101 protein-coding genes and 2 riboswitches (2 of these 103 running past the window's edge) are annotated in these 115,343 nt (G+C 33.4%); of the genes, 28 read left to right on the top strand and 73 right to left on the bottom strand.

Annotated features, from left to right (window positions below; translation table 11 throughout):
- Positions 1 to 156, bottom strand: partial view of an efflux RND transporter periplasmic adaptor subunit gene (locus G5V56_RS07085; RefSeq protein WP_166963267.1) — the beginning only. Its footprint begins 966 nt before the window's first position; only the first 156 of its 1,122 coding nucleotides appear in the window; its start codon is at positions 154 to 156; its stop codon lies off the left edge, out of view.
- A 75-nt stretch (positions 157 to 231) separates the two neighbouring features.
- The gene (locus G5V56_RS07080) at positions 232 to 2,139 is read right to left on the bottom strand and encodes an ABC-F family ATP-binding cassette domain-containing protein (protein ID WP_166963265.1); all 1,908 of its coding nucleotides are present in this window, start codon (positions 2,137 to 2,139) and stop codon (positions 232 to 234) included.
- A gap of 85 nt (positions 2,140 to 2,224) precedes the next feature.
- Between G5V56_RS07080 and G5V56_RS07075 the strand changes: the two genes are divergently transcribed.
- Complete coding sequence (locus G5V56_RS07075) at positions 2,225 to 2,611, top strand: DUF983 domain-containing protein (RefSeq protein ID WP_166963263.1); 387 nt, start codon at positions 2,225 to 2,227, stop codon at positions 2,609 to 2,611.
- Positions 2,612 to 2,617: 6 nt separating this feature from the next.
- Here G5V56_RS07075 and G5V56_RS07070 read toward each other — a convergent pair whose 3' ends face one another.
- The 9 genes from G5V56_RS07070 to G5V56_RS07030 all read right to left on the bottom strand — a co-directional run bounded on the left by G5V56_RS07070 (position 2,618) and on the right by G5V56_RS07030 (position 14,007).
- Positions 2,618 to 3,658, bottom strand: coding sequence for an NAD(P)/FAD-dependent oxidoreductase (locus tag G5V56_RS07070; protein ID WP_166963261.1), 1,041 nt, complete (start codon positions 3,656 to 3,658; stop codon positions 2,618 to 2,620).
- 101 nt (positions 3,659 to 3,759) lie between these two features.
- Positions 3,760 to 4,650, bottom strand: a complete 891-nt coding sequence (porN, locus tag G5V56_RS07065; protein ID WP_166963259.1) for a type IX secretion system ring subunit PorN/GldN — start codon at positions 4,648 to 4,650, stop codon at positions 3,760 to 3,762.
- Between the two features lie 44 nt (positions 4,651 to 4,694).
- A complete protein-coding gene (porM, locus tag G5V56_RS07060; RefSeq protein WP_166963257.1) occupies positions 4,695 to 6,257 on the bottom strand; it encodes a type IX secretion system motor protein PorM/GldM in 1,563 nt (520 codons plus the stop codon).
- Between the two features lie 46 nt (positions 6,258 to 6,303).
- On the bottom strand, positions 6,304 to 6,945 hold the full coding sequence (gene porL / locus G5V56_RS07055; RefSeq protein WP_166963255.1) for a type IX secretion system motor protein PorL/GldL: 642 nt from the start codon (positions 6,943 to 6,945) through the stop codon (positions 6,304 to 6,306).
- Between the two features lie 77 nt (positions 6,946 to 7,022).
- Positions 7,023 to 8,387 carry a T9SS ring complex lipoprotein PorK/GldK gene (gene porK / locus G5V56_RS07050; protein ID WP_166963337.1) on the bottom strand — a complete coding sequence of 455 codons (1,365 nt, stop codon included), beginning with the start codon at positions 8,385 to 8,387 and terminating at the stop codon, positions 7,023 to 7,025.
- 159 nt (positions 8,388 to 8,546) lie between these two features.
- Positions 8,547 to 9,713: a formimidoylglutamase gene (locus G5V56_RS07045; RefSeq protein ID WP_166963253.1), complete on the bottom strand. Its 1,167-nt coding sequence runs from the start codon at positions 9,711 to 9,713 to the stop codon at positions 8,547 to 8,549.
- A gap of 3 nt (positions 9,714 to 9,716) precedes the next feature.
- Entirely contained in the window at positions 9,717 to 12,221 is a 2,505-nt protein-coding gene (topA, locus tag G5V56_RS07040) for a type I DNA topoisomerase (RefSeq protein ID WP_166963251.1), read from the bottom strand.
- Between the two features lie 139 nt (positions 12,222 to 12,360).
- Complete coding sequence (locus G5V56_RS07035; RefSeq protein ID WP_166963249.1) at positions 12,361 to 13,143, bottom strand: hypothetical protein; 783 nt, start codon at positions 13,141 to 13,143, stop codon at positions 12,361 to 12,363.
- 102 nt (positions 13,144 to 13,245) lie between these two features.
- On the bottom strand, positions 13,246 to 14,007 hold the full coding sequence (locus tag G5V56_RS07030) for a hypothetical protein (protein ID WP_166963247.1): 762 nt from the start codon (positions 14,005 to 14,007) through the stop codon (positions 13,246 to 13,248).
- 151 nt (positions 14,008 to 14,158) lie between these two features.
- On the opposite strand from G5V56_RS07030, the gene miaB reads away from it, so the two are divergent.
- The 7 genes from miaB to groL all read left to right on the top strand — a co-directional run bounded on the left by miaB (position 14,159) and on the right by groL (position 20,977).
- Positions 14,159 to 15,604, top strand: a complete 1,446-nt coding sequence (gene miaB / locus G5V56_RS07025) for a tRNA (N6-isopentenyl adenosine(37)-C2)-methylthiotransferase MiaB (protein WP_166963245.1) — start codon at positions 14,159 to 14,161, stop codon at positions 15,602 to 15,604.
- A gap of 103 nt (positions 15,605 to 15,707) precedes the next feature.
- Complete coding sequence (locus tag G5V56_RS07020; RefSeq protein ID WP_166963243.1) at positions 15,708 to 16,973, top strand: sigma-54 interaction domain-containing protein; 1,266 nt, start codon at positions 15,708 to 15,710, stop codon at positions 16,971 to 16,973.
- Between the two features lie 36 nt (positions 16,974 to 17,009).
- Positions 17,010 to 17,516, top strand: coding sequence for an LptE family protein (locus G5V56_RS07015; protein WP_166963241.1), 507 nt, complete (start codon positions 17,010 to 17,012; stop codon positions 17,514 to 17,516).
- A complete protein-coding gene (locus tag G5V56_RS07010; RefSeq protein WP_317166412.1) occupies positions 17,494 to 18,495 on the top strand; it encodes a hypothetical protein in 1,002 nt (333 codons plus the stop codon). Before G5V56_RS07015 ends, G5V56_RS07010 begins: the two co-directional genes overlap by 23 nt.
- Positions 18,495 to 18,845, top strand: a complete 351-nt coding sequence (gene secG / locus G5V56_RS07005) for a preprotein translocase subunit SecG (RefSeq protein ID WP_166963239.1) — start codon at positions 18,495 to 18,497, stop codon at positions 18,843 to 18,845. Before G5V56_RS07010 ends, secG begins: the two co-directional genes overlap by 1 nt.
- Before the next feature lie 148 nt (positions 18,846 to 18,993).
- Positions 18,994 to 19,269, top strand: coding sequence for a co-chaperone GroES (locus G5V56_RS07000; protein ID WP_166963237.1), 276 nt, complete (start codon positions 18,994 to 18,996; stop codon positions 19,267 to 19,269).
- Positions 19,270 to 19,345: 76 nt separating this feature from the next.
- Positions 19,346 to 20,977, top strand: coding sequence for a chaperonin GroEL (gene groL / locus G5V56_RS06995; RefSeq protein WP_166963235.1), 1,632 nt, complete (start codon positions 19,346 to 19,348; stop codon positions 20,975 to 20,977).
- Positions 20,978 to 21,050: 73 nt separating this feature from the next.
- Here the strand turns inward: groL and G5V56_RS06990 are convergent, their stop codons facing one another.
- The 13 genes from G5V56_RS06990 to xrtF all read right to left on the bottom strand — a co-directional run bounded on the left by G5V56_RS06990 (position 21,051) and on the right by xrtF (position 40,162).
- On the bottom strand, positions 21,051 to 22,550 hold the full coding sequence (locus G5V56_RS06990) for an FMN-binding glutamate synthase family protein (RefSeq protein WP_166963233.1): 1,500 nt from the start codon (positions 22,548 to 22,550) through the stop codon (positions 21,051 to 21,053).
- A 26-nt stretch (positions 22,551 to 22,576) separates the two neighbouring features.
- Positions 22,577 to 24,316, bottom strand: a complete 1,740-nt coding sequence (locus G5V56_RS06985) for a thiamine pyrophosphate-dependent enzyme (RefSeq protein WP_166963231.1) — start codon at positions 24,314 to 24,316, stop codon at positions 22,577 to 22,579.
- Positions 24,317 to 24,426: 110 nt separating this feature from the next.
- Positions 24,427 to 25,707, bottom strand: a complete 1,281-nt coding sequence (locus G5V56_RS06980) for an APC family permease (protein ID WP_166963229.1) — start codon at positions 25,705 to 25,707, stop codon at positions 24,427 to 24,429.
- Between the two features lie 168 nt (positions 25,708 to 25,875).
- Positions 25,876 to 28,098: a S9 family peptidase gene (locus G5V56_RS06975; RefSeq protein WP_166963227.1), complete on the bottom strand. Its 2,223-nt coding sequence runs from the start codon at positions 28,096 to 28,098 to the stop codon at positions 25,876 to 25,878.
- Between the two features lie 92 nt (positions 28,099 to 28,190).
- Positions 28,191 to 30,698 (bottom strand): heavy metal translocating P-type ATPase, encoded by a 2,508-nt coding sequence (locus G5V56_RS06970; protein WP_166963225.1) that lies wholly within the window; start codon positions 30,696 to 30,698, stop codon positions 28,191 to 28,193.
- Positions 30,699 to 30,937: 239 nt separating this feature from the next.
- Entirely contained in the window at positions 30,938 to 31,342 is a 405-nt protein-coding gene (locus tag G5V56_RS06965) for a heavy-metal-associated domain-containing protein (RefSeq protein WP_166963333.1), read from the bottom strand.
- A gap of 32 nt (positions 31,343 to 31,374) precedes the next feature.
- Positions 31,375 to 31,761: a DUF302 domain-containing protein gene (locus G5V56_RS06960; RefSeq protein WP_166963223.1), complete on the bottom strand. Its 387-nt coding sequence runs from the start codon at positions 31,759 to 31,761 to the stop codon at positions 31,375 to 31,377.
- A 49-nt stretch (positions 31,762 to 31,810) separates the two neighbouring features.
- Positions 31,811 to 33,553, bottom strand: a complete 1,743-nt coding sequence (locus G5V56_RS06955) for an efflux RND transporter periplasmic adaptor subunit (protein WP_166963221.1) — start codon at positions 33,551 to 33,553, stop codon at positions 31,811 to 31,813.
- Positions 33,537 to 34,799: a TolC family protein gene (locus G5V56_RS06950; protein WP_166963219.1), complete on the bottom strand. Its 1,263-nt coding sequence runs from the start codon at positions 34,797 to 34,799 to the stop codon at positions 33,537 to 33,539. The genes G5V56_RS06955 and G5V56_RS06950 overlap by 17 nt, the downstream gene beginning before the upstream one ends.
- Positions 34,799 to 38,611: an efflux RND transporter permease subunit gene (locus tag G5V56_RS06945; RefSeq protein ID WP_166963217.1), complete on the bottom strand. Its 3,813-nt coding sequence runs from the start codon at positions 38,609 to 38,611 to the stop codon at positions 34,799 to 34,801. Before G5V56_RS06945 ends, G5V56_RS06950 begins: the two co-directional genes overlap by 1 nt.
- A gap of 101 nt (positions 38,612 to 38,712) precedes the next feature.
- Complete coding sequence (locus G5V56_RS06940) at positions 38,713 to 39,129, bottom strand: HYC_CC_PP family protein (protein ID WP_240911239.1); 417 nt, start codon at positions 39,127 to 39,129, stop codon at positions 38,713 to 38,715.
- 60 nt (positions 39,130 to 39,189) lie between these two features.
- Positions 39,190 to 39,618 (bottom strand): exosortase F system-associated membrane protein, encoded by a 429-nt coding sequence (locus G5V56_RS06935; RefSeq protein WP_166963215.1) that lies wholly within the window; start codon positions 39,616 to 39,618, stop codon positions 39,190 to 39,192.
- A complete protein-coding gene (xrtF, locus tag G5V56_RS06930; protein WP_166963213.1) occupies positions 39,611 to 40,162 on the bottom strand; it encodes an exosortase family protein XrtF in 552 nt (183 codons plus the stop codon). Before xrtF ends, G5V56_RS06935 begins: the two co-directional genes overlap by 8 nt.
- Before the next feature lie 81 nt (positions 40,163 to 40,243).
- Here xrtF and G5V56_RS06925 point away from each other — a divergent pair, with 81 nt between their 5' ends.
- Positions 40,244 to 40,702, top strand: a complete 459-nt coding sequence (locus G5V56_RS06925; RefSeq protein ID WP_166963211.1) for a GAF domain-containing protein — start codon at positions 40,244 to 40,246, stop codon at positions 40,700 to 40,702.
- 6 nt (positions 40,703 to 40,708) lie between these two features.
- Here the strand turns inward: G5V56_RS06925 and G5V56_RS06920 are convergent, their stop codons facing one another.
- Positions 40,709 to 41,959, bottom strand: coding sequence for an ABC transporter permease (locus tag G5V56_RS06920; protein WP_166963209.1), 1,251 nt, complete (start codon positions 41,957 to 41,959; stop codon positions 40,709 to 40,711).
- Between the two features lie 220 nt (positions 41,960 to 42,179).
- On the opposite strand from G5V56_RS06920, the gene purH reads away from it, so the two are divergent.
- The 9 genes from purH (at position 42,180) to G5V56_RS06875 (ending at position 52,266) form a co-directional block, all read left to right on the top strand.
- Positions 42,180 to 43,712, top strand: a complete 1,533-nt coding sequence (purH, locus tag G5V56_RS06915; protein ID WP_166963207.1) for a bifunctional phosphoribosylaminoimidazolecarboxamide formyltransferase/IMP cyclohydrolase — start codon at positions 42,180 to 42,182, stop codon at positions 43,710 to 43,712.
- A gap of 87 nt (positions 43,713 to 43,799) precedes the next feature.
- The gene (locus G5V56_RS06910; RefSeq protein WP_166963205.1) at positions 43,800 to 44,828 is read left to right on the top strand and encodes a rod shape-determining protein; all 1,029 of its coding nucleotides are present in this window, start codon (positions 43,800 to 43,802) and stop codon (positions 44,826 to 44,828) included.
- A gap of 15 nt (positions 44,829 to 44,843) precedes the next feature.
- Positions 44,844 to 45,668 carry a rod shape-determining protein MreC gene (mreC, locus tag G5V56_RS06905; protein ID WP_166963203.1) on the top strand — a complete coding sequence of 275 codons (825 nt, stop codon included), beginning with the start codon at positions 44,844 to 44,846 and terminating at the stop codon, positions 45,666 to 45,668.
- Positions 45,661 to 46,167, top strand: a complete 507-nt coding sequence (locus tag G5V56_RS06900) for a rod shape-determining protein MreD (RefSeq protein ID WP_166963201.1) — start codon at positions 45,661 to 45,663, stop codon at positions 46,165 to 46,167. Before mreC ends, G5V56_RS06900 begins: the two co-directional genes overlap by 8 nt.
- The gene (gene mrdA, locus G5V56_RS06895) at positions 46,164 to 48,089 is read left to right on the top strand and encodes a penicillin-binding protein 2 (RefSeq protein WP_166963199.1); all 1,926 of its coding nucleotides are present in this window, start codon (positions 46,164 to 46,166) and stop codon (positions 48,087 to 48,089) included. Before G5V56_RS06900 ends, mrdA begins: the two co-directional genes overlap by 4 nt.
- The gene (gene rodA / locus G5V56_RS06890; RefSeq protein WP_166963197.1) at positions 48,089 to 49,366 is read left to right on the top strand and encodes a rod shape-determining protein RodA; all 1,278 of its coding nucleotides are present in this window, start codon (positions 48,089 to 48,091) and stop codon (positions 49,364 to 49,366) included. The genes mrdA and rodA overlap by 1 nt, the downstream gene beginning before the upstream one ends.
- 71 nt (positions 49,367 to 49,437) lie before the next feature.
- Positions 49,438 to 50,322: a LysR family transcriptional regulator gene (locus tag G5V56_RS06885; protein WP_166963195.1), complete on the top strand. Its 885-nt coding sequence runs from the start codon at positions 49,438 to 49,440 to the stop codon at positions 50,320 to 50,322.
- Between the two features lie 74 nt (positions 50,323 to 50,396).
- A complete protein-coding gene (locus G5V56_RS06880) occupies positions 50,397 to 51,317 on the top strand; it encodes a YeiH family protein (RefSeq protein WP_166963193.1) in 921 nt (306 codons plus the stop codon).
- 127 nt (positions 51,318 to 51,444) lie between these two features.
- Positions 51,445 to 52,266, top strand: a complete 822-nt coding sequence (locus tag G5V56_RS06875) for a carboxylesterase family protein (RefSeq protein WP_166963191.1) — start codon at positions 51,445 to 51,447, stop codon at positions 52,264 to 52,266.
- 22 nt (positions 52,267 to 52,288) lie between these two features.
- Here the strand turns inward: G5V56_RS06875 and gldC are convergent, their stop codons facing one another.
- A complete protein-coding gene (gldC, locus tag G5V56_RS06870) occupies positions 52,289 to 52,624 on the bottom strand; it encodes a gliding motility protein GldC (RefSeq protein ID WP_166963189.1) in 336 nt (111 codons plus the stop codon).
- Positions 52,624 to 53,586, bottom strand: a complete 963-nt coding sequence (gldB, locus tag G5V56_RS06865; RefSeq protein WP_166963185.1) for a gliding motility lipoprotein GldB — start codon at positions 53,584 to 53,586, stop codon at positions 52,624 to 52,626. The genes gldC and gldB overlap by 1 nt, the downstream gene beginning before the upstream one ends.
- A gap of 93 nt (positions 53,587 to 53,679) precedes the next feature.
- Here gldB and nadE point away from each other — a divergent pair, with 93 nt between their 5' ends.
- On the top strand, positions 53,680 to 54,477 hold the full coding sequence (gene nadE, locus G5V56_RS06860; protein ID WP_166963183.1) for an NAD(+) synthase: 798 nt from the start codon (positions 53,680 to 53,682) through the stop codon (positions 54,475 to 54,477).
- A 97-nt stretch (positions 54,478 to 54,574) separates the two neighbouring features.
- A complete protein-coding gene (locus G5V56_RS06855) occupies positions 54,575 to 55,201 on the top strand; it encodes a response regulator (RefSeq protein ID WP_166963181.1) in 627 nt (208 codons plus the stop codon).
- Here the strand turns inward: G5V56_RS06855 and dnaG are convergent.
- The 4 genes from dnaG to G5V56_RS06835 form a co-directional block, all read right to left on the bottom strand.
- On the bottom strand, positions 55,196 to 57,154 hold the full coding sequence (gene dnaG, locus G5V56_RS06850) for a DNA primase (protein ID WP_166963179.1): 1,959 nt from the start codon (positions 57,152 to 57,154) through the stop codon (positions 55,196 to 55,198). The two genes, G5V56_RS06855 and dnaG, sit on opposite strands and share 6 nt — an antisense overlap.
- A gap of 207 nt (positions 57,155 to 57,361) precedes the next feature.
- On the bottom strand, positions 57,362 to 58,453 hold the full coding sequence (locus tag G5V56_RS06845) for a hypothetical protein (RefSeq protein ID WP_166963177.1): 1,092 nt from the start codon (positions 58,451 to 58,453) through the stop codon (positions 57,362 to 57,364).
- Positions 58,454 to 58,506: 53 nt separating this feature from the next.
- Complete coding sequence (locus tag G5V56_RS06840) at positions 58,507 to 59,280, bottom strand: hypothetical protein (protein WP_166963175.1); 774 nt, start codon at positions 59,278 to 59,280, stop codon at positions 58,507 to 58,509.
- Positions 59,267 to 59,842, bottom strand: coding sequence for an RNA polymerase sigma factor (locus G5V56_RS06835; protein WP_240911238.1), 576 nt, complete (start codon positions 59,840 to 59,842; stop codon positions 59,267 to 59,269). The genes G5V56_RS06840 and G5V56_RS06835 overlap by 14 nt, the downstream gene beginning before the upstream one ends.
- Before the next feature lie 317 nt (positions 59,843 to 60,159).
- Here G5V56_RS06835 and G5V56_RS06830 point away from each other — a divergent pair, with 317 nt between their 5' ends.
- From G5V56_RS06830 to G5V56_RS06815, 4 genes are all read left to right on the top strand, one after another.
- Positions 60,160 to 61,602: a circularly permuted type 2 ATP-grasp protein gene (locus G5V56_RS06830; protein WP_166963173.1), complete on the top strand. Its 1,443-nt coding sequence runs from the start codon at positions 60,160 to 60,162 to the stop codon at positions 61,600 to 61,602.
- A gap of 18 nt (positions 61,603 to 61,620) precedes the next feature.
- Complete coding sequence (locus G5V56_RS06825; RefSeq protein ID WP_166963172.1) at positions 61,621 to 62,547, top strand: alpha-E domain-containing protein; 927 nt, start codon at positions 61,621 to 61,623, stop codon at positions 62,545 to 62,547.
- A gap of 14 nt (positions 62,548 to 62,561) precedes the next feature.
- Positions 62,562 to 63,521: a transglutaminase family protein gene (locus G5V56_RS06820; RefSeq protein ID WP_166963170.1), complete on the top strand. Its 960-nt coding sequence runs from the start codon at positions 62,562 to 62,564 to the stop codon at positions 63,519 to 63,521.
- Positions 63,522 to 63,793: 272 nt separating this feature from the next.
- Positions 63,794 to 64,156 (top strand): hypothetical protein, encoded by a 363-nt coding sequence (locus G5V56_RS06815; protein WP_166963168.1) that lies wholly within the window; start codon positions 63,794 to 63,796, stop codon positions 64,154 to 64,156.
- Between the two features lie 22 nt (positions 64,157 to 64,178).
- Here the strand turns inward: G5V56_RS06815 and G5V56_RS06810 are convergent, their stop codons facing one another.
- The 10 genes from G5V56_RS06810 to rsgA form a co-directional block, all read right to left on the bottom strand.
- Positions 64,179 to 65,156, bottom strand: coding sequence for a polyprenyl synthetase family protein (locus G5V56_RS06810; protein WP_166963165.1), 978 nt, complete (start codon positions 65,154 to 65,156; stop codon positions 64,179 to 64,181).
- A 78-nt stretch (positions 65,157 to 65,234) separates the two neighbouring features.
- Positions 65,235 to 66,275: a 23S rRNA (adenine(2503)-C(2))-methyltransferase RlmN gene (gene rlmN / locus G5V56_RS06805; RefSeq protein WP_166963163.1), complete on the bottom strand. Its 1,041-nt coding sequence runs from the start codon at positions 66,273 to 66,275 to the stop codon at positions 65,235 to 65,237.
- A gap of 224 nt (positions 66,276 to 66,499) precedes the next feature.
- Positions 66,500 to 67,549 carry a tRNA preQ1(34) S-adenosylmethionine ribosyltransferase-isomerase QueA gene (gene queA / locus G5V56_RS06800; protein ID WP_166963158.1) on the bottom strand — a complete coding sequence of 350 codons (1,050 nt, stop codon included), beginning with the start codon at positions 67,547 to 67,549 and terminating at the stop codon, positions 66,500 to 66,502.
- A gap of 196 nt (positions 67,550 to 67,745) precedes the next feature.
- Positions 67,746 to 68,963 (bottom strand): 3-phosphoshikimate 1-carboxyvinyltransferase, encoded by a 1,218-nt coding sequence (locus tag G5V56_RS06795; RefSeq protein WP_166963156.1) that lies wholly within the window; start codon positions 68,961 to 68,963, stop codon positions 67,746 to 67,748.
- Between the two features lie 56 nt (positions 68,964 to 69,019).
- Positions 69,020 to 69,346, bottom strand: coding sequence for a nucleotide pyrophosphohydrolase (locus G5V56_RS06790; protein WP_166963154.1), 327 nt, complete (start codon positions 69,344 to 69,346; stop codon positions 69,020 to 69,022).
- A complete protein-coding gene (locus G5V56_RS06785; RefSeq protein ID WP_166963153.1) occupies positions 69,346 to 71,364 on the bottom strand; it encodes a DUF3857 domain-containing protein in 2,019 nt (672 codons plus the stop codon). Before G5V56_RS06785 ends, G5V56_RS06790 begins: the two co-directional genes overlap by 1 nt.
- A gap of 97 nt (positions 71,365 to 71,461) precedes the next feature.
- Positions 71,462 to 73,381 (bottom strand): DUF3857 domain-containing protein, encoded by a 1,920-nt coding sequence (locus G5V56_RS06780; RefSeq protein WP_166963152.1) that lies wholly within the window; start codon positions 73,379 to 73,381, stop codon positions 71,462 to 71,464.
- 62 nt (positions 73,382 to 73,443) lie between these two features.
- Positions 73,444 to 73,971, bottom strand: a complete 528-nt coding sequence (locus G5V56_RS06775) for a metal-dependent hydrolase (protein ID WP_166963151.1) — start codon at positions 73,969 to 73,971, stop codon at positions 73,444 to 73,446.
- Positions 73,972 to 74,424: a D-aminoacyl-tRNA deacylase gene (gene dtd / locus G5V56_RS06770; RefSeq protein WP_166963150.1), complete on the bottom strand. Its 453-nt coding sequence runs from the start codon at positions 74,422 to 74,424 to the stop codon at positions 73,972 to 73,974.
- On the bottom strand, positions 74,425 to 75,375 hold the full coding sequence (gene rsgA, locus G5V56_RS06765) for a ribosome small subunit-dependent GTPase A (RefSeq protein WP_166963149.1): 951 nt from the start codon (positions 75,373 to 75,375) through the stop codon (positions 74,425 to 74,427). It lies immediately after the preceding gene.
- A gap of 90 nt (positions 75,376 to 75,465) precedes the next feature.
- On the opposite strand from rsgA, the gene G5V56_RS06760 reads away from it, so the two are divergent.
- Entirely contained in the window at positions 75,466 to 75,918 is a 453-nt protein-coding gene (locus G5V56_RS06760; protein WP_166963148.1) for a hypothetical protein, read from the top strand.
- A gap of 38 nt (positions 75,919 to 75,956) precedes the next feature.
- Here G5V56_RS06760 and G5V56_RS06755 read toward each other — a convergent pair whose 3' ends face one another.
- The 4 genes from G5V56_RS06755 to G5V56_RS06740 are packed head-to-tail and all read right to left on the bottom strand — an operon-like array spanning position 75,957 to position 79,868.
- The gene (locus tag G5V56_RS06755) at positions 75,957 to 77,039 is read right to left on the bottom strand and encodes a bifunctional 3-deoxy-7-phosphoheptulonate synthase/chorismate mutase type II (protein WP_166963147.1); all 1,083 of its coding nucleotides are present in this window, start codon (positions 77,037 to 77,039) and stop codon (positions 75,957 to 75,959) included.
- Positions 77,040 to 77,050: 11 nt separating this feature from the next.
- A complete protein-coding gene (locus G5V56_RS06750; protein ID WP_166963145.1) occupies positions 77,051 to 77,902 on the bottom strand; it encodes a prephenate dehydrogenase in 852 nt (283 codons plus the stop codon).
- The gene (locus G5V56_RS06745; protein ID WP_166963143.1) at positions 77,899 to 79,044 is read right to left on the bottom strand and encodes a pyridoxal phosphate-dependent aminotransferase; all 1,146 of its coding nucleotides are present in this window, start codon (positions 79,042 to 79,044) and stop codon (positions 77,899 to 77,901) included. The genes G5V56_RS06750 and G5V56_RS06745 overlap by 4 nt, the downstream gene beginning before the upstream one ends.
- On the bottom strand, positions 79,041 to 79,868 hold the full coding sequence (locus G5V56_RS06740) for a prephenate dehydratase (protein WP_166963141.1): 828 nt from the start codon (positions 79,866 to 79,868) through the stop codon (positions 79,041 to 79,043). Before G5V56_RS06740 ends, G5V56_RS06745 begins: the two co-directional genes overlap by 4 nt.
- A 288-nt stretch (positions 79,869 to 80,156) precedes the next feature.
- On the opposite strand from G5V56_RS06740, the gene gldA reads away from it, so the two are divergent.
- A complete protein-coding gene (gene gldA / locus G5V56_RS06735; RefSeq protein ID WP_166963139.1) occupies positions 80,157 to 81,053 on the top strand; it encodes a gliding motility-associated ABC transporter ATP-binding subunit GldA in 897 nt (298 codons plus the stop codon).
- Here the strand turns inward: gldA and G5V56_RS06730 are convergent.
- From G5V56_RS06730 to G5V56_RS06630, 21 genes are all read right to left on the bottom strand, one after another.
- The gene (locus G5V56_RS06730; RefSeq protein WP_166963137.1) at positions 81,050 to 81,799 is read right to left on the bottom strand and encodes a head GIN domain-containing protein; all 750 of its coding nucleotides are present in this window, start codon (positions 81,797 to 81,799) and stop codon (positions 81,050 to 81,052) included. The genes gldA and G5V56_RS06730 overlap by 4 nt on opposite strands.
- Positions 81,796 to 82,896, bottom strand: coding sequence for an acyloxyacyl hydrolase (locus G5V56_RS06725; protein ID WP_166963135.1), 1,101 nt, complete (start codon positions 82,894 to 82,896; stop codon positions 81,796 to 81,798). The genes G5V56_RS06730 and G5V56_RS06725 overlap by 4 nt, the downstream gene beginning before the upstream one ends.
- A gap of 36 nt (positions 82,897 to 82,932) precedes the next feature.
- Entirely contained in the window at positions 82,933 to 83,889 is a 957-nt protein-coding gene (metF, locus tag G5V56_RS06720; RefSeq protein ID WP_166963133.1) for a methylenetetrahydrofolate reductase [NAD(P)H], read from the bottom strand.
- A gap of 150 nt (positions 83,890 to 84,039) precedes the next feature.
- Positions 84,040 to 84,279 (bottom strand): hypothetical protein, encoded by a 240-nt coding sequence (locus G5V56_RS06715; RefSeq protein WP_166963132.1) that lies wholly within the window; start codon positions 84,277 to 84,279, stop codon positions 84,040 to 84,042.
- Positions 84,280 to 84,366: 87 nt separating this feature from the next.
- Entirely contained in the window at positions 84,367 to 87,042 is a 2,676-nt protein-coding gene (gene metH / locus G5V56_RS06710) for a methionine synthase (protein WP_166963130.1), read from the bottom strand.
- Positions 87,042 to 88,046 (bottom strand): homocysteine S-methyltransferase family protein, encoded by a 1,005-nt coding sequence (locus tag G5V56_RS06705; RefSeq protein WP_166963128.1) that lies wholly within the window; start codon positions 88,044 to 88,046, stop codon positions 87,042 to 87,044. Before G5V56_RS06705 ends, metH begins: the two co-directional genes overlap by 1 nt.
- Positions 88,047 to 88,094: 48 nt before the next feature.
- Positions 88,095 to 88,208, bottom strand: a riboswitch (SAM riboswitch).
- Positions 88,209 to 88,288: 80 nt separating this feature from the next.
- Positions 88,289 to 89,179 (bottom strand): cysteine synthase CysM, encoded by an 891-nt coding sequence (cysM, locus tag G5V56_RS06700; protein ID WP_166963126.1) that lies wholly within the window; start codon positions 89,177 to 89,179, stop codon positions 88,289 to 88,291.
- Entirely contained in the window at positions 89,166 to 89,900 is a 735-nt protein-coding gene (epsC, locus tag G5V56_RS06695) for a serine O-acetyltransferase EpsC (protein ID WP_166963125.1), read from the bottom strand. The genes cysM and epsC overlap by 14 nt, the downstream gene beginning before the upstream one ends.
- A 50-nt stretch (positions 89,901 to 89,950) precedes the next feature.
- Positions 89,951 to 91,003, bottom strand: a complete 1,053-nt coding sequence (locus tag G5V56_RS06690; RefSeq protein WP_166963123.1) for an NAD(P)/FAD-dependent oxidoreductase — start codon at positions 91,001 to 91,003, stop codon at positions 89,951 to 89,953.
- Between the two features lies 1 nt (position 91,004).
- Complete coding sequence (locus G5V56_RS06685; protein ID WP_166963121.1) at positions 91,005 to 91,589, bottom strand: precorrin-2 dehydrogenase/sirohydrochlorin ferrochelatase family protein; 585 nt, start codon at positions 91,587 to 91,589, stop codon at positions 91,005 to 91,007.
- Between the two features lie 10 nt (positions 91,590 to 91,599).
- The gene (gene cobA / locus G5V56_RS06680; RefSeq protein WP_166963119.1) at positions 91,600 to 92,376 is read right to left on the bottom strand and encodes a uroporphyrinogen-III C-methyltransferase; all 777 of its coding nucleotides are present in this window, start codon (positions 92,374 to 92,376) and stop codon (positions 91,600 to 91,602) included.
- A gap of 38 nt (positions 92,377 to 92,414) precedes the next feature.
- Positions 92,415 to 94,499, bottom strand: coding sequence for a HEPN domain-containing protein (locus G5V56_RS06675; protein ID WP_166963117.1), 2,085 nt, complete (start codon positions 94,497 to 94,499; stop codon positions 92,415 to 92,417).
- A 47-nt stretch (positions 94,500 to 94,546) separates the two neighbouring features.
- Entirely contained in the window at positions 94,547 to 95,794 is a 1,248-nt protein-coding gene (locus tag G5V56_RS06670; protein ID WP_166963115.1) for a sulfate adenylyltransferase subunit 1, read from the bottom strand.
- Between the two features lie 117 nt (positions 95,795 to 95,911).
- Positions 95,912 to 96,814 (bottom strand): sulfate adenylyltransferase subunit CysD, encoded by a 903-nt coding sequence (cysD, locus tag G5V56_RS06665; RefSeq protein ID WP_394366201.1) that lies wholly within the window; start codon positions 96,812 to 96,814, stop codon positions 95,912 to 95,914.
- A gap of 21 nt (positions 96,815 to 96,835) precedes the next feature.
- The gene (locus G5V56_RS06660; RefSeq protein WP_166963111.1) at positions 96,836 to 97,456 is read right to left on the bottom strand and encodes a phosphoadenosine phosphosulfate reductase domain-containing protein; all 621 of its coding nucleotides are present in this window, start codon (positions 97,454 to 97,456) and stop codon (positions 96,836 to 96,838) included.
- Positions 97,457 to 97,467: 11 nt separating this feature from the next.
- Positions 97,468 to 97,731, bottom strand: a complete 264-nt coding sequence (locus G5V56_RS06655; RefSeq protein WP_166963109.1) for a DUF2061 domain-containing protein — start codon at positions 97,729 to 97,731, stop codon at positions 97,468 to 97,470.
- A gap of 168 nt (positions 97,732 to 97,899) precedes the next feature.
- A complete protein-coding gene (locus G5V56_RS06650; protein WP_166963107.1) occupies positions 97,900 to 98,313 on the bottom strand; it encodes an RrF2 family transcriptional regulator in 414 nt (137 codons plus the stop codon).
- 13 nt (positions 98,314 to 98,326) lie between these two features.
- Positions 98,327 to 99,499: a trans-sulfuration enzyme family protein gene (locus G5V56_RS06645; RefSeq protein ID WP_166963105.1), complete on the bottom strand. Its 1,173-nt coding sequence runs from the start codon at positions 99,497 to 99,499 to the stop codon at positions 98,327 to 98,329.
- A 4-nt stretch (positions 99,500 to 99,503) separates the two neighbouring features.
- On the bottom strand, positions 99,504 to 102,905 hold the full coding sequence (gene thrA / locus G5V56_RS06640) for a bifunctional aspartate kinase/homoserine dehydrogenase I (protein WP_166963103.1): 3,402 nt from the start codon (positions 102,903 to 102,905) through the stop codon (positions 99,504 to 99,506).
- Positions 102,906 to 102,919: 14 nt separating this feature from the next.
- Positions 102,920 to 104,194, bottom strand: coding sequence for an O-acetylhomoserine aminocarboxypropyltransferase/cysteine synthase family protein (locus tag G5V56_RS06635; protein WP_166963101.1), 1,275 nt, complete (start codon positions 104,192 to 104,194; stop codon positions 102,920 to 102,922).
- Between the two features lie 118 nt (positions 104,195 to 104,312).
- Positions 104,313 to 104,427, bottom strand: a riboswitch (SAM riboswitch).
- A gap of 88 nt (positions 104,428 to 104,515) precedes the next feature.
- Positions 104,516 to 106,066 (bottom strand): hypothetical protein, encoded by a 1,551-nt coding sequence (locus G5V56_RS06630; protein ID WP_166963099.1) that lies wholly within the window; start codon positions 106,064 to 106,066, stop codon positions 104,516 to 104,518.
- 148 nt (positions 106,067 to 106,214) lie between these two features.
- Here G5V56_RS06630 and G5V56_RS06625 point away from each other — a divergent pair, with 148 nt between their 5' ends.
- Together G5V56_RS06625 and leuB are read left to right on the top strand one after the other, a co-directional pair.
- Entirely contained in the window at positions 106,215 to 107,390 is a 1,176-nt protein-coding gene (locus G5V56_RS06625; RefSeq protein WP_166963097.1) for a 2-isopropylmalate synthase, read from the top strand.
- A gap of 28 nt (positions 107,391 to 107,418) precedes the next feature.
- Positions 107,419 to 108,537 carry a 3-isopropylmalate dehydrogenase gene (gene leuB, locus G5V56_RS06620; protein WP_166963095.1) on the top strand — a complete coding sequence of 373 codons (1,119 nt, stop codon included), beginning with the start codon at positions 107,419 to 107,421 and terminating at the stop codon, positions 108,535 to 108,537.
- 144 nt (positions 108,538 to 108,681) lie between these two features.
- On the opposite strand, the gene G5V56_RS06615 is transcribed toward leuB, so the two are convergent.
- From G5V56_RS06615 to G5V56_RS06585, 7 genes are all read right to left on the bottom strand, one after another.
- Positions 108,682 to 109,764, bottom strand: coding sequence for an acyltransferase family protein (locus tag G5V56_RS06615; protein WP_166963093.1), 1,083 nt, complete (start codon positions 109,762 to 109,764; stop codon positions 108,682 to 108,684).
- 124 nt (positions 109,765 to 109,888) lie between these two features.
- A complete protein-coding gene (locus tag G5V56_RS06610) occupies positions 109,889 to 110,806 on the bottom strand; it encodes an alpha/beta hydrolase (RefSeq protein WP_166963091.1) in 918 nt (305 codons plus the stop codon).
- Between the two features lie 78 nt (positions 110,807 to 110,884).
- Positions 110,885 to 111,304 (bottom strand): DoxX family protein, encoded by a 420-nt coding sequence (locus G5V56_RS06605; protein WP_166963089.1) that lies wholly within the window; start codon positions 111,302 to 111,304, stop codon positions 110,885 to 110,887.
- Positions 111,305 to 111,362: 58 nt separating this feature from the next.
- Complete coding sequence (gene argH / locus G5V56_RS06600; RefSeq protein ID WP_166963087.1) at positions 111,363 to 112,637, bottom strand: argininosuccinate lyase; 1,275 nt, start codon at positions 112,635 to 112,637, stop codon at positions 111,363 to 111,365.
- A 131-nt stretch (positions 112,638 to 112,768) separates the two neighbouring features.
- Positions 112,769 to 113,836, bottom strand: a complete 1,068-nt coding sequence (locus G5V56_RS06595; protein WP_166963085.1) for a M20 family metallo-hydrolase — start codon at positions 113,834 to 113,836, stop codon at positions 112,769 to 112,771.
- A gap of 1 nt (position 113,837) precedes the next feature.
- Positions 113,838 to 114,614 carry an acetylglutamate kinase gene (gene argB / locus G5V56_RS06590; RefSeq protein WP_166963083.1) on the bottom strand — a complete coding sequence of 259 codons (777 nt, stop codon included), beginning with the start codon at positions 114,612 to 114,614 and terminating at the stop codon, positions 113,838 to 113,840.
- 170 nt (positions 114,615 to 114,784) lie between these two features.
- On the bottom strand, positions 114,785 to 115,343 hold the 3' portion of the coding sequence (locus G5V56_RS06585) for an N-acetylornithine carbamoyltransferase (RefSeq protein WP_166963081.1). Its footprint extends 383 nt past the window's final position; the window shows 559 of its 942 coding nt (coding positions 384–942); its start codon lies beyond the right edge, outside the window — the gene reads right to left on this strand; the stop codon is at positions 114,785 to 114,787.

Raw genomic sequence — 115,343 nt, 5'->3', positions numbered from 1 at the left:
AATTTGACTATTTCTTACCGTATCTATAAACACTGTTTTTACCACTTTTTCAAGAATTGGTTTTGGTTTATTTTTACTGGCAATTAAAGATTTTGCAAAAAAAATGGAGGTAATAATTAATAAAACTCCAATAATTGAAAGTATAGTTTTTCTCATTAAAAATAATTTGATGGTATTGTGGACAAATTTAGCTAAAAGTAAGATAGAAATGTTAAAAAAGTTAAAATAGCACTATTTAATAGATTCTAAATCTATTTGAATATCTTCCCATTTTTCCATCAACTCTTGAAGGTCTGCCTTCTTTTTTTGGTAATCGTCAAAAAAATTAGGTTTTGAGGTCACTTCTTCATAATTAATTTCAAGTGACAAATCTATGTCTTTAATTTCCTTTTCTAGTTGATTAATTTTAGCTTCTACATTACTCAGCCTATTATTTAAAGACTTTAATTTTTTTTGATCCTCGTAAGACTGTTGCTTATTTTCTTTAGGAGTTTCCTTTACCACATTACGTTTTTCAACCTCTCTAAGGTTTAAAACATTTCGTTGTTCAAGATAAAAATCGATATCTCCTAAATACTCTTTAATCTTGTGGTCTTTAAACTCGTATACCTTGTTTGTTAGTCCCTGAAGAAAATCTCTATCATGTGACACCAAAATTAAAGTCCCTTCAAATTTAATAAGAGCTTCCTTTAAAACGTTTTTAGATTTTATATCTAAGTGATTTGTAGGCTCATCCATAATAAGGACATTTAGAGGCTGCAATAATAGTTTTGCCAGTGCCAAACGGTTTCGTTCTCCTCCAGACAAAACACGCACGTATTTATCCACCTCATCACCTCGAAACAAAAACGAACCCAATATATCTCTTACCTTACTTCTATTTGTTTCATTAGCAGCATCAATCATGGTATTTAAAACCGTTTTATTACCATCTAAATACTCTGCTTGATTTTGGGCAAAATATCCTATTTGCACATTATGGCCTAATTTTAAATGACCATCAAACTTTATGTCACCTACAATTATTTTTGCAAGAGTAGATTTACCCTGACCATTTTGACCAACAAAGGCTGTTTTACTATCGCGTTCTATTACAATATCAATATGCTTTAAAACTTGATTATCTCCATAGTTTTTTGAAATATCATGAGCCTCAACAACCACTTTACCTGGCGTAATAGACACTGGAAATTTAAGGGTCATAACACTATTATCGTCTTCATCTACTTCAATTCTATCAATTCTATCTAGCTTTTTGATAAGTGATTGTGCCATGGTAGCTTTGGATGCTTTGGCACGAAATTTTTCAATAAGCTTTTCTGTTTGTTCAATTTGTTTTTGTTGATTTTTTTGAGAAGCTAATTGCTGAACTTTGAGTTCTTCTCTTAGAACTAAATATTTTGAATACGGTTTTGGATAATCATAAATTCTACCTAATGAAATTTCTATAGTTCTATTGGTCACATTATCTAAAAACATTTTATCATGCGACACTATTACTACAGCACCTGAGTAGTTTTTTAAAAACCCTTCTAACCATATAATAGATTCTATATCTAAATGGTTTGTAGGCTCATCTAACAATAAAATATCATTGTTTTGAAGCAGCAGTTTTGCTAGCTCTATACGCATACGCCAACCGCCAGAAAACGTGTCTGTTAACTTTTCAAAATCCTTTCTTTGGAATCCTAAACCTTGAAGAATCTTTTCTGTTTCACCTTGATAATTATAACCTCCTAAAATTTCGTATTGATGATGATATTCGTTTACATCAACCATTAATTGATGATAGCCTTCGCTTTCGTAATCGGTTCGCTCAGCTAATTGTTCATTAACTTTTTCAACCTTAGCTTCAATTTCTTTTATTTCAGTAAAAGCTTCATAGGCTTCTTCTAGTACGGTTCTTCCTAAATCAAAATCAATATCTTGTTTTAAAAACCCTATTTTAAGTTCTTTATCGGTAGCTATTTGACCAGAATCTGGTTCTATTTCTTTTGATAAAATTTTAAGCATGGTTGATTTACCTGCCCCATTTTTACCAATTAAACCGACTCTATCGCCATTATCTAACTTAAAGGTAATATCCTCAAAAAGATAATCTCCTTGAAATGAAATTGATAAATTGTGAATGTTCATCATAGAAATGTAACTTATATTACAAAGGCTAACAATTTTAAACTTACTTTTGCCCTGTAAATGCGCATGCAAAAATACATTAATTTATATGTTAAAAAAAGGAACCTCATTATATAGCATTTTAACTGGAAAATGCCCAAAATGTCATGAAGAATCCATGTATACTTTTAAGAATCCGTATAATTTAGGAAATACTCTTAAAATAAATGAGCGTTGTTCAAAATGCCATACTAAATATCGACTAGAACCATCGTTCTTTTATGGCGCCATGTATGTAAGTTATGCCGTAGGTATTGCCTTTGCAGTAGCAGCATTCGTTATTGCTAATCTTATTTTTCAGGCAAATTTAAACATAACATTTATAGCCATTGTTTGTACGCTAGTCGTATTTATGCCTATTATTATGCGTCTTTCAAGAAATATTTGGATAAACATGTTTATTCATTACGACAAATCGGCATCAAAAAAACACTAAAACATATTACTCAAATCTAGCAATATTTATCTCCTCGTCTAAGGAGGTTCCATTCTCAATAAACTTAAAAAGTTGTGTTGCTACATATGGTCCTATCATAATGCCTCTTGTTCCTAAACCATTCAATATAAACATATTTTTGTGAGTTTTATGTTGACCAACCAAAGGACGCCTATCCTTAACAGTAGGCCGAACACCTGCAACATGATTAACCACCTCAAAGGAGCATGCTATTAAAGTTTTAAGCTTGCTTAACAATTCGTCTTTACCCTTTTTTGTTATGTTATTTGTGGTATCTTCCCAATTATAAGTTGCTCCAACCGTATATAAATGGTCTCCTAAAGGAATTAAAAACACTGGGCCCTTTAAAACAAAATCGATAGACAAATCTGGCGCAAAAATAGTAAGTAATTCCCCTTTAGTGGGTACTAATGGTAAGTTGTTAAAAAAAGGATTGATTTTAAGACCAAAGCCTTCTGCAAATACGATATGCTTTGCTTGTATGTTTTTATATTGAACTGAGTTCTCACTTACATTTATTTTATTATAATCAAAGTCGTTTTCAAAAAACATCTCCCTTTTCAATAAATACAACTTGTACGCTTCTATTAAACAGGGAACATCTATACGTCCTGTTTCTAATACTTCCCCAAAACCAAAGGGAGCTTGAATACATAGATTAGTGTTTTTAATCAATTGTACTGAAAGATATTCAGATAACGTTGACTTATCTGATGCAGCAAACCAATTATTCTGTTCTTCAAGTGAAGAAAATTTTCTAAATACAGGAATTTTATAATCTAGTTTTACATTGAATTCAGCTTCCAAACGCGCGTACATTTTCAAGGCTATCTCTAACTGTTCCTTACTCTTCCATACGGGCGTAAAACGCTTTAAAACAACTGGATTATATAAACCACCTGCAACAGCTGAAGATTGTTGCGATTTGTTATCAAAAACAATAAACGTCTTATCATGAACCCTAAGTTGCTCACAAAAACTAATGCCTGCCAGCCCGCAGCCTATAATGATATAATCTACTTCCATAACTATAGCGAATATACACAGAAATTAGATGTTTACTTTTGTAAAAACAAAAACGCCCACTTAAAAGTGAGCGTTTTACTTTGTTTATTAAATTGTGTGACTTAATAAGTCCACATATCAAGTTCAAAATCTCTAATTTTATCCTTGATTCTTTCAGATTCTAATAATTGCATTAATGCATTACGATTTACGTACTCATTAATTTTTCTGTCTCCCTGAACATTTTCTTCCTTGTAAATAACCCCATGAAAACGTCTTGCGTTTAAAATATGGTCATAAGAAAAAGGCATGCTACTGTTCTCGTTATTAAATGCTTTTGCTTCGTGTAACACGTTTCTAGCATCTGGTAAGAACACCCAAAAAAGTTCAACTAAATCGGGTTGGTCTGTATCAATGAAATTCACATCTGGAGCTACTGGTGCAATTCCTAATAATCTGTATTTCATTTCGGCTTGACGTTTATCAAAATACCAAAGGCCTTTAATACGGTATTCTTTGATATCTGCTGCTGTTATATCTCTTCTGTTGATATACTCAGCTGATAATTGTTCGCCAGCATTGATTTGTTCAATACCGAGCTCTGTTGTGTCAATTTTTACCAAAGCTGATTCAATATCTTTTAATGTACGCTTTGATGTAAAATAAGAATCATCATAAATGTTTTTTATATTACCATTTTCAATGTTCTTCATAAGCACATCGTATAAAGACCGTCTAGTCTTTCCAATGTTATTTGTGTCAATTGGATAATATAATGGAAAATTAACACGCTCATCTAGAACAACTTTTTCCCATACCATTTTTGAAAAAAGTATATCTCTATCATCAACATAACCATATTCTAGTGGTTTATCATTGTCAATAGCTTTTTGCGCATCTGTTCTAACTCCAATTTCCTCAGGACTTTTTGCATTAAGTATATTGGCTTGTGCAAATACACCTGAGACTGCAAAAACAGTAGTGACGGTAAGTAAAAAACTTTTCAATTTCATCTGTTTCGTATTTTAATTTATCAGAATCTTAATATAATTCTGTTCTAATTTGTAAGCTCAATAAATACTGGCGATACTTTTTTAAGTATAACACTAACACCTTGAGCTTTTGCTTCAATATCAAATATTTGAACTCCAGAACCACGTTTTGCTTTACTCAATGCTTGTTTTGCACGAGCATCTAACTTGCTTCCGTTAACTTGAATGGTAGGCTGTCCTGGGACTTTAAATTTGAATCCTGTAACACGTAATGGTAATTCAAAATCAAAATCATCAAACTTAGCTCCAATTGTAGAGATTTCAAGGCTATTACGTTGCATGCTTAATGATCCATCTTCACCTCTTACAGTTCCTGTTGGTTTAGGTAAATCTTTAATTCTGAAAACAGCATTATCACTTACTTTTTGTCCATCAGGTAATGTACCATTTACATTAATGGTAACTTCTCTACCTTTAATCATCGTAGCGTCCATGATATATTTACTACCACCGGCTCTACTTAATCCTTGTCCGCTAGCAACCACTTTATTATCTGAAACTCCTGCAAACGAAATGGTCATTGGGTTTTTAACACCACGATATACCACATTCATTTTATCGGCAGAAATAGTTGCTGCATTAGGTTTAGGAACAGTAGCAAATGACTGTTGTACAGGAACTTCAACTTCTTTTCCATCTTGAGCAAAAATTAATTTACCTCCAATTTTATGTTCGCCTGCTGAACCAGCATTTACTTTTAACTTAACTTTACCACCTTCGATAGTAAAATCTTTTTCTTCAACCAGTTTTCTTCCGTCTAAAGTTAATTCTACTCTATTAGGTTTTGTACTAGCGTCTGTTCTTCCTAACACAATCTCTCCATCAAATTGCTCTCCATTAAAGTAAGCAGATTTAGATGTTTCTAATAAGGTTGTATAGTTTGTCATAGACACTTCACTAGTCAATGTTCCTTTTAACATTGTAGACATTACTTCAGATTCTGTTGTTTTAATATCAGATTGAAGTTGGGTCATTTTTGTTAGCGAAGCCACTAATGGAAATCCTTTGAAATTAAGATCTAACCAATTAACTTTTCCAGCACCTCTTTTTTGATCGTCTGTATTAAATTTCTTTTGTACATCTTTAATAACATTTTCCATTTCTGGATTATCTTTTAACACTTCTGCAACGCCATCTCTAAAAGTTTTCATTTGGGCTAAAAACTCCTTACCATCTGGCTTGATAATATCGCCTTTAAAAAAGTGCTCGTCTAAATAATCGCCTTTATCCATGATCTCATAATCTGTAGGATCATCAATCTTAGCAGTCATCTTACTTTTTAAATCTTCTAAGTAAGTATTAAAGTTATTTGCTAGTCCTTTAATTTTACTAGCTTTAACTTTTAACAACTCGTATTTTTCTGGTTGTTCACTTGCTTTTTGGTCTAAACCTGCTAGAAAAGCAGCATTACGTTCTGATGCAGCTTCATTAGACTCGGTTAGCCTTTCGTTCATTATTCCAAATGCTGAAAGCACTTCTTTTGACATATTTAATGCTAGCATAGCTATAAATATTAAATACATCAAGTTAATCATTTTCTGTCTGGGTGATAAATTTCCTCCTGCCATGTCTAATTAGGTTTTTGGTTAATTAAAATTTGGGTAAAAACCATAATTAGTTTTTATTCATTGCAGAAAGCATACCGCCGTACACTCCATTTAATGATGATAAATTGGATGCTAATGATTGCATTTGTTCTTTAAGTTTAGAGGCATTCTCTACAGACTCTTCATTAATAGCTGCTTGACGATTAATACTTTCTAATTGTACTTTATACAAACTATTTAAAGATTCCATTTGTGCAGCCGCTAACGATAATTCTTCACCATATTTTTTAGTAGCTTCAATAGAATTTACTGTTGGTGCCATGCTTTTGGCAACACCTTCAAAGTTTTTGATGCTATCTCCCAAACTTGCCATTAACTCGCCATCAATTTTTGCGTCTTTTAATAACTCATCTAATTTTTTTGATAGTATACCTTGTGCTTCTTTTGATTCTTTCTTATTGCTAGTAGATTCTCCCCCAGCTAATTCTGGATAAACTAATGACCAATCTAATTCACTGTCGACTGGTTCAAATGCTGAGATAGCAAAAATAATTGCTTCTGTTACCAGACCTAAAGTTAACATAACGTTACCTGTTAAAGGTCCAATTTCAAAATGGATGATTTTAAATAGTGCTCCAACGATTACAATTGATGCTCCTAATCCATAAGCTAAATTCATAAACTTTTTACTTGCTCTTGACTGTGCCATAATTTTCGGTTTTTAATTTAAGTAAAATACTTAAGTAGGTTAATTAATAGTATTAAATTTGTTGTTATTTATTATTTTTATTTTGTGTTTTTTGTTACTTGTGTCCCCATGTAATCTTGCACTGTTCTAAATCCTATGTAGCATCTTGCTGAGTCTGCATACTCATAATCCCTTGAGCTAACTTGTAAAAAGTAAGCCACATCTTTCCAAGATCCTCCACGAACTACTTTACGTTGATTTTCATTCTCGTTTAAACTTGGATTTACTGTTGAAACGTAATCATAAGATGATGGATCGTAGGATGCATTCACCCATTCGGAAACATTCCCTGCCATATTATAAAGATTATAATCATTTGGTTCATAAGATTTTGCTTCAACCGTATACAATGCTTGATCTGCCGCATAATCTCCTCTTACAGGTTTAAAGTTTGCCATAAAGCAACCGCGATCGCTTTTGGTATAAAAATCTCCCCAAGGATAAGTTGCTGCTTGCAAACCTCCTCTTGCCGCATATTCCCATTCTGCTTCAGATGGTAACCTAAAAGAGTTAACTAATTGGGCTCCTTTTCTCGATTTTTGATAGGAGTTCTTATATAAAGTTCTCCATTGACAAAATGCTTTGGCTTGTTTCCAAGTGACGCCTACTACAGGATAATCACTGTAAGCCTCATGCCAGAAGTAATCATTATGCATAGGTTCATTATATGAATAAGCGAAATCTCGTATCCATGTAGTTGTATCTGGATACACTTCTATTTGCTCTTTAACTATAACGTCTTTACGCTTTAAATTTCTATTTTTAGCCGCTTTTTGAATATCCATATAGGTATATTGGAATTGGAATTTTTTAACATCCCAAGTTCGCTGACCATTATATGATTCTTCAAGAGGCAGATACATGGTATCCATAACCTCTGTATAGTATTCGTCTGGATAATCTTCAGTATCGTAAATTAAATCAACATCTTTATTTAATTTTCTTCCTTCGTATCCTGTTGGTCCTAATCCTGTATAGTTTTCAAACATATACTTTTCATAGACAGACATATTGGCCGTATCTGCATCTTTAAAAGCAAACTCTCCAATTCCTCCATCATCTGGAACTTTACCAACTTCATCTGCTAGGATAGCTAGTTTAGTTCTAACAATAGAGTCTCTCACCCAATTCACAAATTGACGATACTCACTATTTGTGATTTCAGTCTCATCCATATAAAAGGCCCTAACTGTAACTGTTTTAGCTGGCGCATCATGCACACCTGCCAAATCATCATCGGCTTTACCCATAATAAAAGCACCGCCTGGAACTAATTCCATTCCATAAGGCTTTTCTGGATGCCATTTTTTTCCTTTAACACCAACCAATTCGCCTCTATCGTTTTTAGAGCCACAACTAGCAAGTAATGTTAATAATACTGTTGATAAAATAAACTTCTTCATATCCATAGAAACTCGAGGTTAATTATTTATGCTATAATTTGAGAGCGTAAACATATTTATATATTTTTTAAAAAACAACTTTTTTCGTAAAAAAAATACATTTCATCGTAAAAAAAATACGTTTTACCGATGAAATTCCGTTTTTACAGCCTTTCCCAATTAAATACTATTCTTTTGAAAAGCTTTATACCAACGGTCTGGAACTGTATTATTACACGCATCTAAATAATCTTGATGCATGCAAGGTAATAACGTATGTCTCTTTAATTTAGTATTGACTTCAGTTAAAAAAGGTATCTCAATCCACCATCTTCCAGTTTTGTTACTCTTATAAAAGATTAGCTCTTGATCATCAACTAATGTAATGTACTTTTGATAGTTGTCTTCATCTTTGAAACTATCATCTTTCACCCTATAATTTAAACCTTCAATAAAATACCAAATCATTTGTGCTACAAGCATCGATGTAATCTCATCATCTTTTGAAGGCTTATATTCGTAAATCCCGAAAGAGGATACCTTATTACTTATACCTGCATATCTAGCTATAGCGCAAATCTCTTTCCCATCAAAACCATTTGGTGAATACTTTTGATTTAAACTAACTTCTGAACTTTTAACGGAATTTAAATCAACACTTACAATATTAGCATCTCTTAAAACAGGTTCTACAATAGTAATATCTTTTGAAACTTGTCCTAAACGATACGATTCAAAGTAAAGTTTATCCATTAAATCTATTTCTTCTTGAGAATTAAAATAAGTTTGATAGCCAATTGTAGCGTAATTAAATAAGTTATAAGGCTTATCTAATATTATTTTTCCAACAAAACTATTGTTCTTTATTGGTCTTGTTGAATCACCTAAATCAAACTTACCATCTACATTAACAATATTAACCATCGGAATTAAAGAGTCATACGCTCTATAATTAGCATAGGTTAAATCTTGAGTACCTCCGATTATAATAGGTATAATTTGCTTTTGAATTAAAATAGAAATCGTTGTCTTTAACGCAAAATAGGTATCTTCAACGGTTTCTCCTTTATTTATATCACCTAAATCTGCAATAACTGTATTCCAGCTTCCTGGAAATAATGAATAGAATGCTTTTCTAATGTCGTTTAACTGAAATTCTTCTCCTATATAATTATGGTCATTCCTGTTTTCAAGAACTCCAATTAGTACAACATTAACATCTTCAAGATCTGGAATTCCTTTTTGTTTTGAATGAATTCGCAATTTCCTTCCTAGTGCTTGTTGTGATAAAAGCTCGTTATGAGCTAAAACCAAATCTGATACGGGAGACAGAAAATTAAAGTTCATAAATTATTTCTTTTTAGCTGACGCTTTTTTCTTTACTACCTTTTTCTTAGCAGTCTTTTTCTTGGGTGCTTTTTGCTCAATAAGTGCTAACGCTTTTTCTAATGTCATTTTAGATACGTCAACCGATTTATCTAATTCAATCTTCGTTTTTCCTTTAATGATATGATGTCTTCCCCAACGTGCCTTTTCAACACGTACACCTTCTTCTTCCCAGTTATGAACTACCTTATCAATCTCTTTTTGAATTTTCGCCTCAATAAGTTCAACAATATCATCTTCTGATAAATTATCCCAATCATATTTATTATTCACATTAATAAACATGTTGTTCCATTTTATAAAAGGCCCGAAACGCCCTTTTCCTTTTTGAACAGGCTTATCCTTGTATATATAAATAGGAGCATCGGCTTCTTCTTTTTCCTTTATTAAAACAACAGCGTCATCAAGCTCTACACTTAATGGGTCAACACCCTTTGGAAGCGATACAAACTTTTTACCAAATTTCACATACGGACCAAAACGTCCATTGTTAACCTCTACTTCTTCTCCTTTATACTCACCTAAATTTTTAGGAAGCTGGAATAAATCCATAGCGTCTTCATAAGTTATAGTGTTTAACTGCTGATCTGGAGATAAACTCGCAAATTGAGGCTTTTCTTCGTCATCAACGGTACCTATTTGAACCATTGGTCCAAACTTCCCTAAACGAACACTAACTTGCTTTCCTGTTTTTGGATCTTTACCAAGAATACGTTCTCCTGATTCTCTTTCGGCATTTTCTTGAACATCTTCAACTTGTGGATGAAACTCTTTATAGAAGTTTTTCATCATTTTTGTCCAATCTTCTTTTCCTTCGGCAATATCATCAAAATCTTCTTCAACTTTGGCGGTAAAATTATAATCTAAAATATGTTCAAAGTGATTCACTAAAAAGTCCGTTACAATCATACCAATATCTGTTGGTACGAGTTTACCTTTATCGGAACCTACTTTTTCACTAAGCACCTTTTCTTTTACATTACCTTTCTTTAAGGTAAGCTGTGCATATTCTCTTTTTACACCATCAACGGCTCCTTTTTCAACATAATTTCTGTTTTGAATTGTTGAAATAGTTGGCGCATACGTTGATGGACGACCAATACCTAACTCCTCTAACTTTTTAACCAAGGACGCTTCTGTATATCTTGCTGGTGGGCGGGTATAACGCTCAGTAGCTGTAATATAATTGTTCAGCAAATTTTCATTAGTTTTCATTGCCGGCAACATACCTTCTTGCTCAACATCTTCATCATCAGTTCCTTCTAAATAGACTTTTAAAAATCCATCAAAAGTAATGACTTCCCCATTTGCTGTAAACAATTCTTTATGTGTCGATGCACTAATTTTTACATTGGTACGCTCTAACTCTGCTTCGCTCATTTGCGACGCTATGGAACGTTTCCAAATTAAATCATATAAACGCGATTGATCTCTATCGATATCAACAGAATGTAAAGAAAAATCTGTTGGACGAATCGCCTCATGCGCTTCTTGTGCTCCTTTTGCTTTACCCGTATAATTCCTTGGCTTGCTATATTTTGAACCAAATGCACTTTCAATTTCCTTTTGGGCTCCTTTTCTTGCTTCATCAGATAGATTCACACTATCGGTTCTCATATAAGTAATTAAACCCGCTTCATAAAGGCGCTGGGCCATCGTCATGGTTTTACTTACCGAAAAAAACAATTTTCTAGAAGCCTCTTGTTGCAAGGTGGAGGTTGTAAAGGGTGCTGCGGGTGACTTTTTCGCTGGTTTCTTTTCTAAATCTGCGACTTTAAAAGTTGCCGATGCATTTTTTTCTAAAAATTTTTGAGCGTCTTCTTTAGTTGAAAAGTTCTTTGGAAGTTTCGCCTTAAAAAGTTGTCCGTTTTCATTTGAAAACTCCGCATCAATCCTGTACGACGCTTCAGGCGTAAATCCTTGAATTTCTCTTTCTTTTTCAACAATTAATCTGACAGAAACAGATTGAACACGTCCTGCAGACAATCCGCCTTTTACTTTTCTCCACAATACTGGAGACAACTCATAACCTACAATTCTATCTAAAACTCTTCGTGCTTGTTGAGCGTCCACTAGATGATAATCAATATCTCTTGGATTTTCAATAGCCTTTTGAATAGCTGATTTAGTAATTTCATGAAAAACGATACGCTTGGTTTTTGATTTATCCAATTTTAAGTTTTCCGCCAAATGCCAAGCAATAGCCTCTCCCTCTCTATCCTCATCACTTGCTAACCAAACCATATCGGAATTTTTAGCTAGCTCTCTGAGTTTTTTAACCACTGCTTTTTTGTCTCTTGAAACTTCATACTTGGGTTTAAAATCACCATCAACATCAACACCTAATTCCTTAGAAGGAAGATCGGATATATGTCCAAAACTTGATTCTACCTTAAAATCTTTTCCTAAAAATTTTTCAATAGTTTTTGCCTTTGCTGGTGACTCTACAATTACTAAATTCTTCGCCATACGTCTATTTTTGAAGGTACAAATGTATATGAAAAAAAGTTTATCTGCCTAATTTTACTGATTATCTGTTTTCTATATACAGAAAAAAGCCCGCCTTTTTGTTATGAAAAGCAAGCTTTTATATATTTAAATTCGATAATTACTCAACTGTATTTCCTATTTCATCAATTACATGTTCTTCATCAAATCCTATAACATCTTTATATATTAAATAGGTAGGGTGATACACAAATGCCACGGTAAATAAAATACCTATTCCACACATTAACAAGCCAACAATTTCTGCGAGCAAACCAGAAACAAATAGCAGACCAAAAGTTAATAACCATTTTTTATTTCCAAGTTTAAAACTTGCTTTTACAATTTCACCTGTAGTTAGCTCTGGATTAAATGCAAATATTACATTTAAAAAAGACAACGGTACCATGACATAAAATATAGGAAAGTAGCATAACATCAATGCTAGAATACTAATTCCAAATGATGCTAACATGATTATAAAGGTTTTAGAAAAATATTTGGCCTTAAAAAAATAAAAAATATCTGATGTTTTCGTTGGTTCATTATAGTCTAGTTTTTTTATCACTCTAAAAAAACCTGCTTCTAATGCAAACGAAATAGCACTTAGTGCAAATATCGCAATTATTACAAAAATGATATATAGAATGGACATTCCTGTAAAAAATTGAGAAATTGCGCTAGAGCCTGAATATCCATCTTCCGATTGCGCGATCATCATTCCTATAAAAGGCAGATAAAGAGCAAGAATTAAAGGCAACATAACAAGTATGGAAATTAATACGAATAAAAATCCTTGAAGCCATGTTTTTTTAAATAGTTCAAAAGAATTACTAAAAATAGTTCCGAAATCTAAATCTTTCGAATTACTTATTTTATTTAAGAGTGTATTGATATCTTTCATTGGTATCTATTTAAATATTAGTTATGATCTATCAGATGTTATTTACAATTACATATATTGTTTTGAAATTAAGAACTACAAGATTCTTTTTGTTATTTAAAATTATTCCATCCCTATTTGGTCTATCTCGCTAACATTATCAAAACCTACCACCTCTTTATAAATTAAAAAAGCCGGTAGATATACAATCGATATAGTTACAAAAACTCCAATAAAACAAGCTATAACACCTAGCATTCCTAGTATTCCTGCTATAAACATAGTCCCAAAACTTATAAGCCATTTTTTATTTCCTAAGGCAAAACTAACTTTTACAATATCCATTTCACTTAACTGCGGGTTATCAGCTAAAACTACAGCAAAGTAAGATAGCGGTACAAACGCGTATATATAGGGAATAAAAAACAAAAGTTGAGCAACTGTGGCTATTGCTGTGTAAATAATAGCCAACATCAACACCTTAGTAAAATACCCATTTTTAAAAAAATAAAAATAATCATCCTCTTCATTTTTTTCTGTAACCATTTGATAGCATATTCTATAAAAGGCTCCTACAAAAGCAAGAGTTAACGCGCTAACTATAATGGTTTGCGGGATACTATAAATAGCATTTAATGAATAAAAACTAGTAAAAGTCTTCCAGGTAATACCATCAGTAAAAATACTCGCATCTGTTTTAGGAACAAGACCAATTACTGTAAACAATACACTAATACAAACTGCAGAAATAGCAATAAGCAAAACAACTAAAAGTCCTTTTGTCCATACTTGTTTAAACATCTCAATAGTTTCAGTAATAATGGTACCAAAATCCAAACTTTTGGCGTTGTTTATTTTACTTTGTAACTCTTCTATGCTATTCATTATTTTATCTCATTTGAATAATGTCAAAGTAAGCGCTTTCTTAAATATTTAACAAAATTTTATCTTATTTTAAAATATGACACTTTGTCATAAAATATAAAATTATTGTACCTTTGCACACTTATTGATTTTTAGGTATCCCAATAAAACTATGGAAAAGATAATAGACGAAAACAAACAAGGCGAATTTCTCACCTTAGATGCAAAGGAAGGTAATACAAAAAAACTTTTTATTGAAAGTTATGGGTGTGCCATGAATTTTAGTGACAGTGAGATTGTCGCTTCTATTTTAGCTAACGAAGGTTATAACACCACACAACATTTAGAAGATGCCGATTTAGTTTTGGTAAACACCTGTTCAATAAGAGACAAAGCAGAACAAACGGTAAGAAAGCGTTTAGAAAAATATAATGCCGTAAAAAAAATAAACCCAAAAATGAAAGTAGGTGTTTTGGGTTGTATGGCCGAACGTTTAAAAAGCAAATTTCTTGAAGAAGAGAAAATTGTCGATTTGGTTGTTGGCCCTGATGCCTACAAAGACTTACCAAATCTATTAAATGACGTCGATGAAGGTAGAGATGCCATTAATGTTATTTTATCTAAAGAAGAAACCTACGGAGACATTTCTCCGGTTAGATTACTTTCAAATGGCGTAACAGCTTTTGTGTCTATTACCAGAGGTTGCGATAATATGTGTACGTTTTGCGTGGTACCTTTTACTAGAGGACGCGAGCGGAGTAGAGACCCACAGAGTATTTTAGAAGAAGTAAATGACTTATGGAATAAAGGATTTAAAGAAATTACCCTGCTTGGTCAAAATGTAGATAGCTACCTTTGGTATGGTGGCGGATTAAAAAAAGATTTTGATAAAGCTTCAGATATTCAAAAAGCAACGGCTGTAAGTTTTGCTAATTTACTAGAACTATGCGCCAAAGCACAACCAAAAATGCGTATTCGTTTTTCAACCTCCAATCCACAAGACATGACTATGGATGTGGTTAAAACCATGGCAAAATATCAAAACATTTGTAATTACATTCATCTACCTGTTCAAAGTGGTAGTAATCGTATTTTAAAAGAAATGAACAGACAACATACACGTGAGGAATATTTTGAATTGATTGATAACATTAAACAAATAATTCCGGATTGTGCCATAAGTCAAGATATGATTGTTGGCTTCCCTACAGAAACCGAAGAAGACCATCAAGATACCTTAAGTTTAATGAACCATGTAAAATATGATTTTGGGTATATGTTCGCGTATTCGGAACGCCCTGGAACTATGGCTGAACGTAAAATGGAAGATGATGTTCCTCATGAAACCAAAAAACGACGATTGGCTGAAATTGTTGCCCTGCAACAAGAACACAGTCACTATAGAACCAAACAATTTCTGGGTCAGGTGGTAGAAGTTTTAATTGAAAAGCCATCAAAAAAATCAGATGCGCATTGGTCTGGTAGAAACCAACAAAGTACCGTAACTGTTTTTCCTAAAGAAAATTATAAGGTTGGTGACTTTGTTAATGTAAAAGTAACGGATTGTACAAGTGCTACACTAATTGGTGAAGCCATTGGATATTCTGAAAACAATTAAAAAAAAACACAAAACCAAGATTAAAACTATTGGTTTATGTAAACAATATAATAATTTAATACGGTCTTGACTTAGTTGTCTTGGCTCTTGAATCTAAAAAAATATGGAATCTGTTCAAGCTATAAAACAACGTTTTGGCATTATTGGCAACAGTGAAACTCTAAACCGCGCCATAGAAAAAGCTATTCAGGTCGCTCCCACAGATATTTCGGTATTAGTAACTGGAGAAAGTGGTGTTGGTAAAGAAAGTATCCCAAAAATAATCCACCAATTATCACATCGTAAACACAACAAATATATTGCTGTAAACTGTGGAGCTATTCCAGAAGGAACCATTGACAGTGAACTATTTGGACATGAAAAAGGATCTTTTACAGGTGCAACACAAACCCGTGAAGGCTATTTTGAAGTAGCCGATGGCGGTACTATTTTTCTTGATGAAGTTGGCGAGTTACCACTAACAACCCAAGTACGTTTATTACGTGTTTTAGAAAATGGTGAATTTATAAAAGTAGGATCCAGTAAAGTCCAAAAAACAGACGTTCGTATTGTGGCAGCTACAAATGCTAACATGTTTGAAGCCATTAAAAAAGAACAGTTTCGTGAAGATTTATACTACCGTTTAAGTACAGTAGATATTCACTTACCGCCCTTAAGAGAACGTCAGGAAGATATTCATTTATTATTTAGAAAGTTTGCCAGCGATTTTGCTTTAAAATACAAAATGCCAACTATTAAATTAACCGATGATGCTATTCAAATCCTTTTAAAACACCGATGGAGTGGAAATGTGCGTCAGTTACGAAATATTGCCGAACAAATTTCTGTTCTAGAACAAAACAGAACAATTTCTGCTGAAACACTTACAGGTTATTTACCTACATCGGGCAGCAATTTACCCGCCGTTATAAAACACACCAAATCCGACAGTGACTTTAGTAGTGAACGAGAAATACTTTACAAAGTTTTGTTTGATATGAAAAGCGATCTAAACGACTTAAAAAAGCTCACTATGGAGCTTATGAAAAAAGGAAACACGAAAGATGTTGAAGAAGAACACCCAGGCTTAATTCAGAAAATTTATGGTTCGAATGATGAAACAGAAGATTACGAAGAAGCCATAGAAGATTCTAAAGTATTATCCATTCCAGAACACGGCAAAGCCACTAAAGAGATTGTAAATACGCAAGACAAGTACCATTTTGCAGAAGAGATTCAAGAAGAAGAAACACTATCTTTGCATGATAAAGAGTTAGAATTAATCAAAAAATCACTTGAACGTCACAACGGAAAACGTAAATTAGCAGCTGAAGAACTTGGCATTAGTGAACGCACATTATACCGTAAGATTAAACAATATGATTTGTAAATTTAAGTTTAATTAAAAGATTCCATTTTATAACACATGAAAGTAACTCATTATATTGTTCTTTTTTTAACATCTATACTCGTTGTAAGTTGTGGTGCTTACTCATTTACTGGAGCATCAATAGGTGCTGACACCAAAACATTTCAAGTTAATTATTTTCAAAATAATGCCTTATTGGTAGAACCTGGGCTAGATTTACAATTTACGAATGCTTTAATTGACCAAATACAAAACCAAACCAATTTAAGTTTGGTGAAATCTAATGGCGATTTACTATATGAAGGTGAAATTACACAATATAGAATTTCGCCAACAACAGCAACCTCGCAAAATACAGCTGCTCAAAACCGATTAACAATAGGTGTTAAAGTACATTTTTATGATAAACATGATGAAGAAGCAGAATTTGATCAATCCTTTACATTCTTTTATGATTATGATGGGAGTGCGCAACTTGTTGGGGGAGTAAAGGACACAGCAATTTCAGAAATTTTTGATCGTATTACTCAAGACATCTTTAATGCATCACTTGCTAAGTGGTAAATTATTAAAGAAACCTAAAAATAATTTGGCTAAGCCAATGAATAATAAAGATTTTACATACATACTTCAACATCCAGAAACTATTATGGATAACCAAACACTTGAAGTGAAATCTATTATTGATCAATTTCCGTATTTTCAATCGGCCAGAGCCTTATACCTTAAAGGCTTAAAAAACCAAGAAAGCTATACATACAATCAAGAACTTAAAACAACGGCAGCCTATACTGCAGACAGAAGTATTTTATTTGATTTTATAACCTCTGACGTTTTTGTTCAGAATGAAATTTCTAAATTCATAAAGACAAATAGCGGTCATCTAAATGATATAGATGTTACTATTGAAGACATATCAATCAACAAGAAAATAATGATTGATGAAATGTCTCAACAAGACATTAAAAACCGCTTAGAAGCTTTAGATCCGTCACTTTTTCAACCTAAATTTGAGCGTCCTAAAATCAGTAATTTCGCTTTAGATGAATCAGAACGTATAGAAAATGTAACTTCAGAAACTAAAACTCAAGAAGCTTCAGCCGAAGATATTTTAAATTTAGGCAAACCTTTAGAATTTAATAAAAGAGAAAAACATTCGTTTAATGAATGGCTAAAACTATCAGGATTTAAAGCAATTAAAAGAGATGAAAAGCCTTTAAAAATACCTGTTGAAACAGAAGACCCCTCTCAGATAGAACGCGACAAAAAATTTCAATTAATTGATGAGTTTATTTCTAAAAACCCAAAGATTAACCCTACAAAATCCTTAACTCAAAAAGGCAATCTTGCCAAAGCGCAGCTTATACAGACAGAGGAATTAATGACCGAGACATTAGCGCGTATTTATGTGGAGCAAAAAAACTATAAAAAGGCAATTCAATCTTATAAAATTTTAAGTTTGAAATATCCAGAAAAAAGTAGTTTCTTTGCAGTCCAAATTGAAGCAGTAGAAAAATTACAAGAACAAAACAATAAAGAATAATGAGTACGTTCACAATATTTTTAGTATTAATTGTAGTAGTAGCATTTTTATTAATTGTAGTCATCATGGTACAAAACCCTAAAGGAGGCGGATTGTCATCATCATTTGGTGGTGGTGGAACTCAACAAATTGGTGGTGTTAAAAAAACAACCGACTTTTTAGATAAAAGTACATGGACTTTGGCTGGATTATTATTAGCATTAATTTTATTATCAAATGTGGCTATTAATAGAGAAACTGTAAATTTAGATTCTAAAGCACTAGATCAAGATCAAACAGCTATTCCTGCCCCGCAAGCACCAGCGCAAACAACTAACAATGCTGCAACAGTTAAAGATTCAGTAAAGTAATTTACAATCATTAAACAATTTTAAATGCCAACTTTTTAAGTTGGCATTTTTTGTTACTGCAAGTTTGTCAGTAATCTAGTATTGGCACAATTTTAGAAAGGTGTAACCTTCGTTAAACAAAATTTAATTTAATAAAATCACATAACAAATGAGCTTAAACATTAAACCATTAGCAGACCGCGTTCTTATTGAACCTGCTGAAGCTGAAACAAAGACAGCATCGGGAATTATCATTCCAGACAACGCTAAAGAAAAACCACAAAGAGGAACTGTTATTGCTGCTGGTAAAGGCACCAAAGATGAGCCTATTACTGTGAAAGTTGGTGATACTGTTTTATATGGTAAATATGCGGGTACAGAACTTAAATTAGAAGGTAAAGATTATTTAATTATGCGCGAAAGCGATATTTTGGCAATTGTTTAAATACCAATACAACTAAAATTAATGTTAAACATAGCCAATAGCGAACAGCTAAGGGCGAAAAGCAAAATTTAAAAAAATGGCAAAAGATATAAAATTTGATATTGAAGCACGTGATGGTCTAAAACGTGGTGTAGATGCATTAGCCAATGCAGTAAAAGTAACCTTAGGACCAAAAGGAAGAAACGTTATTATTAGTAAATCATTTGGAGCTCCGCAAGTAACTAAAGATGGTGTAACTGTAGCTAAAGAAATTGAACTACAAGATCCTCATGAAAATATGGGCGCTCAAATGGTAAAAGAAGTGGCGTCAAAAACCAATGATCTTGCAGGTGATGGTACAACAACCGCAACCGTTTTAGCGCAAGCTATTGTAAAAGAAGGTTTAAAAAACGTTGCTGCTGGTGCTAATCCAATGGATTTAAAACGTGGTATAGACAAAGCAGTTGAGGCTATTGTTAAAGATCTTGAAAAACAAGCTAAAAAAGTAGGTAACTCGTCTGAAATGATCAAACAAGTTGCTGCTATTTCGGCTAATAATGATGATACCATTGGTGATTTAATAGCTAAAGCCTTTGATAAAGTTGGTAAAGAAGGTGTTATTACTGTTGAAGAAGCTAAAGGAATGGACACCTATGTAGATGTTGTTGAAGGTATGCAGTTTGACAGAGGTTATTTATCTCCTTACTTTGTGACTGATTCAGATAAAATGATTGCAGATTTAGAAAATCCGTACATTTTATTATTCGATAAAAAGATTTCAAACTTACAAGAAATCCTCCCAATATTAGAACCAGTTGCACAATCTGGAAGACCTTTATTAATCATTGCTGAAGATGTCGATGGACAAGCTTTAGCAACGTTGGTAGTTAACAAATTACGCGGTGGTTTAAAAATTGCTGCTGTAAAAGCTCCAGGTTTTGGTGACAGACGTAAAGCGATGCTAGAAGATATTGCTATCCTAACTGGTGGAACTGTAATTTCTGAAGAAAGAGGATTTACTTTAGAAAATGCCGATTTAAGCATGCTTGGTACTGCTGAAACAGTAACTGTAGATAAAGACAATACAACTATTGTTAATGGCGCTGGTAAAGCTGCTGATATTAAAGCGAGAGTTAATCAAATAAAAGCTCAGATAGAAACAACTACTAGTGACTACGATAAAGAAAAATTACAAGAGCGTTTAGCTAAATTAGCTGGCGGTGTTGCGGTTCTTTATGTTGGTGCAGCTAGTGAAGTAGAAATGAAAGAGAAAAAAGACCGGGTTGATGATGCCTTACATGCTACCAGAGCAGCTGTAGAAGAAGGTATTGTTGCTGGTGGTGGCGTAGCTTTAGTAAGAGCTAAATCTGTTTTAGAAAAAATTACCACTGAAAACCTTGATGAAGTAACTGGTATTCAAATTGTAGCTCGCGCTATTGAATCTCCATTACGTACCATTGTTGAAAATGCAGGTGGTGAAGGCAGTGTTGTTGTTTCAAAAGTGATGGAAGGAAAAGGATCGTTTGGTTATGATGCCAAAACTGAAACATATGTAGACATGCTAAAAGCTGGTATTATCGATCCTAAAAAAGTAACACGTATTGCCTTAGAAAATGCCGCTTCTGTAGCTGGTATGATTTTAACGACAGAGTGTGCTTTAATTGATATTAAAGAAGATGCTCCAGCTATGCCAGGTGGTATGGGTGGCGGTATGCCAGGAATGATGTAAGTCGAGAATCTCGATATACTAATATTAAAAAACGCTTCAATTTGGTTTGAAGCGTTTTTTTTATTCTTTTATTTTAGACCGATGTTATTGTTGCATATTCCTCCTCATAAGATTTCCACTGTTTATCAACTTTTTTAAAAATCAAACTTCTATTTAATTCTTCTGGCGTTTTGCAACCCGACGCTGCAAGAAGTTCTAAAAATTCCTCTAGTATATTCTCATGGTAATTTTTAACCCGTTTCCATTTTTCTGATATCACTAGTCCTTTAACAAGCCTCGGATTATTTGTAGCAACTCCAGTAGGGCATTCATTAGTATTACAACGCAAGGCTTGAATACAACCTAAGGCAAGCATCATTCCTCTTGCAGAATTACATACGTCTGCGCCTATGCAAAGCGCCTTAAAAATATCAAAAGCAGTGAAAATTTTAGTCGCCGTTATCACTTTGATATCTTTCTTTAGGTCATATTTACATAATGTGTCTGTCACAAATAGTAAGGCATCTTCCCAAGGCATTCCTACGTAATTTGAAAAGTCAATTGGAGCAGCTCCAGTACCTCCTTCCGCACCATCAACCGTTATAAAATCAGGTTTTATGCCAGTTTCCAACATGCTTTCACAAATCTCAATAAACTCTTTTTTACTACCTATAGCTAGTTTAAAACCAACGGGTTTCCCATTGGACAATTTTCGCAATTGTTGTACAAAAAATAGCAACCCCTGGGCGTCATTAAAAGCAGAATGACCAGGAGGTGAAAGTACGTCCGTATGTGGTTTAACACCTCTTATTTCGGCGATTTCTTCGTTGTTTTTTGCTGCTGGTAACACACCGCCATGACCTGGTTTAGCACCTTGAGAAATTTTAATTTCTATCATTTTTACTTCTTCCCAGTTGGCTTTCTCCTTAAATTTTTCAGCATCAAAATTGCCATCCTCTGTTCTGCATCCAAAATATCCGGTTCCTATTTCCCATACCAAATCACCACCTTTTCTATGGTACTCTGAAATACCTCCTTCGCCTGTATCATGAAAAAAATTACCCGCCTTCGCTCCCAAATTAAGTGCTTCTATGGCATTCTTGCTTAAAGCACCATAACTCATAGCAGAGATATTAAACAAACTAGCACTGTAAGGTTGTTTACATTCAGAGCCACCAATGATAACCCTTGTAGGCGTTTCTAATTTTTTTGCTGGATAGATACTGTGTTGCATCCATTTATAATTGTCATTATAAACATCAAGTTCGGTACCAAAAGGATGTGTTTTACTCTGCTGTTTTGCCCTCTGGTATATGTAACTTCTATGATTTCTATCTATAGGCTTACCATCGGTATCTGATTCAATAAAATATTGATGAATTTCAGGACCTATCAGTTCTAATAAATACCGCATATGACCTATCACTGGAAAGTTCCTTAAAATAGTATGCTTTTTTTGAAACATATCATAAAAGCCAAGGAATATAATTAAACTAGCTAACAGAATAAAGCCAGGGAGCGGCCATAAAACGACTACTAATATAAAGGCTACAACAACTGATGAAATGATCGTGAATTTTATAGCTTCTCTCATAATTTTTTATGTTTTTAAATACTGCTTTAAAAAAGCTCTTTTAGATATTTTAAATCGGATTTGGCGGTTTCAATGATTTCAGCAGTTTTTCCATTCATCATTAACTTACCCATTGAATTTGTAAATCCAATCACTTGTTCGAGCTTAATTGTAGGCGGCATTGCTAAAGCTTCTGGATCTGTAAAAATACTAATAACGGCAGGCCCTTCATGATTAAAACCATCGCGTAATGCTTGTTCGACATCTTTGGGCTCTTTAGCTTCCCAAGCAGCAATATTCATAGATTCTGCCAGTTTTACAAAATCTGGATTTACCATATCTGTTTGCCAATCCATATAGCCTTGAACCCTCATTTCTAACTTGACCATACCCAAGGTTCTATTATTAAAAATAATGATTTTAACAGGTATTTTATATTGGCTAATAGTCATTAAATCTCCTAAAAGCATTGAAATTCCACCATCTCCACAAAAGGCTATTACTTGTCTATCGGGGTGCGAAAGTCCAGCTCCCATAGCCATTGGCATAGCATTAGCCATAGAACCGTGATTAAAAGACCCGGTGAGATACCGGTTTTTTCCTGCTTTTAAATAACGAGCAGCCCATACGGCACTCATACCTGTGTCTACGGTAAAAATAGCATCATCACTAGCAATTTTATCAATTAAATAAGCCACATATTCTGGGTGAATATTTTCGTCGCTTCCTTTTTCCTTAACATAACTATCATATTTTTCCACAAGTTCTTGATGCATACTTCTCATGGTATCAAGAAAATCTGTATTAGACTTTTTATCTAGCATTGGCAACAATTCGGTAATAGTCGATTTAATATCGCCACAATAACCATAATCAACTTTGGCTCTACGTCCTAATCGTTCTGGCTTGGTATCAATTTGAACAATTTTACATTTTTCGGGCAAGAATTCACTATACGGAAAGTCTGTTCCCAGCATAACTAAAACATCTGCCTTATGCATGGCTTCAAAGCCCGATTTATTACCTAATAGCCCATTCAACCCAACAGCAAACGGATTGTCATCGCGTTCAAAAAATATTTTACCTCTAAAACTATATCCTAATGGTGATTGTAATTTTTCAGCCAATTGCATTACCTCATCGATGGCGTAGCGACATCCATGACCACAATACAACATTACTTTTTCATGAGAACTGATAAGATTGGCTAGCTCTTTTAAATGTGCTTCACTTGGTATGACTCTTGGTTCACTATAAAAATTCTTACCTGCAGAATAGACCTCTTCAATATCTGCGCTCGCCACATCACCAGGCAAGCCCAAAACTGCCACTCCTTTTTGACTAATAGCGTGTTGAATAGCCGTTTGAAGACCATTCATGGCTTGTTTGGGTGTATTTGCCATAAACACGTATTTAGAACAATCTTGAAATAAATACTCGGGTCGTGTTTCCTGAAAATTATCAAGTCCTAATTTTTCGGTAAAGATAGTAGACGCTATAGCGATGACCGGATTACCCGACCTATTGGCGTCATATAATCCATTAACAAGATGCACATGCCCGGGACCACTACTACCCATACAACAACCAATACCATTTAACTCAGCTTCCATGGAAGCCGCATAAGCTCCAGCCTCTTCGTGTCTAACATGAATCCATTGAATTCGTCCATCCCTCCGTACGGCATCATTAACAGGATTTAAACTATCACCAGTAACGGCATAAATACGTTTTACTCCAGCTTCCACCAGCATTTCTACTACATAATCAGATACATTTCTTGACATAACTATTTTTTTAGATTTAAATATGAAACAAGCGACAAACACTTATTTGCATTAGTATTCCTTTTAACTTAATTAAAATATTTCATAAAGTCAATTTTCATAAGAAAAGCTTATTTTTTAGATTCAGTTTTTTTGTAAATCCATTCTATTAAAAAACAAAAACCAATTATTGCCATAGATACAAGGACACCAATTTTATTTGATTGGTATTGTTGAATAATTAAAATCGTTACGGCAATTAGACACAATACAAATCCGGCTAAAGGGATTACTTTTTTACCGCCTGTATTTTTTGATAACCTGTAGCCTATGAAGTTTACAATACCAAAGATGATTAAAAACCCAATACTTCCCGCAGTTGATATACTTTCTAAATCTAGAACATTTACTAAGATTAATGTGGAAACTGCGGTTACCATTAATCCCACAGGATGATTCCAGAGTTTAGCAAGAAAATGATGTGGCAACTCATCATCTTCCGCAATTTCAAAATTAACCCGACTTCCTCCCAATAAGGAAGCATTAATAGCAGAAAATGTTGATATGAGAGCAGCAACAGTAATAATGGAAAAGCCTATTTTACCTAACATTGGTTTGGCGGCTTCGGCTAAAACATAATCTTGGGCCGTGGCAATTTTTTGAAACGGAAGTGATCCTACTGTTACAAAAGCGATTATTATATACAGTATAATAACAAAAATAATTGAATAATAATAGGCTCGTGGAATATTCTTTTCTGGATGAATAATATCTGGTGCTGCATTCGCAATTAATTCGAAACCTTCATAAGACACAAAAATGACCATACCACCAGCAAATAATTTTATAGGATTTTCCCATTGTGAAATTGCCAATTGCGTTAGATTAGGATTCCCGATTAAACCATAAGCTCCAATAAAAATAAAAGCAATAAGAATAACCAATTTAATGATGACCGCATAGGATTCTATTTTACCTACAATGGCTATACTATAATAGTTTATAACGGTTGCAAAAATAATAATAGCGCTCGCATAGATATGAAAATCAAAGGCTTTTTGATCAGTTAATTCCAATAAATTAGGTGCATAAGAACCAAATGCCGAAGCATATAATGACAGCATAATAATATAGCTAACCCATAAAAGATTACTGATTGCACCACTAAAAACAGATTTACCAAATCCTTGATTAATAAACTTTACTGTTCCTCCTCTATCTGAATACTTTTTCGAGAGTTTAACATAACTATAGGATGTTATTAAAGCCAAAATACCCGCGAATAAAAAGGCTATAGGTGTTCCTCCTTTTGCAAGAGATACCGCTAGCCCGAGTACTGCAAAAATACCACCACCAACCATACCTCCTATTCCTATAGAAATAGCTTCCTTTAATCCTATTTTATTATCCATTAAGCAATTTTTATTATTGTACTGTTACAATATGGATTGCTTCAACAAAAACAAGTTCAATATTAGCTATCCATATTGATAGTTAACCTGAAGTCGTTCACTGTAAAGTAAACTCATCAAAAGCAATAAAAACGGGAAGTATGTAGCTTCGAGTTTTATTAATTTTTATTATTTACCCCCAGGTGGGCAATGTGCTTTCAAGTAATTGGTAAATAAGGTTCTTAAATGTTTTGTAGTGCCTTCCCCTTCATAAATGCCATGCGAACGGTTTGGATACGCCATAAACTGAAACTGTTTATTATACTTTACCAATTCATTAATTAGCATTTCGGCATTTTGATAATGCACATTATCATCACCAGTTCCGTGTATATACAATAAGTTACCTTCTAAACCTTTTGCATAGGTCATTGGAGAGCCCTTTACAAAGTCTTCTTTGTTTTCTTGTGGCAATCCCATATATCGTTCTTGATAAATATTGTCGTAGGTTAATTGATTAGCTACAGCTGCTATGGCAATACCTGTTTTATAAATTTCTGGATGTTGAAACATTAAGTTTAACGTAGCAGAGCCACCTCCACTCCAGCCCCAAACAGCTACTCTATCAGGATCAACGAAATCCCATTTCAAAACCTCTTTAGCCGCCATGGCCTGATCGTGAATATTAATCTGCCCTATCTTTCTATAAATACTTTTACGCCACTCACGTCCTTTTGGTGCCGGAGTTCCACGATTGTCTAAAGAAATGTATATATACCCATCATCTGCCATGTTACCAATATAATTTCTATTATTACCAATACCATAAGTATCTGTAACCGTCGTGCTTGCTGGTTCGGTATATACATAAAATACGACCGGATATTTTTTTGTTGGATCAAAATTTGTTGGTTTTACCATCCAGCCATCCATATCAACACCATCAGCAGTGGTTATCTTTATAAATTCAACTTTAGGAGTTTCTTCTAATTGAGATAGGTTAGCCTCAATACTTCTTTCTTCATCAAGAGGCTTCTGATCTTTAAATGAAATTAACTCAGAAGCAGGTCTTGTATAATGATTTGAAAACGAATGAATGGCATACATTCCTGTTGGCGACACATTATAATTATGAGTTCCTTTTAAAGATTTCGGACTCATTAATTCTAAAGACCCTTTGCCATTTAGCTTGGTTTTGTAAAGATAACTTTGAGTTGCGTTATCTGGAGAGGCCATAAAATAGACATAACCATCTTTAGCATCAACATACTCTAAATCAATAAAATCATAATCTCCTTTTGTAACCAGCTGTTCCTTTTTTCCTTGTAAAGAAACTTTGTACAAGTGCCTCCATCCGTCTTTTTCAGTAGCCCATAAAATACTTTTGCCCTCATTCAACCATATAAAGTTGTTTGTAAAATCGATCGTATATTTATTTCCTGCCTGATAAATATCTACCCAAGCATCATCAGACTCTTCGTAAACAAGGTTTGACTTACCCGTGTTAGCGTCAGACATAAAAAGTTTACTATCATTTTGCTTTCTGTTTAACTGTTGGATTAATAACTTTTCGGTTGAAGGAACAAATTCCATACGAACAATATAGTGCTGACGCGGATCTCCAGGAATATCTATCCAAGTGGTTTTGGCATCATCAACAGAAACAACACCAACTTTACACAATGATGGTGTTTCGCCTACTTTAGGATATTCAATAGGAATAGGTCTTGAGTAAATAGAGTCTGTATTATTAATCATGTAAAACTTCTTAATATCACTAGCATCAATTTGCCAATAGGCTATAGATTGACTATCTGGACTCCAGCGAAACCCGTCACGACAGGCGAATTCTTCTTCATAAGCCCAATCAAACGTACCGTTTATTAAAGTAGTTGTTCCATCAGTTGTCAATGCTTTAATTTTTGAAGTACTTAAATCTTCAACGTAAATATTATTTCCACTTACATAGGCAACAGACTTTCCGTCAGGAGAAAATTTAGCAAACATTAAAGACGATTCTGGTAATGTTTTACCAAGTTGTTGCAAAGACCCTGTTGCTTTATTTAAAACCCAATAATCGCCTTTGGTATTAATTCGCCATACGCGTTTAGTATTCGTAAATAACAACACCTTTTGCTCATCATCAGAAATATTAAAATAACTAACTTCAAGCGGTTTTTCAATACCTACTGGTGTTAATTGTTCCTTTGATACTAAGACTTTAGAATCATTGGATGGTAGTGAGTAAAGAACAATATTATTGTTTACTATACGATAATACGAATTGCCATCGTTAGACCATTTGAATCCGCCTTGCGAAAAAACTTGAAGCGATATTAATACAAAAAAGAGAGCAGTTAAAAAAGTGTTTAGCTTCCACTTTACTATGTAAGTTATTTTAGGTACGCGCATATAAATGAATTTTAAAATGAAAAATTACTCGAAATTACTATATTATTCAAACTTAACAACTGCTTTTAAGTAGTCTTTAACAGAAAAATATCCTATTCAATATTGGCATTACGCAATCTTAAGGCATTTGCAATTACAGAAACCGAACTAAAACTCATAGCTAAAGCTGCAAGCATAGGTGATAAAAGAAGTCCGAAAAAAGGAAACAAAATACCCGCCGCAATAGGGACACCAATACTGTTGTATATAAGAGCAAAGAATAAATTTTGCTTAATATTCTTCATCACCTTACTACTTAAATTATGAGCTTTTACAATACCATGTAAATCTCCTTTAACCAAGGTTATTTTAGCACTTTCAATGGCAACATCGGTTCCTGTGCCCATAGCAATACCTACATTACTTTTTGCAAGCGCTGGTGCATCATTAATACCATCACCTGCCATAGCCACTGTTTTGCCTTCATTTTGAAGACGTTCCACTTCACTTAATTTATCTTGAGGCAACATATCTGCTTTAAAATCGGCTAGATTCATCTCTTCAGCTACTGCCTTCGCTGTATTCTTGTTATCTCCAGTTAGCATCACAACATCAATACCTCTTTTTTGCAAAGTTGCAATCGCTTTTTTACTTGTTTCTTTGATCTTATCTGAAATCACCACATAGCCGACTACTTGTTTATCAACAGATAAAAAAGATACTGTTTTACCTAACGATTGTTGTTTGGTAGCGTTTTTTTCAAGTTCTTCAGACATAGAAGCCTTAACTTCGTCCATCAATTTTTTATTGCCTAAGGCTACTTCTTTGGAATCTACAATCCCAGTAACTCCTTTTCCTGTTACCGAATTAAAATCAGCTACTTTCAGAGCTTTCAGCTTTTTTTCTTTTCCATAAGCGAAAGTTGCTTCTGCCAACGGATGCTCACTATGGCCATTCACAGACATACTATATTGCAACACTTTATCCTTATCAAAATCACTCGACCCCGAAACCACCATATCTACCGAAGGTTTTCCTTCTGTAATAGTTCCTGTTTTATCAATTATAAGAACATCTATTGCACTTAATGTTTCTAAGGCTTCTGCATTTTTAATGAGTACTCCAGACTGCGCACCTTTACCAACACCTACCATAACCGACATAGGTGTTGCCAACCCTAATGCACATGGACAAGCTATAATAAGCACAGCAATAGCGTTTACCAATGCATATACATATTTGGGTTCTGGTCCAAAAATTACCCAAAGGATGAAGGTTATTACTGAAATAGCAACAACAATGGGCACAAAATAACCAGAGATTTTATCGGCCAATTTTTGAATAGGAGCTTGACTTCGGCTTGCCTTATTAACCATTTCAATAATTTGGGATAGTAAGGTATCAGATCCTACCCGTTCGGCTTTCATAACAAATGACTGTTTCCCATTAATGGTTCCTGAACTCACATTATCATTTACAGATTTGTGAACAGGCATCGGTTCACCGGTAATCATAGATTCGTCAATAGAACTTTCTCCTTCTTGAATGCTTCCATCAACAGGAATTTTGTCACCAGGTTTTACCCGTAACAAATCACCTATTTTAATCGCATCTATGGAGATAGTTTCTTCCTTTCCATCAACAACCCGAATCGCTTGATTGGGCGCCAGTTTCAATAATTCCTTAACTGCACTATTTGTTTTTGTGTGAGCTCGTGCTTCTAGAACTTGCCCCATTAACACCAAGGTTAAAATAACCGTAGCCGCTTCAAAATAGACGTGAACGGTGCCTAACTCTGTTTTAAACTGTGGTGGGAAAAAGTCTGGAAACAATAACCCAAAAACACTAAAGGTCCAAGCTACTCCAGCACCAATACCAATGAGGGTGAACATATTTAAATTCCACGTTATAATGGATTTATAGGCACGTTGAAAAAACATCCATGTGGTATAAAATACGACGGGTATTGACAAGGTAAACTGAACCCAATTCCAATATTTTAATGACATGATAGTATTTAATGGATTCTCTGGAATCATTTCTGACATCGCAATCAAGAAAATAGGCAATGTAAATACCACACTCCACCAAAATTTCTTCAGCAATTTTTTATAGTTTTTCTCTTCTGCTGAAACATCTGCTTTCAACGGTACCAAATCCATTCCACAGATTGGACAAGAACCCGCTTCGTCTTTAACAACTTCTGGATGCATAGGACAGGTGTATTGTGTGCCCGATTGTTGTTTTAAACTCATTTCTTCTACTAAATCCATTCCGCAAACCGGACAATCGCTGGCTTTGTCATAGGTTTTTTCTCCTTCACAATGCATAGGGCAATAAAACGTACCTGTTCCTTTCCCTTTGGGTTTTTCAGGTTTAGTATGTTTATGTTCATGTTGATGCTCTCCTGGCATAGAAATACTATAACGCCCATTACTATCGGACTCCAAAGCTTCTTTAAAAACATCTAAAGATATATGTGAACTCATCTCAATGGTTGCTTCAGCCTTTTGCAAATCTACTTGGGCTTCAACGACGCCTTCTACGCCATTAATTGTTTTTTCAACATGTCCTCGACAGCCATTACAGCTCATTCCTGAAATTTTATAGGTATGTTTCATTGTCTTTTAAAAGTTTCTTCTATTCTATTTTTTTCATGCCATAAGACCATCCAAAGGATAATTCCAGATGGAATAATCTAAAAACACGCCATTATGATTTAGTGGTTTTTATGTTTGTGCCTTTAGTGTTTTAATTTAGATTCTAAACTATTACAAAATTAAGCACATTATGTTATTTTCTTTCATGTACTTCTAACCATTATTTATAAAAATTTGTCACGTATTATTTATTAGATGACCTAGTTCAATTGATTCATAGACATCTCATGATCATACTGACAACAACCTGGTAACTCTTTATACGACTCACTATTTGCCGATACTTTTTCGGTATCATATCCTGAGTCTGCAATAGCTTGATGGATAGCCATTTCATTGGTTTTTGTATCATCAAAAGAAACATCAATTTTTTTGGCATCTACATCCCAAACGGCTTTAGAAACACCTTCTACTCCGTTAGCGGCTTTTTCAATGGTACTTTTACACATTTCGCAATTCCCTCTTACTCCAAAGCTTATATTTGCCATAGCTACATCTTTCGCCACTTCTGTTTTCGCAGCAGAGTCATTGTCTTTTTTTGTCTCGGTTTTACAAGCCACTGCGGTTAAGGTTACTAATGCTATGGCTAAAATTCCTGTTTTCATTTTTAAATGTTTCATTGGTTTTAATTTAAAATTTATAATTTATTTATTACATTTTCAAGCATTGCCGTTATTTCAATAGCAATATCACCAAGCTTTTTATTTTCTACCGCCTGCATTGATGCCATTGGATTAACTGCTGCTACTTCTATAACACCTTCTTCAACTTCTTGTACAATAACATTACAAGGTAACATGGTACCTATTTTGTCTTCTGCCAGCAATGCTTTATGTGCGAAGGGTGGATTACAAGCACCAAGGATACGGTACTTTTTAAAATTGACATCTAACTTTTTCTTTAAGGTTTGGGTTACATCTATTTCTGTAAGGATTCCAAAACCTTCATCTTTTAGTCTGTTTGTTACTGCATCAATAACCTCTTCAAAGGTTCCGTTTACTGTTTTATTAAAATAGTATTTCATTGTTTATTTATTTAAATTAATTAATCTTTTACTTCTTTTAATATCTTTATTAATATGTTGCTTTTACCTCTCCACATGTAAGCATAGCCTTTCCAAAGTAGGGGTTTTTTATCTCTTTATCATAACTTAACCAATAGCCACCTTCGTTATTGTGTGCCATCGGACAAAACTCTAAATAAAGGGGCTGTTTCTTTTCAGTTTCAACACCTAATGTTGTGATGGCTTCTGATAACTTTTTTCCTAAAACCAAGAAAGCGTCTCTTTGTACACCAATATCTTTTGAATTTTGAGTTTTATTTGCTGCTTCTTGTAAAGTTTTAAGAAATTTCATCCAAATGGTATGGGCATCACCGTGAAGCAAAGACATATCTGTATTTTCTAAATTGTAAGTAAGTTTTTTTGCTTCTTGCTGAGCCAAACTACTATTATCGTCCACTAAGGCATTTTTTAATTTGATATAAGCAGCTACAATATCACCTAACTGTTGTTTAAATTTCATATCAATTTTAGATTTATCTATCATTGTCATATTGCTAGTAAGCTCATTAGAACTATCAGGATTCATCATACTTGGTTTGCCAGCTAACTGAGAAGCAGCATCAACAGTAAAAGTCCCTTTTACAACAATTTCATCACCATCTTTAAGACCTTTATTTATGACATAAGCATCTCCAAGTGATGGTCCTAACGTGACATTTCTTAATGTAAAGTTGACGTTATTTTTGCCATTGCTTTTTATATAAACGATGGAACGCTCCCCAGTCCACATAACAGCCGATTTTGGTACGATTATATCTTTAGAAGCTGTCTTACTTATATTGTTTTTAATAATCCCAGTTACAAACATTTCTGGTTTCAATTTATCATCACTATTTTTAACCTCAACTCTAGCAGATGCTACTCGTGTTTGTGCATTAATTAAAGGATCTATAAATGAGATTACACCTTTAAAGGTTTTTCCTGGTAACGATTTTACTGTATAAATCACCTCATCACCAACATTTACCCAAGGCATATCACTTTCGTACACGTCAAACAGCACCCACAACTTAGATAAATCGGCTATTTCATATATTGGCATACCACGGTCTACATAGTCTCCTAATTCTACTTTTTTAGCCGTGATAATACCTGAAACATCAGCTGTAATTGGAAATTGTTGTATAGGTTTACCATTATTTATAATTTTATTGATTGTATTCTCACCAATCTTCCAATTATTAAGTTTTTGTTTAGCTGCTTCAAATAATTCTGGTTGCGTTGTCTTCATACTATACGCTTGCAATAATTCTTCTTGAGCTGTAACCAACTGTGGCGAATATACCATGGCCAATGTTTGACCGCGATATACTTTTTCTCCTGTAAAATTGATTTTTAAAGTCTCTATTCTACCAGGTATATGTGATGATTGCGTATATAAATTACGTTCATCAATTTGAATCTTTCCATTTAAACGCAATTCTTTATTAGCTTGTTTACTCCCAACAATCATGGTCTGAATATTGGCTAATTTCATAGCATTTGCTGTCATTTGAACAGCATTTGTATTGGCTGCAGAGTCATTGGACTCCAAAGGAATTAATTCCATTCCACAAAGCGGGCATTTCCCGGGTTTGTCCATGCGGATTTGTGGATGCATTGAACAGGTCCAAATAGTTTTTATTACTTGCTCTGCCTTATGATCATGTTCTGATTTTGGAGTATCACTTCCTCCAAAAATTAAACTACCTAACAAGATTCCTACACAAAGGATTCCTATCACTTTTAAAATATTTTTAGTTTTTGTTGTCATCATCGTTGTCTTTAGAAAGTAAATACTCTAGTGTTGATTGTGCAATAAATTGATTTTTATTTGCAGTAACCGTTTCTGTTTGCAGCATTAACAAGTCTTGATTCATTCTTAAAATTTCTTCAAAATTAGTTCCCGAGTTACTGTAAGCTGACACCAATAATTTAATAGCTTGTTGCGTGCTTTCTGTTTGTGTTGTATATAGTTCTTTTAATTTTTCAGCTTTTAAAAAATTATACGAAGCCATACTGTAACTAGATTCCAATTTGTTTTTAACAGCTTGTTTTTCATAATTTGCTAACTCAACCATAAAGTCAGCTTCCTTTTGTTTTGCACTATATTTTTTTCTAAAAATAGGCAGCGTTACAGAAAGCATTGGCATTATAGCATCTTGCCCATTCATTTCTAGCCCAGGCACATCGCGTTTTGAAATAATTGAATAGTCTAAACCAACACCAATCATAGGAGATCCTTCTTTTTTCGCCACGGTTTTTTGAGCTTCAAATGAGGCTATTTTTTTATCTAAACTCAATAGTTTAGGATTGGAAACAAATAAGCTATCAGACTTAAGAGACGCTATATTCTCATTAATTATTAAAGCTTCTGGCGTATTTACAAAGGCATTCAACTCACGATTCAATAAACTGTTAAAGGCAACCTCCAAAGGCTGATTTTGATCTTTTAGCAATTGAATGTTGGTGATACTTGCGTTTCGTTTAATATCAATTCTTACCACATCAACCATGGCTCCTTTTCCATTTTTAAACTCACTCAATGCGAGCTCTCTATATCGATCTAATATCTGTAGATTTTTTTCTTCTAACTCAATCATTTTGTTAAGTTCGTATAATTCGGCATAGGCTTTCTTAATATCTAAGAACACCTTGTTTTTTGTATCGACATAATTTTGAAACGTTGCTTCTGCCATTAAATTAGCCGCATCTTTTTTGGCTGATAAGGTTCCAAACCAAGGAAACATCTGCATTAAACTAAACCGGGCTTCTTGCGCTCCTACCCTAGTTTCTATCATACGTCCAAAGGCGCTCATAGTCAGCGTCGGGTCTGGCAAAGAGCTTACTTGTGGTGATTTTTGCATAGCCGCTTCAAACTGAGAATAGGCAGCTTTGATCTTAGGGTTATTTTGAGCTGCCATCACCAAATACTCTTGCAGGGTTTGACCCGTTGCATGCATTGAACAGAGCAACAATAGCAATAAAACTACTTTTATATGTTTATATATTGTTTTCATTATTGATTTCGTTTAATTACAGATTCTCTCCAAAAGGCTTGTAAAACTGGCACTACAAACATGGTCATCAATTGAATAATCATTCCTCCAAATGTTGGTATAGCCATAGGTATCATAATACCTGCTCCTTTTCCTGTAGATGTTAGCACAGGAAGTAAAGCGATTATGGCAACTGCTGCGGTCATCATTGCAGGTCGCACCCGTTTTTTACCAGCTACTAAAACGGCTTCTCTAACACCCTCTACAGTTTTAGGATGACGCTCTTCAAAAACTTGATGGATGTAGGTTCCCATAATAACGCCATCATCGGTAGCAATACCAAACAAGGCAATAAACCCAACCCAAACAGCAATACTTAAATTGATAGGATGGATTTGAAATAAATGCCTCATATTAACACCGGCTACCGCAAAATTTAAAAACCAATCTTGACTGTATAGCCAAAGCATAATAAATCCGCCAGCGAAGGCAACAAAAACTCCTGAAAAATGAATTGATGATGCAATGATGGTTTTAAACTGGAAATAGAGTAATAAGAAAATTACAATTAAACTTATTGGGATGACAATTGATAACTTTTTAACAGCCCTAATTTGATTTTCATAACTTCCTGAAAACTTATAACTAACGCCTTTGGGAACAACTAAATTGCCATTATCAATTTGATCTTGAATTAGTTTTTGAGCATCATTAACCACGTCTACTTCAGCAAAGTTTTCCTTTTTATCAAACAGCACATAGCCTACTAAAAACGTTTCTTCACTTTTTATCATTTGTGGTCCTCGGACAAACTCCACATCAATAAGATCTCCTAAAGGAACTTGCACGCCTGTTGGGGTAGGAACCAGAATGTTTTTAATTTTCTCCGGGTCATCTCGTAATTCTCGTGGATATCTAACTCTTACCGGATACCGCTCTCTGCCTTCTACTGTTGTGGTGACATTCATTCCTCCCACAGCGGTTTCAATAATTTGCTGCGTTTTTTCTACACTTAAACCATAACGCGCAATAGCAGACCGATTAATATTGAGTTGCAAATAGGGCTTTCCAACAATTCTATCTGCAAAAACAGCTTCTTTTTTTACCGAAGGAACTTTCTTTAAAATAGATTCTAATTTAAAACCAAAATCCTGAATAGTTTCTAAATCTGGTCCATACACTTTAATACCCATAGGAGCACGCATCCCTGTTTGTAACATCACCAAACGCGTTTCAATAGGTTGTAATTTAGGTGCAGAAGTAACTCCTGGAAGATTTGTAACCTTTACTATTTCTTTCCAAATATCGTCTGAACTCCTTATTTGAGAACGCCAGTTTCTAAAAAACTCACCATTGTCATCGGGCACTAAATTTTTTTCGGTGACACCTTGCATTAATGCATCATCATTAGATAATGATTTTCCATTTTTCAGTATGAAATTATCGTCTTTATCAACTTTAAAACGCTTAGGTTTTCCACCTTCTGAAACCATATATTCCGATTTGTAATTGATAATATTTTCATACATGGAAATTGGAGCGGGATCAATAGCACTTTCAACACGTCCCATTTTTCCAACTGAACTTTCAACCTCTGGAATATTAGCTACCAGCATATCCAATTTTTGGACTGTATTTTTACTTTCTTCCAATCCTACATGAGGCATTGACGTTGGCATGAGCAAAAAGCTACCTTCATTTAGTGTGGGCATAAACTCCGATCCAATACCTGCAAAGGTTTCAGAAATTGCTGACCACGCTTTGGTTTCTTTAATATTCCATCCAATTTTTTCAAATCCTTTACCAACAAATCCAAATGTACTATCAAAACCAATCCAAACAAACACTCCAAAAAACAGGGTAACCATTGGGATTAGCATGAATTTACCTTTATTATTCAAACACCATTTCAATACTGGTTCATAGAAATAAACAATAGCCAATAAAGTTCCCAATATGAGCCCCATTAAAACGATTATAAAAATATAGTTTACAATCAAGCTGTTTTGAGGTCCTAAAGGCAACCATTCTTCGGCCAAGAAAAAAGTAGCCACCAACAAAGTGATTCCTATATTAATATAATTAGAATATTTATTGAACTTCAAAGGCAACTTATGTTCGAATAACGCATTCAAGCCTAATAAACATAAAGCTAAAGGAAGCCACATGTGCATAAAAACAGCCAATAGAAAACCTCCTATAATCAAAATGATTCCCCAAATTCTTCTGACTCTTTTTTTATCGTAATTAATACCAAAAACAAAATGAGCCAAGGCTGGCAATACGACAATACCCAATACAAAAGCACCTAGTAATGCAAACGTTTTGGTAGAGGCCAATGGTCTGAATAACTTCCCTTCAGCACCAACCATAGCAAATACAGGAATAAAACTCACAACGGTTGTTGCTAATGCTGTTGTTATTGCAGAAGCTACTTCTTTGGTTGCTCCATAAATTACCTGCATGAGTTCTTTACCTTTAGCATTTTTATTTTCTGGCATTTCTAAATGTCTAATAATATTTTCAACAAATACGATACCTATATCAACCATGACCCCAATAGCAATGGCGATACCAGACAAGGCAACCACATTGGCATCAACACCTGCGTAGCGCATAACAATAAAGGTCATTAACACACCAACAGGCAATAAACTTGAAATAATGATAGAAGCTCTTAAATTCATCATCAAGACAAGCACCACAATAATACTAATCAAAATCTCGTGAGATAAAGCAGTTTCTAAGGTGCCAATAGTTTCTTTAATAAGCTGAGTACGGTCGTAAAAAGGAACGATGGTCAGTTGGCTTATTGTTCCGTCTGCCAATACTTTTTTAGGTAATCCCGAAGAGAATTCCTTGATTTTAGCTTTTACATTATTGATGACTTCTAGAGGGTTTGAACCATAACGAGCCACCACAACGCCACCAACAACCTCTGCGCCTCCTTTATCCAAGACACCTCTTCTGGCTGCTGGCCCTAAACTAACATTAGCAACATCCTTAATAAGTATAGGTTTATTATTGGTAACACTAACCACGGTATTTTCTAAATCTTGAATATTTTTAATATAGCCCAGTCCTCGAATAAAATATTCTGCCTTATTAATTTCAATGGTTTTAGCCCCAATATCCAGATTGGAATTTTTAACCGCCATCATCACTTGATCAATACCAATATGATAGGCTTTTAAGGCATCCGGGTTCACATCAACCTGATATTCTTTAACATAACCACCTACCGACGCGACTTCAGAAACCCCTGAAACACTATTTAAAGCATACTTTACATAGTAATCTTGTACCGAGCGCAATTCGTCTAAATCCCAACCACCAGTGACGTTTCCATCAGGATCTCGTCCTTCAATCGTGTACCAGTACACTTGCCCCAGCGCCGTAGCGTCTGGACCTAATGCTGGTTTTACATCGTCAGGTAATAAGTTATTTGGTAGTGAGTTCAACTTTTCTAACACACGTGATCTGGACCAATAAAAATCTACCTTTTCTTCAAAAATGATATAGATACTGGAAAACCCAAACATGGAGGTACTCCTGACAGACTTCACATTTGGAATTCCTAAAAGCGAGGTTGTTAGCGGATAGGTAATCTGATCCTCGATATCTTGTGGAGACCGCCCGGGCCATTTTGTAAAGACAATTTGTTGATTTTCGCCTAAGTCCGGAATCGCATCAACAGGTACTGGATCTTTTGGCAAAAACCCTACATTCCAATTGAAAGGAGACGTTGCAATACCCCAACCGACAAAGGCACACAGTACTAGAACTGTAACCAATTTATTTTCTAAAAAATACTTAATGATTTTGTTTAACATGCAATTTGATTAGTAACTATTAGACATTGGCATTATGAAAACACCGAATACAATAAATCATCCCTAAAAGTTTTAAGGATGTTACGTCTAAAGCTTAAAAATCAAATTAAATAAGTCTCGTCAAGTTTGTAGATGCTCTTGACAACAAGAGGTGGTGGATATTCTGAAAAAGAATTGGTTTCAACTTCAACAGTTTTAAAAAGAGAAATATATGAATATACAAATGAAGCTACAAATTGTTGCTGATGAAGCGTTAAATTGTCATAAGAAGTGTTTAGCTCATCTTGACCTTTAACCGTTACATGTTTATCGGTGCAACATCCTTTTTTCTCAACGGAACAGCCTGATTTTGTTATAGGTAGTTGCATTTCCATACCACAACCTTTTGCCTTATGAAAGATTGCTGTTTCAACTAAAGTGTCACCACAATAATGCATATTTATAGTGAAAGACATGGTAGAAAATACCACGACTAACGCCATAAAAAAGGCCATTATTTTATGCAACACTTCTTTCATAAGTAACAAATGTATAAAAATTCTGTTAGCATAACGTGATAATTATCATGACATTAACATCTATTGCTTTAATTTATAGTAATAAAAAGCCGGCAGTAGCACTAATAAAATAATAGGTTGTATTAAAAATCGGCGCATGTTAAAAAACAAATAATACTGCTCCTGTTTTGGGTTTACAACGAAGTATAAATAAATTAAAATGAGAATAATAAATGAGACTCCATAAATAAGCGCAGAAAACTTAATGATGCTTTTGTCCTTAAAAACAACGTACAAAATAGCTAAAGAAATAACTGTGTTTAAAACGTATCTCAACGTTGTAAACGCCGTTAACTTAAAAATTTCACGCCTGGGATTATCAATGTATAAATAATCGTTTTGAAAAAACGTTAAATACGGGTCATAAAACAATTCGTTCTCAAAAACACGGATTAAAACTAGTAACCCAAACAACGCAAAAAGCACTATGTATTTAGTTTTATTATTCATTTTTTTTAATCATGCTTGAAAATCGATTCACCCAAACTATCCATAGCAAAAACACTATTCCATAAATGATTCCTGGAAAAACTACTGTGTGTAAAATTTCACTTTTCTCTGGGTAATGATATATTCCAATAGACAACACGGCAATACGAACAAGATTAACAACGTAAATGATGACACTACCAGAAAGAATAAATAAAAACGTTGGTTTTGGCTTGCCAGAAAACGCTAAAATAAAAGATACAAACAAGATGATAACGCTAATGGAATTACAACCTTCAACAATTCTTGCTAGATATACATTATTAATTATAAGTTTCATTGAGGGCTCGTCTGGATGCGGTACTACTTGCACATGATATCCCATTGTGTCAATTAAATCTGCACTCTGTACGGCAACCAAATTGGTTATATAATCAGGATAATATAGAGAATCCTTGGAAGCATCTAAGTAGAATTTATACACCACAGATAAAGATATGTATACTAACAAAAACGTAAGTATAAACTTTATAACCGATTTATATTTAATGACAAGTTCTTTCAAAAAATAAGTAGCTTTAAAATAAGAAACTATTGATTGTCGAATTTACGCCTTTTTGAATACTTTTACCAAAACTTTTAAAAGATGATTTTTGAAACTTTAAAACCACAAGTTATATCCATTGTATCTGACAATAAAATCCCTTTAAATGAACGTCTTTTAGATGTTTGTAAATTATTGGAGACTAGTATAGATTATTACAACTGGGTTGGTTTTTATTTTAGAAATGGTGATAAAGAAGAACTTATTTTAGGGCCTTATGTTGGTGCCCCAACCGACCATACCGTTATTCCCTTTGGAAAAGGCATTTGCGGTCAAGTAGCGATAAGTAATGAAAACTTTGTAATTCCAGATGTTAGTGCTCAAGATAATTATATTGCATGCAGTATAACCGTTAAAGCTGAAATAGTAGTTCCTATCTTTGTTAATAGAAATAATATTGGCCAAATTGATATCGATTCAAATACGCCAGATCCGTTTACCGAAGATGATGAACGTTTTTTAGAGTTTGTATGTGCTGAGATTGCAAAAGAAATGCTGTAACTAATTTTACATTCCTGTTCTTATAGCTTCAACAGGGTCTAGTTTAGCGGCTGAACTTGCTGGTAAAATACCCGCTATCAGTCCTATTAAAGTTGACACAAAAAATCCTAAGACCATATTTTTAAAGGACAAAATAAACTCAAAATCATCCGCTAGTGCGGTTCCAATAAGTGTTCCTATCCAGACTAACACTAAACCAACTAGACCACCAATAACAGCAAGAATAACCGCTTCAAACAAAAATTGAAATAAGATAAATTTGTTTTTTGCGCCCATCGCTTTTTGTATACCAATCAAATTGGTCCGCTCTTTAACGCTCACAAACATAATATTGGCTATTCCAAAACCTCCAACTAACAGAGAGAATCCGCTAATAACCCATCCAACCATATTCATAAAACTTATTATCCCATCTATTAAATCTGTGAAGCCTGACAGTTTATTAATGAAAAAATTGTCAATATCTCCATCCTTTAATCCTCTAAATCGTCTGTATTTTTGTTTTAAAACTTGTTCAAACGCACCAATATCAATTCCTTGTTTAGGTTTAATCATAATCATGGTTAAAGCGCCTTTATTTCCAATATTCATAAATCGTCTGGCAAAATTTGCTGGAACAAATGCCTTTTCATCGGGCGAATCCATATTAAGTCCCCCAAATTTATCTAACACACCAATAACAGTTAATTTTCTGCCATAAACCCTAATAACTTTACCAACAGGTTCTTCCGTATCAAATAAGTTGTTGGCTAAATTATATCCTAGTACTATTACGGGTGCTCCGCTATTAGATTCAGTTTCGTTATAAAATCGTCCTTTGTATAATTTTAGGTTATCTATTTCGTATATTTCATTAGATACGGGTGTTACAGGAACATTTGTAACCGTATTATCTTCAAATTTTATAGTTTGCGCGCCCCCTACAATGGCAAATGCACAGGCATCTATATCGGGCACATTTCGTTTAATAAATTCGTAATCTTCGCTACCTGTTTGAGGAAAATTTTCACGCACCCATCTTGGAACACTTGTTGGACCAAAGGAAAACCTTGTTATGTACATCGTGTTTTTGTCTATGCCAGATAGTTGCCCTTTAATGCTTCTATCTAAAGAATCTACAGCAGCTAACACAGCGATAATTGAAAATATACCTACTGTAACACCAATTAACGACAGAAATGTTCGTAACTTATTGTTTCTTAAAGCATTAACAGCAAACGAAAAACTTTCTTTAAAAAGACGTAAGTAAACAAGCATAAATTTATTTTTCTAAACTAAAGTAATGTGATAAAGGTAAGACGTTTTAATAAAATATTAGTTACAAAAAAATGAAAACAAAACGTATGTCTACTATATTATTTTGCTTTAAATAATTACTTTTGCATTTTAAAAATCTACACATCAAAATATTAACACCAATAGAATTTTAAAAAATCTTATACCATTTGCAACAAAAATTTAAACACCACAACTAAAAATGAGTAACGAAAAAACTATTAAATCTGCGCTAATATCTGTATTTAGCAAAGATGGATTAGAACCGATTGTAAAAAAGTTAAACGAACAAGGTGTCACCATGTATTCTACTGGTGGAACCCAAAAATTTATTAATGATTTAGGCATCGGAGTTATTCCTGTTGAAGATGTTACCTCCTACCCATCTATTCTGGGTGGTCGTGTAAAAACATTACACCCCAAGGTGTTTGGAGGAATTTTAAATAGACAAAACAACGATAGTGATGTTGCTGAATTAGCGGAATTTGATATTCCACAAATTGATGTTGTCATTGTTGATTTATACCCATTTGAAAAAACCGTTGCTTCTGGAGCTAATGAACAAGATATTATTGAAAAAATTGACATAGGTGGTATTTCTTTAATTCGAGCTGCTGCTAAAAATTATGCCGATGTAATTTGTGTATCATCTGTTGATGATTATGCTGAGTTTTTAGAGTTAATTTCTGAAAACAACGGAAGCATTTCTGAAGAAAACAGAAGACGTTTTGCTGGTAAAGCTTTTAATGTATCATCACATTACGATACCGCTATTTTTAATTACTTCAACAAAAACCACGATGAGGCTGCTTTAAAAATTAGCGAAACTAAAGGTAAAGTATTACGCTACGGTGAAAACCCACATCAACGAGGATTTTTCTTTGGAAACTTTGATGATATTTTCACAAAACTTCACGGAAAAGAGCTGAGTTACAATAATTTATTAGATGTTGACGCGGCAGTAAATTTGATGTCAGAATTTAAAAATGATGCGCCTACATTTGCTATCTTAAAACACAATAATGCTTGTGGTTTAGCACAACGCGACACACTACATCAAGCTTATTTAGATGCACTTGCTGGTGACCCTGTGTCTGCTTTTGGGGGTGTTTTAATTAGCAATTCTGAAATTGATAAAGCAACTGCAGAAGAAATTCATGGCTTATTTTGCGAGGTAGTTATTGCCCCTTCTTTTTCTTCACAAGCCTTAGATATTTTAAAAGGTAAGAAAAACAGAATTCTTTTAATACTTCATGATGTAGAGATGCCAAAAATGAATGTTAGAAGTTGTTTAAATGGTATTTTGCTTCAAGACAGAAATAACATAACAGATACTATTGAAGGTTTAACTTATGTGACCAATAGTAAGCCAAAACAAGAAGAATTAGAAGATTTAATCTTTGCCTCTAAAATTTGCAAACACACTAAATCTAATACTATTGTTTTGGCTAAAAACAAACAGCTATTAGCTAGCGGAACAGGGCAAACAAGTCGTGTTGATGCCTTAAACCAAGCTATCCATAAAGCACAAACTTTTAATTTTGATTTAAAAGGGTCTGCTATGGCTAGTGATGCATTTTTTCCTTTTCCTGATTGTGTAGAAATAGCAAAACATGCAGGAATAAGTTCTGTTATTCAACCAGGAGGCTCCATAAAAGACCAATTAAGTATTGATTATTGTAATGAAAATAATGTGGCTATGGTACTAACTGGAACCCGTCATTTCAAGCATTAATAATAAAATTACAGATTATATTATTTCTTTTAAACTTTTATTACATTTACAACATTTGTTACAAACCTTTAAAATTAGTTATAGCACATGGGCTTTTTTGACTTCTTGACCGAAGAGATTGCAATAGACTTAGGTACTGCAAACACCCTAATTATTCATAATGACAAAGTTGTGGTCGATAGCCCTTCTATTGTGGCACGTGATAGAATTTCTGGTAAAATAATTGCTGTTGGCCAGGAAGCCAGCTTAATGCAAGGTAAAACACACGAAAATATTAAAACTGTAAGACCATTGAAAGATGGAGTTATTGCAGACTTTGATGCATCTGAACAGATGATTAGTTTGTTCATTAAAAATATTCCTGCATTAAAAAAGAAGTTTTTTACTCCTGCACTTAGAATGGTTGTTTGTATTCCTTCCGGAATTACCGAAGTGGAAATGCGTGCTGTAAAAGAATCTTGCGAACGTGTTAACGGTAAAGAAGTTTATTTAATTCACGAACCCATGGCTGCGGCTATTGGTATTGGCGTTGATATTATGCAACCTAAAGGAAATATGGTTGTAGATATAGGTGGTGGTACAACCGAAATAGCTGTGATTGCTTTAGGAGGAATTGTTTGTGATAAGTCCGTAAAAATTGCAGGTGATGTGTTCACCAATGATATCGTATATTATATGCGTACGCAACACAACTTATATGTAGGGGAGCGTACTGCTGAAAAAATTAAAATTCAAATTGGTGCCGCTACTGAAGATTTAGAATTACCTCCAGAAGACATGAGTGTTCAAGGTCGTGATTTGTTGACAGGAAAACCTAAACAAGTTCAAATATCCTATAGAGAGATTGCTAAAGCTTTAGATAAATCTATTTTAAGGATTGAAGATGCTGTTATGGAAACACTATCTCAAACCCCTCCAGAACTAGCTGCAGATATTTATAATACAGGTATTTATTTAGCAGGTGGAGGCTCCATGCTTAGAGGTTTAGATAAACGCTTATCTCAAAAAACAGACCTTCCTGTTTATATTGCTGAAGACCCCTTACGAGCTGTAGTTAGAGGGACTGGCATAACACTTAAAAATTTACTTAAATACAAAAGCGTATTGATTAAATAGTCATACTGATTAAACATGCAACAGATTGTAAATTTTATAATACGCAACAAAACGTTTTTGTTGTTCTTGTTGCTATTTTCTATTTCTTTGACGTTTACTATTCAAACACACTCTTATCATAAAAGTAAGTTTATTAACTCTGCTAACTTTTTAACAGGGGGCATCTACAATTCTGTAAATGATATTAGTACCTATCTTGATTTAAAAACTCAAAATGAACTTTTAACCGAAGAAAACAATAGATTAAAATCACTTTTATATAATTCTGCAGAAAAAAATGATTCTATCCAGTTAGATAGTTCACTATTGAATAGTCCGTATCATTTTGAAACAGCCAGTGTTATACGAAACAATTATTCATCTTCAAAGAACGTATTACTTTTAAACAAAGGATCTAAAGACAGCATTAAAGAAGATTTTGGAGTTATCACAACTAAAGGTATTGTAGGCATTATTGATAATACAAGTAAAAATTACTCAACTATCATTTCTATTTTAAACACGACTAGCAAAATAAGTGCGCAACTAAAAAAAACCAATCATTATGGTTCTTTAACATGGAATGGTAAATCGCCTTATTTCGCTCAATTGATTGATATTCCTAAAATTGCACCTGTTAAAATAGGAGATACGATTGTAACATCGGGCATATCATCAATTTTTCCAAAAGGAATTCCCGTAGGCACTATTCATGACTTCAAACTAGATATCACTAGGAACTATTACGAAATAAACATTAAATTGTTTAACGACATGACTAATATTGAGCATGTATATATTATTGAAAACAAAGATGTTTTAGAAATTACTAACCTTTTAAAAAACGTTAGTAATGAATAATTCTCTGTATTCAAATATTACGCGCTTTATTTTACTCGTGTTAGTTCAAGTATTAGTTTTAAACCACATTAATTTTATGGGGTATATAAACCCCTATATTTATATCTTATTTATTTTATTATATCCCGCTAAGAATAACAGAATGTCATTTATTCTGTTAAGTTTTTTGTTAGGATTAACTATTGATTTGTTTTTAGATTCTGGTGGTATTCATGCAGCCGCATGTGTTACCATAGCTTACTTAAGACCCATGGTATTAAAGTTTACCTTTGGTACCGTTTACGAATATCAAACCATTAAATTTGATACTGTAGATTTTGCTTCAAAATTGTTGTATATCACCATACTAACTTTCATCCATCACTTTATTCTATTTTCATTAGAAATCTTTAACATTTCTAAAATAATTTTATTGCTACAAAAAACGTTATTCTCAAGTATATTTACTATTATACTAAGCGTATTGGTAACTATTATTTTTAGTAAAAAAACTAAATGAGAAAAATTTTACTCTTTGCATCTATTACTATTGTTGGTCTTATATTTATTTTTAGACTATTTTATCTTCAGGTATATACAGCTCAAAACCATAATTTATTTGAAGATAATGCCATAAAAAAAGTATACGACTACCCAAAACGTGGTTTTGTATATGACCGAAATGGTGAACTTCTGGTTGCCAACCAGCCATCGTATGATGTGATGTTTATTCCAAGAGAAGTCAAACCTTTAGATACACTTGAGTTTTGCTCATTATTAAAAATTGATAAAAATCGTTTTAAAGATATTTATCAAAAAGCGTATCATTATTCACCTTGGCTGCCTTCTGTTTTTATTGCACATCTATCTAAAGAAGATTACGCTGTTTTACAAGAAAAAATGAGAAAGTTTGAAGGGTTTTATATTCAAAAACGATCTCTTCGTCTTTACCAAACTACTATTGGAGCCAATGTTTTAGGAGATTTAGGAGAAGTAAATAATGCTATAATAAAAGAGCACCCCTATTATAAAATGGGTGACCTTATTGGAAAACAAGGTGTAGAAGCATCTTATGAAGATATTTTACGCGGAAAAAAAGGTGTTAAATTTATACAGAAAGACCGGTTTAACAGAGATATTGGCCCCTATAAAGATGGTGTTTATGATACCTTACCTGAACCCGGTAAAGATATAACCATAAGTATTGATTCTAAATTGCAAGAATTTGGAGAACTACTAATGAAGCATAAACGAGGAGGCATCATTGCTATCGAGCCAAGCTCTGGTGAAATATTAGCCATGGTTTCAGCCCCCAGTTATAATCCAAATTTATTAGTCGGCAGAAATAGGTCTAAGAACTATACAAAAATGCATTACGACACCATTTCAAAACCTCTGTACGACAGAAGTTTATTGGCACAATATCCTCCAGGCTCACCTTTTAAAGTTCTTAATGCGCTTGTTGGACTGCAGGAAGGCGTTGTTACAACCGACGATAAATTTAGTTGTAGAATGGGATATTATTACAATGGCCGAAGATTAACAGGATGTCATAGCCATCCCAGTCCATTAAGCATGAATGATGGTATTGCACAATCTTGCAACTCATACTTTTGTAATGTTTACAGACGAATTATTGAAAAATATGATGATCCTGCAAAAGGAATGAACGTTTGGAGTAATCACATAAAAAGTTTTGGTCTTGGAAACTATTTGGGATATGATTTAAAAATAGGAAGCAAAGGCTACATTCCAGATGGGGCTTTTTATGATAAATGGTATGGAAAAGGCAGATGGTCTTCTACCTACAACATATCAAATGCTATTGGGCAAGGTGAAGTTTTAGCTACACCGATTCAATTGGCTAATATGGTGGCTGCTATTGGAAATAGAGGCTACTTTTACACGCCGCACATCATTAAAAATATTGAAGGCGATACTATTGATGAAAATTATACAACTCCCAAATACACTACTATAGACAAAGAAAATTTTGAACCCGTTGTTCAAGGAATGTTCGATGTATATAATAAAGGAACTGCTACCTACTTAAGAGTCCCTGGAATAGACATCTGCGGAAAAACAGGTACTGCAGAAAACTACACTAAAATAGATGGGGTTAAAACTCAGTTAACAGATCATTCTATCTTTGTAGCATTTGCTCCAAAAGACAATCCTAAAATAGCCATTGCTGTATTTGTTGAAAACGGTTATTGGGGAAGTAGGTTTGCAGGTAAAATTGCTAGTTTAATGATTGAAAAATATATTAAAGGTCATATTACTAGAACAGACTTGGAAGACTGGATTTTAAGTCATAGTTTAGAAGACGAATATGCCAAACCTTATTCAGGAAAACCATTCAAAATAAATGGAGAAACAACACTACAGGTTACTCCTATTGATAAATCCATAAAATCAAAAATTTCAAACCTGTCTGATTAATGAATAGAGATACACACAGATATTTTAAATTTGATTGGATTACAATTATCATTTTCCTTCTATTAGTTGGTTTTGGCTGGCTAAATATTTTATCTGCCTCTCATTCTGGAGAAACTCTAGATTATTTTAATCTTTCTGAACCTTTTGGAAAACAATTGATGTTCATATTTTTAACATTTGGTTTAATTATTATCATCTTATCAATAGATGCCAAATTTTATGAACGCTTTTCCAGTATTATATACTTAATTTCCATGCTTTCTCTTGTTGGCCTTTTTGTATTTGGTAAAAATGTTAATGGAGCCACATCTTGGTACGCTATAGGCGGCATGACGATTCAACCTAGTGAGTTTGCTAAAACTGCTACAGCCCTAGCTGTTGCCAAATATATAAGCGACTTAAATACAGACATTACTAAATTTAAAGATCAAATACAAAGTTTCATTATCTTTTGCATACCAGCTTTGTTAGTTTTACTACAAAATGATGCTGGAAGTACTATTGTTTACGCTGCTTTCTTTTTTGTATTATATAGAGAAGGTTTACCAAAAATTTATTTAACTATTGGTATAGCAACCGTAATTCTTGCGGTTTGTGCTTTAAAACTTGGAGTTGTGTATACGTCTATTATTGCTGCAGTACTAATTTTTGGAAATTATTTTTTTACAAAAAAGAAGCCTACAATTTTTAAACCATTACTAATTTTAATTGCTTGTATTGTTCTTTCCTCTGGTATTGGATTCTTTTATCAACATGTATTACAACCGCATCAACAAGATCGCATAAGTCTTTGGTTACGACTTGAACAAGACCCTGCAAAACTTGAAAGAATGAAAAAAACCTTTGCTTATAATCTTAACGAATCTGAAAAGGCTATAAGTTCTGGCGGTTTAACTGGGAAAGGATTTTTAGAAGGTACTCGAACCACTGGTAAATTTGTACCAGAACAACACACAGACTATATTTTTAGCACCGTTGGCGAAGAATGGGGTTTTCTTGGTAGCGCTGCAGTCGTAATTCTTTTTGTTTTATTACTGATTAGAATTCTTCATTTAGCAGAATTACAAAAATCACAATTTAGTCGCGCTTATGGATATGCTGTGGCTGCCATAATTTTTATGCATTTTATGATTAACATTGGCATGGTTATGGGCTTAATCCCTACTATTGGTATTCCGTTACCTCTATTTAGTTATGGAGGATCAGGCCTTTGGGGCTTCACTATTTTAATCTTTATTTTTATAAAATTAGATTCGAATAGAATCAATGAATGGTAGCTAGTATAAGTTTTAAATCTTTAAATTTACCTACAGATTCTCACGGTTGAGAGATTACAGTTTACAAGCTAATGAAAACTAAACTACACATATTTAAAACAGTTGCATATCATTCTAGTTTTACAAAAGCTGCAGAACAACTATTTATATCACAACCAGCCATTTCAAAATCAATTAGAAACTTAGAAAACGACTATAAAACTACGTTTTTCTTAAGAAAAAGAAATTCTATTGAATTAACAGATGATGGTAAAGCATTTTTAATTTATGCTAATAAAATTTTAGATCTTTATTCTGACCTAGAGAATCATTTTATAAATAAACATGCAAAATTTCCAAGTCTTATAAGTTTTGGAGTAAGTACAACGATTGCTAGCTATATTATACCAAAAATATTGGCGAAGTTTAGAATACAATTTCCACAAACTAACTTTAAAGTTATAAGCGAAAACACAGAAGATATAGAGGACCTCATCTTAAATCAACAATTAGATTTTGGCATTATTGAAGGTAGAAATACAAACCGGAAATTACAATTTAAGAAATTTATTAAAGATGAAATTGTTCTTGTAACAAACGCAAAAAATGAAGCCTTTAAAAAAGGGATCATTAACATTAAGACCTTGCATGAAATCCCAATTATTGAAAGAGAAATTGGATCTGGAACTAGAGAAATTATTCATGATTTTTTGAGTACTAACAACATAAAAAAACTCAACACTGTCGTTACTCTTAACAGCACTGAAGCTATTAAAAATTACCTCTATTACTCTGATAATTATGCACTTGTCTCCATTAGTGCTGTTCGCGAAGATTTAATCAACAACAAGCTTAAAATCATAGATATTAAAGATTTAACTATTGAAAGGTGGTTCTATTTTGTGTCTAGAACGGGTTATCAATCTAATCTTATGGACTATTTTGAAACTTATGTTAGAAATAACTATAACTTTTAGTTATATCAAATAGAATATTAATTCTCTTAAAGATTATATTCTAACTGTATTTTTGTGTCATCAAATTACATGACATGAACAGTATACTGGTAAAAGCAATTTACTTTATTATAGCCATTACCGCGCTTCTCGGGTTAATTAATAGTCCAACTGCTTTACTTCTTGGTTTTATATTTACAGTGATTTTTAAAAATCCATTTCAAGCATATAGTCATAAGGCTATTCACTATTTTTTAAAAATTTCTGTAATAGGTTTAGGTTTTGGTATGCTAATTAAAGAAACTTTTGATACAAGTAAAGGAAGCTTTGTTTTAACATCAAGCTCTATTATTTTAACCGTAAGTCTTGGTTTAATTCTAACTAGGCTATTAAAAATGGATTTAAAATTAGGGCATCTCATTATCTCAGGAACCTCCATATGCGGTGGTAGTGCTATCGCAGCAATCTCTCCTGTAATAAAAGCAAAAAGCAAAATTATTAGTATTGCATTAGGTATTATTTTTCTGTTAAACTCCATCGCATTATTCGTGTTTCCCGTTATTGGTCATTGGTTACAATTAAGTCAGCATCAATTTGGACTTTGGTGTGCAGTTGCTATACACGACACAAGTTCTGTTGTAGGAGCTGCTCTAGGCTATGGCGATGAAGCACTCAGAATTGCGACCACCGTAAAGCTTTCAAGAACCTTATGGATTATACCGTTGTCTATTTTTTCAATGTTTCTTTTTAAAACAAAAGGTGAAAAAATTAAAATCCCTTACTTTATTGTATTCTTTATTATCGCTATACTAATAAACAGCTACCATTTACTACCCATAACAATAACAAGTGTTATTGTTTTAATGTCTAAACGATTATTGGTCCTAACATTATTTCTTGTTGGCTCTACAATTTCAATTAAAGACTTAAAGAAAACAGGCGCAAAACCCATAGTGTTGGCACTCTCTTTATGGATATTTATATCTATTTTTTCATTAATTTATATAACACATTAATTGATTTTTATACGAAAGAAAAAGGCTTAAAAAGATAAATTTAATAGCCCTTCATATGTAGTCTTTTGGGTTTAGCATCTAAATTAATATTTATAGCGTATATTAGTTCGACCCTAAAAACCTACTTATGAAAAATGTTATTTATTTAACCGTACCATTCCTATTTTTATTTTTGAGCTGTAATAAAGATGATATAAGCCTTAATGATTTAGAATCTTTGCCCAAAGACACAGGTGGGGTACAAAAAGCGAATCCACTTACAACTACAGATGCTGTTTTTGGATATTATATCTATACTCCCAGTAATTATGAAAATAGTACGATTGAATATCCTTTACTCGTTTTTTTACATGGTTCGGGAGAAAGAGGTAACAGTCAAACAAGCCCAGATATTTTAAACAAAGTCTTAGCTAACGGTCCGCCAAAATTAATCGAACGAAAAGAATGGTCACCTAAATATCCTATGATTGTTGCTTCGCCGCAATTGGCATCTGGAAATTGGAACGCCGATGATATTCATAGTTTTATAACATATTTAATAGCCAATTATAATATTAATACGAATCGCATCTATATCACAGGGCTTAGCTTAGGTGGTTTTGGATGCTTTAGCTATATTTCTAAATATGGCTCTGATGCGTATGCGGCAGCTATTGTGCCTATTGCTGGTGGCGGAAACACAAATTCTGGGGACCAATATACTACCATTCCTGTGTGGGCATTCCATGGAGATAATGATACTACGGTTTCGCAAAACCAGTCTATTAATATGATAAATGCTATTAATGTAGCTAACCCTATTACCCCAGCAAAACTGACCATATATCCTGGTGTTGGACATGACTCCTGGAGCAGAACATACAATAGTAGTGGTATGGGAGAGGAAAGCAGCGCATATGATGCTTTTAATATGACTATTTATGATTGGATGTTTTTATATGAAAAATAATCATCCATAAAAGAATCAGATATTACTGCTTCTTTAATTCTAATTTTTCAGCAAAATAATCACAAAAATCTTTCATGGTTGCTGTCATTTTTTCGTCCTGCGTTGCTTTATGAAATGTATTACTCATGGCTACTAAGGTTTGATGAAAAAAGACTTTCATCTCATCAACAGGCATGTCTTTAGTCCATAAATCTATACGTAAGGTTTCTTGAGCTTTGGCATCCCAAACAGATAGCATCATAGCTTTGGCTTCTTCGTTCGTTATTCCACCATCTTGAGCTGTCCAATATAATTTCTCAGGAACTCTATTCTCATCAAGTTTAACTTTTAACTCAATTTTAGATTGTTTTTCAGACATTACTTTCTTGGTTTAAACTTTGAATTATTAAAAATTTCTTCTGGAGATGTTATGAGCATATCTTTTAGAGACACATCGTTATTTGCCATATAAGCCCTAACTATTTGCCAACCTATATATTGCCCTAATCTACCAGGAGACTCACTATCTATTTCTTCTAAATAAAACTTTGTAAAAGGTGCCGGATTTATAAACCTACTAGGTAATTTAGAGTCTGTGCTAAATAGCAGTTCATGTTCTACAAAATACCTCCAAATATAGCTTTCATTGGCATGAGCCCAATCTAACTGCTCTTTAGTGTAGCTTATGCGCTCCGCATCGGTTTTAAAAGGAATGACCTTGTCTTCAAAATATAATTGCTTGCCGAAGTAAATCATTTCATCAAGCAACGTTTCGTTTGGCTTCTGATAAATATATTTCTTTGCATACTCTCTAGCTAAATCCACAACAATATGCTCGGTATTAAAATCTTCTCTAATATATTTTTGGATGCCTTGATAAAACTTATGATCACTTCCTAAATAATTATCTATCGAAATTAAAGCAATCGTATCAGTTACAATAATTCTATTTCTATAATCTACAAATGAGGTTGTCGTGATAATTCTAGGAGCTCTAAATTCAGGAAAATAATACTTAATATGTTGAAACAGCGATTCTATTTCAGCCTTTGGCGTATTAAAATTTGGATATGCTTTTTCTACTTCCTTAGATAATTCAATTTGTAAAGTATCCTTCATTCGTGCTACCCAAAAAGAATCTGCATACTTTTTAGAAAACATAAAAGGGTAATCCTTTTTAAGTTTAGGCAAATCTTTTAAAGACGCTTCTGAAAAAAGCTTATCAAACCTTTCAATATTAACTTGTATAGGGATTTTTGAAATTTCTCCTTCTAATTTGCTATCCTTTTTGCAAGAAACAACCAAAGTTAAAGTACATAAAAGCAAAAAAATATTTTTCATATAAAAGTTAAACGGTCTAAATTTTTATTAATTGAGTGATTCCCTTATTTTTGTTTTGCAAATGTACTATTCTTTGATTTAAATCCGTTCAAAATGCAAACAGAAAAAGTTGTTGATTATATTGTAAATTGGTTAAAAGATTACGCTACAAAAGCGAACATGAATGGATTTGTTATTGGTGTATCTGGTGGTATCGATTCTGCAGTAACCTCTGCTCTTTGTGCTAAAACAGGCTTACCACTACTTTGTTTAGAAATGCCAATACATCAAGCGGAGTCTCAAGTGAGTCGTGCTTTAAACCATATAGATTGGTTGAAAGCGAATTTTGACTCTGTTTACGTTACTCAAATAAACTTAACCCCCGTTTTTGATAGCTTAATAGCCGCCTTACCTCCTGTTGTTAAGGAGGAAAGCAGGTTTATGTCATTGGCAAATACCAGAGCTAGATTGCGTATGACGACCTTATATTATTTTGCAGCTATCAATAAGTATTTAGTTGCTGGAACAGGTAATAAAGTAGAAGATTTTGGTGTTGGTTTTTATACAAAATATGGTGATGGCGGAGTTGATTTAAGTCCTATTGCCGATTTATTAAAAACCGAAGTTTACACCATTGCTAAGTATCTCGGTATCAACTCAGAAATCATTGAAGCTGCCCCAACTGACGGGCTTTGGGGAGATGACAGAACCGACGAAGATCAAATTGGGGCTTCCTATCCTGAACTTGAATGGGCTATGAAAATGGATGCAGAAGGAAAAACAAAAGATGACTTTTCTGGAAGAGAAAAAGAAGTGTTCATTATATACAAAAGATATAATCAAGCTAATAAGCATAAAATGAATCCTATCCCTATTTGTGAAATACCTGCTGAATTATTACAAAAAAGGTAAAAAATATTACATTTTTTCATATATTTACCAAATTAACATGTAATTTAATTATATGTTAATATTCCCTAAGCACTCTCAATTTTAAAAACCAACTATTATGATTAAATTATTAATAGCCGACAACCATCCAATTATTAGAAAAGGGTTAGAGCTACTCTTCTCAGCATCATCAAATATCCAAGTTGTGGGTAGTGTAAATGATGGTGAAGCCATTATCGACTTTATTAAAAAAGCACCTGTTGACATTATTTTAACGGAAATTGATTTACCTAAACTTAATGGACTTACCGTTTTGCGAGTTTTAAAAACAGAATTTCCAAGTATTAAAACCATTGTTTTTAGTGCACAACCAGAAGAAGTATATGCCATCAATGCCATTAAAGCTGGCGCTGCAGGATATATTTCTAAAGCAGTAAATCTTATTACTATTAATGAAGCCATTTTAAAAGTTAATGAAGGTGATATTTATTTAAGCGATGAGCTCAATAAAGAGTTAAACCTTGGAAAGAAAATTAACAGATCTGGTTCATTTTACAAAAAACTTTCAACGCGAGAAGCTGAAGTTTTAAAGCTTCTTTGTGTTGGAAAGAAAAACAAGGAAGTTGCTAAAGAGCTAAATGTTAATGAAAAAACAGTTAGTACTTATAAGGCGCGATTAATGAAAAAACTAAAAGTAACAAATTTAGTGGATCTAGTTAATCAAGCTAAATTAGCTACATCATAAAGCTCTATTTAGTTTTCTTGATAAAAGCATCTTTAAGCCGGAGTAATCTTTTACTTCCTCAAGGATGCTTTTATTTATTTCTGCTTTATTTGCAACCGTTTTTTGCTGAAACTCTTTAACTTTTTGGTCGATTAAAAAGCATCTTAAACTTAAAATTGTTTCACTTACTAACTGGGCAACACTGTGTTTTTTTTCTTTAGGAAAAATCTGCATGCGCTCCCAATCATCTAAAGTGTAACGCTCATCTTCCATTAAAATCGTGGTAATTTCATTAGCCATATCTGCATCAACTGTATTAATGAACGTTTTTAATTGAAACTCTGGGTTTTGATTTAAAGTATCAATAATAGTATAGTATAAAGTTTTAAATTTTGGATTGGTAAACTCCATTTCATCTTCCTGAAGATCTAAAAATATTTTTTCAAATACTTTAGCTGTATTAATTACAGGTTCTAAAACTAAGTTTCCTTTATCATTTTCCTTTAAAATCAAATCTTCAAAATCTTCAGTTTTATTGCCGTATAGCAATAATACTTCTATGATTTTGCGCTCTAAAACATATTGGATATCAACTTTTTCAACTGGTTGTTTATTCTTAATAACATCAAAGGCCTTTGTTTCAGTTTTATATTCTGTATTCGCATCCTGAAACTCTTTTTTGTTAATTTGTGCTAAGGTACTAAACAGCACATCTTCGCTAATATCCATAATTCTAGCACACTCCTGAATGTAGATTTCCTTTTTAATTCTATCAGGAATTTTGGAAATACTATTTACAATATCCCGAACAGTATCTGCTTTTTTTATAGGATCGTTTTTAGACTCTTCAAACAACACAGACGCTTTAAACTGAATGAAATCTTTGGCATTTTCTTCTAGATAAACCGTGAGTTCTTCAAGCGTATTTTGTTTGGCAAAACTGTCCGGATCTTCACCTTCTGGAAATGTACAAACCCTCACATTCATGCCTTGTTCCAGGATTAAATCTATGCCTCTAAGCGACGCTCTCATTCCAGCTGCATCACCATCAAATAAAACTGTAATATTTTTTGTTAGTCTATTGATTAATCGAATTTGCTCTGATGTTAATGCTGTTCCTGATGACGACACTACATTTTTAATACCCGTTTGATGGAATTGAATCACATCTGTATAGCCCTCAACTAAATAGCAATTATCCTCTTTCGCAATGCTCTGTTTGGCATGATAAATCCCATAAAGCACGTTACTTTTATGATAAATAATGCTTTCTGGAGAATTCATGTATTTCGCAGCCTTTTTATCGGTGATTAAAATACGCCCACCAAAACCCAACACACGCCCACTCATGCTCTTTATAGGAAACATAACGCGGCCTTTAAACCTATCGAAACGCTTATCTTCTTTAACTATGGTAAGACCAGTTTTCTCTAAAAATTCTAGCTTATAGCCCTGTTTTAAAGCCTCATCTGTAAAGGCTTGCCATTCGTTTAACGAGTAACCTAAATCGAACTTTTTAATGGTATCTTCGGTGAACCCACGTTCTTTAAAATAGCTTAACCCAATGGATTTTCCTTGATCTGTTTTATGAAGTATTTTTTGAAAATAGGCGTTTGCAAATTCACTTACCAAATACAAACTCTCGCGTTCGTCTTGCTTTTCTTTTTGCTCATCCGTCTGCTCGGTTTCTTCAATCTCAATATTATATTTTTTAGCGAGATATTTAATGGCCTCAGGATATGTAAAATGTTCATGCTCCATTAAAAAAGCGACCACATTACCTCCTTTGCCACTACTAAAATCTTTCCATATTTGTTTTACTGGAGAGACCATAAAACTTGGTGAGCGCTCATCGCTAAACGGACTCAAGCCCTTAAAATTACTTCCAGATTTTTTAAGTTGAACAAAATCACCAATAACCTCTTCAACACGAGAGGCTTCAAATACTTGATCTATGGAAGACGGTGAAATCATGATTAAAAATTATACTAAAAGAGTGACTGTTTGCTTTAAAATGTAAATGTAATATAATCTATTGAAAGTAAATAGAGGATTATGAATTTGCGTTTATTAGAAAAAAAACAAACCTCATTTAACGTTTAACTTATAAGCAGTAAAACATTTTTGAATTATTAGAAAACATAAAAAAGCCTCTTTTCAGAGGCTTTTTTTACTTAATATTTAGTCCACATCAAACCTGACACCTACAGAAATATTATGTTGGTCCACTGCTTGATTATTAAAAATAGGCGACAAATCATATTTTACGTATAAGGCTGTATCACCAAAGGCCAAATATCCACTTAAACCATAAACCAAATTAGTGGCATTAAATCCTCGTTTTTGTTTGTCCTTTACACGCTCGCCATCTAACATATATTTTAGTTTTTGACGTGTCCCAACATTAAAACCTGCATATCCACCTAGTCCAATTTTAAATTGATTACTTGTAGAATACCGAAAATAAGTGTCCTTGTCAATTTTTTTTGAGGGTCCAAATTCAAAATGAACGGGAAACACCAAATTAGAAATAGAGAGCTTCGATTTTTTTAAGTCAATTGGGTAGTCTTCTAAATAGGTTTCATCATTATTCTGAACAAAATATTGATTATCAGATGGCTTTAAACCATTAACTTGTAGCGATACGCCATACTTTAAACGTACAAAATTAGAGTTTTCAAAAACTCTAGTCTTCCATGCCCAACCCATTTCAAAAAAACGAGAGCCTCCAAATTTATAAGGCGAATTGTTTAGATTTTCACCATCAATAATGGCGTTGTTAAAACCGAAGGCTAAAACGAAGTCACTTTTAGTTCGCCTATCATATTTTCTGTTTTTTGGTTTATCATCATCAGCGTCACCAATAAAAATAAAACTTTCGCTCGTATTCTCATTAGATCCAATTCTTATAATATCTAGAGATCTTTCTTGCCCTTCGTATTCATAACCATTCTCATTTCGTTTTAAAAGTGATATTTTATTATCAACAATAGCCAATCTGTTTTCAATATTTAAAGCACGTTTTTTGGCAGCTTCCATTTTTAATTCTTCAGCTTCAGAATTTGAAATCTCTCCTTTTTCTAAACGTTTAGAAATTGCTTCAACTTCAGACTTTAAAAAGTTCCGTTCTTCAGTTTTAATCTTTTCTTTAAGTTCTTTTAAAGATTCTATTTTCTCTTGATTTTTAGTGTTTTGAATTGTGTCTTGCGCATTGATTATGTGTATGTTCAATGTAAGTGCTACAAGTGCTAAATACTTGGTAATTGTTTGCATAACTGTTCGTTTTTTGATTTTAAAATATGTTCGTGATTAATTGATGATTATTGTTAATCATTGCGGTTAGCGATAGCTGTTTTTATAAAATTAAAATTTTCCTTTAAGGCTTTAAATGCTTTATCTCTAAAGGATTCGTCTAGTTCTTGTTCTACTTCACTCAATAAAGCTTTGGCGTCCACAATGCCAGTTGCATTATTATATATTTCTTTTTGTAACCGAATTTCATTCTGTGCTTGCTCTAACAAGGCATCTATTTCTGAATCTGTAACTGTTTTATTTTTGGCCTTTAAGTTTTGAACTTGTGCAACCAACTCTTGAATTTTTTCATCTTCAAAACTCAACTTTTTCTTTTTAATTTCAACAGATTTCACACGAGCCTGTTCTGAATTAGAACTCTTGTTTGTAATCCCCTCTTTTGTCGATACTAGTTGTTGGTCTTTAGTTATCTGATTTGCTTTAGTTTTTACAATAACTTTTTTTGATTGCAATTCAGAATCCTGTTGTTTCGCTATTTCAACCTCATTGATTTCATCCTCTTTTTTAACCACTACTTTTGTTGACTCCTCCTGCTTCTCCACCTCGGGAGTTGCTACAATAGTTGGTACTATTATTTCAGTCTTGTTTTCGTTAAATAATTTCGAACCTACCAATAACACACCTACAATACTTGCTGCCACACCTATCCAAACAAGCGGTTTATTTTTAGATTGCTTTACTGGTTTACCTAAGCGAGTATCCAGTTTATTCCAAGCATCGGCAGATGGCTGAATGCTCCGCTCTTCGAGCTTATCTTTTATATGTTCTTCAAATTTAAGGGGTGCCATAGCTTGTTTTGTTTAAGTCGTTTATTTTTTGTTGCAACATATTTCTTGCTTTAAATAGTTGCGATTTCGAAGTTCCTTCTGTTATATTTAACGCCTCTGCAATCTCATGATGTTTATAGCCTTCAATGGCATACATAACAAATACCACTTTATAGCCTTCTGGTAGTGTATCAATGAGTTGTTGTATTTCGGCAACTTCAATTTCTGTTTCAATATTATTGGTGAAATCATGTTCAATTTCAACTGATTCCATGGAGAATTCAATCTGCTTTTGCTGACGTAAAAAAGAAATACTTTCTCTTACCATAATTCTCCTAATCCAACCCTCAAAACTTCCTTCGCCTTTAAAACTTTTCAAATTAGAAAACACTTTATAAAATCCGTTTAACATTGCTTCCTCTGCATGCTGAAGGTCTTTTATATAATATCTACAAACACTTAACATTTTTGGTGCATGCATTTCAAACAACGCGTGTTGAGCTTCACGATTGTCTTTAACAGCCTTTTCTATAAGCGTATTTTCGTTTTTAAATAGTTGAATGACTTTCAAAAGCGGCTTCATTTTGTCTTCTAATTATATAGACGCAAATTTTATGCAAATGGTTGCCTAAAGGTTTAAAAAAATAAATTTAAGAATAACATTCTGACAATAAATAAGTAACTTATGCTTTTAGACACGTATTTATTAGAGTGATTTAAAAAACACCCGTCTGACACGCAATAAAATCAATAATATTTAAATATAATTCATTATTATTATTAAAATATGTGATTATTTTTAAAATAAAACAGATATTGGTAATTTATTATCATCAATACGCTATATTTTATAAATATTATTTAACAATCGTTATATTTGATACATACAATAAAAACTTTATGAGTAAAGACCATCTTTTTTCTTCTTACGATCAACTCTCTAGCACTTGGGATGAAATGTATAGTTCCAACTCAGAAATTAGAGAACAATATGATATGATTATTGATTATTTAAAGAATACCTCTAAAAAAACACTATCAAAAAAAGAAGAGTTATCAAAACAGCTTTTTATGAGTCAAGGTGTTACGTTCACTGTTTACAGTGATAATGAGGGTATTGAAAAAATATTCCCTTTTGATATCGTTCCAAGAATTATTACGGCTGCAGAATGGGATAAAATTGAGCGTGGTATTAAGCAGCGTATTAAAGCTTTAAACTTATTCATCAAAGATATTTATAATGAGCAATTTATTATAAAAGATGGGATTGTACCCGCTGATTTAATTTACTCGTGTCCTAATTATTTGCGTGAAATGAAAGGCGTTAAAGTACCGCATGACGTGTATGTACACATTGCGGGCGTTGATTTAATACGAAATAATGACGGCGAATTTTATGTGCTTGAAGATAACTTAAGGACCCCTTCTGGCGTGAGTTATATGCTTGAAAACAGAGAGATATCAAAACGTTTATATCCAGGAATCTTACCAAGAAACAATGTCCGGTCTGTTTCCAATTACCCTAATTTACTTTACAAAAAATTACAGGAACTTTCTTATAATAGTAATCCTAATATTGTACTGTTAACACCAGGTATTTACAATTCTGCTTATTACGAACATACCACATTAGCACGTCTTATGGGGATTGAATTGGTTGAAGGAAGCGACTTGGTAGTAAAAAATCATTTTGTCTATATGAAAACCACCAACGGTTTAAAACAAGTGGATGTGATTTATAGACGTGTGGATGATGATTTTTTAGACCCGCTTGAGTTTAATGCTAAAAGTGTTTTAGGTGTTGCTGGTATTATGGCTGCCTACCGAAAAGGAAATGTAAACATCATTAACGCCCCAGGTACTGGAGTTGCCGATGATAAAGCGACTTATGTGTATGTGCCCGATATGATTAAATACTATTTAGGCGAAGAACCTATTTTAAAAAATATTAAAACCTATCAATTAGGACGTCCAGACGAACTACAATATGTTGTTGATAACATTAGAACCATGGTTATAAAAAAGACCGATGGAAGTGGTGGTTACGGGATGCTTATGGGACACGAAGCGACTGATGAAGATATTAAGGATTATCTCGACAACCTAAGGAAAAAACCTGAAAACTTTATAGCCCAACCCATTTTAAAACTATCGACAGCGCCTTGTTATATTAACGGACAACTATCACCTCGCTGTATTGATTTAAGACCATTTGCTTTATCTGGTAAAGATGGAATCGACATCTGTCCTGGTGGACTAACGCGTGTAGCGCTTAAAAAAGGCTCATTGGTAGTAAACAGCTCGCAAGGTGGAGGTAGTAAAGATACTTGGGTGATTCAATAAATCTGAAAAATACAATATATGTTAAGTAGAGTAGCAAATAATCTCATTTGGTTAGAACGATATATGGAACGTGGAAACGGCATGTTAAGTTTACTTAAAGTAAATTATTATGCCAACCAAGATTCTCCAGAATTATTTTCTTGGGAACCCATTATTCGAAATTATAATGCTTCGAGTGAACCTTTTCACACTGAAGATGCTATTGAGTGTATAGAATTCTTGGTGTTCAACACTGGTAATCCAAACTCCATTTTAAATTTAGTTATTAAAGCAAGAGAAAATGCGCGTAGCGTCCAAGAGCATATTTCAAGAGAATTATGGCTTTCTTTAAACAACTATTACTTGTATTTAACGCGTAAAGATTTAATTAAAAAGCTAAGAGAAGAAGATCCTATTGCTTTTTTGGATGAACTTAAAAAATACCATTTAACACATAATGGGACCATGGATATCACGCAAGAAAGAGGACCCGCCTATTATTTTATGAATGTAGGTAAGTTTTTAGAACGTGTCATACAAATTTCAGATTTTACTGAAATGAAGCTTATTGAAATTGCTAAAACATCTGATAGTTTAGAACAAAGTTTCTACTGGAAAAATCTATTACTATCTGTTGGTGGTTACCAACTATATTTAAAAACACATAAGTCGTCTTTTCAAGAAAACCATGTGATTACAATGATTTTTCAAGATAAATTGTTTCCGAGATCTATGTATTATTGTGTAAGCAAATTAGGTAGACATATTAATCAGCTTATTGAAATTCAAGAACTTGAAAAAAACAATACTGAATTCTTATTAGGAAAACTTGAAAGTACTATAAAATACACGTCAATTGAAAGTATTAATGAACAAGGTCTTCATAATTTTATTTTAGGAATCAAAGAAGATATTAGAAATATTTCAATGAGTATTAATACCGTTTATTTTTCACATTCTAGCTAATTTATAACATTACAATGGCGACATTTTACATAAAACACCTTACCAAATATAATTATAGCGATAAAGTTATAGACGCGGCTAATCAAATAAAGTTGTATCCTATTAATGACAACTTTCAGAAAGTAGCACATCAAATTATTTATATAAATAATACAGCACCATTTATTGATACATACTTAGATTTTTACAACAATTTAGTAGGTACATTTATGATTATTGAGCCTCATGACTTTTTATCTATTGAATCTAAGGTAGAGGTGACTACCTTTCCAAAATCATTACCAGTAAATACTGCAGATGCTTCAACACAATGGAATGATTTAAATAACATAAAACACCATACGGATTATATCGATTTTTTAATGCATCGTTCATTTATAGGAACTCAAGATGTTTTGAATTTGTTAAGCACAAAAGACATAAACACAAAAACACCATTTAATATTCTCTTAGAACTTTGTGATTATATCTATAACAACTTTAAATATAGTCCGGGCATCACCACCGTGAGTACCACTTTAGATGAACTTTGGGAAATAAAAGCAGGTGTCTGTCAAGATTTCACAAATGTCATGCTACAAATGGTAAGGATGTTAGGAATTCCTGCCAGATATGTAAGTGGCTATGTGTTTACTAACGACGAGATTACGCGTGGCGAAGGGGCTACTCATGCATGGATAGAAGCCTATATTCCGTTTTATGGCTGGTTAGGTTTTGATCCAACCAATAATATTATTGCCAATGAAAACCACATACGCCTAGCGGTTGGAAAAAATTATAATGACTGTTCTCCTGTAAAAGGGGTTTTTAAAGGAAAAGTTGATGATGAACTTATCGTAAAAGTGAGTATTAGCACAACCAAAGACGTTGATAATTCCAGCCATTTAACTACAGAAGCAGAACCTGATGAAACCATCAATAGCTTCTTAAAAAATAAGGAAATTGTTCAGCAACAACAACAGCAACAGCAGTAAAACTTTATATATTTTTTAAACTGTTCTCGATATAATTTCATTTTAAAATTATTCGAACTTACGACTTGAATTTATCATAAATAACCGATATCTTGGCTCTCCATTTAATTTAAATAATTAAATAGGTTTTCTTCAATTTGAATAAAATGAAACAATATAGTTTAAACGGAGAAATATTAGTCTTGAGAGTGAAGAAATCTCCAATCTTTATAAGAGGAATATTGTTTTTCTTTGCTTTTGCTTCTTTTCTCTTACCATTAATCGGAATCATTATGTCAATCGAAGATGGAAAAGGATTGCACATTGGGTATTTTATTATTCTATTTTTATTCGGTCTTATAGCATTCTACCTTTTAAGAATATCGCTGTGGAATACTTATGGTGAAGAAACTATTGTATTAAATATGCCAACTATACAATACGAAGCAAATTATGGATGGTTCAAGGATGGAAAAAAAACTATCAATTCCAATACCCCAGTTTTTTCAATTAGTCAAATTGGTTATGAAGAAGATAAAATTGGAACTTTGGTTATAGGAGAAAATGATGAAAAAATAGAATCAGTTGTAAAAATACCAATAAATCAAATTGAAGAATTGATAGAGAAATTAAAAATAGTAGCAGGCACCGTCTAAAAAAAAATTGCTTAGTCTAAGACTACTTCTTCCTATCAATCACATAATTCACCATCAATTCTAGTGAATTTCTAAAAGGTGATACTGGATATGTTTCTAAAATTTGTAAGGCTTCATGTTGAAACTGTTTCATTTTCTGAACAGCATAATCGAGACCACCACTAGTTTTTACAAATGCAATGACCTCTTTTACTCTTATTATATCCTTGTTATGATTTTTAATTGAGTTTATCAGCCAACTTTTGTCCTTTTTTGACGCTTGATTTAATACATAAATTAAAGGTAAGGTCATTTTTTGTTCTTTAATATCAATGCCCGTTGGTTTCCCTATTTGGTCGTCACCATAATCAAATAAATCGTCTTTAATTTGAAATGCCATACCAATTAACTCACCAAATTTTCTCATGGTTTCTACATGCTGAGATTCTGGCTTTACTGAGGCAGCTCCCAAGCTGCAACAAGCCGCAATAAGCGTTGCTGTTTTTTGACGAATAATTTCGTAGTAAACATCTTCGGTAATATCAAGTTTACGGGCTTTTTCTATTTGAAGTAATTCACCTTCACTCATCTCCCTTACCGCAATAGATATGATTTTAAGCAAATCAAAATCGTTATTATCAATCGATAACAATAAGCCTTTTGATAGCAGGTAATCGCCTATTAAGACAGCTATTTTATTTTTCCAAAGAGCATTAATAGAGAAAAAACCTCGTCTTCTATTGCTATCATCAACCACATCATCATGAACCAACGTAGCGGTATGAATTAATTCAATAACCGATGCGCCTCTATAGGTGCGCTCACTAATCTCACCATTCGATACCATTTTTGCTACCAGAAACACAAACATAGGGCGCATTTGCTTACCCTTTCGGTTTACTATATAATGGGTAATTCTGTTAAGTAAGGCAACCTTACTAGACATGGAAAGTTGAAACTTTTGCTCGAAAAGTTCCATTTCAAAAGCGATAGGTTGTTTTATTTGTTCTACAATCTTCATGTGACGCACCAAAGATACTATTTAGATTGAATAATGATAAAAAAACAATATGTTTTGAATGTATGTTTTTTTACTTGTCTATGACTTATTCGCTAGTTGTCCGCAAGCTGCATCAATATCTTTACCTCTGCTTCTTCGAACATTTACCACAATTCTGTTTTGCTCTAAATGTCTAATATATTGTTGAATGGCTTCGCTGGATGCTTGCTGAAACTCGCCATCATCAATTGGGTTATATTCAATTAGATTCACTTTGCAAGGCACATATTTACAGAACTTTACAAAGGCATCGATATCTTTTTTAGAATCGTTAATACCATTCCAAACTACATATTCATAACTTATTCTCTGGTTGGTTTTTGCATACCAATATTGTAACGCTTCTTTTAAATCTTCTAACGGAAAGGTTTCATTAAATGGCATGATGGATGTGCGAACACTATCAATCGCAGAATGCAAAGACACCGCAAGATTAAATTTAACATCATCATCTGCCATCTTTTTTATCATTTTAGGAACACCTGATGTGGATACTGTAATACGTTTTGGAGACATTCCTAAACCTTCTGGCGACGTAATTTTATCAATAGCCTTCATAACATTATTGTAATTCATGAGTGGTTCTCCCATTCCCATAAAAACAATGTTACTTAGTGGTCTATTAAAATACAATTTGCTTTCTTTATCAATGGCCACTACCTGGTCATAAATCTCATCCGGGTTTAAATTACGCATGCGTTTTAAACGTGCTGTAGCGCAAAATTTGCAATCTAAACTACATCCAACCTGACTTGACACACAAGCTGTGGTTCGTGTTGCGGTAGGTATTAAAACCGATTCTACGATTAAACCATCATGTAATTTTACGGCATTTTTAACCGTACCATCACTACTACGTTGCATGTTGCTAACTTCGATGTTATTAATAACAAAGTTGTCTTCCAGCATCTGCCGAGTTTCTTTGGATAGGTTTGTCATATCTTCAAAACTATACGCCGATTTTTGCCATAACCATTCGTATACTTGATTGCCTCGAAAAGCTTTATCGCCTTGTTTTTCAAAGAAATCTCTTAGTTGCTCTTTGGTTAGAGCACGTATGTCTTTTTTTTGTGTTGCCATAAGTTTTGCAAAAATAGTGAAAGGATTTACGAATTATCGATTATGAATTAGGAAATATGAATGGAAGTTGTGGATTGCATTAGGGATTGCAGCGGATAGCCCACAGGGAGGCACGACCGAGGACTTGTAGCGAAAAGCCCGACCCTTTTGGGGAATGCCCAAATATTAAAAAAAGCCTCTAATAAAAGAGGCTTGATTTATATGTGAAATAAGTGCGTTACCGCTTAGATAATTAACATAGCATCACCATAACTGTAAAACTTATATTTTTCTTTTACAGCTTCGGCATAGGCTTTTTTAATGAAGTCGTGACCAGCAAATGCTGATGCCATCATTAACAATGTTGATTTTGGTGTGTGGAAATTAGTAATCATACAATTGGCAATACTAAAATCGTACGGAGGGAAAATAAATTTATTGGTCCATCCATCAATTTCATTTAACATTCCATTGGATGATACAGCACTTTCAATAGCTCTCATTGCTGTTGTTCCAACGGCACAAACACGTTTTTTGTTTTTTATACCTGTGTTCACAATATTAGCCGCTTTTGCGTCTATACGTAATTCTTCACTGTCCATTTTATGTTTTGAAAGATCTTCCACTTCAACAGGGTTAAAGGTTCCTAATCCCACATGAAGGGTTACTTCTGCAAACTTAACTCCTTTAATTTCTAAACGTTTTAATAAGTGTCTTGAAAAATGCAACCCTGCAGTTGGTGCTGCTACAGCACCTTCATTTTTTGCAAAAATGGTTTGGTAACGCTCTTCGTCTTCTGGCTCTACATCTCTTTTGATATATTTTGGAAGCGGTGTTTCTCCTAATTCAGTTAATTTTTTACGAAACTCTTTATAAGATCCATCAAACAAAAACCGAAGGGTACGTCCTCTGGAAGTTGTATTATCAATAACTTCAGCAACTAGCATATCATCATCACCAAAATATAATTTATTTCCAATACGTATTTTACGAGCTGGATCAACTAAAACATCCCAAAGGCGTTGCTCTTCATTAAGTTCTCTTAATAAAAAGACCTCAATCCTTGCTCCGGTTTTTTCTTTATTTCCATATAAACGAGCAGGGAAAACTTTTGTGTCATTAATAATCATAACATCGTCCTCGTCAAAATACTCAATAAGATCCTTGAACATTTTGTGCTCAATAGTTTGTTCTTTTCTATTTAAGACCATTAAGCGAGATTCATCTCTGTTTTCTGCTGGATATTCTGCTAATAATTCGTCTGGTAAATTGAAGCCAAAGTGTGATAATTTCATTTGTTTCTTTTTATTGTTTTAAGTTGGTTAAATTGTGAATTCAATAGTATAAATCTGGATGAATTAATATTGAAACACTTATTTAAAAGAGTTTATATTTTAATTTTTCAATAGTTAAAAATTATTTGAGGAAATATAAACGGCTGCAAATATACAACCTCAAAGTAGGCCTTGTCAAGTAATTGGGTGATTATTATTATTCTATTTTAAATCCAATAGATTTTAAATCTTCCCAAAAAGTTGGAAATGATTTTGAAACCACATAAGCATGTTGAATAATAATATTTGTTTTTAAAGCAAGAGGCGCAAAAGCCATAGCCATTCTATGATCATTATAGGTAGCAATAGACACCATATTTTTTATAGATTGAGATTCAGACAGATGCAAAGATTCATTGGTTATTTTTACTTCACCACCTAATTTTTCAATCTCTGTCTTTAAAGCAACCAATCTATCTGTTTCTTTAATTTTTAGAGTGTGCAATCCTGTTAAATCACAAGCTATACCTAATGCAAAACATGTAACCGCTATTGTTTGAGCAATATCTGGTGCATCTTTTAAGTTTAAAGTTATTCGCCCTAAAGTTTCCCTTTCTTTTTTTAAAGTAACCTTATTTCCTTTAAAAACCGTGCTCACTCCAAAATGTTTATAAATGGTCATTAAAGCCGAATCTCCCTGAAGTGACTGTTCGTTATATGAAGACAGTGTTATTTCTGTTCCTATCTCACTCAAAGCAGTAATACTGTAAAAATAGGATGCTGACGACCAATCAGACTCTACGGTTAAGGTTTTTGAAGGCTGGTTACTTAAAGGTTTTACTGTAATCGTATTTCCGACAAAAGAGGATTGAACACCAATTTCATGTAATAAACTTAGTGTCATTTTTATATATGGCACAGATGTAATGTCTCCTTCGAGTGATAATTCTAATCCGTTTTCTAGTTTTGAAGCAATAAGTAATAATGCAGAAATGTATTGACTGCTTACATTGGCTTCAAGATTCACCCTTGATTTTATTATTTTTTTTCCTTTAATTTTTAATGGTGGAAATCCATCGTTTTCAATATATGATATATCTGCTCCTAACTCTTGCAACGCCTCAACTAATATTTTAATTGGCCGTTCTTTCATACGTTCTGAACCTGTTAGTATGACTTCTCTTCCATCTTGAATCGCAAAATAAGCCGTTAAAAATCGCATGGCAGTTCCCGCATGATGAATATCTACAATATCTCCGTTAGACCTCAATGCTTTCGTCATTAACTGGCTATCATCAGAATCAGATACATTTTTAATTTGTAGTTTAGGGTATAAAGCCTGTAATAATAACAATCTATTAGATTCACTTTTTGAACCTGTTATTTCAATTATTGATTTCTTTTGTATCGTTGATTTTTGAAGTGTAATATCCATATAACAAATTAAAAACGCTTCTTAAGAGAAGCGTTCAAAGATACTTATAATTTTATTTATTTTAATTTTTCGTTATTGTGATGTCTATCATGGTCTCGCTTTCCTTTTTTATCCATGCGCTTATTAAAAGACTCTTGTAAATCTACACCTGTTTGGTTTGCTAAACACAACACAACAAACAGTACATCGGCCAATTCCTCGCCTAAGTCTTTATCTTTATCGCTTTCTTTTTCGCTTTGTTCACCATAGCGTCTTGCAATTATTCGAGCTACTTCCCCTACTTCTTCTGTAAGTTGTGCCATATTGGTAAGTTCATTAAAATACCTTACTCCATGTTCTTTAATCCATGTATCAACTTCTAGCTGTGCGTTTTGAATGTTCATTATATTTTGGTTAAAACTATTTGTTCGTTTTCTTTTTCTATTAATTGTTTAAAATACTCTTTTAAAGTATCATAATACAATGGTGATACAATCGGTGTATTTATTTGTGTATCAATCACCAACTGCACCGCCAATTCAGTTACTAATACATTATACTTAAACACTCCTAAATTATCAGGAAGCATCAAAGCAACAGGTTCTGGCGTTGATTCTACCTTATATCCTTCCGGCAAATTAATAGAAACTCTATAAGTGCTTGAAGAAGGATAAACAAAGTCTACTGGAAACTCTCTTTTTTCCAGTTTAAAAGGATTTGTTAATGTTCTTAAGTAGAACAAAGGTGAAAAATAAATTTTATCTCCTATAATGTCTGCCTGACTTTCTTTAAAAAACTTATAAGATTCTATAACGGGTTTTGATAAGTCTAAAGCATTGGTTACTTTAAAATCTGAAATTTCTAAACCATTATATTTGTTTTCAAGTTCTTCTAAAAATTGATCTTGATCAGTCTCAACATATTGCTCTCTGTATGTTAATGCATCATGACTAGTTTTCATACTCCTAAAATTACCCTCAATATCCCCATTCTCTTCTAAATCAATCATCATAAAAACAGTGCTTTTAGAATCCTGTTTTGGATATAAGTCAACTAATTCAGATCCGCCACCTTCAGCAATAATCCTACCCTGCCAATTTAATGCCCGTGTTGGCAATACATTAGGCAAGCTAAACTTACTTGTAGCATCTAATAACATGATGCCTTCATCAAGTTTAACATAGGTAACCACATAATTATATCCTTCTCTAGTGGGAAAAATAGGAATACCATGTTGCCTTGTACTCACTAAAACAGGATAGGCTTTTAAACCCGCATAGCGCAGCATAGAGGTTAACATTAAATTAATTTCGGCCGCATTACCCACATGATCTTTATATGCTTTTTTTACACCATCATTTGCGTAAATACTAGTGTAGCCATTCCATTTAACTTTGCTTTTTACTAAGGAGTAAATTAAAGCAACGCGTTTTAAAGGATCGGAAACTGTTCCAATAAGTGCATCAACATCATCTTCATAATATCCTGTTTTGTCTAATTCGTTACCAAAATCTGAACTAGTATATATAGTTTTAACAACATCCTCCCAAGTCGTAGAATAATATTTTATAGGTGATTGCGGAAACTTTGTATACGATAATTCATATTGAACAGCTGACCGATAATTATCAATATTATTAACATACGGTTCTTCTTTTAAAGCGGGAATATTAGAAAGATCATAGGATGTTATATTGGTGATAAAATCTAAATTTGAAGATGAATATGCTGTTCTAACTACACCATTTCCAAATCCATTCCCTCCTTCTCTCTCTTTATATCTAAACGTTATTTTATCACTTTTTGTAGTGTTTTTTGGATTTACAATTAAAAACCCTTTAGCATTGAATTTAAAATTAAAATACTCTGGTGCTTCAAAACTAGCTTCAATTTTTTTAACTGGAATATCATATTGAAATACAAAATCTTCAACATTCCAATAAAAAGGAGATTCTATTTTATATTTATATTCAATCACAGAGCCCTCTTTTAAATTTGGCATGGTAAACTTTTCTTGATCGGTATACTTTGACTGTTCTACATTAAATACCTCATGTTTATCAAGCTTTGTTTCTTCTATCTTACCGTCTACTAAATTGTATGTATACCCTTTTAGCCCCATAACTTTTTCATCTTCATTATGATATTTATGAAGGTTTATTATTCTGTTTGCGTAATCAAAGCCTTCTTGATTGTATATTTTAATCCGTTCGTGAACATCTGTAACAATAGAAAATCCTTCTTCTTGTCTATAGACAAAATAGGTTCTTCTATATTTATATAAATAGGTTGCACTAGCAGAAGAGTCTAACGGATTGAATTTTTCTTGCAATTCTTCTTTGGAAATTTTACCAAAATCGTAGTTTTGAGAATAGGCTGTTAACGCAAAGCTTAACAGCATAAAAAGGAATAGTGATTTCATGTGTTTATGTTTAGTTGTTTGTAAGGGGCACAAGTAACATCCATACAATCATTTTGGTATTTGACTAAGTATTTTGTCCTGAATGTTTCATTAAGGCCTATATTTTAATTAATGCTACTTTTGAGTTATCTTGTTTGGTTACTTCTTTATAAAAGTTTCTAAAACCGTTGTAATCTTCTTTCGGAAATTCTCCATCGTTAACCATAAATTCTCTTTTATAGATTAAGGTCTTTTCATCTTTTACTGTTAGTTCTTCTTTATAATGTCCAAACTTGTTTTCAATGACCACTTTATTAGGCAACGCTTCTACTTTATAAGATTTGGGCAACTTAATTTCAACTTCATCAACATCTATAAAACCTCTGTTAATTTTTAGAGGGTATTTTCTAGCTCTGTAACGGTCTGGTATGTTAGTATTTCTGTTTAATGCATTCACATTAAAAAGCATCCTATCGCCCACTTTTTTTGAATAGTTAGTGGCTAAAAATTTTATGTTTTCTATTAAAGCGACACTATCTTTATTGTTAGTAATATCTTTTTTATTAATGGTAATATTATTTATATAGCTCCATCGTTTTTTATAGTAAACATCTAAATCTCGAGCCGTTTCTGTTTCTATCCAATATTTATTGTCGTATTGAATTCCCTTTGAAACAACATTTGCAGTCACATCAATAGTTCCGTCATCTGACAAAGCAAAACTTCCCTCTATAGTTTGCGAATTTTCGTTGGTTGTGTATTTTTTAGTATGTTTAATTTTACCGCCTTCTGGTGTTACAACTAGGACATCTCTATCATCAGTAAATTCGCCAATAAAACCAAAAGGCACTTTTTGGCTGGTACATTCTAGCCATATATCGTCTTGGTTTTCTTGTGGAATATTTAAAATGACATGATTAGTCTGACCTCCAAAAGAAACAAAGTCTTTATCAACGCTTATTTGGCTTGAAGGAGATGCATATAATCTTGTATAATTAGAATTTACACCGACAACTTCTAATAATGATTTCGTGTAATTTGTCAACCCTTTACAATCACCATATTTAACTTTATCAACTTCCAATGCCGAAATTGGTTGCATTCCGCCTATACCAACTTGAACACTAATATATCTTGTATTATCCTGTACATATTTATAAACTATCTTCGCCTTTTCAATTGGATCATCTATCCCCTCTACCAATTTCAGAATATGCTTTTTTGTTTCTTCTGTTATATGATTTCTTCCATTTAGTAAATTCTCTTGAAACCATATCCCCATACTATTCCAATCATCAACACTTGCATAAACTTCTTCATAAGTAAATTGATTAGCCGCTAATAAAACTTTAGGTATTATGTTTCTAAAAGAAGGGCTGTAATCTTCCGGTTTATAAACTTCAATGTTTTTTACCTTGTAAACTAGTTTTCCAATGGTGTCTTCTTTTTCAAATTGAAAACCTTCTAAATTTTTTTCCTTTTTTCTAATGGTAATGTCTTCTGGATAATTAAGAGTGTATTTGCTAGTTTCTACACTAACAAAATAGTCTGTTATTGGACTAAACGGCGGAATAAAAGCAGTATTTCCTGTTTCTGTTTCACAAGTAAATTCGAGAGTGTATGGATAATCAATGGGCGTATATTCTAAATATTTAACGCGAGAATCTGAATACAGAGTGCCGCCATCAACAGCACTAATGTCCTTAAAATCTTTCTCTTTTATTTTTTTGATTAAGTCACCAAATTTGTTGTAAACAAGCACTTCTAATTCTTTAATATGAACATCGTCGTCATAAAAAACATAGGCATCAATATTGTCATCCCCTTCTTTGTTTAAAACGGTTATGAGGCTTTTCTTTTTGATAACCATTTTCTTTGAGGATTCCAACGAAACATCTATGTCGTTTAACCTAACAACGGCATTCGCGCTTTTTTTAAGATTCTCTGGAATGGTAGAACTTGAATATAAGTTCTCTTGAGATACAATTGTTAAACTTGAAAAAACAAGTAAAACAGTACATACACTTTTAATAAACATCCACTATCGGTTTTAAATAAACATCTATAATTCATATCTTGAGAGACTTAATTATTAGAATTTTAAAACCCTTTAGCTTTTAAGAGTCGTATTAAAAATCTTATACCAAATATAAGAAAACACGGTAACATAATGTACTTAAATTCGCTAAAAATTACTTGTGCTCCCCATTCAGAAAAAAATTTTTCAATTCCTATTGGGGAAACTTTAATAACTTGAAATGGAAAGAAAAACCTAGTATTATTAAAAGGAATAAAGAATCCAACCCCTTTACCTCCTGTTGTCATAGCATCTAAAATACCATGAGAAACAGTGGATAGAAAGATTACTAAGAACCATAGTATCTTTTTTTCTTTTCCTATTGTAACCATTAGTAATAATGCCCAAATGACAGCAAATAAGATAGAATGCGTAAATCCTCTATGACCTAGTGGATGCGAGTACGGAATACCAAGCTTAAAACCTATAACATCAAAATCTGGAAGAATCGTAGAAAATACTGCTGCCAATAACAACCATTTGGTGTTTTTATTATCTATGATTTTAGATACGGTATAACCAACTACACTATGTCCAAATATAGACGCCATCTACTCTTTACTTTTTGAATCAATAATTATTGTTACTGGTCCATCATTAAGCAATTCTACTTTCATATCGGCACCAAAATGTCCGGTTTGGACTTGTTTCCCTAAATCTGTCTCTATTTGTTTTATAAAAGAATTATATAGCGGAATCGCACTATCTGGTTTTGCTGCTTTAATATAACTGGGTCTGTTGCCTTTTTTTGTTGAGGCGTGCAATGTAAATTGGCTCACAACAATAATGTCTCCACTAACATCTTTTACAGAAGTATTCATGACAACTTGTTCGTCTTCAAATATGCGAAGATTTACAATTTTATTTGACAACCATTTGATGTCCTCATTTGTATCATCATCAACAATTCCTAATAAAATTAAGAGACCTGCATTAATTGATGCAACGTTAATACCTTCAATGGTAACACTCGCTTTTGACACACGTTGAATTACTACTTTCATTTACTCTTTTTCCCAATTATCTGTTCTGTAATGCTCATCTTCCCCTTCAAGTATTTGTAAATAGCTACGATATCTTGAAAAAGCCACTTCATCATTATCCAATGCTTTTTTTACGGCACAATGCGGTTCTTTAACATGTAGGCAGTTATTAAACTTACAATATTGTTTTAGTTTAAAAAACTCTGGAAAATAATCTCCAACTTCTTCTTTATCCATATCGACCACGCCAAATCCTTTGATGCCCGGTGTATCAATAATTTTGGCCCCAAAACTTAAATCAAACATTTCTGCAAACGTTGTGGTATGCTGTCCTTGCATGTGAAGCATAGAGATTTCTTTAGTTTTAATATCTAAAGAAGGCTCTATAGTATTAATAAGTGTTGACTTACCAACACCAGAATGGCCCGAAAACATACTTACTTTATCGTGCATTAAAGCTTTTACCTTATCTACATTTTTGCCGGTATTTGCTGAAACGCCAATACATTCGTAACCAATCTTTCTATAAATATGCGCCAAATATTTTACTTCGTTTAACGTCTCTTCATCATAGGCATCAATTTTATTAAATAGCAAAACTGTTTTGATGGAATAGGCATTTGTTGTGACTAAAAATCGATCGATAAAACTGGTTAATGTAGGCGGATTATTAATTGTAATCATTAAAAAAACCTGATCTATATTAGCCGCTATAATGTGTGTTTGTTTTGATAAATTAACCGATTTCCTAACAATATAATTGGTTCTATCATGAATATTATGAATAACACCTGATTCTTGATCATTATCTGTTTCCAACTCAAAATCCACATAATCACCTACGGCAATAGGATTGGTACTTTTAATGCCTTTAATACGAAACTTTCCCTTAATACGACATTCATAAGTCTCACCCAACGTTGTCTTCACGGTGTACCAACTTCCCGTAGATTTATAAACAAGTCCTGTCATTCATTGAAAATTAATGTAATACAAATAAACAACTTTTCAATGTAACAAAAAGTGTATATTAGGGTCTTAATTTAAAAAATCAACAACAAAATGAAAAAATTATTATTAGTTATTGCTATAGCATCCATCTCATTTATTGATGCTATAGCACAAGTAGAGTACAAAGTTATTACCAGTGTAGAATCTATTGTGCCTAATGGTTTAGGGCGTTCAAGAATTATTAGTGCTAACGAAGAAAAAGATTATAAAGAATTTACTAGTACACAAACCGAAGATGATAACACGCGTAACAAATCTAAACGTGATGAAATACGTGTTAAAGACTTTGACGAAACAAAACTATTAAACTTTTACAACCTTGGAGGTATTCGTTTTCAAAACATTGCTGCTAATGACGCTATTATAACTTCTAAAATTAACACTATGATTGCAGAAGGCTGGGAACTAGCTTTTGTAAATAGTGCTGTTGAAAGCGAATGTGGTAAAGGTGATGGTCAAGGAATTTTTATTACCCGCTATATTTTTAAAAGAAACAAACAATAGTTTAAAAAAAAAGCCTCGCAATGCGAGGCTTTTTTCAACTAATTATTTAATATTTTTTCTTGATGATTTATGGACTCTTGATGAATAGCCTTAAACATTTTTAAAATAAATTCCTCACTTAATCCATGATCCTGACCTTCTAAGACCATGCGTCCTAAAATTTCATTCCAACGTTTGCTTTGTAATACAGCAACATTCTTTTGTTTTTTAAGAGTTCCAATACCATCAGCAGCTTTCATTCGTTTACCCAATAAATCAATAATTTGATTGTCAATCACATCAATTTGAGCTCTTAAATTATCTAAAGACTTATTATATTCTGCTTCAGAATCCGATTCTTTTCTAATTTTCAAATCTTTCATAATTTGAATCAAAGTTTTAGGTGTTACCTGCTGTGAAGCATCACTCCAAGCTTTTTCTGGATCATAATGTGTTTCTATCATTAATCCATCAAAATTTAAATCTAAAGCTGATTGCGACACATCAAAAATCATATCTCTTTTACCCGTAATATGAGATGGATCATTAATTAAAGGGATATCTGGATACTTGTTTTGAAACTCAATTGCTAGTTGCCATTCTGGATTGTTTCTGTATTTAGTTTTTTCATACGTCGAAAAACCTCTATGAATCGCTCCAATATTTTTTACCCCCGACTTATAAATTCTCTCAATACCACCTAACCACAATGCTAAATCTGGGTTTACAGGATTTTTTATTAAAACTGGCTTATCTGTTCCTTCTAAAGCATCAGCTATTTCTTGCATGATAAACGGACTCACTGTTGAACGTGCACCAATCCATAATAAATCGATGTCGTGTTCTAAAGCTAATTTTACATGTGCAGCATTGGCTACTTCTGTACACACTTTCATACCTGTTTCAGCTTTCACCTTTTGTAACCACTTTAAACCTAAAGCACCAACACCTTCAAACATACCTGGGCGTGTTCTTGGTTTCCAAATACCTGCTCTAAAATAACTAACATCAGTATCTTTTAACTCATGCGCAATTTTTAAAACTTGTTCTTCTGTTTCAGCACTACAAGGTCCTGCAATAACTAGTGGATGCTCTAATTTTAAATCATCTAACCAGGTTCTCATTTCTTTTTTGTTTTCCATAATTTTACTGCTTAAGCAATTCCTTTTAAAATATCTTTAATATAATTGGTGTTTTTCATCTCATTAAAAATGGCATCGAAATCGTCTTGTTTCATCAAGTCTTTAAAATGAGTGAGGTTATTAATGTACTCTTCTAATGTTTCAATAACATTATCTTTATTTTGTTTAAAAATAGGTGTCCACATTTCTGGTGAACTTTTAGCAAGCCTAACTGTTGAGGCAAATCCACTACCTGCCATATCAAAAATATCGCGTTCGTTTCGTTCTTTATCAATCACGGTTTTACCAAGCATAAAGGAGCTGATATGTGATAGATGCGATACGTAAGCTATATGCTTATCATGAGCTTCAGGATTCATATAACGAATGCGCATTCCTAAAGTCTTAAACAATTCTAATGCATTTTCCTGAAGTTTAAAGGCTGTTTTCTCAACCTCACAGATAATATTTGTCTTCCCAACAAACAACCCCTCAATGGCTGCACTAGGTCCAGAATGTTCGGTTCCTGCAATAGGATGCATCGCCAAAAAATTTCTTCGTTTTGGATGATTTTCAACTACTTTGCAAATTCCAACTTTTGTTGATCCTGCATCAATAACTAAGGCGGTATCGGGTATTTTATCTAAAATTGTTGGCAACAACTTTACGGTAGCATCCACAGGAATAGATATAATTACCAAATCTGCCTTATCAATATCATCTAGTGTTGCTTTTTTATCAATCAAATTAAGAGCTAGTGCTTCATCGAGCGTTGTTTCTTTTCTACTGATACCATGAATAACCGCATTTGGATTATTCTTTTTAATATCAATGGCTAAACTACCTCCAATTAAACCTACGCCTATAATGTAAATATTTTTCATATAACCCTTGTTATTGCCTCTTCCAAAATTTCTGTTGTAGCACATAAAGAAAATCTTATATACCCTTCACCTTTACTACCAAAAATAGTTCCTGGTGTTATGAAAATATGATTCTTTTTAAGTACCTCATCTATAAACTCCTCTGATTTTAAATGCGCTGGTAATTTAGCCCACACAAAAAGTCCGGTTGCATTTTTATCATACGTACACCTCAAAACATCTGCTAATTGCCATACCAAATCTCTACGTTGTTGATAGACACTATTTAATGTAGAAAACCATATGCTTGTGCACTTTAAGGCTTCTATGGCTCCTTTTTGAATGCCATAAAACATTCCAGAATCCATATTACTTTTTACTTTTAAAATATTGCTGATATGTTCGCTACTTCCAACAACCATACCTACACGCCATCCCGCCATATTAAAAGTTTTACTTAAGGAGTTAAGCTCCAAGCAAACTTCTTTAGCGCCTTTAACACTTAAAATGCTTTTTGGATTGTCGCTTAAAACAAAACTATATGGATTGTCATTGACGATTAAAATATCATGCTTTTTTGCAAACGCTACTAATTCTTCAAATAAGTATTTACTTGGCTGCGCTCCCGTTGGCATATGCGGATAATTAACCCACATGAGTTTCACTTTACTTAAATCTTGTTTAGCCAATGTTTTTAAATCGGGCAACCAATTATTTTCAGCATCCAATTCATAAAAAACAGGTGTTGCTCCTACTAACCTTGTAACCGATTGATACGTTGGATATCCTGGATTTGGAATCAACACTTCATCACCTTCATTTAAGTAAGCCATAGAAATATGCATGATACCTTCCTTGCTCCCCATTAGTGGTAAAATCTCATTTTGCGGACTTAAAGACACGTGAAAGTGTTCTTTATAAAATTTTGCAATAGCATCTCTAAGCTCTGGTAACCCTTGATAACTCTGATATTTATGAGCATTAGGACTTAAGAAACTATCTGTTATAGCATCAATAACTTTTTGAGGTGGTTGCATATCTGGGCTACCAATTCCTAAATTGATGATTGGTTTTCCGTTAGCAATAAGCATGTTTACTTCTCTTAATTTCTTCGAGAAATAGTACTCTTCAACGGTATGCAATCTGTTAGCGACTTCAATCATAACTTTGCATTTTTATATTCGCCTAAAATTTTTAATCCTTGGGTCATAATATTTAAAATAGATTTTGCTTTATCAAAATCTGAATAGGTTTCAAAGGTTACATCAACAAAAAAAGCGTATTTCCAAGGTTTCTCTATAATTGGCAAAGACTGAATTTTTGTTAGATTCAATTTACAATCACTCATAACATTTAGAATGGTAGCTAAGCTTCCTCGTTTATGATCTGATTCAAATTTTATAGACGCTTTATTTATCTCTTCCTTCGGAACTTCAGAATTGGTGCGTTTTACAATAACAAAGCGCGTTTCGTTATGCTTGATAGATTGAATACTGTGTGCCAACACATCTAACTCAAAAAGGGTTGCTGCATATTCACTGGCAATGGCGCCAATGTTTTTTAGTTGATTTTTATGAATGCGCTCCGCCACCTCAGCCGTATCTTTGTCTTCCACCAATTTAATATGTGGATACTTTTTAAAAAATTCTTTACATTGAAGCAATGCCATGGGATGCGAATACACCTCTTGAATATCTTCAATACTCTGATTAGGCCAAGCCATTAAACAATGTTGAATATCTAAATAATGCTCCCCTACAATATGTAGGTTATGGTTGTCTATCAAGGCATAATTTGGAATGATAGATCCTGCAATAGAATTTTCCAACGCCATAATAACGGCATCACTTTCTTTGCTTATTAAGGATTCAACTACTCTATCAAATGTTAAGCATTCTATAACATTAACAGATGTATCAAAATATTGCTGCGACACAATATGATGATAGGATCCTTTTACTCCTTGAATGGCAACTGTTTTTATCATATATCAAAAAAAAGTCCCGATTTCCATCGAGACTTATATTCAAATTTATCTTTTATAAATTACACATACAACGCCTCGATTCCTTTGCTAAAAAAGAAATAAAAAAAGTTGCTAAAATATGTGTAACCTACTGTTGTTTTCATAATCGTGGGGCTAAAGTAAATAATATTTCAACAAATCAAAATTGTATAACAAGTTTTTTACAATTAATTTAAAAGTTTTAAAGATTTTAAGGCAAAGCTTCAAATAAATTATATAATCGCTATTTTTGAACAAAGAATTTTAATTATGTCTATAGAGGTTTCTGGTGTTTCGAAACTGTACGGAACACAAAAAGCATTAAACAATATATCTTTCAAAGTTGGAAAACCTGAAATTGTTGGTTTTTTAGGTCCGAATGGCGCAGGAAAGTCAACGATGATGAAAATTTTAACGACGTATATTAATGCTTCTGAGGGACATATTAAAGTGAATACCTTTGATGTTGACCAAGACCAAAAAAACGTTCAGAAAAGTGTTGGTTATTTACCGGAAAATAATCCGTTGTATTTAGATATGTATGTTAAAGAATATTTAGCATTTAACGCACAGGTTTACAAGGTATCAAAAGAACGTATTCAAGAAGTTATTGAACTTACAGGGTTAACGATAGAATCACATAAAAAAATTGAACAACTATCAAAAGGGTATCGCCAGCGCGTTGGTTTGGCTTGCGCCTTATTGCACAACCCCGAAGTTTTAATTCTTGATGAGCCCACAACAGGTTTAGACCCCAATCAATTGGTTGATATTAGACATTTAATTAAATCGATTGGGCAAACAAAAACCGTGTTTTTATCTACACACATTATGCAAGAAGTGGAAGCGATGTGCGACCGTGTGATTATTATCAATAAAGGTGAAATTGTTGCCGATAAAAAACTACAAGAATTGCGAGACAACAAAGAACAAACTGTTATTGTTGAGTTTGATTATCGTGTTGAAGAAGCTTTTTTAAAGAATTTACCTAAAGTTAAAAGCGTGATAAACACCCACGGTTTTGTTTATGAAATCACCTTTGAAACATCTGAAGATATGCGCTCGCATGTATTTGATTTTACACATGATAATCAGCTTAAGATTCTACAATTAAATCAGAAAAACGCCAGTTTGGAAAGTTTATTTAGGGAGTTGACTAGTAATTAATTCTCAAAAATAAGACGACCTTGATATTGCTCTTCCACATTAACAATAGGCGGATGATTCACACAAATAACATCTCCAGTTCCTGATATTTTTCCTTTAATTTCTTGAATAGGGTTAACAAACATATCGTTTGAACTGCGGTTCCATATAGTTACTTTTTGAGCTATCAGGTTTCTGCCTTCAAACCTAGAATCACCAGAAGCGAAGGTAATATTCAAATTATTAGTGGTTCCTGAGATATAACAATTTGATAAGTTATTAAACACAACACTAAAACTTGTATTATTAATCTGTAATCTAAAATTTCCGACGGAAAAACTACCTGGCGCATTATAATCTTCAGACAAAATGGTTAAACTTGGATAGGTTAAAACACCATCTGAACTGATATCGTATTGGGTAGAACTTCGTATTTCTGTAATATTTGGTGAGGTTACATATACTTTGGCAGTTCCGTAATCACGTACATAGTTACAGCTGTTATTATCACTTAAAATTAATTTTCCGTCAGTAACAACAGCTTCAACATCATTTAACAAATTTTTTCCTGTTTCAATAACCACTTTTTGCTCTGCGCCTTCTTTTATAATTAATTCAACATCACGATTGACTAATATTTTATCGAAGGTACTCAGTGTAATTTCTTCTTGAATAATTGGTCCTGTTGTTTGAAAACAATCCCCTGCATTTTCACTGTTACAGGAAACCAATAAAACTATAAATGCTACGTAAATTAATTTTCTCATAATCTTACACCAATTCCAAATTCAACAGCCTCTGCTTTGGCAGCATGTGCTTTTAAGGTTAACCCTCCAAACCACTTGTTTCCAAAATAGCGTTTTAATCCCACTCTAATATAGGTTCTGCCTTCAAAATCAAATGGGTAATACACATAATAGCCTAATTGCGTTACTAATGAGATTCTATTTACAAACAATTCATGTCCAACAAATAATCCAACACGTTTATAATCTTCATTACCTGTGGTTGGTTCTTCTGGAAAAGCAACAGACCTATAATAAATATATTCTTTTAAAAAATTAGAGAAAAATACATCAGTTCCAAACTGTAAAGCGCTTTTTTGATTGATACGCTTATCTGCATAAGCCGAAACAATGTAAAATGGAAACTGACCGCTACCCACTACATCACTCTCATTAACACCACTCCTAAAAACAAAATTATATTTAATAGGCTCGGTGAATCTCTTATGGATTTCATCACTTTCTGCTATAATATATTCAGGATCTTCAACATCTAAATTATAGTTTACACCAATATTAAAAGTAATGGAATTGATACTTGTATTCGGGGCTTTAACATTAGCATTGGAATAATGAACCATAGAAAATCCCGCTTGCACCCCAAACTGGTCGAAAATACGTTCCTTTTTATAATTGAACATCAAGTACGTACTACTCATTATTTTAGACCCAAAAGCATTGTTTCGGTAATTAGTTTCCTTATCGTATGGATTGGTTGTTAACGCTAATCCCTGACCAATACGAAACATCAAGTTTCGTTTTAAAAAGTAAAAATTATAATGGGCATAAACAGAATAATTATTTCCTAAAACATCATTTTTTAAATTCTGATAGATAAAGGAAAATCCATAGTCTGGATAATTGTAGCGTTGTTCCCAAGCCTTTTTTCCAAACGTTTTTTTATTATAACTTAAAATAACACCTTCAGGATGTCCTTTAATTAAATGGAGAATATCGTTATTATGAAGCGCAATATTTCCTTTAAAATAGTTAACATCTATATAGGATGTGTATTGGTTTTCTTGTGAAAAAACGCAGAAGGAAACTAGTAAAAAAGTGTAGGTTATAAGATATTTCATTAATAATTTTACTTGTTGGCAAATGTAAGAGATAATTTAAAACAACTGCGACGCAATGGCTTTAATATTATCACTTTTACCCATGGAGTAGTAATGTAAAACTGGTACTCCTGCTGCTTTTAACTCTTTAGATTGTTGAATAGCAAACTCTATTCCTGCTTGCCTAACGGCTGCATTATCTTTGCATGCTTCAACGGCATCAATAAGGTCTTGCGGCAAGTCTATTTTAAAAACCTGAGGCAATATTTGTAAATGACGCTTTACTGCAATGGGTTTTATTCCTGGTATAATGGGGACATTAATTCCTATAGCTTTTGCTTTTTCAACGAACTCAAAATACTTAGTATTGTCAAAAAACATTTGTGTTACTACATAATCTGCTCCAGCATCTACCTTTTCTTTTAATCGTTTTAAATCGGTTACTAAAGACGGTGCTTCCATATGTTTTTCAGGATATCCCGCCACGCCAATACAAAAATTAGAATTATGTTCTACCAACACATCATCATGCAAATATTTTCCTTGATTTAAATTCACTATTTGCTTCACTAATTCGCTAGCAAATGCATTACCACCAGCAACAGGTTTAAAATACGGTTCATCTTTCATAGCATCACCACGAAGCGCCATCACATTATCCAATCCTAAATAATGACAATCTACCAACACATACTCGGTTTCCTCTTTTGTAAAACCTCCACACAGAATATGAGGAATAGCATCCACACCATACTTATGCATAATAGATGCACAAATACCAACCGTTCCTGGTCGCATCCGCGTAATACGTTTATCTAAAAGTCCATTTCCTTTATCAATATACACATATTCTTCTCTGGAAGTTGTAACGTCAATAAAGGGTGGATTAAACTCCATTAACGGATCTATATTATTGTATAAATCTTGAATGTTTTTCCCTTTTTGAGGCGGAATTACCTCAAAAGAAAATAATGTTTTTCCGTTGGCTTGTTTTATATGGTCTGTTACTTTCATCAGTTCTTTTTGGCATTCTCGCAAAGGCGGGAATCTCATCAATATTATCTATTTTTTATTTTTTGGGCGTTACCACAAGGGTCGCGCTTTTCGTTCCAAGTCCTCGCTCGTACCTCGCTGCGGGCTTTCCACTGCAATCGCTAACGCAAATTAAAGCAATACTTTTTTAACATCGTTATAGTCTTCTTCATACTCCCAATAAATCCATCGTCCATCCACATAATCAGTTAAAATATATTTCTCACTCACCGATTTAATTCTCGATATAGGAATAATTTTTTTCGAGAATTGATCTGAAGGAATAGGCTCCATCATTTCCTTATTTTTACTATTGTAACCGTGAGAAATAACGTAACTACCTAATGTTAATTCAATAAATTCGGACTTCATATATGTTATATTATTGTCATTAAAAACGTAATGAAGTACTCTGTTTTCTTTTATGAAATAGAGTCACTCCGTTTACAATGACGCATTTTATTGTTCTGCAATCACAGGATGCAACCACTTTCTTGCCTTCTCTTTAGAAATTCCTTTGCGCACGGCATAATCAGTTACTTGATCATCTGTAATTTTACCCAATCCGAAATATTTAGCTTCCGGATTTGCAAAATAATAGCCCGAAACAGCAGCGGCTGGCCACATGGCTAAACTCTCTGTTAGGGTCACACCAATTATTTTTTCAACCTCCAATAACTCCCAAATAGTTTCCTTTTCCAAATGATCAGGACATGCCGGATACCCGGGCGCTGGTCTAATCCCTTTATAACTCTCCTTTATTAAATCGTCATTAGTTAAACCTTCATCTGCTGAATATCCCCAGTGTTTAGTTCTTATTTGTTTGTGTAAATATTCGGCAAACGCTTCTGCAAAACGATCAGCAAGAGCTTGTGCCATAATGGCGTTATAATCATCTTCTTTTGCTCTGTAACTATCAGCCAATTCTTGTGCCCCAAAAATAGCAACACAAAACGCACCCATATAATCGGTTTTACCAGATTCTTTAGGAGCAATAAAATCTGCCAAAGCGATATTTGGAATCCCATCTCTTTTCTTTAATTGTTGACGCAGCGTTCTAAAAACAGCAACTTCTTTTCCGGTTTTCTTAACTGAAATATCATCTTCATTAATGGTGTTTGCTTCAAACAAGCCAAAGACAGCTTTAGGCTTCAACAACTGCTTAGCAATAATTTCCTTAAGCATACCTTGAGCATCATCAAACAATTGTGTTGCTTGTTCACCTACAACCTTATCCGTTAAAATATCGGGGTATTTTCCATGTAAATCCCAACTTCTAAAAAACGGACTCCAATCTATAAAAGGCTCTAGTTCTTTTAAACTTAATTGCTTCAACATTTGAACGCCTAGTTCTTTTGGTTTTATGATTTCAGAAGTTTCCCAATTAATTTTATATTTTCGCTTACGTGCTTCATTTAAAGAAACATACGACTTCTCTTTACCCCGCTTTAAAAACTTCTCACGAAATTCGTCGTAATCTTTCTTCATTGCAGCAACATATTCAGCTGATGATTTTTTATTTAATAAATCACCCACAACCGTTACAGCTCTCGATGCATCGTTAACATGAACTACCGCATTTTTATACTGTGTATCAATTTTTACGGCAGTGTGCGCTTTTGATGTTGTCGCACCTCCAATTAACAAAGGCACCGTAAAATTTTGACGCTGCATTTCTTTTGCTAAATACACCATTTCATCTAACGACGGCGTAATTAAACCTGACAAACCAATAGCATCAACACGCTCCTTTATAGCCGTTTCAATAATCTTTTCCGGCGGTACCATAACCCCTAAATCGACTATTTCGTAATTATTACATGCTAATACGACACTCACAATATTTTTACCAATATCATGCACATCACCTTTTACAGTGGCCATTAAAATCTTTCCAACTGGCTCTTGTTTTTCTGTTTTTTCAGCTTCTATAAACGGGTTTAAATATCCAACCGCTTTTTTCATAACACGAGCCGACTTTACAACCTGAGGTAAAAACATTTTTCCTGCTCCAAACAAATCACCTACCACATTCATTCCAATCATTAAATGCCCTTCAATAACATCGATAGGTTTCTCCGCTTCTAATCGAGCCGTTTCAACATCTTCAATAATAAACGCATCAATACCTTTTACTAAGGCATGTGTAATTCGCTCTTGCACGGGATTTTCTCTCCAAGATAAATCGACACCTTTTTCAACTTTTGAGCCTTTTACGGTTTCAGCAAAATCTAATAATCGCTCAGTAGCATCATCTCGTCTATCTAAAATAACATCTTCAACATGCTCTAACAAATCTTTAGGAATATCGTCATAAACTTCTAAAAGTGCCGGATTTACAATACCCATATTCATGCCCGCTTGAATAGCATGATATAAAAACACCGAGTGCATGGCTTCACGAACACCATCATTTCCTCTAAACGAAAACGATACGTTACTCACACCTCCACTAACACTTACATTGGGTAAATTTTGACGAACCCATCGCGTTGCTTCAATAAAATCAATCGCATTTCTGCGGTGTTCATCCATACCTGTTGCCACAGGAAAAATATTTAAGTCAAATATGATATCTTCAGATGGAAAACCAACTTTATTAACCAATATATCATACGAACGTTTTGCTATTTCAATTCTTCTATCATAATTATCAGCTTGCCCCACTTCATCAAAAGCCATCACAATGACTGCCGCACCATAACGTTTAATTTGTTTCGCTTCCCAAATGAATTTCTCTTCACCTTCCTTTAAAGAAATAGAATTTACAACACATTTCCCTTGAACTACTTGTAAACCAGCTTCAATGATTTCCCATTTAGAGCTATCAATCATAATTGGCACTCGAGAAATATCGGGTTCTGAAGCTATTAAATTTAGAAAACGAACCATAGATTCTTTGCCATCTATAAGTCCGTCGTCCATATTAACATCAATAATTTGAGCACCGCCGTCTACTTGATGACGCGCTATATCTAAGGCTTCATCAAAATTTTCTTCTTTTATAAGTCTTAAAAACTTTCTTGACCCTGCTACATTGGTTCGTTCACCAACGTTTATGAAATTACTGTTTTCATTAAGAACTAGAGGTTCTAGTCCAGAAAGTTTCATGTATTTTGTTTGTTTCACTTTCATTAAACTATTTCTTCAAGAACTTTTCGTGGTTTATACTTTGCAGCTATTTTTGCAATAACTTTAATATGTTCTGGCGTTGTACCGCAACAACCCCCAATAATATTTATTAAATTCTTTTTTAAATATTCTTCAATTTGTTCCCCCATTTGTTCTGGCGATTCATCATATTCACCAAAGGCATTTGGCAAGCCTGCATTAGGATGTGCCGAAATAGCAAAATCTGTTTTATTAGCAATGGCTTCTAAATGTGGTTGTAATAAATTAGCTCCCAAAGCACAATTAAATCCGACGGATAATAATGGAATATGAGATACTGAAATTAAAAATGCCTCGGCTGTTTGTCCAGACAACGTTCTCCCAGAAGCATCGGTAATGGTTCCACTTAACATGATTGAAATATCTATATTCTTTTCTTCCTTGACTTGTTCAATAGCAAATAAGGCTGCTTTAGCATTCAAGGTATCAAACACGGTTTCTACCAATAACAAATCAACACCTCCGTCAACTAAAGCTTCAGCTTGCTGTTTATAAGCAACACGAAGTTCATCAAAGGTTACGGCTCTAAAACCAGGGTCATTTACGTCTGGTGACATACTTGCTGTGCGGTTTGTTGGCCCCATAGAACCAGCTACAAAACGTGGTTTATGAGGTTCCTTTTTGGTGAATTCATCAGCTACTTCTTTAGCTATTTTGGCCGACTGGAAATTTAGTTCGTACACTAAATCTTGCATATTATAATCTGCCATGGCAATGCTAGTCCCAGAGAAAGTATTGGTTTCAACAATATCTGCCCCAGCTTCAAAATATTTTGCATGTGTATCTTTAATTGCTTGGGGTTGGGTGATAGACAACAAATCGTTGTTACCTTTCAAGGATGAGGGATAGTCTTTAAAGCGTTCACCTCTATAATCTTCTTCGGTAAACTTATAACGCTGAAGCATGGTACCCATAGCACCATCGAGGACTAAAATACGTTGTTGTAAAGCTTGTTTAATGTTTGACATTCTGATAATTTATATCTGTATGTCATCAAGAAAAGTAAAAAACACTTTCCGTTATCTGTCTAATATTCATATAAATATTAGTAGAACGTAGCACCTTCTTTACAAGATAAAGGGTTGCCAAGGTTTCAACGGGTCTAGTCCCTCTACCTTTCTTGATAACAATTAATACGTTTATGAACTAGTGAGCAAAAATACTAACAATATTCTTTTATTCACACTAAATTGTTAAAAATCGACTTTGTTTATTCAAACAAAGTCGAGGATAAATAACGGTCTCCTCTGTCGCAAATAATGGCAACAATAACGCCTTCACTAATTGTTTTAGCTATTTGTAAAGCGCTATACACAGACCCTCCACTACTCATGCCTGCAAAGACGCCTTCTTCTTTAGCTAATCTTTGGGTTGTGCTTTTAGCATCAGCCTCACTTAGCTCTACAACTTGATCAACTTTCGACCTGTCAAAAAATTTAGGCACATAATCTGGCGACCATTTTCTAATCCCCGGAATTTTAGCACCATCTTCTGGTTGTGCTCCAACAATAGTGATATTTTTATTTTGCTCTTTTAAATAGGTTGAAACTCCCATTATGGTTCCAGTGGTTCCCATAGCCGATACAAAATGGGTCACTTTGCCCTTTGTATCTCTCCAAATTTCTGGACCTGTTGTTTTATAATGCGCTTTCCAGTTATCATCATTTTCAAACTGATTTAGCAAAGTATATCCTTTTTCGTCTCTTAACTGAAAGGCTAAATCTCTTGAGCCCTCAATTCCTGTGTCTGCTGATGTTAAAATAACCTCAGCACCATAAGCTCGCATTGTTTTTACGCGCTCTATCGTGGAGTTTTCCGGCATTGTTAATACCATGTTTACGCCTAATAATTGAGCAATAAAGGCCAAGGCAATACCTGTGTTTCCACTGGTCGCTTCTACTAAAAAATCTCCTTTTTTAATATCACCACGCTTTAAGGCTTCATTAATCATATTAAAAGCGGCACGATCTTTTACACTTCCGCCAGGATTATTCCCTTCTAACTTCAAAAAAAGTTTAACGCCCTTTTTTGAAATTAAATGTGAAGCTTCTACAAGCGGTGTGTTTCCAATTTGATCTAATATCCCTTTAATGGATTCCATTTTTCTTTGGTCTTATTTTTATTTGTGTTTGATAGGTTACCAATGAATTTTCTGGCACCGATTCTGTTATCCAAACGTTCGCTCCAATCGTGCTGTTTGCTCCAATAACAATGTCACCTCCCAAAATAGTTGCATTGGCATAAATAGTCACGTTATCTTCAATTGTTGGATGTCTTTTTACAGACTGCATATTCTTTTTTACCTGAAGACCGCCTAAGGTAACCCCTTGAAATATCTTGACATTACTTTTTATAACTGACGTTTCTCCAATCACAATTCCTGTTCCATGATCAAGAAAAAATGATTCTCCTATCGTTGCTCCTGGATGAATATCGATACCCGTAATACCATGAACATATTCACTCATCATTCTTGGTAAAATAGGAACTTTTAAAAGATGCAACTGATGACTTAATCTATAAATTGAAATAGCATAAAAACCAGGATAGGCCAAATACACTTCTTGTATACAGGTTGAAGCCGGATCATTCTTTAAAAAAGACTGAGCATCTAAATCTAATTTTTTTCTGATAGTTAAAAACTCGCTTTGAAAATTATTCCAAATAGTTTCAGCATCTTCAATATGCAGTTTTGAAGCAATCTCAAAAAAAGTCTCTTTTAAATAGATTGATTCTTCTTCTTGTTCATCAAATAAATTATAGAATAATCGTTTTGTAAACGGTTTTATAACTTCTTTTAAACGTATGTTATAATTTTTCATTCTTAAGTATGCTATTGGGGCATAAAATTAAGCAATAAATAAATAACTATTTATTGTATGGATTGTACAACCGCTTTTGGCGCTTCTTTACGAGTTCCGTCAAAACCATCAACGCCACTTACTGTGGTATACTTTAAAACATACTTTTTACCGGGGTTTATAATTCTGTATGCTGCCTGACACATGAGTGTTGCTTCATGAAAACCGCATAGAATTAATTTTAATTTTTCTGGATAGGTATTCACATCACCAATGGCAAAAATACCAGGAATATTAGTTTCGTAATTTCTAGAATTATCAACCTTAATAGCATTTTTTTCTATTTCTAATCCCCAATTTCCAATAGGACCTAATTTAGGCGATAATCCAAATAATGGAATAAAATGATCAGCCTCTAATTCGATGATTTCGTCTTCCTTTGTGACGGTTACACTTTCCAACCCATCAGTTCCATATAAAGCAGTCACTTCAGCAGGTGTTATTAATTTAATCTTACCCAAAGCTCTTAATTCTCTCACTTTTTCTACGGAATCTAATGCACCTCGAAACTCATTTCTTCTGTGAATAAGGGTTACTTCTGATGCAACATCGGCTAAAAAGATACTCCAATCCAATGCGGAGTCACCTCCACCAGAAATAACTACTTTTTTATTTCGGTAAACTTCGGGATCCTTTATAAAATAGTCAACTCCTTTATCTTCAAAATTATTGATATTTTGAATTAAAGGTTTCCGGGGTTCAAAAGAGCCTAATCCTCCAGCAATCGCAACTACAGGTGCGTGGTGTTTGGTACCTTTATTGGTTGTTACAATAAACGAACCATCTTCTAGTTTTTCAATAGTTTCTGCTCGTTCTCCAAGGGTAAAACCAGGTTTAAATTGTTTACCTTGTTCTAGTAAGTTTTTCGTTAAATCGCCCGCCAATATCTCTGGAAAACCCGGAATATCATAAATAGGTTTTTTGGGATATATTTCTGAACATTGCCCTCCAGGTTGTGGCAAAGCATCAATTAAATGGCAATTAAGTTTTAACAATCCGGCTTCAAAAACGGTGAATAATCCTGTTGGTCCAGCACCGATAATTAGAATATCTGTCTTTATCATTTTAAGCTTTCTTTTTCGCAATTAATCCTTTTGTGAATTCGTTTAAAGTTTCTACTTTTTCTTCAAAATCACCTTGTATTGTTTTTCTATATTCATTTAAATTTATAACCAAATCATCTACATTCTCAGGAATCACGTCTTCAAAAAACTGACGTAATCGCTTTGCCGTTGTAGGTGACTTTCCATTGGTCGAAATAGCAACCTTAACATTACCTTTTGTAACGATTCCTCCCATATAAAAATCGCAATACGGCGGATTATCAGCCACATTGACCAATATGCCTCTTTTCCTGCAATGCTTATATACTTTAAGGTTTACTTCGGGAACATCAGTTGTTGCAATAATAATATGGTTTCCTTTTAAAAATTTTTTATGATAATAATCTTCAATTAAATTTACATTCCCTTTTTTAGCTAACTCTCTGGTTCCATCTCTAAACATTGGCGATACCATAGTTACATGAGCATCCGGACTTGATTTTAGTAAAAACGTTAATTTTTCTTCAGCAACAAATCCACCTCCAACAATAAGCACTTTTAAATTGTTGAGCTTCAAAAAAACAGGATATAAATTATTTCTTTCCATTCAAAATAAATTAATAACTTATTTCAGCATTTACCTTATTTAAAACGGACGATAACGCAACTCGCTTCTTTACAACATCACCTATAACTATGATTGCTGGCGAAGACAATTGGTTTTCTTCTACAACCTTCTCGATAGTATTAATGATCCCAAAACCTACTTTTTCATTTTCGGTGGTTCCATTTTGAATGATAGCAACAGAAATTTCATGTTTGTTTTGAGCTTTAAAAACCTGAACAATTTCTGATAGTTTCCCCATGCCCATAAGAATAACAACCGTTGCTGTGGATTGTGCTGCGAGTTTAACATCGTTTGATAATTGATGTGATTTTGTTGTTCCTGTAATCACCCAAAAACTTTCTGAAGCATCTCTTTTTGTGAGCGGAATTCCTTGATAGGCTGGCACTGCAAATGATGATGAAATTCCTGGAACCACATACGTTTCTAAACCAAATTGTCTTGCATAATCAATCTCTTCGGCACCGCGACCAAAAATAAAAGGATCTCCTCCTTTTAACCTTACCACATGCCCATGACTTTTTGCTCTACTTACGATAAGTTCATTGATTTGCTCTTGCTGATACGCATAACACCCTTTACGTTTCCCTACAAAAATAAGCTCTGTATCGTTTGATGCATACCCTAACAACGCGTCGTTTACAAGTGCATCATACAAAATAACATCAGCACTTTCAATGGCTTTAATCGCTTTTAGTGTGATTAAATCAGGGTCACCTGGTCCCGCGCCAACAACGGTTAATTTTGGTATTTTTTTAGTAGATTCCATACTAATTAGGAAGTTAAATAGCTTTATTTTTAAGTCTGCTATTCTTGATTAATTGCTCTAAAGGCTCTTACTTTAGCCAAAAACTTATTCGCATTTTCAATATATTTTGAAGCAAATTCTTGGGTAGGTGCGTACTCTTTAATCTGATATATTAATTCTGAAAACGTAGTTCCTAAATTTAGTTTTTCACTAGAGCCAAAAGTTTCATCAAACTGACTAATGATACCCGCCTGCGTGTTTGTACTCATATTTTCCGCTAATAACAGCGCTTTCGCAGAATTTACCATTGAACTATACGCATGATAAATAGCACTTGAATAGATCTTATCGCTAAAAGAAGCTTTTGCACTATCAATCTTTTCTTCGCTTTCTAAAAATAAGGTAGAAATTAAATCGATTACCACACCAGCACATTCCCCAACACCAATTGCTTTTTGGTATTTTTCATTGGTTCCCCAATCTATAAAATCGTCTTGAGTTAAATTAGTGACATCTTGAAGGTCGTTTAACAAGTCGTAAAAATAACGTTCTCCTGTTACTTTATAATAATCTACAAACGCTTGTCCGTTTGCATTGGCTTCAAAATCATTTAGTATTCTACGTAAAGCTTCCGGACCTCTTCGGCTTGGTATTTTTACAACTTTATCGGCAAACAATCCATTACCGTTTCCTAAATTACCTCCACCTAACAACACTTGTAATGCTGGCGCTACCAATTTATCAGGGGTACGAACCGACATACCTTGAAATCCAATATTTGCCATTGTATGTTGCCCGCAGGCATTCATACAACCACTTATTTTTATAACTAAATCTTTATTTTCTAAATATTGAGGATACTCGGTTTTTAGAACACGCTCTAATTCAGCTGCAATACCAGTACTACTTGCAATTCCTAAGTTACACGTATCTGTTCCTGGACATGCTGTAATATCTACCGCTTTATTATAACCTACTTCTGCAAAACCTAGTTTTTCTAATTCATTGTAGTAATATGGCAACAGTTCTTCTTTAACAAAAGGAATTAAAATATTTTGACGTAATGATAAACGTATTTCCCCTGCGGCATAATTTTCGACTAAATCGGACAATAATCTTGCTTTATCCGTATAAAAGTCTCCTAAAAGCACTTTAATTCCAATCGCGACAAAACCTTCTTGTTTTTGAGGAATTACGTTTGTTGCCTTCCACGTTTCAAAAGTTTTTACATCTTTTATTTCTACTTTTGGAGCTTCAACCGAAACAGGTTTTGAAGGCACATACCCATCGGCATCAATGACAACCGATTTAAATTCAATTGCATTCTGCTCCTCGTCAACCAAAGCCTTAAAAGGCTCTAAGCCAATATCTTTTATTAAGAATTTCATTCGTGCTTTGGCTCTACTTTTACGCTCACCGTAACGATCAAAAATTCTTAAAACACCTTCCATTACTGGAATAATTTTATCAGTTTCAATAAAATCATATAAAACATCGGCATGACGTGGTTGAGAACCCAATCCACCACCAAGCATCACTTTAAATCCGCGAACACCATCTTCTATTTTAGCAATAAACCCTAAATCGTGCATGTAAGAAAGTCCCGTATCTTCATCAGACGACGAGAATGACACTTTAAACTTTCTACCCATTTCCTGACAAATCGGGTTTCTTAAGAAGAATTTAAAAATCGCGTCTGCATACGGTGATACATCAAACGGCTCGTTAACATCGATACCTGCTGTTTCTGAAGCTGTTACGTTTCTAACCGTATTTCCGCAGGCCTCTCTTAGCGTAACATCATCTTTTTCTAAATCGGCCCAAAGCTGTGGCGTTCTATCTAAATTTACATGATGAATTTGGATGTCTTGACGCGTTGTAATATGAAGTCGGCCACGAGAATATTCGTCTGATACATCGGCAATTCGACGTAATTGATTACTCAATACTTTTCCGAAAGGCAATTTGATACGAATCATTTGAACGTCCTGTTGACGCTGACCGTAAACACCACGTGCTAAACGAAGGCTCCTGAATTTTTCTTCATCTATTTTGCCGTTTTTGAATAGCTCAATTTTATTTGCTAATTCAATAATATCCTGTTCGACAATAGGATTCTCTATTTCCGTTCTAAAACTTTGCATTACGTACCTGACCTTTCCTTTTAATTAGGAAAGAATTTTTTTGTTATTTATTGAATAAACCCTGCTCCAACAGTGTTATTTGATTGTGTATCTATTAATATAAACGAACCATTTGTTCTATGATTTTTAAATTGATCGTAAAAAATTGGCTTGTTTAATTTGAATGTCACTTGCGCGATATCATTCACATTTAATCCTGTTACATTCTCTTCAATACCAGAATAATCTGGATTAATTTTATGATGAATTTTATCGACTTTCGCTAATACTTTATTGACGCCATGTTGAACAACGTACTTTCCACCTGCCGTTAATTGGGTTGAATCCATCCAACAAACATTGGCTGTAAACTGTTTGTCTATAACGGGCAAATCATCAGCTTTAACAATCATATCTCCACGACTCACATTAATATCATTTTCTAAAGTGATGGTAACCGATGAGCGCCTAGAAGCCGTTTCATACTTTTCATCAAAAAAATAAATATCCTTAATTTTCGATTTAGTTTGAGACGGTAGTACAACCACGTCATCACCAACACTTAAATTACCGCCGTAAACCTTACCAGCATATCCTCTAAAATCGTGAAATTCTTCTGTTTTCGGGCGAATTACATATTGCACCGGAAAACGAGGTGTGCCTACATTAAAAATATCTTTTTTATCTAAAGCTTCTAAATGCTCCAGTAAACTCTGACCAGTGTACCAAGGCATTTTATTTGACCTATTCACCACATTGTCACCCTTCAACGCACTTACTGGAATAAAGGTTATTTTCTGATCTTGATAATCTCGTTTACTCATCAATTCAGTGAAATCTGCTTTAATTTTATTATAAACCTCTTCTGAATAATCCACTAAATCCATTTTATTGATAGTCACCACCACATCTTTAATTCGTAACAAATTGTTGATGAAAAAGTGACGATTGGTTTGCTCAATAACACCCTTTCTGGCATCAATTAAAATAACTGAAGCTTGTGATGTCGATGCTCCGGTTACCATGTTTCTAGTATACTCCACATGACCCGGCGTATCGGCAATAATGTAACTTTTTTTAGCGGTTGAAAAATAAATATGAGCTACATCTATGGTGATTCCTTGCTCTCTTTCGGCAACTAAACCATCGGTTGCTAATGAGAAATCTAAGTAATCATATCCTTTTTGTTTACTCGTTTTTTCGATTGCTTCTAACTTATCTGTGGTTAATGATTTTGTATCGTAAAGTATTCTACCTATTAAGGTACTTTTCCCATCATCTACACTTCCTGCGGTTGCAATTTTTAATACTTCCATTTTTATTTGGCTATTAGCTATTTGCCATTGGCTTTTAGCTTATTAAATATTTGTTGTTAATTTTTAGCTAAAGGCTAGCTGCCAAAAGCTAAAGGCGAAAACTTGCTAAAGCAAATTTTAAAAATACCCTTGTTGTTTACGTTTTTCCATAGCGGCTTCAGAACGTTTATCGTCTATACGAGCACCACGTTCTGAAATCGTGGAATCTCTAATTTCTTGTACCACACTAGAAATATCGGAGGCTTCTGAAAATACGGCTGCGGTACAACTCATATCTCCAACGGTTCTGAATCTTACCATACGCTCTAATACTTCTTCGTCATCTTCCTGATATACAAATTCTGAGTGCGACCAAATTAATCCGTCACGTAAAAAGACTTTTCTTTTATGAGCGAAGTAAATAGATGGAATTTCGATGTCTTCTTTTTCGATATAAGACCACACATCTAATTCTGTCCAGTTTGAAATAGGAAAAACGCGCACATTTTGTCCGTGTTCAATTTGACCATTTAGCATATCGAATAATTCCGGACGTTGGTTTTTTTCATCCCATTGTCCAAAATCATCACGTACTGAAAAAATACGTTCTTTAGCTCTTGCTTTTTCTTCGTCACGTCTCGCACCACCTATACAGGCATCAAACTTAAACTCTTCAATAGCATCTAAAAGTGTGGTGGTTTGCAGTGAATTTCTACTAGAATATTTCCCAGATTCTTCTTTAACTTTTCCTTCATCAATAGAATCTTGAACATTTCTAACAATTAATTCAAGCCCTAATTCTTTAACTAATCTGTCTCTAAATTCAATCGTTTCAGGAAAGTTATGACCCGTATCAATATGCATTAAGGGAAATGGAATTTTAGCCGGATAAAACGCTTTTACAGCTAATCTTACCAATGTTATCGAATCTTTTCCTCCTGAAAATAACAACACAGGTTTTTCAAATTGTGCTGCTACTTCTCTCATAATATAAATAGCTTCGTTTTCAAGCGAATTTATATGTGATGTGTCTTTATTCATTGTATTCATTTTTCTTTTATCCTAAGCGTGTAAACCACACTCTCTATTTTCTAAAGCTTTTGTTGGGTCAAAATACTTAAATTCATTAGGCAATTTATTCTCCTCTAAATAAGTATCTAAATCTGTATCTGACCAATAATAAAACGGACTCACTTTTAAAATTCCGTCTTTACTTACACTAAAAATGCCGATGCTATCTCTAAACGCTGTTTGGCCTTGACGTAAGTTAGTAAACCAAACTTTTGGTTTATGTTCTTCCATAGCACGTTTAAAAGGTTCTAGCTTAACTTGTTCTGTAAACAATTTATGCTCAGGTGCATCAATACTTGGAATTCCCATTACCACATCTCTATGCGCCACTGTTTGTTTTGGAACATATAAATGAACGTTTAATTGTAAATGCTGAATCACCTGATTAGCATGTCTGTAAGTTTGTGGCGTATTATAACCCGTATCACACCAAACTACAGATATATTTGGTTTTACCGAATTTACAGCATGTAAAATAGCAGCTTCGTAAGGTCTAAAGTTTGTTGTCACCACAGCTTCACTACTTAATTCTAAAGCTTTTTTTATAATTTCTGATGGTTTTGCTTCCTTAAACTGAAGGTTTAACTCTTTTAATTGGTCTTGTGTTATCATCTTATCTGCTTTTATCTTCCCCATTTAATTGAATTCCATATGCGCTCATGGAAAAAATACAACACCATTTTAGTTACTAATTCTATAGAACCTATTGAAAAAGCTAAATCTAATTTCCCTGTAATGAACCAGGAAATTAAAATTGTATCTATGGTTCCTACGATTCTCCAACTAACTGACTTTGCAACACTCCTCACAGGTTTCTCTTTTGCAACATCTGTTTTATAAGAAGATTTTTCTTTTTCTATAGAATTTGTTAGCACGTGTCCTATCATTTTATATTGTATTATATTATTCCTACCGATTTACTAGGAAATACAAAAGTAAAACTTTTTGTAACATAAAAAAGATTATCTTCAACTTTTCGGAATAATGAAATTATTTTAAAGTAAACCGAAGAATAAAAAACAAAAAAACTATTTATTTTAAGAAATTAACAACGGTTATTTAGCAGATAAGTCTTCTAGTGTTGTATTTCTAAGGACTTTTAATGTACTGTCTCTCACCTGAATCATCAATTTATTAACGGTACATTGGTCTTCGTTAGGGCAGTCATCACACTTCTCGTAAAAATTTAAACTTACGCAAGGCACCATGGCTATGGGGCCTTCCAAAGCACGCATCACATCGGCCATAATAATTTCGGAAGGCTTTTTAATTAAATAATAGCCGCCATGTTTTCCTTTCTTTGAGCCTAAGCAACCAGACTTCCTTAAGGTTAGTAAAATACTTTCTAAAAACTTTTGAGGAATTTGTTCACTCTTAGCTATCTCACCAACTTGTACGGGTGTATCTCCACCTTTTCGAGCAAGATAAGTGAGCGCTTTTAATCCGTATTTGGTTCTTTTAGAAAGCATGGCGTAAAGATAGTTAATTTAACGCTTGCTTCAAATCTTGAATAATATCATCAACATGTTCTAAGCCAACTGAAATTCTAACCAAACCATCGGCAATACTAACTTGTAATCGATCTTCTTCTGATAATTTACTATGCGTTGTCGATGCGGGATGCGTCACAATACTTCTGGTATCACCTAAGTTTGCAGACAATGAACACATCTTAATAGCATTTAAAAATTTACGCCCAGCTTCTATGCCTCCGTTTACTTCAAACGCTACAATATTGCCACCCAATTTCATCTGTTTTTTAGCGACTTTGTATTGCGGATGCGATTTTAAAAACGGATATTTAACCCAATTCACATTAGGATGTGCTTCTAAAAACTCAGCAACTTTAATGGCATTCTCACAATGCTTATCGACTCTAACAGAAAGTGTCTCCAAACTTTTTGATAAAACCCAAGCATTAAATGGTGATAATGCAGGCCCCGTGTTTCTTGAAAATAGATAAATCTCTCTCATTAAATCAGCTCTACCAACGGTTACACCACCTAAAACACGTCCTTGTCCATCAATTAATTTAGTAGCTGAATGAATTACTAAATCTGCCCCAAACGTTATGGGTTGTTGTAAATATGGTGTTGCAAAACAGTTGTCAATAATTAAAATTAAATTATGTTTTTTTGCAATATCACCTAACAATTGTAAATCGATAATATCGACTGCTGGATTTGTGGGTGATTCCGCATATAATATTTTTGTTTGTGGTGTGATTAAACTTTCAATAGTATCAACCTCATCTACTTTAAAGTAGCTTGTTGTGATATTCCATTTAGGTAAATATTTAGTGAATAACGTATGTGTTGAACCAAAGACCGAACGAGATGATACAATATGATCTCCACTATCTAATAGGGCTGCAAAGGTTGAAAAGACGGCAGCCATTCCTGTAGCAAAAGCATAACCTGCTTCAGCACCTTCCATCTTACAAATTTTTTCTACAAATTCTGATGTATTGGGATTTGTAAAACGACTATAAATATTTCGTTCTTTTTCTTCAGAAAATGAAGCACGCATATCCTCAGCATCTTCAAAAAGGAAACTGGATGTTAAGTATAATGGTACAGAGTGTTCTAAAAATTCACTTCGCTCTAATTGTGTTCGAATCGCCTCTGTTTCAAACTGTTTTATTTCCTCGCTCATAATTCTAATTTATATGTTTAGACAACCTCAAAATATCTCCAAAAACGCCTCTGGCGGTCACTTCAGCACCTGCGCCAGCTCCTTGAATAACAATTGGTTGCTCCCCATATGATTCTGTAAATATTTCAAAAATAGCATCACTTCCTTTTATTTGTCCTAAAGTGCTGTCACCTGGAATGGATACTAATTTCACCTCTAGATGTCCCTTATCTTGTGATAAATCTCCTGATAAATCTCCTATATATCGCAACACATGTCCTGGTTTTTGAGCGTTTTTTATGGCTTGAAATTCGTCATCTAAAACGTCTAACTGACTTAAAAATTCAGCTACCGAAATATTTTGATACTGCTCTGGAATTAAATTCTGAACCGAAACATCTTCAAACTCATTACACAAATCTAACTCTCTTGCCAAAATTAACAATTTTCTGGCGACATCATTTCCGGAAAAATCTTCTCGTGGGTCGGGTTCTGTAAATCCTTTATCAATAGTTTCTTGAACAATGGTACTAAACGGTTTGTCTTCAACTGAAAAATTATTGAACAAATAACTTAATGTTCCCGAAAACACTCCTCTAATTCTGGTGATATTTTCTCCCGATTCATGTAATAATTTTATCGTGTCAATCAATGGTAAACCTGCGCCAACTGTCGTTTCATATAAGTATTGCTTATTGTGTTCCTTTAAATGCGCTCTTAAATCTGAATAAAATTGATGTGAAATCGTATTAGCTATTTTGTTGGAGGAGACCAAATCAAAACCTGCTTCAACCAAAGGCACATAATTGTGATAAAAATTTGAACTCGCTGTATTATCAACGGCAATTAAATTTTCTAAATGATGTGTTTTAGCAAATGCAATAACATCTTCAATAGAACTATTAATTAATGATGATTGTATCGCTCCTTTCCAGTCTTTATCGACTCCTTTTTTATTTACAAGTAACTTTTTAGAATTGGCAATAGCAAACACATTGAGATTGATATTTTTACGTTTCTCTATCTCAGTTTTCGATTTTAAAATCTGATTTATAAGCGCTCCTCCAACTAAACCGTGACCAAAAATAGCAATGTTTATTTTTTTAGAAATTCCGAAAATCTCACCATGAATGACATTTAATGCTTTATGAAGCTGATCTTTTCTAACTACCAAACTTACATTTCTACCAGTAACTGCATTATTAAAAAGCAAGGGTGTTATTTGATTTTTTATTAGGGCATTGAACGGTTTATGAAACATATCTAACTCAATGCCAACAATTGAAATCACCGACACATCATCAATTACACTTATTTTATTAACATCTTGAGAATAGAAATCTTTTTCAAACTCGCGCTCTAACGCAATAACGGCTTGAGTTGCTTGTTCCGCATTAATAACCAACCCAATACCTCGCTCTGAAGAGCCTTGCGAAATAATGCTAACACTAATATCTTTATTCGCCAACGCGCCAAATATTCTGGCATCAACACCACTTTTTCCTAACAGCCCTCTTCCTTCTAAATTTAACAAGGCGACATTGTCTAAAACCGACAATGAGGTTACTTCTTTAGAGTTTGGTTTCGCTGTAATTAAGGTGCCTTCATCATCTGGATTAAAGGTGTTTAAAATACGTAAATTAATATTTTTTTCAACTAACGGAATGATGGTTTTGGCATGTAAGACCGTAGCTCCAAAATTGGCTAACTCATTAGCTTCACTAAAAGACAATTCTCTTATTTTTTGAGCATCTTCAACTAAGTCTGGGTTCGCTGTATAAATACCATTTACGTGTGTATAATTTTGTAATTCTTCGGCATCTAAAAAATTGGCTAATAAGGCAGCCGTATAATTACTCCCGTTTCTCCCAAGCGTTGTGGTTTCATTCTTTAAATTAGAAGCAATAAATCCAGCAATGATATTAACAACACCATTTTCGGTGTTGTTATAATAATTTTTAACATTGTCTTTGGAAAGCTGATCGATAGGCTTTGCGTTTCCAAAATTACCATCGGTTTTTAATAATTCTCTGGCATCAACCGCAGCTGCTTTTATATTTTTTTCATTCAACAAACTAGAAATAAGTTTTACTGAAAGCAATTCACCTTGAGCTAAAATTTCATCTTTAGTTTTTTGGCTATAATCACCTAATAAACTTATGCCTTCAAACAGTTTGTCTAAAATTGAAAACTCCTTTGAAAAATCAACTGTTTTTAAAGGTTCCGTTTGATAATCTTTAAAGGCTTGCAAATCATTTTTATACGGTTTTCCTTTTGAAGCGCGCTCCAAAATATCTTCCAAATCATCGGTTGCAGAACCTCTGGCAGAAACCACAACTGTTATTTTTTCTCCTGCGTTCACCTTGCTTTCAATAATGGAAATTACCGTTTGTAATCCGTTACCGTTTGCCAACGATTTGCCTCCAAACTTTAATACTTTCATTCTTCTCCTTTTATAATTTGGCACAAAAATGCCTTCAATAATTTTTTCTAGTTGCTCGTATTCCATTAAAAATGCATCATGACCGTGAACGGAATGGATTTCATTATAGGTTACATTGGGGTTTGAAACCGCCAATTGCTTATGCGTTTGCCTGTTTTCTTCAGCGGTGAAAAACAAATCTGAATCCACACCTACAATATGAATGTTTGCTTCAATATTTTCTAAAACATTAAAATCTGTCGGTCTGTTTTTAGTAACATCAATACTTTTTAACAGCTGATTCATTAATTTATATGCCGATAATTGAAACCGCTCTTGCAATTTTTTGCCATGATGCAACAACCAACTTTCGACATTAAAAATTTCTGAATCTGCGTTTTTAGAGCGTTGAAAGCGTTCGTTAAAAGATTCTGGTGTTCGGTAGCATAACATGGCATGCATTCTGGCATCATGAACAGGATTTTTAGAATTCAATAAAAATTGTTCTTGAATCTGGCAATTTGCAATCAACCAATCCGTCGATTTCCAATCTGTTGCAACAGGTATTAAATGCTCGGTAATATTGGGGTTTAATACAGCCATTTCCCAAGCAATACCACCGCCTAGAGAACCACCAATTAAAGCAAAAAGCTTATTGATTTTTAATTCCTTTAGCCCTAATAAAAACAAACTTGCGATGTCTCTGGCAACAAAATCTTTATAGTTTTCAATCACAAAACTATCAAAGCCATTACCCGGAATATTAAAGGCTAATACGGTGTACAGTTTAGTATCGATAACCTTGTCGTCTCCTACTAAATCTTTCCACCAGCCATTGTCTCCAGCCACATTACTATTTCCCGTTAGGGCATGATTTACTAAAACAATAGGTGCAGACCCTAAAGGCTCACCAAAAAGCTGATAGCTTAGTTTTATTTCAGAATTTATAACCTTATTTTCGGTAACAAAATCTTTAATGATGATATGATGTAATGGCTCTTTCAAGATGAATATCTTTTTTAAATTTTACTGAATGCTTCTTTTAAATCAGCTTTTAAATCTTCAATATCTTCAATACCAACAGACAAACGAATTAAATCTTTTGGAACCCCTGCTGATACTTGTTCATCATCGGTTAATTGTTGATGTGTTGTACTTGCCGGATGAATAATTAATGATTTCGTGTCGCCAATATTTGCTAATAATGAAAATAATTTAGAGTTGTCTGCAATGGCTTTTGCTGCTTCAAAACCTCCTTTAGCTCCAAAGGTAACAATTCCGCTTTGTCCTTTTGGCAAATATGTATCGGCTAACGATTTATATTTGCTAGATTCTAAACCTGGATAGTTTACCCAAGCTACTTCGTCTTGCTGTTCTAACCATTTGGCTAATTCTAATGCATTTGCAGAATGTTGTTTTATTCTAACTGGCAAGGTTTCTAAACCTTGGATAATTTGAAAGGCATTAAACGGACTCAAAGCACCTCCAAAATCTCTTAAACCTTCTAAAATTAATTTGAAGGTATAAGCAGCGGCACCCAAAGCTTCATGATACACCAAGCCATGATATCCATCTGAAGGCTCTGTAAATTCCGGGAATTTTCCATTAGACCAATCAAATGTTCCGGCATCGATAATAGCACCTCCTAACGAGGTTCCTTGACCGCCAATATATTTTGTTAATGAGTGAATTACGATATTAGCTCCGTGTTCAATAGGGTTTAAAAGAGATGGCGTCGCTACCGTATTATCAACAATAAAAGGCACTCCAGCAGCTTTGGCGTGTACTGAAATTGATTTTAAATCTAACACATCTAATTTTGGATTCCCCAAAGACTCTACAAAGAATGCTCTTGTATTTTCTTGAACTGCGGCAGCAAAATTATCAGGGTTATCGGCATCTACAAACGTGGTTGTAATACCTAATCTTGGTAAGGTAACTTTTAATAAATTAAAGGTTCCGCCATATAAACTGCTAGAAGCTACAATATGGTCTCCCGCTTTTAATAAAGTTAATAATCCTGTTGAAATAGCGGCAGTTCCTGATGCAAATACTACGGCTCCAACACCACCTTCTACAGCTGCCAGACGATCTTGTAAAATCTGGTTTGTTGGATTGTTAAGTCTGGTGTAAATAAAGCCTAATTCCTTTAATGAAAATAGGTTAGCCGCATGATCGGAATCATTAAAAACATACGACGATGTTTGATAAATTGGAACTGCTCTGGTTCCTCCATTAGCAGCGACATCATGTCCTGCATGTAATGCTTGTGTTGCAATTTTTTGTGTGCTCATTTTTCTAATTTTTTTGAGTTAATAAATAATTAAACCAAAAGCCAAATGCATCAAAATTTGATGTACTTAATAGAAAAATGTTAAAAAGAAAATTAAATTACTAAAAAGTAATTTCGTTTGGTTATCTATCTAAAATCTAAAACTTGATTTAAGTAGAATTTAGCACCTTCTTTACAGGTAAAGGGTTGCTAAGGCTTCAATGGGTCTAATCCCTCCGCCTTTCTTGATAACATTTCAATAAGTGTTTGAACTTTGTAAGTACAAATATTCAGTTAGAAAAATTTAAAATCCTAATTTTTTTTGAAAAACTTTGAAAATTTATTATTTCCTCAACAATTTAGCTTCAAACTTATCTTTTATTACTAAACCGATTGGTTTACTCTCAATTTTTGATTCTAACCAAGAAATAATATCTAAATATAAAAAGGCTCTGCTTTGGTAGGGATCATCTTCAAACTCTTTTAATTTTTTATGAAGTTTGATAAATTCACCTTTAACCTCATGAGGATAAATATCACCCAAACCTCTTAAAAATTTAATCATCTCCTTCTGAACCTCATATAAATCTTCCATTTTAATTAAAAACTTATAGGTGCTCTTAATAAGAGCTTCTAAGTTGTAATCCATTCCAGCTTCATAATGCGCTACCAAATTTAAAACTCTTGCAAAACACAATAAATCCTCTCTCATTTCAAGAGACTTATTACCTATTATTTTCTCTAAAAAGAAGATACACTTTTTGTTTTCTCCAGCTCCAAAATACAAGCTTGCTATTTTATAATAAAATACCATAACGTGGTGCTCATCAATTCTGTCCTGATATTTTTTTAATCGTTCTAAAACCTCTTCGACTATTGGCAAGCCTTCTTGAAAGCTGCCTTCAATGAAATGCAAATTGAATTTATTGTTATATATGTATAGAAATGCTAACCCTTCTATATTATCATCAACAGGAAACCAACTTTCTTTCGTTACAGACTCTAAGCGTTTCAAAGACTTCTTAAACTTATTGTAATGCCTTAAATAAAATAAAGATTCTAGTAAATAATGATTTCCTTTCAGAAAAAAAACTGGATTTAAAACAATTTGGTCCTTATTATCATAAAATAAAGCGACCCATTTAGAAGAATACTTATAACAGGATAAAAAATCTTGAGTTAAAAAACTATACCATAAATGTGCTTTATACAACCATAATTTTTCCCTAAACCCTAAGGTGTTGATATTGTACTTAGGCAATCTGTCATTAAAATATTTCGTTATTCGCCTTGTTTCCTTATCATTTTTTACATAGCCCGTTTTAAGGAATAATCCATACAATTGAAGCGAAAGATTTGACAGTTTACTAGCCAATACATTTTGTTGACTAAGCTCTTTGGCTTGAATAGTTAATTCATCTGCTCGATTACTTATACTTCTAGTTATATATTGCGATTCAATAACTTTTTCAAACTCAATAATCTCATAAGCTACATTTTTTTCCTCATTGCCAATTGCTAAATTTTTTGCCTTATCAAGTATTTTAAGACTCTGCCTATACAATCCTTTATGATATAAAATTGTTGCAAAATCCAATTGTTCACGTATTTGAATCCTAATAGTTTGATGTGATGGATTCAATCGTAAACTAATAAGTATTTGCTTGTACAAATGCGCTTTTAAGTTAGAAAGTTGTTGCTTTTTTACAATACCTTTTTTCAAAATAGCAGACTCATCATAACTAGAAAGTTTGTCAAGGATATTGAAAAGAAGTAAAAATTTAGAATCCTCATTAACACCCAATCTCCCTACATATAATTTAAATTGTCTCTTCTCTGATTTTGATAATGACTTTACCAATACAAACAAATTATCTTTTTGCTCCTTTGTCATAGTTATAAAAATAACGTTAAACACCTGAAAAACAAATATTTAAACCTATTATAGTTAGGTTAAACATCGTAAAATAAATATGATGAATTCTCTATTCTGGAAACCAAAATATACATTCGTAATACAATACAAAAATTTATTTGAATAAATGTTAGATAAGAACGTACAAATTTTTGATACAACCCTGAGAGATGGAGAACAAGTCCCTGGTTGTAAGTTAAATACAGAGCAGAAATTAATTGTAGCAGAACAACTTGATTATTTAGGTGTTGACATTATTGAAGCGGGCTTCCCAGTGTCTAGCCCTGGCGATTTTAAATCGGTTGAATTGATATCAAAATTAGTAAAAAATGCGACTGTTTGTGGTCTTACTCGATCGGTTGAAAATGATATAAAGGTTGCTGCTGAAGCTCTCAAATACGCTAAAAAACCAAGAATTCATACAGGAATAGGAACCTCTGAATCTCACATAAAATTTAAATTTAAATCTAATCAAGAAGATATTTTAAAGCGAGCATTTGCGGCTGTAAGTTATGCAAAATCTTTCGTTGAAGATGTTGAGTTTTATGCTGAAGATGCCGGTAGAACTGATAATGAGTATTTAGCAAGAGTCTGTGAAGTTGCTATTAAAGCAGGTGCAACCGTTTTAAATATTCCAGATACAACTGGCTATTGCTTACCCCACGAATATGGTGCAAAAATTAAATACTTAAGAGAAAATGTAAAAGGTATTGATAAAGCTATTTTATCTTGTCACTGCCATAATGATTTAGGCTTAGCAACTGCCAATTCTATTGAAGGTGTTATTAATGGCGCCAGACAAATTGAATGTACCATAAATGGTATTGGTGAGCGTGCAGGAAATACGGCACTCGAAGAGGTTGTAATGATTTTAAAACAACATCCGTACTTGAATTTGGATACCAATATTAACACATCTATGCTATACGGTATCAGTCAATTAGTTTCTGACAGTATGGGTATTTACACCCAGCCAAACAAAGCTATAGTTGGCGCTAATGCTTTTGCACATAGCTCAGGGATTCACCAAGATGGCGTGATTAAAAACCGTGAAACCTATGAAATTATTGATCCTGCAGATGTTGGAGTAACAGAATCATCAATAGTCTTAACAGCGAGAAGCGGACGTGCTGCATTAGCTTATAGAGCCAAAAAAGTTGGCTATGAATTAACAAAACTACAGTTAGATGAAATTTATGCTAACTTTTTAGATTTTGCAGACAAAAAGAAGGAAGTAGACGATTCTGATATTCATCAAATAATAGAGACTAGTAAAGTATATAAAGAAATTATTTCTTCTTAATTTAGCAGTTACATTTAATACTAGGCGAATGAAACTACATATTGCTGTTTTACCAGGAGATGGTATAGGTCCAGAAGTCATAGCGCAAGCTGTTAAAGCCTTGAAAGCTATTGCTATGGAGTTTGATCATGTTTTTACTTTTGAATACGGTTTAATAGGTGGAGCTGCCATTGAAGCCGTTGGAGACCCGTTGCCAGAAAAAACACTTGATCTTTGTAAAAAGGCAGATGTTATTTTATTTGGATCTATTGGAGAAAGCAAATATAATTTTGATCCTTCATCTAAAATAAGACCAGAACAAGGGCTTTTAAGATTGCGTAAATCCCTTGATTTATATACTAATATTAGACCTGTAATTGCTTATGAGGATTTGTTAAATAATTCGTCTTTAAAGAAAAAAATTATTAAGGATGTAGATTTTGTAATCTATCGCGAACTAACTGGTGGTATTTATTTTGGAGATCAAACATTAAGTGATGATGAAAATTATGCTTCGGATGTTTGTGGATACAACCGGTTTGAAATAGAACGCATTGCCCATATGGCACTTAAAGCCGCGCAATCAAGAAATCATAAAGTAACTTTAGTTGATAAAGCTAATGTGTTAGAGAGTTCAAGACTTTGGCGTAAAGTTTTAATTGAAATTGCACCACAATACCCTGATGTTACTTTAGATTTTTTATACATTGATAATGCTGCTAAACAACTTATTGTAAACCCAAAACAGTTTGATATTATTTTAACTGAAAATATGTTTGGAGATATCCTTTCAGAAGAGGCAAGCGTTATTGTTGGCTCTGTAGGGTTATTAGCATCAGCTTCTATTGGTTCAGAATACGCCATGTTTGAACCTATTCATGGAGCCTATTCAAAAGCAACAGATAAAGGTATTGCCAATCCAATAGCTTCTATTTTATCAGCCGCTATGTTATTAGATCATTTTGATTTATTTGATGAAGCCGCTTTAATAAGAAAAGCCATAGAAAAATCAATAAAACTTCACATAACCACACCAGATTTGAACATGAAATATGATAATATTTCCACTAGTAAAGTTGGTGATTTTATTGAAGATTTTATTAATAATCCAGACGAAACAAACTTAAACTTTACAAACATACATTTAGGACAGTCCACAATTATTTAATTACTTTGAATTAGTCACCAAGCAACAAATTAAACTTATTGGGATTTTAAAAGAGCATCGTAACGATGCTCTTTTGTTTTTTGGGTATTACTGTAGATTTTTAAATTGTTGTTATATTATTTTAATGTTTTTTAAAAATCAAACTCAAGAACCGATAATCATCCGTGATTTTTTTCCAAATACTTTTTTAAAAAAATAAACAATTATCATGCTAATAGATATCGAGACTACAAGAAGTAAAAAAGCACCTAAAACAATATTTAGAGGTGCAATAGCTTTTGCTCCTACAATAAACATGAAAAAATGAGATATGGCATAGAGAACGGTACCATGAATGAAATAAATAGAAAATGAATCTCTTGCTATGGGAACTAACCACTTTGGTTGCCTATCACCAAGTCTTTTAAACAACATGATAAATACTAAGGCTAAACCTATTTTTTGAATATAAAAAACCGATTCTCTTAACGATACCTTTCCCATCATATTTATTTTATTACTATAGAAATAAAATAAGATTATTGTACAAATAACTACAGCGGTAATAATAGCGTACTTGTATCTTTTAATAAGTTGTAATTTTCTTTCTAAATCTGAACCCAAATACATCCCAACAGCATAAGCTCCTATAAAATATAGCATGGTTTCAATTTTTAAAGTATATTCTGTTAGCACTTGAATACGAGAAACAAAAAGTGGTATTATCATAATAAAAAAGAAAAACACTTTAGTTAAGGTATTTGTTTTTTGAAGAAACTCTAAAACAGGAGTCACTATATAAAGAACTATTAAAACGGGAATATACCAAAGCGCAAAATTGGCTTTTCCAAATATGATATTTTTAAAAACTTTTGAAGCGTAGTAACTAATTCCCTCTTGAAAGTTTGCTACGTCATCAAATTTAATTTTAATAAACGTGAGCACTAACGTCACAAAAATATAAGGCAGTACAATATTTTTAAGCTTACTTATATAAAACTTATTATATCCTTTCGGTTTCAAAACTCTTGAAAACAACAAACCAGAAATAATGGCAAAGTAAATTGTGCTATCATGATAAAAGATTTCACTTATCATAATAATGGGAGCGGTATCATTAAAAGCGCCATAAGCAGCTATAAATGCAGCAGCTACTGCATGTCCCAAAACAATTTTTAAAATTGCTAAGGCTCTAAAACTATGCAGATAACCTAAAAATACAGGTGACTTAATCTTAGTTTCTTTCAATAGTTAAGATGTAATACTAAACTGTAAATTAATTTATAGTTATACAATATGAAACTAAACTATTTTATAGATAATCAAAATAATACTATTTTGATACTTCAAAATAGGACTATTCTATCGATTCTCATAAACTTTGCAACCATTCGTATAGCCTATCAGTCCAATGCTCCAAACGGCCTTGTCCTAAAGCCAAACCAAATCCATGTCCGCCATAAGGATAAAGGTGCATTTCCGTTATCACGCCGTTATCTTTTAAGGCCTTGTACAATTGCAAGCTATTTTCAACAGGCACTGAATGATCATCTTCAGCATGCACAATAAACGTTGGTGGTGTATTTTTGGTTACCTGTAATTCATTTGAAAATTGTTTTACCAAATCCTCACTTGGGTTTTCTCCCAACAAATTAGTACGCGAACCTTTATGCGTATAATCTAGCTTCATGGTAACTACAGGATAGATTAAAGCTATAAAATCGGGTCGTGCAGAAATGGTATCAATGGCAGTTTCCTTAAAATGATTTGGTGTGTTAAATTGAGTTCCTAAAGTTGATGCCAAATGACCTCCAGCTGAAAAGCCAATAATTCCAATTTTATTGGGGTTTACGTTCCACTTTTCAGCTTGTGAACGGACAATTCGTATGGCTCGTTGTGCATCTTGCAGAGGCGCTTCATAAGATATTTTTATAGATTTTGAATTAGGCAACCTATATTTTAAAACAAAAGCTGCTATACCTTTAGAATTAAACCATTTAGCAATATCTGTTCCTTCAAAATCATAGGTTAAATAATGATATCCACCACCTGGGCAAACAATAACAGCTTGTCCTGTAGCGTTTCGTTTTGTAGGTAAATAAACTTCTAAAGTAGGGTTTTGTACTAACGAAATTCTCTTACTATCGGTATTTGTTATAATTTCTTCTTCATCTGATTTTTGACTATTTGGAACAACTCCGTCCCACAACGAAACAATTTCATATTGCGCTAAACAGTTTAACATAGTGAACGATAAGAAAATGGTTAAAACCCCTTTTTTTAATGACATTACTTAATTTTTTTTGAGAATTAAAAAGAACTATTATCGAATAAAAAAGTTACAATCGTAACATATTTAATAGGAAAGTTACGCTTTTTTTCCTCTAACAAAATAGTCTAAAGAAAATTTTCCTCCTTCAAAAACAAAAAGCATTATATATAATACTAAGTACAAAATGGCCAATTCTTTTCTAGCAATAGGATCTGCTCCATGAACAATAAAAGCAGCTACAAACATGGTAATCATTAAAGGAATTGTTGCTAACCTAATAAACAACCCTAAACCAATTAAAATTGAACATAAAAATTCAGCAAAAACTGCAAGAATTAAAGAGAATGTTACTCCAACACCTAAAGGGTCGGCAAATTGTATCTCGCCTCCCTCCAATAATTTGGTTAATTTAGGATACCCGTGATTAATCATTAAAAATGCAACAGCTAATCGTGTAATTAGCAATACAATACTTACGGTATTTTGGTTTGAAATTGATTTTGAAAATGCGTTCATATTTTTTTAATAAAAATCTGGACTAAAGAAACAAATTAATTCGCATTCGTAAAACAATCTACAAAGGAAACTTAGCTCTAATTTTATGCACGCATAAATTATGTATACTTCCTATATGTGTATGTTTTTTTGATGTATCTGGAACATACGTACCGTCTTGCACTTGACCACCAATTTTTTGATAAGCTTCTCTAAACGTCTGGCCTTCTACAACCAAAGTATTAATATTATCAACCGTAAATAGATATTTATATAAATCGCTGTGAATATCAATATCTTTAACGATGATTTGCTGAATGGAATAATTAAAAATATCTAGAATATCTTTTACCTCTTCGAAAGCTGAAATGATGTTCTCTTTCAACAACTGAAAATCTCTATGATAACCACTTGGCAAATTGTTGGTAATTAGAATCATTTCACTTTGAAGCGCTTGTATCTTATTACATTTCCCTCGAATTAATTCAAAAACATCTGGATTCTTTTTGTGAGGCATGATGCTACTTCCGGTTGTTAATTCGTCTGGAAAAGACACAAAACCAAAATTCTGACTCATATACAAACAAATATCCATTGCAAAACGCGACATCGTGTTACATAAACCACCTAAAACAGCAGCAATGGTACGTTCATTTTTTCCACGAGCCATTTGTGCTGCCACCACATTGTATTTGAGAGTTTCAAAACCCATTTCTTTGGTAGTAAATTCTCTATCTATTGGGAAAGAACTCCCGTAACCAGCAGCAGAACCTAACGGATTTTGGTCTACCGTTTTTATGGCTGCATTTAATAAATATACGTCATCAATCATCAATTCGGCATAAGCTGAAAACCATAAACCAAACGATGATGGCATGGCTACTTGCAAATGTGTATAACCGGGCAAAACATTGTCTTTATGTGTTTCGGCTAAATCTAAAAGCGTATCAAAAAATACTTTTGTTTTCTCTTTGACAACCGCTAAATTTTCCTTGTAATATAAATGAAGTGCTACTAAAACTTGATCGTTTCTGGAGCGCGCTGTATGAATTTTTTTTCCAACATCACCTAGAGTCGTTGTTAACTCGTACTCTATTTTTGAATGTACATCTTCAAACTGTGCATCGATTACAAACTCCCCATCTTCAATTTCATTTTCTAAAACTTGTAAACCTCCTAACAATTGTTCTAACTCAATAGTTGTAAGAATGCCAATTTTATGAAGCATTTTAGCATGTGCCTTTGAAGCAATGACATCATACTTCGCTATATGAATATCTATTTCTCTATCGTTTCCAACAGTAAATTGTTCTATTTTTTTGTCTATTGATATTCCTTTGTCCCAGAGTTTCATTTTCTAAAATGTTTATTCGTTGATGTGTTTACGCGTTGATTTATTTATTATTATTCGTCATTGCGAATGTAATGAAGCAATCTGATAATCATCATAAGATAACCACGTTCGCTTCTCTCCTCGTTATGACGCTATGCAATAACTCGATTTAATAATTCGATATAAATTTTAATACCTTCCTCAATTTCATTTAAATAGATAAACTCATCTGCCGAATGTGAGCGCGTACTATCTCCTGGTCCCAATTTTAAACTAGGACAAGACAACACCGCTTGATCTGATAATGTTGGCGAACCATAAGTGGTTCGTCCTATTTCAATCCCAGCAATTACTAACGGATGATCCATAGGAATTGATGATGAATTTAATCGTAAACTTCTTGGTGTGATGCTATCACAAGGTGATTTTTCTTGGAGGATTTGCGCGATTTCAGTATTGGTATAGGCGTCATTTACACGGACATCTATCACTAAATCTACATCGGCTGGTACTGCATTGTGTTGTGTTCCTGCTTTAATCTGGGTGACTGTTAACTTAACATCTCCCAGCGCTTCAGATCCTTTTTCAAACTTAAAATCTTTAAACCATTGCAGTACTTTTATTGAATTATAAATACAGTTGTTATCATTTGGATGTGCTGCATGACTAGGGGTTCCCATTACCTTCGCATCAAAAACCACTAAGCCTTTTTCGGCTACAGCAAGATTCATTAAAGTTGGTTCGCCTACAATCGCCACATTTACATTCGGAATAATTTTAAGCATGCTGTTTAGCCCATCTGGACCGCTGTTTTCCTCTTCCGCGGAAGCGACCAAAACCAAATTGTACTTTAAATTTTCCTGATTGTAAAAATAAGTAAATGTTGCTATTAAAGACACCAAACAACCACCGGCGTCATTGCTTCCTAAACCGTATAACTTACCATCTTCAACAATGGCTTTAAATGGGTCTTTTGTATATGCCGAATTTGGTTTTACAGTATCATGATGCGAATTCAACAATAAAGTTGGTTTACTTTTGTCGAAATATTTATTGACGGCCCAAACGTTATTTTTAGTGCGCTTATAATCAACTTCATAACGTTTTAACCAAGCTTCAATATGTAATGCTGTTTGGTCTTCTTCTGTTGAAAAAGATTGCGTTTCTATTAATTGTTTTAATAATGAAATGGCATCGTTTGTTAGTTCTTGTATCGCCATATTATAAAGTTATTCGTGTAAAATTATCATTTTCTTGGGTTAACATTGCCGTATTTCCCATATTTATGGTTCTTACACCATTTTTTAAAGCATCGAAGCAGTTTTCTAACTTAGGAAGCATACCATCGGCAATAATTTCGTCGTCTAAAAGCTGTTTATACAATTTTGAATCGATATGTTTTATTACGGAATTTTTATCGTTGATGTCTTTTAAAACACCATTTAATTCGAAACAATAATACATGGATGTTTCGTATAAATTACTCATGCCAACCGCAACTTGCGATGCGATGGTATCGGCATTTGTGTTTAATAATTGCCCATTCCCATCATGCGTTATGGCACAAAAAACAGGTGTAAAACCAGCCTCTACTAATTTATTAATAGACTGATGCGCTACGTTTTTAACATCGCCAACAAAACCAAAATCAACTTCTTTTACGGGTCTTTTATCCGAAGTAATAGCATTGGCATCCGCACCTGTTAAGCCAATCGCATCTATCTGTAAGGCTTGTAATTTGGCTACAATATTTTTGTTTACCAAACCACCATACACCATTGTTATGACTTCTAATGTTTCGGCATCTGTGATACGACGACCGTTCACCATTTTAGATTCAATGCCTAATTTTGAAGCCATACTTGTTGCACGCTTTCCGCCACCATGAACCAGAATTTTATGTCCTTTTAAATTTGTAAATAGTTTTAAAAAGGCTTGTAAAGCACTTTCGTCTTCAATGATGTTGCCTCCTATTTTGACTATGGATAGTTTTTCCATGTTACTTTTTATGTCTCCTCGAGTGTTGTCGAACGGTTAATTAGGTCTCGACTGCGCTCAACCTGACAAATTTATGATTATATTAAATTTTTATTTCGAAAAGTTTCTTAACAAAGCCATCTGTTTCTATTGAAAAGATTGCTTCAGTCGTTCCTCTTTCGCAATGACGTTTACTTTTTATCTTCTAATATTTTTTTCAATACCAATTGTGCTGCATAGGTTCTATTATTGGCTTGTTCAATCACCAAAGAATTATCACTATCTAAAACTGCATCTTCTACAATTAAATTTCTTCTCACTGGTAAACAATGTAAGAACTTAGCCTTTCCTAGCTTTTCTTTAGTTATCATCCAATTAGAATCTGTATTGTTTACTTGTCCATAATCTTCATATGAACTCCAGTTTTTAACATACACAAAATCGGCATCTTTAAAAGCCTCTTCTTGGTTGTGAATTATTGGTGTGTTTCCCGTTATTTCTGGATTCAAATCATACCCTTCTGGATTGGCAATTACAAATTCTACATCCATTTTTTGCATGGCTTGGGTAAAACTATTTGCCACCGCATGAGGCAATGCCTTCACATGAGGCGCCCAACTTAACACGACTTTCGGTTTTGATTTTTTAGCGTATTCAGAAATGGTTAACGCATCGGTTAAACCTTGTAGCGGATGACCTGTCGCACTTTCCATATTTACAATTGGTACCGAAGCATATTTAACAAACGCA

The organism is Yeosuana marina (assembly GCF_011762485.1).
In the GTDB taxonomy this organism is placed as follows: domain Bacteria; phylum Bacteroidota; class Bacteroidia; order Flavobacteriales; family Flavobacteriaceae; genus Yeosuana; species Yeosuana marina.
This window is presented reverse-complemented; position numbering and strand designations above follow the sequence as displayed.

What these genes read in the sequence shown, in the direction of transcription:
- G5V56_RS06660 (WP_166963111.1), bottom strand. Translation starts at nt 97,456, where the DNA reads ATGATAACACAAGACCAATTAAAAGAGTTAAACCTTCAGTTTAAGGAA.
- G5V56_RS06745 (WP_166963143.1), bottom strand. Translation starts at nt 79,044, where the DNA reads ATGATTGAAGTCGCTAACAGATTGCATACCGTTGAAGAGTACTATTTC.
- G5V56_RS06830 (WP_166963173.1), top strand. Translation starts at nt 60,160, where the DNA reads ATGAGTAAAGACCATCTTTTTTCTTCTTACGATCAACTCTCTAGCACT.
- rodA (WP_166963197.1), top strand. Translation starts at nt 48,089, where the DNA reads ATGAATAGAGATACACACAGATATTTTAAATTTGATTGGATTACAATT.
- G5V56_RS06820 (WP_166963170.1), top strand. Translation starts at nt 62,562, where the DNA reads ATGGCGACATTTTACATAAAACACCTTACCAAATATAATTATAGCGAT.
- G5V56_RS06605 (WP_166963089.1), bottom strand. Translation starts at nt 111,304, where the DNA reads ATGAACGCATTTTCAAAATCAATTTCAAACCAAAATACCGTAAGTATT.
- purH (WP_166963207.1), top strand. Translation starts at nt 42,180, where the DNA reads ATGAGTAACGAAAAAACTATTAAATCTGCGCTAATATCTGTATTTAGC.
- G5V56_RS06790 (WP_166963154.1), bottom strand. Translation starts at nt 69,346, where the DNA reads ATGAACATTCAAAACGCACAGCTAGAAGTTGATACATGGATTAAAGAA.
- G5V56_RS06705 (WP_166963128.1), bottom strand. Translation starts at nt 88,046, where the DNA reads ATGTCAAACATTAAACAAGCTTTACAACAACGTATTTTAGTCCTCGAT.
- G5V56_RS06715 (WP_166963132.1), bottom strand. Translation starts at nt 84,279, where the DNA reads ATGAAGTCCGAATTTATTGAATTAACATTAGGTAGTTACGTTATTTCT.
- G5V56_RS06875 (WP_166963191.1), top strand. Translation starts at nt 51,445, where the DNA reads ATGAAAAATGTTATTTATTTAACCGTACCATTCCTATTTTTATTTTTG.
- G5V56_RS07010 (WP_317166412.1), top strand. Translation starts at nt 17,494, where the DNA reads ATGCATCACTTGCTAAGTGGTAAATTATTAAAGAAACCTAAAAATAAT.
- nadE (WP_166963183.1), top strand. Translation starts at nt 53,680, where the DNA reads ATGCAAACAGAAAAAGTTGTTGATTATATTGTAAATTGGTTAAAAGAT.
- G5V56_RS06780 (WP_166963152.1), bottom strand. Translation starts at nt 73,381, where the DNA reads ATGTTTATTAAAAGTGTATGTACTGTTTTACTTGTTTTTTCAAGTTTA.
- G5V56_RS06990 (WP_166963233.1), bottom strand. Translation starts at nt 22,550, where the DNA reads ATGAGAGAAGCTATAAAATTCACGATCATTTCATCAGTTGTTGTAGCC.
- G5V56_RS06980 (WP_166963229.1), bottom strand. Translation starts at nt 25,707, where the DNA reads ATGGATAATAAAATAGGATTAAAGGAAGCTATTTCTATAGGAATAGGA.
- G5V56_RS06970 (WP_166963225.1), bottom strand. Translation starts at nt 30,698, where the DNA reads ATGAAACATACCTATAAAATTTCAGGAATGAGCTGTAATGGCTGTCGA.
- G5V56_RS06670 (WP_166963115.1), bottom strand. Translation starts at nt 95,794, where the DNA reads ATGGAAGTATTAAAAATTGCAACCGCAGGAAGTGTAGATGATGGGAAA.
- G5V56_RS06845 (WP_166963177.1), bottom strand. Translation starts at nt 58,453, where the DNA reads ATGCAAACAATTACCAAGTATTTAGCACTTGTAGCACTTACATTGAAC.
- G5V56_RS06750 (WP_166963145.1), bottom strand. Translation starts at nt 77,902, where the DNA reads ATGAAAAATATTTACATTATAGGCGTAGGTTTAATTGGAGGTAGTTTA.
- cysM (WP_166963126.1), bottom strand. Translation starts at nt 89,179, where the DNA reads ATGGAATCCATTAAAGGGATATTAGATCAAATTGGAAACACACCGCTT.
- G5V56_RS06885 (WP_166963195.1), top strand. Translation starts at nt 49,438, where the DNA reads ATGAAAACTAAACTACACATATTTAAAACAGTTGCATATCATTCTAGT.
- G5V56_RS06910 (WP_166963205.1), top strand. Translation starts at nt 43,800, where the DNA reads ATGGGCTTTTTTGACTTCTTGACCGAAGAGATTGCAATAGACTTAGGT.
- G5V56_RS06900 (WP_166963201.1), top strand. Translation starts at nt 45,661, where the DNA reads ATGAATAATTCTCTGTATTCAAATATTACGCGCTTTATTTTACTCGTG.
- G5V56_RS06855 (WP_166963181.1), top strand. Translation starts at nt 54,575, where the DNA reads ATGATTAAATTATTAATAGCCGACAACCATCCAATTATTAGAAAAGGG.
- G5V56_RS06985 (WP_166963231.1), bottom strand. Translation starts at nt 24,316, where the DNA reads ATGTCAAGAAATGTATCTGATTATGTAGTAGAAATGCTGGTGGAAGCT.
- G5V56_RS06815 (WP_166963168.1), top strand. Translation starts at nt 63,794, where the DNA reads ATGTCAATCGAAGATGGAAAAGGATTGCACATTGGGTATTTTATTATT.
- G5V56_RS06650 (WP_166963107.1), bottom strand. Translation starts at nt 98,313, where the DNA reads ATGCTTTCTAAAAGAACCAAATACGGATTAAAAGCGCTCACTTATCTT.
- mreC (WP_166963203.1), top strand. Translation starts at nt 44,844, where the DNA reads ATGCAACAGATTGTAAATTTTATAATACGCAACAAAACGTTTTTGTTG.
- G5V56_RS06975 (WP_166963227.1), bottom strand. Translation starts at nt 28,098, where the DNA reads ATGCGCGTACCTAAAATAACTTACATAGTAAAGTGGAAGCTAAACACT.
- G5V56_RS06595 (WP_166963085.1), bottom strand. Translation starts at nt 113,836, where the DNA reads ATGGCGATACAAGAACTAACAAACGATGCCATTTCATTATTAAAACAA.
- G5V56_RS06920 (WP_166963209.1), bottom strand. Translation starts at nt 41,959, where the DNA reads ATGCTTGTTTACTTACGTCTTTTTAAAGAAAGTTTTTCGTTTGCTGTT.
- rlmN (WP_166963163.1), bottom strand. Translation starts at nt 66,275, where the DNA reads ATGGCAACACAAAAAAAAGACATACGTGCTCTAACCAAAGAGCAACTA.
- G5V56_RS06795 (WP_166963156.1), bottom strand. Translation starts at nt 68,963, where the DNA reads ATGGATATTACACTTCAAAAATCAACGATACAAAAGAAATCAATAATT.
- G5V56_RS06965 (WP_166963333.1), bottom strand. Translation starts at nt 31,342, where the DNA reads ATGAAAACAGGAATTTTAGCCATAGCATTAGTAACCTTAACCGCAGTG.
- G5V56_RS06625 (WP_166963097.1), top strand. Translation starts at nt 106,215, where the DNA reads ATGTTAGATAAGAACGTACAAATTTTTGATACAACCCTGAGAGATGGA.
- miaB (WP_166963245.1), top strand. Translation starts at nt 14,159, where the DNA reads ATGGAAAAGATAATAGACGAAAACAAACAAGGCGAATTTCTCACCTTA.
- cysD (WP_394366201.1), bottom strand. Translation starts at nt 96,814, where the DNA reads ATGAATAAAGACACATCACATATAAATTCGCTTGAAAACGAAGCTATT.
- G5V56_RS07080 (WP_166963265.1), bottom strand. Translation starts at nt 2,139, where the DNA reads ATGATGAACATTCACAATTTATCAATTTCATTTCAAGGAGATTATCTT.
- G5V56_RS06655 (WP_166963109.1), bottom strand. Translation starts at nt 97,731, where the DNA reads ATGATAGGACACGTGCTAACAAATTCTATAGAAAAAGAAAAATCTTCT.
- G5V56_RS06775 (WP_166963151.1), bottom strand. Translation starts at nt 73,971, where the DNA reads ATGGCGTCTATATTTGGACATAGTGTAGTTGGTTATACCGTATCTAAA.
- G5V56_RS06785 (WP_166963153.1), bottom strand. Translation starts at nt 71,364, where the DNA reads ATGAAATCACTATTCCTTTTTATGCTGTTAAGCTTTGCGTTAACAGCC.
- cobA (WP_166963119.1), bottom strand. Translation starts at nt 92,376, where the DNA reads ATGGAATCTACTAAAAAAATACCAAAATTAACCGTTGTTGGCGCGGGA.
- G5V56_RS06825 (WP_166963172.1), top strand. Translation starts at nt 61,621, where the DNA reads ATGTTAAGTAGAGTAGCAAATAATCTCATTTGGTTAGAACGATATATG.
- G5V56_RS06945 (WP_166963217.1), bottom strand. Translation starts at nt 38,611, where the DNA reads ATGTTAAACAAAATCATTAAGTATTTTTTAGAAAATAAATTGGTTACA.
- G5V56_RS06690 (WP_166963123.1), bottom strand. Translation starts at nt 91,003, where the DNA reads ATGATAAAGACAGATATTCTAATTATCGGTGCTGGACCAACAGGATTA.
- G5V56_RS07015 (WP_166963241.1), top strand. Translation starts at nt 17,010, where the DNA reads ATGAAAGTAACTCATTATATTGTTCTTTTTTTAACATCTATACTCGTT.
- leuB (WP_166963095.1), top strand. Translation starts at nt 107,419, where the DNA reads ATGAAACTACATATTGCTGTTTTACCAGGAGATGGTATAGGTCCAGAA.
- dtd (WP_166963150.1), bottom strand. Translation starts at nt 74,424, where the DNA reads ATGAAAGTAGTAATTCAACGTGTGTCAAAAGCGAGTGTTACCATTGAA.
- queA (WP_166963158.1), bottom strand. Translation starts at nt 67,549, where the DNA reads ATGAAATTATCACACTTTGGCTTCAATTTACCAGACGAATTATTAGCA.
- G5V56_RS06955 (WP_166963221.1), bottom strand. Translation starts at nt 33,553, where the DNA reads ATGACAACAAAAACTAAAAATATTTTAAAAGTGATAGGAATCCTTTGT.
- metH (WP_166963130.1), bottom strand. Translation starts at nt 87,042, where the DNA reads ATGAAAGTGAAACAAACAAAATACATGAAACTTTCTGGACTAGAACCT.
- G5V56_RS06940 (WP_240911239.1), bottom strand. Translation starts at nt 39,129, where the DNA reads ATGAAAGAAGTGTTGCATAAAATAATGGCCTTTTTTATGGCGTTAGTC.
- G5V56_RS06880 (WP_166963193.1), top strand. Translation starts at nt 50,397, where the DNA reads ATGAACAGTATACTGGTAAAAGCAATTTACTTTATTATAGCCATTACC.
- groL (WP_166963235.1), top strand. Translation starts at nt 19,346, where the DNA reads ATGGCAAAAGATATAAAATTTGATATTGAAGCACGTGATGGTCTAAAA.
- G5V56_RS07035 (WP_166963249.1), bottom strand. Translation starts at nt 13,143, where the DNA reads ATGAAAGATATCAATACACTCTTAAATAAAATAAGTAATTCGAAAGAT.
- G5V56_RS07045 (WP_166963253.1), bottom strand. Translation starts at nt 9,713, where the DNA reads ATGAACTTTAATTTTCTGTCTCCCGTATCAGATTTGGTTTTAGCTCAT.
- G5V56_RS06950 (WP_166963219.1), bottom strand. Translation starts at nt 34,799, where the DNA reads ATGAAAACAATATATAAACATATAAAAGTAGTTTTATTGCTATTGTTG.
- gldB (WP_166963185.1), bottom strand. Translation starts at nt 53,586, where the DNA reads ATGAAAAATATTTTTTTGCTTTTATGTACTTTAACTTTGGTTGTTTCT.
- gldA (WP_166963139.1), top strand. Translation starts at nt 80,157, where the DNA reads ATGTCTATAGAGGTTTCTGGTGTTTCGAAACTGTACGGAACACAAAAA.
- G5V56_RS06630 (WP_166963099.1), bottom strand. Translation starts at nt 106,066, where the DNA reads ATGACAAAGGAGCAAAAAGATAATTTGTTTGTATTGGTAAAGTCATTA.
- secG (WP_166963239.1), top strand. Translation starts at nt 18,495, where the DNA reads ATGAGTACGTTCACAATATTTTTAGTATTAATTGTAGTAGTAGCATTT.
- G5V56_RS06840 (WP_166963175.1), bottom strand. Translation starts at nt 59,280, where the DNA reads ATGGCACCCCTTAAATTTGAAGAACATATAAAAGATAAGCTCGAAGAG.
- porL (WP_166963255.1), bottom strand. Translation starts at nt 6,945, where the DNA reads ATGGCACAGTCAAGAGCAAGTAAAAAGTTTATGAATTTAGCTTATGGA.
- G5V56_RS06725 (WP_166963135.1), bottom strand. Translation starts at nt 82,896, where the DNA reads ATGAAATATCTTATAACCTACACTTTTTTACTAGTTTCCTTCTGCGTT.
- G5V56_RS06960 (WP_166963223.1), bottom strand. Translation starts at nt 31,761, where the DNA reads ATGAAATACTATTTTAATAAAACAGTAAACGGAACCTTTGAAGAGGTT.
- G5V56_RS07030 (WP_166963247.1), bottom strand. Translation starts at nt 14,007, where the DNA reads ATGAATAGCATAGAAGAGTTACAAAGTAAAATAAACAACGCCAAAAGT.
- argH (WP_166963087.1), bottom strand. Translation starts at nt 112,637, where the DNA reads ATGAAACTCTGGGACAAAGGAATATCAATAGACAAAAAAATAGAACAA.
- rsgA (WP_166963149.1), bottom strand. Translation starts at nt 75,375, where the DNA reads ATGACAGGACTTGTTTATAAATCTACGGGAAGTTGGTACACCGTGAAG.
- G5V56_RS07000 (WP_166963237.1), top strand. Translation starts at nt 18,994, where the DNA reads ATGAGCTTAAACATTAAACCATTAGCAGACCGCGTTCTTATTGAACCT.
- G5V56_RS07075 (WP_166963263.1), top strand. Translation starts at nt 2,225, where the DNA reads ATGTTAAAAAAAGGAACCTCATTATATAGCATTTTAACTGGAAAATGC.
- metF (WP_166963133.1), bottom strand. Translation starts at nt 83,889, where the DNA reads ATGAAAGTAACAGACCATATAAAACAAGCCAACGGAAAAACATTATTT.
- G5V56_RS06675 (WP_166963117.1), bottom strand. Translation starts at nt 94,499, where the DNA reads ATGCAAAGTTTTAGAACGGAAATAGAGAATCCTATTGTCGAACAGGAT.
- G5V56_RS06610 (WP_166963091.1), bottom strand. Translation starts at nt 110,806, where the DNA reads ATGTCATTAAAAAAAGGGGTTTTAACCATTTTCTTATCGTTCACTATG.
- gldC (WP_166963189.1), bottom strand. Translation starts at nt 52,624, where the DNA reads ATGTCTGAAAAACAATCTAAAATTGAGTTAAAAGTTAAACTTGATGAG.
- G5V56_RS06645 (WP_166963105.1), bottom strand. Translation starts at nt 99,499, where the DNA reads ATGAGCGAGGAAATAAAACAGTTTGAAACAGAGGCGATTCGAACACAA.
- epsC (WP_166963125.1), bottom strand. Translation starts at nt 89,900, where the DNA reads ATGAAAAATTATAACATACGTTTAAAAGAAGTTATAAAACCGTTTACA.
- porK (WP_166963337.1), bottom strand. Translation starts at nt 8,387, where the DNA reads ATGAAGAAGTTTATTTTATCAACAGTATTATTAACATTACTTGCTAGT.
- G5V56_RS06835 (WP_240911238.1), bottom strand. Translation starts at nt 59,842, where the DNA reads ATGAAGCCGCTTTTGAAAGTCATTCAACTATTTAAAAACGAAAATACG.
- G5V56_RS06935 (WP_166963215.1), bottom strand. Translation starts at nt 39,618, where the DNA reads ATGAATAATAAAACTAAATACATAGTGCTTTTTGCGTTGTTTGGGTTA.
- dnaG (WP_166963179.1), bottom strand. Translation starts at nt 57,154, where the DNA reads ATGATTTCACCGTCTTCCATAGATCAAGTATTTGAAGCCTCTCGTGTT.
- G5V56_RS06925 (WP_166963211.1), top strand. Translation starts at nt 40,244, where the DNA reads ATGATTTTTGAAACTTTAAAACCACAAGTTATATCCATTGTATCTGAC.
- G5V56_RS06685 (WP_166963121.1), bottom strand. Translation starts at nt 91,589, where the DNA reads ATGGAAAGAAATAATTTATATCCTGTTTTTTTGAAGCTCAACAATTTA.
- G5V56_RS06635 (WP_166963101.1), bottom strand. Translation starts at nt 104,194, where the DNA reads ATGAGCACACAAAAAATTGCAACACAAGCATTACATGCAGGACATGAT.
- G5V56_RS06730 (WP_166963137.1), bottom strand. Translation starts at nt 81,799, where the DNA reads ATGAGAAAATTAATTTACGTAGCATTTATAGTTTTATTGGTTTCCTGT.
- topA (WP_166963251.1), bottom strand. Translation starts at nt 12,221, where the DNA reads ATGGCGAAGAATTTAGTAATTGTAGAGTCACCAGCAAAGGCAAAAACT.
- G5V56_RS07070 (WP_166963261.1), bottom strand. Translation starts at nt 3,658, where the DNA reads ATGGAAGTAGATTATATCATTATAGGCTGCGGGCTGGCAGGCATTAGT.
- G5V56_RS06810 (WP_166963165.1), bottom strand. Translation starts at nt 65,156, where the DNA reads ATGAAGATTGTAGAACAAATAAAACAACCTATCGCTTTTGAAATGGAA.
- porM (WP_166963257.1), bottom strand. Translation starts at nt 6,257, where the DNA reads ATGGCAGGAGGAAATTTATCACCCAGACAGAAAATGATTAACTTGATG.
- G5V56_RS07020 (WP_166963243.1), top strand. Translation starts at nt 15,708, where the DNA reads ATGGAATCTGTTCAAGCTATAAAACAACGTTTTGGCATTATTGGCAAC.
- porN (WP_166963259.1), bottom strand. Translation starts at nt 4,650, where the DNA reads ATGAAATTGAAAAGTTTTTTACTTACCGTCACTACTGTTTTTGCAGTC.
- mrdA (WP_166963199.1), top strand. Translation starts at nt 46,164, where the DNA reads ATGAGAAAAATTTTACTCTTTGCATCTATTACTATTGTTGGTCTTATA.
- G5V56_RS06755 (WP_166963147.1), bottom strand. Translation starts at nt 77,039, where the DNA reads ATGGAAAACAAAAAAGAAATGAGAACCTGGTTAGATGATTTAAAATTA.
- G5V56_RS06740 (WP_166963141.1), bottom strand. Translation starts at nt 79,868, where the DNA reads ATGATAAAAACAGTTGCCATTCAAGGAGTAAAAGGATCCTATCATCAT.
- argB (WP_166963083.1), bottom strand. Translation starts at nt 114,614, where the DNA reads ATGGAAAAACTATCCATAGTCAAAATAGGAGGCAACATCATTGAAGAC.
- G5V56_RS06760 (WP_166963148.1), top strand. Translation starts at nt 75,466, where the DNA reads ATGAAAAAATTATTATTAGTTATTGCTATAGCATCCATCTCATTTATT.